Raw genomic sequence first — 115,343 nt, 5'->3', positions numbered from 1 at the left:
ATGGTGGTCGACTTGCCGGAGCCGTTGGGCCCCAGGAACCCCGTCACTGTCCCGGGCCGCACCTGGAAGGAAAGGTTGTACACGGCCGTCTTGGCGCCGTAGCGCTTCGTCAGGCCGACTGCCTCGATCATTCTCCAGCCCCATCGACAGGTCAGGTCGTCGTCGGGGCCGTGGCCGTCGGCCCGAGCCCCCCGTATGAGCTAGGAGCTTATCGAGCCATTGACGGTTCCGGCGAAGCATGAGACATCAGCTACGCGTCCCGCCGCTTCAGGACCAGATAGCCGCCGATCAGCGAGGCCGCCACCCACAGCAGCATGATGCCGAGCCCGCCCCAGGGGCCGTACGGGGCCTTCTCCGTGTTCATCGCGTCCGGCAGGACCTGCATGATCTTGGAACCGGCCTGGTCGGGGAAGTACAGGGCGACCTCCTTCGCCTTGGGGACCGCCGACAGGATCTGCGAGATCAGGAAGAAGAACGGCACCAGGATGCCGAGCGAGAGCATCGACGAACGCAGCATCGTCGCCACCCCCATCGAGAAGATCGCGATCAGGCCCATGTAGAGCCCGCCGCCGATCACCGCCCGCAGGACGTTGTCCGCGCCCAGCGAGGTGCGGTGCTCGCCGAGGAGCGCCTGTCCCAGGAAGAACGACAGGAAGCTGGTCGCCAGCCCGACGACCAGGGCGAGCGCCCCGGCCACCGCGATCTTGGAGAAGAGGAACGAGGCACGCTGCGGGACGGCGGCCAGCGAGGTGCGGATCATCCCGGAGCTGTACTCGGTGCCCACCACCAGGACGCCGAAGACCACCATCGCCAGCTGGCCGAGCACCATCCCCGAGAAGCTGATGAACGTCGGGTCGAAGGTCGCCTGCTCGGCGGCGGACAGGTCGTCGAACGTCGACTTGAGCAGCGCGCACAGCGCCGCGCCCATCGCCACCGTCACCAGGAGCGCGCTCGCCAGCGTCCAGACGGTCGAGGAGACCGTCCGGATCTTCGTCCACTCGGACTGCAGGACCGCGGATACGGCTGCCATCGTTCAGGCTCCCTTGGTGGTGTCGCCCCAGCGGGGGCCGGTGGTCGTCTCGCCCCAGCGGGGACCGTCCGCGCCGGGCGCGTCCACGCCCCGCACGTCCGTGCCGTGCGCGTGGTACTCCACCGCACCGGCCGTCATCTGCATGAACGCCTCCTCCAGGGAAGCCCGCTGCGCGCTCAGTTCGTGCAGCACCAGCCCGCTCGCGGCGGCCAGTTCACCCAGCTTCTCGGTCGTGGCGCCGTCCACCTCCAGCGCGCCGTCATCCGCTTCGACGGCGGTGAAGCCGTTGGCGTGCAGGACGTCCCGCAGCCCCTCGCGCTGCGGCGAGCGGAGTCGTACGTAACTCCGCGAATTCTGCTGGATGAAATCCGCCATCGACGTGTCCGCCAGCAACTTCCCCTGACCGATCACGATCAGGTGATCGGCCGTCAGGGCCATTTCACTCATCAGATGGCTGGAAACGAAGATCGTCCGGCCTTCGGCGGCGAGCGCCTTCATGAGATTGCGGATCCAGTGAATTCCCTCGGGGTCCAGACCATTGACGGGTTCGTCGAACATCAGGATCTCGGGGTTGCCGAGAAGGGCCGAGGCGATTCCCAGCCGCTGCCCCATGCCGAGGGAGAAGCCCTTCGACTTCTTCTTCGCGACCTGCGTCAGGCCGACCAGGTCGAGGACCTCGCCCACCCGGTTCTCCGGAATGCGGTTCGCCTGCGCGAGGCAGAGGAGGTTGTTGTACGCGGACCGGCCGCCGTGCATCGCCTTGGCGTCGAGGAGCGCCCCGATGTACTTGAGCGGCTCCTGGAGTTCGCGGTAGTGCCTGCCGTCGATCCGGACCGTCCCGCTGGTCGGGTTGTCCAGGTCGAGCATCATGCGCATCGTCGTCGACTTGCCGGCGCCGTTGGGTCCGAGGAAGCCGGTCACCATGCCCGGCCGGACCTGGAAGGAGAGGTGGTCGACCGCCGTCTTCGCGCCGTATCGCTTCGTGAGGCCCTCGAGCTCGATCATGCGTACCAACCTAAGGGCGCGAAAAACCCTCCGCCACTGGAATGGCGGAGGGTTTTCCCCTCTGTTCACGGGCTCGGCTCGCCTCCGGGGCGCGTGGGGCGGCCATCGGCGGTCGACGTGCTCGGCCCCTCGTTCCTCGGGACCTGTGCGCGTTCTCCCTCTCGACGGCCGCGCGCCCCTTCGGCTCGCTCGCCGCAGGCCCAGGGGCCCAGGGCCCTGGGGCTCAGCGCGACTGCTGGGCCGGGACGCCGCGGGGGGCCGGCTCGTCGTCGATCGGGGAGCCGGCCGCCGCCACGGCGGCACCGGTCAGCGTGGCCAGCATCTCGCGGACGTTGGTCAGCTGGGCGTTGATGGAGTCGCGGCGGTTCGTCAGAGCGGCGAGCTCGCGCTCCGATTCCGAGCGGATCCGGTCGGCCTTGGCGTTCGCGTCGGCCACGATGTCCTCGGCCTGGCGCTGCGCGGTCTCCACCGTCTGGCGGGCACGGCGCTCCGCGTCCGTCCGCAGCTTCTCCGCCTCCAGGCGCAGCTGCTCGGCGCGGTGCTCGATCTCGGCGAGGCGCTTCTCGGCCTTGGCCTGGCGCGAGGCCAGGTCGCGCTCCGACTGCTCCCGGCGCTTGGCCAGGTTCGTCTCGAAGTCCGCGGCGGCCTGGGCGGCCTTGGCACGGGTCTCCTCGAAGAGGGCGTCCGCCTCCTCGCGCTTGGACTGCGCGTCCTTCTGCGCCTCGCCACGCAGCGAGTTGGCCTCGCCCTGCGCCTTCTCGACGATCCGGACGCCCTCGTCCTCGGCCTTCGCCTTGCGCTCCGCCGCGAACGACTCGGCGTCGTTGCGCACCTGCTGGGCGGCCGACTCGGCCAGCTCGCGGTGCTGCTCGGCGGCGCGACGGGCCTCCTCGCGCAGGTCCTTGGCCTCCTCCTCGGCGAGGCGGAGGATCTTCTCGACGCGGGCGCCCAGACCGGCGTACGACGGCTCGGCGTCGGTGACCTGGGCCTGGGCGTTCTGCGTCTCGAGGTGGAGTTCCTCGATGCGCTTTTCCAGAGAGGTGATTCGGGCCAGAGCACTGTCACGGTCGGCGACGAGCTTGGTAATGCGGTCGTCCACCTGACCGCGGTCGTAACCACGCCGCACGAGCTCGAAGCCGAAGGGGGAGGAAGTGTCGCTCATGGGGTTCCTGTCGAATGAGACCGGTGAGGTGTTAGGGGGAATCCTAGGGGCCGAAGCGGCGTGTCATCGAGCGGATGCCCGTTTGATCTGGAGAATGTCCAGCCTTTTGAGTGGCTACCCCTCGGAAGGCTTGCCACTCGAACGTGTAACCCCCGCCGACGCACCCGCCTTGGCGGCCATCCCCCCGGCGGATTTGGCCCCGGCGGTCGGTGTCTCGAAAGACTCCAACGCTTCGAGGACGTCCTGGACACGGGAGATCTCGGCATTGATGTCCTCGCGACGGCGCACCAGCACGTCCAGCTCGCGCTGACCCTCGGAGATCATCTTCTCGGCCTCGCTCTCGGCCTCCGCCTTGATCCTCTCGGCCTCGCCGACGAGCGACGACTTCTTCTGCTCCGCTTCCTTCAGGAGCGCCTCGGCCTTCTTCACGGCGGCGATCCGGACCTTGCTCGCCTCGGAACTCGCCTCCGCGATCAGCTCCTTCGCCTTCGCCTCGGCCTCGGCCTGCTGCTCGGTCGCCGCCTTCACCAGCTTGTCCACACGCTCGCCGGCCGTCTTCATCTGCTCGGCCGTCTCGCGCCGCGCCCGCTCGTGGAGCTCCTCGATCTCGCCCTCGATCCGGGCCCGCAGCTCCTCGGCCCGCTCCCTTATGGCCGTCGCGTCGCCGCGCGCGCCCACCAGGAGCTCGTCCGCGTCGGTGCGCGCCTTCTCCACCAGCGAGTTGCCCTCGACGGTCGCCTCGGCGACGATCCGCTCGGCCTCCTTGCGGGCCGCGCCGACCATCGTGTCCGCCTGCGACTCCGCCTCGGTGGTGGCGCGCAGCGCCTCCTCCTGCGCCTTCGCCATGAGCTGGTCCGCCTGCTCGGCGGCGTCCGAACGCCGCTTGGCACCGGCCTCGCGCGCCTCGTCGAGCGTACGGTCCGCCTCCGAACGCGCCTCCGAGCGCATCTGCTCCGCCGCCGACTCGGCGTCCTCGCGGACCCTTTCGGCCTCCGCCCGGATCCGCTCGGCTGCCTGCTGGGCCGCCCCCACCGTCTCGGCGGCCTCGGCCCGCAGCCGCTCCGCCTCGTCGGACGCCCGGGCCACCGTCACCTCGGCCTGCTGTGACGCGTCGGCCGCCAGAGACTCCGCGAGCTCCATGGCCTCGGCCGTGATCCGCTCGGCCTCCCGGGTCGCCTCGCCGATGAGCTGGTCGGCCTGCTCGGCGGCGTCCGAACGCCGCTTGTCGGCGGCCTTGCGGGCCTCGTCCAGCACCTGGTCGCTGTCGGCCAGCGCGGCAGCCCGCAGCGCCTCCGCGTGCGCCTCGCCGTCCTTCTTGACCTGCTCCGCCTCGCTCCGCAGCCGCAGCGCGTCCCGCTCGGTGGTGTCCCACAGCTCCGCCGCCTCGGCGGTGATCCGCTCGGCCTCCGCCGTGGCCTCGCCCACGAGCTGGTCGGCCTGCTCGGCGGCGTCGGCGCGGCGCTTGTCGGCCGCCTCGCGGGCTTCGTCCAGCACCCGCTCGCCGTCGGCGCGGGCCGCCGCCCGCAGCGCCTCGGCCTCCGTCTCACCGTCCGCCCTGACCTGCTCGGCCTGGTTGCGCAGCCGCTCCGCCTCGGCGGTGAGCCGCTCGGCCTCGGCCGACGCCTCGCCGACCAGCGTGTCCGCCTGGGCCGCGGCCTCGGAGCGGATGCGGTTGGCGTCCTCGCGGGCGTCCGCACGGGTGCGGGCCGCGTCCTGCTCGGCCGAGGCCAGCGAGTCCGTCGCCTCGGTGCGGACCCGCTGGGCGTACTCCGCGGTGTCCGTGCGGAGCTTGTCCGCCTCGGCGATCGCGTCCGTGACCGTCCGCTCGGCCAGCGCCTTGGCGGCCTCGGAATCCTCCTGGGCGCGCGTCCGGATGCGGTTCGCGTCCTCGGTGGCCCGCTCCCGCTCCTCGTACGCGTCGGCGCGGACCCGGTCCGCCTCCTCCTGCGCCTCGGACCTGGTGCGCTCCGCCGCGTGCTCGGCGGCGCTGCGCAGACCGGCGATCTCCTCCTCGGCCTGCTCCTGCAGACCGGCGACGGAGTCCCGGACCTCCTTGGCCGTCTGCTCGGCGGCGGACACCATCTCGGTGGCCCGGCGGTCCGCCTCCTCGACCAGACGCTGGGCCTCGGCCTGCGCCTCCTCCACCCGCTTGCGGGCGGAGGCGAGCAGCTCCTCGGACTGCTCGCGGGCGTGCTCGCGCTCCCGGCCGGCCTCGGAACGGGCCGACTCCAGCGTCTCCTCGGCCTCCCGGCGGCGCCGGTTGGCCTCCTCCTGCGCGGCGGCCAGTGCCTCCGCCGCCTCGGCGGCGACCCGCTCGGCCGCGGCGGCGGCCTCGGCCCGGACACGGTCGGCGGTCTCCTGCGCCTCGGACTTCAGCCGTTCGGCCTCCGCCGACGCCTCCGTCCGCAGCCGGACGGCGACGCTCTCGCCCTCGGCGCGCGCGGTGGACGCGTCCGCCGCGGCCTCCGTGCGCAGCCGCTCCGCCTCCTGCTCGGCCTGAGCCTGGAGCGTACGGATCCGCTCGGCGGCCTCGGTGCGCAGCCGCTCGGTCTCCTCGGCGGCCTCGCGGCGGATCCGCTCGCTCTCGGCGCGGGCGTCGGACAGCTCGCGGCCGGCGTTCTCGACCCGCGACTCCGCCTCGGTGTGCAGCCGGGTCAGCTCCTCGGCCGCCTCGGCGTGCCGGGCCGCGGCGGCCCGTTCGGCCTCCTCGCGCAGCTCGGTCGCGGTCCTCTCGGCCGCCTCCTTGACGGACTCCGCCTGCTCCTCGGCCTCGGAGCGCATCCGCTCGGCCTCGGCGCGGGTGCGCTCCAGCGTCTCCTCGGCCTGGGTCCGCAGCGTCTGCGCGCGCTCCATCGCCTCGGAGCGGACCCGCTCGCTCTCGGCGCCCGCGCTCGCCCGCAGCTCGTCGGCGTCGGTACGCGCCTTGGTCAGCAGCTCCTCGGCGGTCCTGGCCGCCTCCTCGATCTGCTGGACGGCCTCGCGCCGCGCCTCGCCGCGGATCCTCTCGCCCTCGGCGATCGCCTCGGCGCGCAGCTGCTCGGCCTCGCCGCGCAGCCGGCGCGCCTCCTCCTGCAGCTCGACCGTCTTGGCGCGGTACTCCTTGGTGTCGTCCTTCGCCGAACCGAGCAGCTCCCCGGCCTGCTCCTCGGCCTGGTTGCGCAGCCGGTCGGCCTCGGCCTCGGCCTCGCGCCGGATCCGCTCGGCCTCCTCCGATGCCTTGCGGGTGGTCGCCTGGGCGTCCTCGGACGCTTTGGTGAGGACCTCTTCCGCGGTCCTCGCGGCCTTGGCGAGGGCGGCCGCGGAGTCCTCGGCGGCGACCGTACGCGCCTTCTCGGACGCCTCCGAGACCAGCTTCTCGGCCTCCGCGCTCGCCTCGCGGAGCTTCTCCTCGGCCTCCGCCTTGAGGGACTCGGCCTCCTTGGTGGCCTCGCCGACGAGCCGGGCGATCTCCGCCTTGGCCGTACGCGTGCGCTGTTCGTTGACCGACTCGGCGGACGACAGCTGCTTGGCGGCCGCCTCCTTGGCCTCGGTGAGCGCCTTCTCGGCCTCCGCGCGGGCCTCGCGGAGGCGGTCCTCGGCCTCCTGGAGGCGCTGCTCGGCGGCGCGGGACAGCTCGGTGGCCTGCCGGCGGGCCTGGTCGGTCTCGGTGCTGGCGCTCGAGCGGAGCCGCTCGGCGTGGCTGGTGGCCTCCTGGGCCTGGGTGGACGCGGCGTTGAGGAGCCGCTCGGCGTCCTTGCGGGCGCGCAGCAGAATCGCTTCGGCCTCGGCACGGGCGGCCTCGGCCTCCGCACCGACGCGCTGGCGGGTGTCCTCGGCGAGCCGGGTGGCCTCGGCGCGCGCGGCGGCGAGCGCCTGCTCGGCCTCGGCGCGGGACTCCTCCATCAGGCGCCGTGCCTGGGACTCCGTACGGGCGCGCAGCTGCTCGGCCCAGGCGACGTTCTCGTTGACGTGCGCCTCGACGGTCTGACGGCGCTCGGCCAGCTCCTGGTCCAGGCGCTGACGGCGCTGGACGGCCTCCGTGTGCAGCTCGGCCTGGAGCCGTGCCTGGTGCTCGGCGTGCTCCTGGAGGATGCGCTGGGTCTGGGCACGGGCCTCTCGCAGCTCGCGCTCGGCGTCCTGGCGCAGCTGGTCGGCCTGGATCTGCGCGTTGCGCAGCAGCTGCTCGGCCTGGTAGCCGATGTCCGCGCTGTCGTAGGCCGGGCGGGATGCGATGGTGCGGCGCGCCTCGTGGAGCTTGGCGCGCAAGACCTCGACCTGGTAACCGAGGTCCTCGGCGTGCTGGACGGCCTTCTCCCGCTCGGTCTTCAGCCGGTCCATCTCGGCTTCGAACCGCGAAAGATGGTCGTCTTCAGCTCGGTGGCTCTCCTGGCGTTCGTAGCCCCGCACTGCGCGGTCCCATCCGTCCCCTGGTCGCAAACACTCCAATGAGATCCGTTCCCCGGCGAACGGGCCCCCCGGGGAATGGTGACAGATCGGATACCCCGACTACGACGCCGCATGGCGTGCGGCACCGACCGGCCCCGGCCCGGAGCCGCCCACTCTACCGGGCCAGGAATCCGGAGGTCAGTGCTCCGCCGAGGAGTGGTCACCCGACGGCTCGGCGGACGTGACCAGTTCGGTCAGTACGCCGTGACAGTCCTTGGGGTGCAGGAAGGTGATCCGGGAGCCCATGGAGCCGATCCGCGGCTCGTCGTAGAGGACCCGCACACCCTTGCCGCGGATGTCGGCGGCGTCGCCGTCGACGTCCGCGGTGCCGAAGGCGATGTGGTGGACACCCTCGCCGTTCTTCGCCAGCCACTTGCCCACCGCGGAGTCCTCGCGGGTGGGCTCCAGGAGCTGGAGGTAGGAGGCTCCGCCGTCGGAGGTGTCGTTGATCTTGAGCATGGCCTCGCGGACGCCCTGCTCCTCGTTCACCTCGGAGTGGAACACCTCGAAACCGTAGGTCGCACGGTAGAACTCGACGGTCTTGTCGAGGTCGAAACAGGCGATCCCGATGTGGTCGATTCGCGTCAGCATGGTCCCAGTGCATCCCCCGCGCAGTGGTTACGCAACGTGCGCGCCGTCACACCGGCCGGCCGGTGACCCCACGTGGCACCGCTCAGTACATTGGCGGTAAACCCTCGTTCACTCCTCATCTCAAGGGGCTGTGCCTCATGTCTGGAACGACCGGTACCACCTCAGTGATCGTCGCGGGCGCCCGCACGCCCATGGGACGGCTGCTCGGCTCCCTCAAGTCCTTCTCGGGCGCGGACCTCGGCGGCTTCGCCATCAAGGCCGCGCTCGACCGCGCCGGCATCGGCGGCGACCAGGTGCAGTACGTGATCATGGGGCAGGTGCTCCAGGCGGGTGCCGGCCAGATCCCCGCGCGCCAGGCCGCCGTCAAGGCCGGCATCCCGATGAACGTCCCGGCCCTCACCATCAACAAGGTGTGTCTCTCCGGGCTCGACGCCATCGCGCTCGCCGACCAGCTGATCCGCGCGGGCGAGTTCGACATCGTCGTCGCCGGCGGCCAGGAGTCGATGACCAACGCCCCGCACCTGCTGCCGAAGTCCCGTGAGGGCTACAAGTACGGCGCGATCGAGATGCTCGACGCGATGGCGTACGACGGCCTCACCGACGCCTTCGAGAACATCGCGATGGGCGAGTCCACCGAGAAGCACAACACGCGTCTCGGCATCGCCCGCCCCGAGCAGGACGAGATCGCCGCGCTCTCGCACCAGCGGGCCGCCGCCGCGCAGAAGAACGGCATCTTCGAGGCCGAGATCACCCCGGTCGAGATCCCGCAGCGCAAGGGCGAGCCGGTCGTCTTCTCCCAGGACGAGGGCATCCGCGGCGAGACGACCGCCGAGTCCCTCGGCAAGCTCCGTCCGGCCTTCGCCAAGGACGGCACCATCACCGCCGGCACCTCCTCGCAGATCTCGGACGGCGCCGCCGCCGTGGTCGTGATGAGCAAGGCCAAGGCGGAGGAGCTCGGCCTGGAGTGGATCGCCGAGATCGGCGCCCACGGCAACGTCGCCGGCCCGGACAACTCGCTCCAGTCGCAGCCGTCCAACGCCATCGCCCACGCCCTGAAGAAGGAGGGCCTGGGCGTCGAGGACCTCGACCTCATCGAGATCAACGAGGCCTTCGCGGCGGTCGCCGTCCAGTCAATGAAGGACCTGGGCGTTACCCCGGAAAAGGTGAACGTCAACGGCGGCGCGATCGCGCTCGGCCACCCCATCGGCATGTCCGGCGCCCGCGTGGTGCTGCACCTGGCGCTGGAACTCAAGCGGCGCGGCGGCGGCGTCGGCGCGGCGGCGCTGTGCGGCGGCGGCGGTCAGGGTGACGCTCTGATCGTTCGCGTACCCGGCAAGTAGCACCGGAAGCAAGGAGCGGTTGAACATGGTGGACGTCCCCGAACTGGTGGCCCAGGCACGGGAGGGCCGGCCGCGCGCCGTGGCCCGGCTGATCTCGCTGGTGGAGGGGGCGTCCCCGCAGCTGCGCGAGGTGATGGCGGCGCTCGCGCCGCTGACCGGCGGCGCCTACGTCGTGGGCCTGACCGGCTCGCCCGGCGTGGGCAAGTCGACGTCGACGTCCGCCCTGGTCGCCGCCTACCGGCGGGCCGGGAAGCGGGTCGGCGTCCTGGCGGTCGACCCGTCCTCCCCGTTCAGCGGGGGAGCGCTGCTCGGCGACCGGGTCCGGATGTCCGAGCACGCCTCCGACCCGGGCGTGTACATCCGCTCGATGGCGACGCGGGGACACCTGGGCGGTCTCGCGTGGGCGGCCCCGCAGGCCATCCGCGTCCTGGACGCGGCGGGCTGCGACGTCGTCCTCGTCGAGACGGTCGGGGTCGGTCAGTCGGAGGTGGAGATCGCCTCCCAGGCCGACACCTCGGTCGTGCTGCTCGCGCCCGGCATGGGCGACGGGATCCAGGCCGCGAAGGCGGGCATCCTGGAGATCGGCGACGTGTACGTGGTCAACAAGGCGGACCGGGACGGCGCCGACGCCACGGCGCGCGAGCTGAACCACATGCTCGGCCTCGGCGAGGCGCGGGGGCCGGGTGACTGGCGGCCGCCGATCGTCAAGACGGTCGCGGCGCGGGGCGAGGGCATCGACGAGGTCGTGGAGGCCCTGGAGAAGCACCGCGCCTGGATGGAGGAGCACGGGGTCCTGGCGGAACGGCGCCGCTCGCGCTCGGCGCGCGAGGTCGAGACGATCGCGGTCACGGCCCTGCGCGAGCGCATCGGCGACCTGCACGGCGACCGCCGCCTGGACGCGCTGGCGGACCGCATCGTCGCCGGGGAGCTGGACCCGTACGCCGCGTCGGACGAACTGATCGCGAGCCTGACGGGCAACTGACGGGCGGGCGGCCGACGAGTCCGCCGGTCGGTCTCGAAGTCGGCAAGGGCCCGGTACGCGCACGCGTACCGGGCCCTTGCCATGCCGGTGATCAGGCGTCGTCCCGGGTGACGTGGGAGTCGTCCGGGGTGTCCCGGCCGTCGTCCTGGGCGCCCTGCCGGGTCCCGGCGCCGTCGTCCCGCGCGTCGTCCTGCCCGTCGTCCTGCCCGTCGTCCCGCGCGTCGGCGGCGTCCTCCTTCGTGTCCGCCCCCTCGCCGCGGTCCGCCGTGAGCTTCCCCGTCGTGGGATCGACCCGCCAGGCGCCGGAAGCCGTCTCCACGTCCCAGCCCGGCGAGCGGCCGTCGTCGCCCAGGTCGACCGAGGTGACGAAGCCCTTCGCGGTGGCGGCCTCGGCGGCCTGCCGCGCGTCGACGGAGGCGCCCCGCAGCGCCCGCCGGGCGTCCTCGTCGTCGTCCTTCTCCGTCTCCTTGCCGAGGACCTTGCCCGTCGTGGCGTCCACCTGAACCGTGTACGAGGTCGTGCCCTTGCCGAGGATGCCGACCTCCCAGCCCCGGTCCTCCGATCCCTCACCCTCGCCCTCGTCGTCCAGGTCGAGGTCGGCGGAGACGGTCGTGCCGGGCTGCGCCGAGAGGGCCGCGTCGATCGCCTCGACGGCGGTCACCTTCGCGTCCGACGCCTCCGCCGTGCCGCACCGGCCACCCGCACTGCCGCCGGTGCCCGCGCCGTCCGCGAACGCGACCGCGGTCCCGCCGCAGACGACCGCGGCCGCCGCGACGGTGGCGATGACGATGTTGCGCTTCATGAGGTCCTCCGACCGGTTCGCTCGTTCGTTCCGACACGGACCACTCTGCGGAACCCGACCTGAAGCCACGCTGAAGACCTGAAGGCGTCTTCAGGTGCGGTGCGGGAACCTGGTCCCCATGCTCCCTCCCGTCGCCCACCACCACCCTGACCGGGACGCTCCGCGTCACCCCTCCCGTCGTCCCGTCGCCCACCACCACCCTGACCGGGACGCTCCGCGTCACCCCTCCCGGCTGCTGATCGTGGAGGACGAGCAGCGCCTCGCCCTGTCCCTGGCCAAGGGCCTGACGGCGGAGGGCTACGCCGTCGACGTCGTCCACGACGGCCTGGAGGGACTGCACCGGGCGAGCGGCACGGCGTACGACCTGATCGTGCTCGACATCATGCTGCCCGGCATGAACGGCTACCGGGTCTGCGCCGCCCTGCGCGCCGCGGGCGACGACGTGCCGATCCTGATGCTGACCGCCAAGGACGGCGAGTACGACGAGGCGGAGGGCCTGGACACGGGGGCGGACGACTACCTCACCAAGCCGTTCTCGTACGTCGTCCTGGTGGCCCGGGTCAAGGCGCTGCTGCGGCGCCGGCACTCCGGCGGCGGCACGCCGCCCGTGCTGGAGATCGGTGCGCTGCGGGTCGACACCGCGGCCCGCCGCGTACACCGCGGCCAGGAGGAGGTCCCGCTCACCGCCAAGGAGTTCGCCGTCCTCGAACAGCTCGCCGTGCGCCCCGGCGCGGTCGTCTCCAAGGCGGAGATCCTGGAGCACGTCTGGGACTTCGCCTACGACGGCGACCCGAACATCGTGGAGGTGTACATCAGCACGCTGCGCCGCAAGCTGGGCGCCGCGCTGATCGGGACGGTGCGCGGCGCCGGATACCGGCTGGAGACCCCGTGAGCCGCAGGCCCTTCGCCTCCGTGCGGGCGAGGACCACGCTCGGCGCGACGCTGGTGGTGGCACTGGCCCTGATCGCCGCGGGCATCGCCGTGCTGCTGTCGCTGCGCGGCAACCTCACCGGCCGGGCGGACGCGGAGGCCGACGCCGCCGGCCGGGAGATCGCCGCCCGGATCGCCGCGGGCACGCCCTACCCCGCCCTCGACCTCCCGGACGGGGACGACCACCCGGTCCAGGTCGTCGACGCGCGGGGCCGGGCGCTCGCGGTGAGCGAGGGACTGACGGCCATCAGCGGTACCGGCACCTCCGACGTCCGGCCGGAGACCGGCGCCGAAGCCGCGCGGGACGACGAGGAGGACGACGATCCCGACGCCGGGGGTGCGGGCGTCGTCACCGGGCACGGCCAGGGGCGGGCCACGGTGGACGGCGAGAGCGCGGAATACCGGTTCGCCGAGGTGGAGGTGACGGACCCCCGGGGCGGAACGGTCCTCGTGCACGCCGGCGCGCCGCTGGCGGCGCAGCGGGACGCGGTGCGCACCGCGTCCGTCGTCATGCTGGCCGGCCTGCCCGTACTGCTCGCCGTGGTCGGCGCCGTGACCTGGCTCGTGACGCGGCGGGCGCTGCGGCCGGTGGAGTCCATCCGTCGCGAGATGGCCGAGATCACCGCGTCGCAGGACCTCTCCCGGCGGGTGCCGGAGCCGGGCACGCACGACGAGGTCGCCCGGCTCGCCCGGACCACGAACGAGACGCTGGCCGCGCTGGAGACCTCGGTGGAGCGGCAGCGGCGCTTCGTCGCGGACGCCTCGCACGAACTGCGCAGCCCCCTCGCCAGCCTGCGGACGCAGCTGGAGGTGGGCGTCGCGCATCCGGCGCTCCTCGACGTCCCGGGCGCCGTCGAGGACACCGTACGGCTCCAGCGGCTCGCCGCCGACCTGCTGCTGCTCGCACGGCTGGACGCGGGGGAGCGGCCGGCCCACACGCGGGTGGACCTGGCGGAGTTGGTGCGCGTGGAGGTCGCGGACCGTGCCGGAGACGGGACCGACGTCCGCGTGGAAGCCGAGGAGGGCGACGCGGCGGAGGGCTCCCGGGCCCAGCTGTCCCGGGTCGTGGCCAACCTCCTGGACAACGCCCGGCGTCACGCGCGGGAGCGGGTCACGGCCACCGTCCGGGCGCACGGCCCGTGGATCTACCTGGAGGTCGCGGACGACGGCACGGGCGTCCCCGAGGCCGAGCGCGAGCGGGTCTTCGAGCGGTTCGTCCGGCTGGACGACGCCCGCGCCCGCGACGAGGGCGGTGCGGGGCTGGGTCTCGCCATCGCCCGTGACGTCGCCCGCCGCCACGGCGGCGACCTCACCGTGACGGCCGCCGCGTCCGGGGGCGCGTGCTTCGTCCTCCGGCTGCCCCGGGCCGGAAGCCCGGAGCAGCCGGAGGCCTAGCGTCGTGTCCGGCGGGTCCCGCCTGGGCCGCGACGCCCCGCACGCGCGATCCGGACGCCGCGGCCCCCGCCCGTCGGGCGGGGGCCGGTACTCTCCGGACGCTCCTCAGGGCTTGCCCCGGCGGCCCCTGAGCTGGTCGGCGACCGGCTTGAGGGACTCGTGCAGATCGGCGAGGGCCTCGGGGCTCAGCTGGTCGATGAAGTGCCGGCGCACCGAATCGACGTGGTGCGGGGCCACCTTGCCCATGGTGTCCATGCCGTGGTCCGTCAGGACCGCGAACAGACCGCGCCGGTCCGACTCGCAGTTCTCGCGTCGCACGAGTCCGGCGGTCTCCATCCGGGTGATCTGGTGGGAGAGCCGGCTCTTCGACTGCAGGGTCGCCGCCGCGAGGTCGCTCATCCGCAGGCGCCGGTCGGCCGACTCCGACAGGTTCACCAGGATCTCGTAGTCGTTCATGGTCAGGCCGAAGGGCTGGAGGTCCTTCTCCAGCTGGTACGTCAGCATTCTGTTGACGTCCAGGTAGGTGCGCCAGGCGCACTGCTCGGCGTCGGTGAGCCAATGGGTGGCCGTCTCGGTCTCCATATAAGGATTCTACCTAAGAAGTTGAATACTGGACGAAGTTGCGGAACGTGACGCCGGGCACCCGGGCCTCGGCATACGGGCGCAGACGTTCGAGGGCGTCACACTCCGCAGACTACCGCTCACAGCCCGAAGCGACGCTGGAGGTCCCCCAGCTGTCCGGGAAGGCGCGGTGCCGACCCCGCCGAACCATGGCCGGAACCATGCGCCCCGGGGACGCCCGGCTGGTGGGGCGTCTCGCCCGCCGCGCGCTCGGGCATGAGCAGCTCCGTCGACTGGAGCAGGACCGTGCCCGCCCCCACGAACTCGAACTGGTGCTCCTCGCCCGAGGTGCCGCCGAGCCCCGTCAGCGCCCGCACCCCGCCCATGACGCCCGTCATGTACCCGTGATCGTAGTGGTGGCACGGCGACGGGCAGTCCGCCCAGCCGACCAGGGCCTGCGGGTCCACCCGCAGCGGGGGCTCCATGAAGACCACCGGGCCGTTCGAGGCGGCCACGAACTTGCCCGTGCCGATCAGCGTCACGAAGCCCGGCACGATCGACTGCTTCAGGGCCAGCGTCGGCTGGTAGGCGAGCAAATTGCCCGAACGGATCGTCAGGTTGCCCTCGTCCAGGTCGTACGAGTTGACGTCGAAGGCGCGGTCGGCGAGCAGCATCTTGCCGCTGCCCTCCGCCACCACCCAGTCGCTCGCGTGCAGCGGCGAGTGGAAGGACGACCGCACCAGGCGGTCGAGCCGGCCGTGGCCGATGCCGTTGAAGTCGATCCGCCCGTAGTAGGCGATCATCTTGCCCTTCTGCAGGAACCACTGGGAGCCCTTGAGCTCCACGCAGAAGGTGTAGGCGTTGACGTTGTCATCCGACGGCAGCGTCATCGGGTCATGGATCACGGGGGCGCTCACAGCTTCTCCTCCGACGCCTGGACGTACACCGCACCACTGCCGCTCAGCTCCAGCTGGAACGCCTCGCCCGAGCCGCGCCCCACCATGTCGCGCCAGCCCAGCGCCGTGGACAGCTTGTTCCGTACGTCGCCGTGATGGGCGACGTACGCCTGCGGGTCCACGTGGACCGCGCGCCCGGGGCTGATCGGCAGCTGGATCACGCCGCCGTGCGCCATGACGGCGACGGCGCCGTGGCCCTTCAGGGTCGTGGTGAAGAGCCCCTGGCCGGTGACCTGGCCGCGGACCATGCCCATGACGCCGCCCTGGGAGCCCATGAACATCGTGCCCTGCTCCAGCGTGCCGTCGAAGGCGAGCAGCCGGTCGGCCTCGACGAACAGCGTGTCGCCGGTCAGCTGGATCACCTGGATGTGGTGACCGCCGTGCCCGAACATCACCGTGCCGCTGCCCTCGACCGTCATCAGGGGCGTCGCCTCGCCGGCCACCCGGCGGCCGATCATCGACATCACGCCGCCCTGGCCCCCGACCGTGTTCGGCGTGAAAGTGACGTCGCCGCGGTAGGCGAGCATCGCGCCGCGCTGGCTGAACATGCGCTGCCCCGGCACGACCGTGGCCTCGACCATCTTCGAGTTGATCTCACGGAACGGCATCAGACGTCACCCCCGACGGTGTTCCGCTCGCTGGGCTGGACGTAGACGAGACCGTCGCCCTCGAAGCGGATCTGGAACGCCTCGCCGCCGCCTTCGCCGAGGAACGTGCGGAAGGTCACACCGGACTGGAAGCTCTGCTGGAGGTTCCCCTGGTGGGCGACGTACGCCCCGGGGTCGACGGAGAGCGGGTACTGGGGGGAGACCCGCAGCACCACGGCCGGGCCGTCGGACATGATGGCGGCCTGGCCGCTGCCCTCGACGGTCGTCGTGAAGAGCCCGTTGCCGGTCGCTCCGCCGCGCAGCCCGGTGAAGGTGGTGCCGGTGCGCAGGCCCGTGTCCGTGCACAGCAGATTGCTGGCCTCGACCCAGAGCTTGTCGCCGTGCAGGGAGACGAGGCTGATCTCGGAAGCGCGGTCCGCGAACCAGCAGGTCCCCTGGCCCTTCACCTCCATCATCTCCATCTGTTCGCCGGTGAGGCGGCGGGTGACCATGCCCCGCAGGCCCTCGCCGCCGCCGGACATCTTCTTGAACGCCATCTGGCCGTCGTAGGCGACCATCGAGCCGTTTCTGGCCTTGACGGAGTCGCCGGTCATGTCGACGGCGAGCACTTTGCTGCCTTGGAGTCGGAACGTTGCCACGCAGTGACGGTACTGGGCCCCCGGATAAAGAGACAGCAAAGTCGGCGTGCACAATGGACGGGCCCTTGTGCATCCGTTCACAAGATCGAACGAAGGTGACCCCACCCGTGGACATCAAGACCGCCTCCTCCCTCCACCGGCTCCGGCTCGTCTCCGCGCCGGAGGCCGTGTCCTTCCTCCTGCTGCTGGTCTGCTCGGTGCTGAAGCGCACCACGGACTTCAACGCGGTGCCGGTGATGGGCGCGATCCACGGCTTCCTCTTCGTCCTCTACGTGCTCTTCTGGCTGGACGCCTGGAACCGCACCCGGTGGAACATCAAGACGGCGGCGCTCTACTTCGTCCTCTCCGTGCTCCCCTTCGGCGGCTTCTTCGCCGAGCGCAGGCTCAAGCGCGAGGCCCAGGACGCGGTCATCGCCTCCCGCGCCCGCCGCGAGGGCACGGTGAACGCGTGATCGTCGCCTTCTCCGTCACCCCGCTGGGCGTCGGCGACGAGGTCGGCGCGTACGTCGCCGACGCCGTCCGGGTCGTCCGCGAGTCCGGCCTGCCGAACCGCACCGACGCCATGTTCACCTCCGTGGAGGGGGAGTGGGACGAGGTGATGGACGTCGTCAAGCGTGCCGTCGCCGCGGTGGAGGCGCGGGCTCCCCGGGTCTCCCTGGTCCTGAAGGCCGACATCCGCCCCGGGGTCACCGACGGCCTGACCTCCAAGATCGACACCGTGGAACGCCACCTGGCGGGCTGATCCGGCGTGCGCGAACGAGCCCCCGAACCCTTTCGGTCCGGGGGCTCACCCGTACGCCGCCGGGAACAACCCGCCCGGGCTACTCCGGTCGACATGCAGATGGTTGTCGCCTTTCGTGAGGGTATCGACTCGTTCGACGACAGCTGGAGGCACCGTGCGGCCGCAAGGCTACGACTACGACACCTACAGCCGACTCGCCGGTCCGCTCACGGAGCCGGATGCGCCCGCCTACGCGGTGCGGTACCGGAGCCTGCTCGCGAAGGAACCGCACCGAATACGCGCCGTCCTCATGATGGGCCTCGCGCCCCTGCTCTCCGCGCTGCTGCTCGTCTACCTCGTCTGGCCCAGCCACTGGACCGTCCGTGAGGGCGCCGCCCGATGGCTCGTCACCTTCGACACCGTCATGCTCGCGTCGATCGGGCTGATCTGCTTCTTCATGCTGGTGAACGTCGCCTCCATCGCCCACGCCACGATGGTCGCGCGCGACCCCGTCCCCGTGTACCCCGAGAAGGGCACCCGGGTCGCCTTCCTCACCACGTACGTCCCGGGCAAGGAGCCCCTCCCCATGGTCCGCGCCACCCTGGAGGGGGCGGTGCGGCTGCGTCACTGCGGCCCGCTGGACGTCTGGCTCCTCGACGAGGGCGACGACGAACAGGCGAAGGTCCTCTGCCGGGAGCTGGGCGTCCGGCACTTCACCCGGTCCGGCGTCCCCGAGTGGAACAGCGGCGCCGGCCCGCACAAGGCCCGCACCAAGCACGGCAACTACAACTCCTGGCTCGCGATGCACGGCGACGCCTACGACTTCTTCGCCTCCGTCGACACCGACCACGTCCCCCTGCCGAACTTCCTGGAGCGGATGCTCGGCTACTTCCGCGACCCCGACGTCGCCTTCGTCGTCGGCCCCCAGGTCTACGGCAACTACACCTCCGCCGTCACCAAGGCCGCCGAGTCCCAGCAGTTCCTCTTCCACGCCCTGATCCAGCGGGCCGGAAACCGCTACCGCGCGCCCATGTTCGTCGGCACCAACAACGTCGTCCGGATCTCCGCCGTCAAGCAGGTCGGCGGCCTCTACGACTCGATCACCGAGGACATGGCCACCGGCTTCGAGCTCCACCGCACCAGGAACCCGCGCACCGGCCGCTCCTGGTGCTCCGTCTACACCCCCGACGTCCTCGCCGTCGGCGAGGGGCCGGCCTCCTGGACCGACTTCTTCAGCCAGCAGCTGCGCTGGTCCCGGGGGACGTACGAGACGCTGATCAAGCAGTACTGGAGGGCGCCCCTCCGCATGCCGCCGGGCCGCTTCCTCAACTACACGCTGATGCTCTTCTACTACCCGATGACGGCCGTCAACTGGTTCCTCGGCATCCTCAGCTGCGTCCTGTTCCTCTGGCTCGGCGCGTCCGGCACCGAGGTCTCCTCCTCCGTCTGGCTGATGATCTACAGCGACGCCGTGGCCCTCCAGATCGGCCTCTACCTCTGGAACCGGCGGCACAACGTCTCGCCGCACGAGCCCGAGGGCTCCGGCGGCCTCGCCGGGATGGCGATGTCCGCGCTCTCCGCCCCGATCTACCTCATGTCGCTCTGCTCGGCGATCCTGCGCACCCAGGGCCGCTTCGTCGTCACCCCCAAGGGCGGCGAGGCCAGCCCCGACCGGGTCCTCACCTTCCGGATCCATCTCTACTGGGCGGCCGTCCTGGTCGCCTCGCTCGCGGCGTCGGTCCACTTGGGCCACACCCACGCGGCCATGCGCACCTGGGCCGTCCTCGCCCTCGCCGTCTCCCTCGCCCCCGTCGCCGTCTGGAGCTGGACGACCCTGCGGGACCGGCGCGCCCGCGCCGAGGCCAGGAGGACCGTGGCCGTTCACCCGGCCGCCGAACCCGAGCAGGTCGCCCTGGTCGCGAAGGTCGCCGCGCCGGCCGCCACCGCCGCCGGAACCGCCACGCCCGCCCCCGCTCCCACGAGCACAGGAGGGAGCTGAGTCATGGCCCACCGGCCGTCGAGGAACCTGAGGAAGACCCTTCTCGGCAGTGGCGCCGTCGTGGTCCTCGCGGCGCTCAACGCCCCGGCCGCCGTCTCCTTCGTCGAGGAGAAGTACCACGCCTACAAGATCGCCCAGCCCGAGTACCGGCGGAAGTACGGCTCCTGGGCGAGGGTCGACGTCCCCGACACGTACCGCATCAACGCCATCCACGCCGCACTGCTGCACACCGGCAAGGTGCTGCTCATCGCCGGCTCCGGCAACGACCAGGAGAAGTTCGACTCCGGCACCTTCGAGACCATCCTCTGGGACCCGGTGCGGAACACCTTCAAGAAGATCCCGACCCCGGAGGACTTCTTCTGCGCCGGCCACACCCAGCTCCCCGACGGCCGCCTCCTCGTCGCCGGGGGCACCGCCCGCTACGAGATCCTCGACGGCGAGGTCAAGAAGGCCGGCGGCGGGATGCGGGTCAAGAACGAGAGCCCCGACAAGGCGGTCACCCTCAAGAAGGGCACCGTCTTCCGCTCGCCCTCGGGCGTCGAGTACGTCTCCACGACCGACGTGACGATCCCCAAGGCCAAGCGCGAGCAGCAGATCTCGTACTTCGAGTCCGGCCAGATGAAGCCCTGGAAGACGAAGGTCACCGCCTCGGAGGTGCGGGTCTTCGTCGAGGCGAAGGAGGAGGGCGCGCAGGCGCTCACCACCGAGGCCGCGCAGTACGAGATCGTCGGTCTCAAGGGCGCCGACGCGGGGAACGTCTACGGCCTCGCCCAGCGGCTCACCACCGAGAAGCAGGACTTCCAGGGCATCAAGGCGGCGTACGAGTTCGACCCGAAGGCCGAGAGGTACATCCCGGTCGCCCCGATGAAGGACGCCCGCTGGTACCCGACGCTCGTCACCCTGGAGGACGGCAAGGTGCTCGCCGTCTCGGGCCTCAACGACGTGGGCGACGTCGTCCCCGGCGACAACGAGATCTACGACCCCGTGACGAAGAAGTGGTCCCAGGGGCCCTTCCGCTACTTCCCGACCTACCCCTCCCTCTTCCTCACCCAGGGCGGCAAGCTCCTCTACACCGGCTCCAACGCCGGCTACGGCCCCGCGGAGAAGGGCCGTGCTCCGGGGCTGTGGGACCTGGACAGCAACTCCTTCACCCCGATCGGCGGGCTGACCGACCCCGACCAGCTGGAGACCTCCGCCTCCCTGATCCTGCCGCCCGTCCAGGACCAGAAGATCATGGTCCTCGGCGGGGGCGGGGTCGGCGAGTCGCCGAAGTCCACCGCCCGCACCTCGATCATCGACCTCTCCCAGGAGAGCCCCGCCTTCCGGGACGGGCCCGCGCTGCCGCAGGGCACCCGCTACCTCAGCAGCGTGCTCCTGCCCGACGACACCGTCTTCACCACCGGCGGCTCGAAGGAGTACCGCGGCCGCAGCGGGAGCGACATCCTCCGGGCCCAGTTCTACGACCCGACGGCCAACGCCTTCAGCGCCGCCGCCGATCCCACGGTCGGACGCAACTACCACTCCGAGGCGCTGCTGCTGCCCGACGGACGGGTCGTCACCTTCGGCTCCGACCCCCTCTTCGACGACAAGGACAACACCAAGCTCGGCACCTTCGAGCAGGAGATCGAGGTCTTCACCCCGCCCTACCTGCACAAGGGGGGCGCCGACCGCCCCGTCCTGGGCGCCGGGCCCCGGGAGATCGACCGCGGCGGGCGAGCCACCTTCCGCACCGAGGACGCGGCCCGGATCACCCGGGCCCGGCTGATGCGGCCCAGCGCCGTCACCCACACCACCGACGTCGAACAGCGCTCGGTGGCGCTCGGCCTGACGAAGACGAAGGACGCGGTGACGGTGGAGGTGCCGCGGGACGGCACCCTGGTGCCGCCCGGCTGGTACATGCTCTTCGTGACGGACGGGGACGGGACGCCGTCCGAGGCGACGTGGGTCCTGATCGGCGGCGAGGACGCGCCCGCCGGGGGACGCGGGGGCGGCGCCGACGAGGCGGCGGGCGCGGGGGAGTGAGCGCGGGGGGCGTGTCCGCGGACGTGAGGCGGGGGGCGCGCCGGGGAAGACGCCCGCCCGCGCCCGCGGGCCGACGACCGCCCTGCGCCTCGGCCCCGCGCCGAGGCCCCGGGCCCCGGCCCCGCGCCCCGGCCCTGCGCCCCCGCCCTACGCCTTGGCCCGGCGTGCCAGGCCGAGGGCGTAGTCGGGCCACCAGACCCCGGCGGCCGGGCCGCCCCGGCAGGTGCCGTCCGACTCGCCGGGGCGCTTGATCCACAGATAGGCGTCGACCAGGTCGTCCCCCGTCCTGTCGGTCGGCGGCAGCCCGAGCGCCCTGCCCGGCGGGTTGCACCAGGCATCCTCCCCCTCGCCGGGGAAGGGCCCGTCGCCGTTGCGGCTGGTGTCCACGGTGAAGTGGGCGCCGCCCAGCATCCCGGACAGCCGGGCGCCGAAGCCCTTCACGGTCTCGGTGGTCTGGAAGTTGGCGACGTTGAGCGAGAAGCCGTCGGCCTTGGCGAGGCCGGCCCGGCGCAGGGGCTCGACCAGCTTGCCCGGGTCGTGGATCCATGCCGGGTTGCCCGCGTCCAGGTACACCCGGGTGTTCGGCTGCCGCTTCAGCCGGTCGACCGCCTCCGACAGCAGCCGGTAGCGCTCGCCGTGGTACTGCGCGGGTGTGCACCCGTCCACGATGTGCGGCACCGCGTCCGGCTCCAGGACGACGACGGCGGACGCGTCACCGAGGGCTGAGGCGAAGGAGTCGACCCAGGCGCGGTAGGCGTTCCCGTCGTGCGCCCCGCCCGCGGAGTACATCCCGCAGTCGCGGTGCGGGATGTTGTAGGCCACGAAGACCGCCGTCCGCCGGTCGGCGACGGCGCCCCGCACCGCCTTGGTGACGTCCGGCACCGGATCGTCGCCGGCCGGCCACTCCGCGACCGGGCGCTCGGCGATCCGCTTGAGCAGCGCGGCGTCCTCGGCCCGCCCCTGCGCCTCGTACTGCCGGACCTGACGGGCCGCGTCGCTGTCGGGGTCGACCCAGAACGGCGAGCCGGCCGTCGGGGCGGCGGACTCGCCGCGAGCCGAGGGCGGACCGGTCGGCGTCCCGGCCTGGTTGCCGGGCGGCTCCTGGCCGGCGCATCCGGCGAGGAGCGCGCCGCAGGCGAGGGTGAGCACGGCGGAGAGGGTGCGGCGGGACATCCAGCCCCCAGGGTCGGGTCGGGACAGACCGGGTCATCCTGACATACCGGTCAGTCCGGCCCGGGCCGCGACACCGTACCGGCATCCGAAGCGCGCGGACCGAAGTGCGAGACGGGGCTGACCAGCATGTGACCAGTGGGTAAGGTCGACGCGTGCCGAAGCCGCTCAGTCTCCCGTTCGACCCCATCGCCCGCGCCGACGAACTCTGGCAGCACCGCTGGGGACCGGTCCCCTCGATGGCCGCGATCACCTCGATCATGCGGGCCCACCAGATCCTCCTCGCCGAGGTCGACGCCGTGGTCAAGCCGTACGGACTGACCTTCGCGCGGTACGAGGCCCTGGTGCTGCTCACCTTCTCCAAGGCCGGCGAGCTGCCGATGTCCAAGATCGGCGAGCGGCTGATGGTGCACCCCACCTCCGTGACGAACACGGTCGACCGGCTGGTGCTGTCCGGCCTCGTCGCGAAGCGGCCCAACCCCAACGACGGCCGCGGCACCCTCGCCTCGATCACCGAGAAGGGGCGCGAGGTGGTGGAGTCGGCCACCAAGGACCTGATGGAGATGGACTTCGGGCTCGGGGTGTACGACGCCGAGGAGTGCGGCGAGATCTTCGCGATGCTGCGGCCCCTGCGGGTCGCGGCGCACGACTTCGACGAGGCGTAGCGGGGGAGGCGCCGGGACGGGGGCCCGGGCGAAGATCGCCCGGAACGTGCCGTTACGCTCGACGCCATGAAATCCAGCGTGCTGACCCGTTACCGCGTGATGGCGTACATCACCGCCGTCATGCTGCTCGTGCTGTGCACCTGCATGGTCTTCAAGTACGGGTTCGACATGGGCGAGGACGTGACCTTCGCGGTCTCCCAGACCCACGGTGTCCTCTACATCATCTATCTGATCTTCGCCTTCGACCTGGGCTCCAAGGCGAAGTGGCCGTTCGGCAAGCTCCTGTGGGTGCTGCTGTCCGGGACGATCCCCTTCGCCGCGTTCTTCGTCGAGCGCAAGGTCGTCCGCGAGACGCTTCCGCTGGTCAGCGGCGCGCAGCCGGCCCCGGCCAAGGTCTGACGCGAACCCCCGCACGGATGTGCGGGGGTTTCCCATCGACATTTACTAGGACGTCCTAGTAAATTCGAAGCATGGACGCTGACGCGATCGAGGAAGGCCGCCGACGCTGGCAGGCCCGCTACGACAAGGCCCGCAAGCGCGACGCCGACTTCACCACGCTCTCCGGGGACCCGGTCGAGCCCGTCTACGGGCCCCGGCCCGGCGACGCCTACGAGGGGTTCGAGCGGATCGGCTGGCCCGGTGAGTACCCCTTCACCCGCGGCCTGCACCCCACCGGGTACCGCGGCCGCACCTGGACCATCCGCCAGTTCGCCGGCTTCGGCAACGCCGAGCAGACCAACGAGCGCTACAAGATGATCCTGGCCGCCGGCGGCGGCGGGCTCTCGGTCGCCTTCGACATGCCGACGCTCATGGGCCGCGACTCCGACGACCCGCGCTCGCTCGGCGAGGTCGGCCACTGCGGCGTCGCCATCGACTCCGCCGCCGACATGGAGGTCCTCTTCAAGGACATCCCGCTCGGCGACGTCACCACCTCCATGACCATCTCCGGGCCGGCCGTGCCCGTCTTCTGCATGTACCTGGTCGCCGCCGAGCGCCAGGGCGTCGACCCGGGCGTGCTCAACGGCACGCTCCAGACCGACATCTTCAAGGAGTACATCGCCCAGAAGGAGTGGCTCTTCCAGCCCGAGCCGCACCTGCGCCTGATCGGCGACCTGATGGAGCACTGCGCGCAGGGCATCCCCGCCTACAAGCCGCTCTCCGTCTCCGGCTACCACATCCGCGAGGCCGGGGCGACGGCCGCGCAGGAGCTCGCGTACACCCTCGCCGACGGCTTCGGCTACGTCGAGCTGGGGCTGAGCCGCGGCCTCGACGTCGACGTCTTCGCCCCCGGTCTCTCCTTCTTCTTCGACGCGCACCTCGACTTCTTCGAGGAGATCGCCAAGTTCCGCGCCGCCCGCCGGATCTGGGCGCGCTGGATGAAGGAGGTCTACGGCGCCAAGACCGACAAGGCCCAGTGGCTCCGCTTCCACACCCAGACCGCCGGTGTCTCCCTCACCGCCCAGCAGCCGTACAACAACGTCGTACGGACCGCGGTGGAGGCCCTGTCCGCGGTCCTCGGCGGCACCAACTCGCTGCACACCAACGCCCTCGACGAGACCCTGGCGCTCCCCAGCGAGCAGGCGGCCGAGATCGCGCTGCGCACCCAGCAGGTCCTCATGGAGGAGACCGGCGTCGCCAACGTCGCCGACCCGCTGGGCGGTTCCTGGTACGTCGAGCAGCTCACCGACCGGATCGAGGCCGACGCCGAGAAGATCTTCGACCAGATCAGGGAGCGCGGCCGGCGCGCCCACCCGGACGGGCAGCACCCGATCGGGCCGATGACCTCCGGCATCCTGCGCGGGATCGAGGACGGCTGGTTCACCGGCGAGATCGCCGAGTCCGCCTTCCAGTACCAGCAGTCCCTGGAGAAGGGCGACAAGCGGGTCGTCGGCGTCAACGTCCACCACGGCTCGGTCACCGGCGACCTGGAGATCCTGCGGGTCAGCCACGAGGTCGAGTGGGAGCAGGTCCGGGTCCTCGGCGAGCGCAAGGGCCGCCGTGACGACGCCCGCGTCCGCGCCTCGCTGGACGCGATGCTGGCGGCGGCCCGGGACGGCTCGAACATGATCGGTCCGATGCTCGACGCGGTACGGGCCGAGGCCACGCTCGGCGAGATCTGCGACGTGCTCCGCGAGGAGTGGGGCGTCTACACCGAGCCGCCCGGCTTCTAGGGCGTGCAGAACGAAGGGGGGCACCGGCCGGCCGGTGCCCCCCTTCGCCGTCGCCGGGGCCTCGGGCCCGGGCCGCCGGTCAGCCCGCGGTCGCCGCCGCGCCGAGGCCGCCGATCAGGAGGGCGGACAGGCGCCGCACCCACTCCGCGTCGACCGGCTCCGCGCTCACCAGGGACCGGTGCACCACCGCCCCGGCGATCACGTCGAAGATCAGGTCGTCGGTGGCGTCCATCGCCTCGGGGTCCCGGTCGGCGGGGAGCTCGCCCCGGTCCTGGGCGCGCTGGCGGCCCTCCAGGACCAGACGCTTCTGCCGGTCCACGATCGAGGCGCGGATGCGCGCGCGCAGCGGCTCGTCGCGGGTGGACTCGGCGACCACCGCCATCAGGGCCGTCTTCGTCTCCGGCCGCTCCAGCAGCGCCGCGAACTGGAGCACCACGTTCTCGATGTCGGCCCGCAGGCTGCCGAGGTCGGGGAGTTCGAGTTCGTCGAAGAGGACGGCGACGGCGTCGACGACGAGTTCGTTCTTGTTGGCCCACCGGCGGTAGAGCGTGGTCTTGGCGACCCCCGCCCGTGTCGCGACGTCCCCCATCGTGAGCTTGGACCAGCCCAGCTCCACCAGGGCGGCGCGCGTCGCCTCGAGGATCGCCGTGTCGGCCTCGGGGGAGCGGGGGCGACCGGGACGTCCCGCGGCGCGGGGTCGGGAGCTGGTGCGGCTACACATGGGGACCGACCATACCCGCCGGTAGGTCTTGCGCCAGAGGGTGGCGATGTGAGCCAGTTCACCGAGGCCGTCTTCCCTCGGCCGCCGTCGGGCAGTTACGCTACGACCTGTAGCGAAAGGCTCTGAGCGGCCCCAGCGACAACCACTGCACCGGGTGGGGACCCGGTGCGATCCACACGAGGAACCGTGTCGTCCCCACGTCTCGCACACCGGCGGGAGGCCTGCGGACGGCACGGTTCAGCCATGGCTTACCGGTTACGCGCGCGGAAGGGGGAGGATGTACCCATGCAGCCCCGAAACATGTCCATGAGCGGCGTCGTCGACCTCGCCGCGGTGAAGGCGGCCGGAGAGGCCAAGGCCAAGGCGGAGCAGGCGCGCGCCGAGGCCGCCCGGCAGGGTGGCCCGTCGGCCGTCGCCCCCTCCGCCCTGGTGATCGATGTCGACGAGGCAGGCTTCGAACGCGATGTCCTGCAACGCTCCGCCGAGGTTCCGGTCGTCATCGACTTCTGGGCCGAGTGGTGCGAGCCGTGCAAGCAGCTCGGCCCCCTGCTGGAGCGGCTGGCCGTCGAGTACAACGGCCGTTTCCTCCTCGCGAAGGTGGACGTCGACGCCAACCAGATGCTGATGCAGCAGTTCGGCATCCAGGGAATTCCGGCCGTTTTCGCGGTGGTCGCCGGGCAGGCGCTGCCGCTCTTCCAGGGTGCGGCCCCCGAGGCCCAGATCCGTCAGACCCTCGACCAGCTGATCCAGGTCGGCGAGGAGCGCTTCGGTCTCACCGGCATCGCCGTGGACCCGGAGGCCGGCGAGGCCCCGGCGGCCCCGGTCCCGGCCGGTCCGTACGACGCCCTCCTCGAAGCGGCGATGTCCGCGCTGGACGCGGGCGATCTGGGCGGCGCGGTCCAGGCGTACAAGAACGTGCTGAGTGACGATCCGGCCAACCCCGAGGCCAAGCTGGGTCTCGCCCAGGCGGAGCTGCTGGCGCGGGTGCAGGACATGGATCCGCAGCAGGTGCGGAAGGACGCGGCCGACAACCCGGCCGACGTGCACGCGCAGATCGCCGCCGCCGACCTGGATCTGGTGGGCGGTCACGTCGAGGACGCCTTCAGCCGGCTGGTGGACGCCGTGCGGCGTACGGCCGGCGAGGAGCGGGACGCGGCGCGGCTGCGGCTGCTGGAGCTGTTCGAGGTGATCGGCCCGGACGACCCGCGGGTGACCGCCGGCCGGCAGTCCCTCGCACGCGTGCTGTTCTGACCGTTTTCGCCCTCCAGGACCCCGCCGATTTGGCGACACAGTGACATAACGCGGCCGCGCTTTACCAAAACTTGGTAAACGCGGCCGCTGTTACTTGCAGTAAATCGAACCCGAGGATCTGTCCGGGTTTCAACCTCATCCTCCTGATGTACGGAGCACGTCAACCGCACCCAGCGTGCCCGGTCGACATCGCCCTGTCGTGGCCCGGTTATCAGGCCGTTACTAGTGAGTAACGAGCCCCCTTGTGCCCCGGCCCGTAATGGACCACGATCGGCGACGCTCGGTCCGATACCGCACCAGCCCGGCAACCACCCGGGTCCGCGGCGAGGGTCCCCACCGAGCGGGCCGGCGGCAGTGGCGCCGGTCCTGGACAGGGGGGTTCCTGCCCTCACCGGCAGGGCCTGTCCAGTGCGGTTGCGCGCAAGGCGTGGCCAGTGGTTGTCGCTCGGGGGTGATCGCCGGTGATTCGGACGCGCATCGTGCCCGACGCCCGGCGCCTGCCTTCCCGAGGACGTAGCACTTCTCCCATCCCAGGACGGGCCCCGGCCCATCCGGAGATGTACGTCCGAGAAGGAGGAATTCTCATGAAGTCCCAGGTTCGTGGCGGGACCAGATGGAAGCGGTTCGCCGTCGTCATGGTGCCGAGTGTGGCCGCGACGGCCGCCATCGGTGTCGGCCTGGCCCAGGGCGCGCTGGCCGCGTCCTTCAGCATCTCCGGCCAGGAGTTCAAGGTTAAGGCCGACAGTCTTGTCGGTAAGGACTTCGTCCAGTACGGCAGCGTGGCGTCCGGCAAGGACCTGCACGGCAAGCCGTTCGCGGCCCCGGTCGCCGTCTCGGGCTTCTCCGAGGCCTGGATCACCAACATGTGCCAGTCCGTCGTGACTCCGGACGTGCCGTTCATCGGCAACGTCTCCCTGGAGCTGCGCGCCGGCACGGAGGCTCAGAAGCCGGTCTACGCGAAGGGCATCTACCTCGATGTCTCCTCGCTGAAGGCCGACGCCGAGTTCGGCAACATCGACATCGGCGTCGCGGCGGGCCAGCTCCCGAAGCAGAAGGGCAAGCCGGGTATCCAGCCTGACACCCAGGCGAACCCGTACGGCTTCTCGCAGCGCGCCGAGGACGCGACGCTGACGGGCGTGGAGCAGACGGCGTGGGCCACCACCGCCGCCACCTTCAAGCTTCCCGACCTGAAGCTGAAGCTGCACAAGGGCACCAAGGAGTGCTTCTAGGAGTAGCCCTCCTCGACGGACGGGGCCGTTCCGTGCGGCCCCGTCCGTTCCGGGGGACTCGCTCTCCCTTTCACCACTCTTCTCAGCAACACCGCTTCCAGGGAGCTGTTTTCCATGAGCGCCGAGTCCACTGGTTCCCGCGGATTCCACTACTGGCGGCTGCGTTTCCGCGCCTGGCGGGGCAACCGCCCGTTCTGGGGCGGCCTGTTCACCATGATCGGCGGTGTTCCGATCGCGTATCTGCCCTACGGCGACATGCGGCTCGGCAACATGACGCTGGCCATGGCGACCACGGCCGGCGCCGGAGCACTGATCATCGGCGTTCTGCTCATCACGCTCGGCCTGACGATGTGGTTCCAGCCCGTCGTGCGGGTGTTCGCGGGCGTCGCGGCGATCGTCCTGGGGCTCGTCTCCATCCCGGTCTCGAACTTCGGCGGCCTCGTCGTCGGGTTCATGTGCTCGCTCATCGGCGGCGGACTCTCCGTCTCCTGGGCGCCGGGCGTACCGGTGGAGCAGTCCACCGGGCAGACCGACGGCGTAGCCGTCCCGCACGAGCACGAGTACGACGGTCCGCCGCTGGGCCCCGAGGGGCACGAGGGACACCACGCCCTCGGAGCCGTCACGGTCCCGGAGCAGCGCGCCGGTCAGGAGCCGGACCCGCTGCCGGGCCCCGGTGCGCAGGCGACCGAATCGACGATCGACGTCAACGGCGGGAGGAACAGTGCGGGGTGACGAAACACAGTCGGCGCAGTCGGCGACGGCTGCGGGCGACGCCACTCTGGCAAGGAGGGGTCCGCGGCACGCGGCCCCGCGCAAGTCGCTGCTGAACAAGATCCAGGGGCCCGCGGGCAAGGCGATGGCCCTGGCGGCCATGCCGACGGCGGTCCTCATGGGCATGGGCATGGCTCCCAAGCTGGCTCTCGCCGACGAGAAGGACATCCCCTTCGCTCCCGGTCCGTGCGTGACCCGCTCGGACGAGCCGGTGGACGAGGAGTCGACGAAGCCGACCGAGAAGCCCACGCCCAGCGCGAGCGCCGACCGGACGCCGGAGCCCGACCCGGAGCCCACCGAGGAGCAGGAGACGCCCGCACCGGACGTCACGCCCTCGGCGGACGAGACGGCGAAGGCCGGAGCCGCGCAGAACACCGCCCCCCAGCAGTCGGCGACTCCGGCGCCCACGCCCACCCCGACGCAGAGCGTCAACCCGCTCGACCCGCTGGGCGTCGGCGAAAAGATCAAGGACTTCTTCGACGGGCCCGACGCCACGCCGTCGGTCACTCCGTCGCCGACGGCCACCACCCCGGCCGAGAAGCCGACGACCGCTCCGACCACGGCTCCCACGACCGCTCCGACGCAGGGCACGTCCTCCGGGGCCGAGGCCCCGGCCGACAGGACCAAGGACGCGATCAAGGAGGCCGCCGACAAGGCGGGCGCCGAGGTCAAGGAGCTGCCGGAGGACGCCAAGGGCCTCGACGCCAAGAAGGACGAGGACATACCCGACGGCGCCAAGCCGCGCTTCCCGTGCCCGGAGCCCGACCCCGAGGCGCTGGCGGCGGCGGAGCTGGAGCCCGGCATCCCGCTCCTGCCGGACGAGCCCTGGAAGCTGAACAGCACCCTGCTGACGCTCAAGGGCCTCAAGTACCACGGCATCGTCGAGGTGAAGACCGGCAGCGGCAAGATCAAGAAGGTGCTGAAGTTCACCGCGAGCGACGGTGTCGACATCAAGGACCTGCACCAGCGCACGGTGCACTCCGAGGGTCACACCGGCCACGTCCGCTCGGACGCGGGCTCGACGTCGACCATCCGCAACGGCACGGTGACCATGTACACGGAGCAGCTGAAGGGCAACCTCTTCGGACTGATCCCGATCACCTTCAACCCGCAGAGCCCGCCGCCCCTCGACGTGCCCTTCGCGTTCTTCACCGGCGTGGAGGTCATCCAGGCCGGCCAGTTCGGCGGCACCCTCAAGGTGCCCGGCCTGCGCAACACGATCGAGCCGAGCTGACCGCACGGGAGACCCCTGCGGGATTCCGCGCACATGACGAGGGCCCCCGTCCGAACCGGACGGGGGCCCTCGTCATGTGCGCGGGGCGGGGCGCCGCGCGTCAGTCGCGCTGCTGGCCGCCCAGGTGGTGCACCCGGACCATGTTCGTGGTGCCGGGGACACCGGGGGGCGAGCCGGCGGTGATGACCATGGTGTCGCCGTCGTTGTAGCGCTGGAGCTTCAGCAGCTCCGCGTCGACGAGGTCGACCATCGCGTCCGTGTTGTCCACGTGCGGGACGACGAAGGACTCGACGCCCCAGCTCAGGGTGAGCTGGTTGCGGGTGCTCTCGTCCGTCGTGAAGGCCAGGATCGGCTGGGCCACGCGGTAGCGGCACAGCCGGCGGGCGGTGTCGCCGGACTGGGTGAAGGCGATGAGCGCCTTGCCGCCCAGGAAGTCCGCGATCTCGCAGGCCGCGCGGGCCACCGAGCCGCCCTGGGTGCGCGGCTTCTTGCCGGGCACGAGGGGCTGGAGGCCCTTGGAGAGCAGCTCCTCCTCGGCCGCGACGACGATCTTCGACATCGTCTTCACGGTCTCGATCGGGTAGGCGCCCACGGAGGACTCCGCCGACAGCATGACCGCGTCCGCGCCGTCCAGGATCGCGTTGGCCACGTCGGAGGCCTCGGCGCGGGTGGGACGCGAGTTGGTGATCATCGACTCCATCATCTGGGTGGCGACGATGACCGGCTTGGCGTTGCGGCGGCACAGCTCCACGAGGCGCTTCTGCACCATCGGGACCTTCTCCAGCGGGTACTCCACGGCGAGGTCGCCACGGGCCACCATGACCGCGTCGAAGGCGGCGACGACGCCCTCCATGTTGTCGACGGCCTGCGGCTTCTCGACCTTGGCGATGACGGGGACCCGGCGGCCCTCCTCGTCCATCACCTTGTGGACGTCCTTGACGTCGTCGGCGTTGCGGACGAAGGAGAGGGCGACCATGTCGCAGCCCATGCGGAGCGCGAAGCGGAGGTCCTCGACGTCCTTCTCGGACAGGGCCGGGACGTTGACCGCCGCACCGGGCAGGTTGATGCCCTTGTGGTCGGAGATGACACCGCCCTCGACGACGATCGTCTTGACCCGCGGGCCCTCGACCTCGACGACCCGCAGTTCGACGTTGCCGTCGTTGATCAGGACCTGGTCGCCCTTGGACACGTCGCCCGGAAGACCCTTGTACGTGGTGCCGCAGACGGACTTGTCGCCCGGGACGTCCTCGGTGGTGATGGTGAACTCGTCACCGCGCACCAGCTCGACGGGACCCTCCGCGAAGGTCTCCAACCGGATCTTGGGGCCCTGGAGGTCGGCGAGCACACCCACGGCGCGGCCGGTGTCCGCCACCGCCCTGCGGAGACGGTCGTACCGCTCCTGGTGCTCGGCCTGGGTTCCGTGGCTCATGTTGAATCGGGCCACGTTCATGCCGGCCTCGATGAGAGCCTTCAGCTGCTCATACGAGTCGACGGCGGGGCCCAGCGTGCAGACGATTTTGGAACGGCGCATGAGGCGGATCCTATCGGTTTGTTTCACTGCGGAATATTCCGGCTGGCGGAAAGTACAAATGGGCGGGGTCCCGCTCAGGCGTTCACTTCCCCGTGCACCAGTGCGTAGCTCTGCCGGGCGATCTCCAGCTCCTCGTCGGTCGGCACCACGGCGACTGCGACCCGTGCGTACTCCGGCGAGATCAGCCGCGCCTCGTCGGAGCGGACGGCGTTCAGGCCGGCGTCCACCGCCAGGCCCAACTCCTCCAGGCCGGCGATGGCAGCCTCCCGTACGGGAGCCGCGTTCTCGCCGACACCCGCCGTGAACGCCACCGCGTCCACCCGCCCGAGTACCGCGTAATACGCCCCGATGTACTTCTTCAGCCGGTGGATGTAGATGTCGAAGGCCAGTCGCGCCCGCGCGTCGCCCTCGTCCACCCGGCGGCGGATCTCCCGCATGTCGTTGTCGCCGCACAGGCCGACGAGGCCGCTCCGCTTGTTGAGCAGCGTGTCCACGTCGTCGTCGGACATGCCCGCCACCCGCTTGAGGTGGAAGGTGACCGCCGGGTCGACGTCGCCCGAGCGGGTGCCCATGACCAGGCCCTCCAGCGGGGTGAGGCCCATCGAGGTGTCCACGCACCGGCCGCCCCGGACGGCGGACGCCGAGGCTCCGTTGCCCAGGTGGAGCACGATCACGTTCACCTCCTCCGGCGCTCTGCCGAGCAGCCGGGCCGTCTCGCGGGACACGTAGGCGTGCGAGGTGCCGTGGAAGCCGTAGCGGCGGATGCGGTGCGCGTCGGCGGTCTCCACGTCGATCGCGTACCGGGCCGCGTACTCCGGCATCGTCGTGTGGAAGGCGGTGTCGAAGACGGCCACCTGCGGCAGGTCGGGGCGCAGCTCCATGGCCGTCCGGATGCCCGTGAGGTTGGCGGGATTGTGCAGCGGCGCCACGGGGACCAGACGCTCGATCTCCGCGAGCACCTCGTCGGTGATCACGGTCGGCGCGCTGAACCGCAGCCCGCCGTGCACCACGCGGTGCCCGATCGCGGCGAGCTCCGGGGATTCCAGGCCCAGCCCGTCCGCCGTCAGCTCCTCGGCCACCGCCTTCAGCGCGGCCGCGTGGTCGGCGATCGGGCCGCTCCTCTCGCGCCGCACGCCCCCACCGCCCTGGAGCGGGGTGTGGACCAGCCGCGAGGTCTCCTCCCCGATCCGCTCCACCAGGCCGACCGCGAGCCTGCTGCCGTCCCGCATCTCGAGGAGCTGGTACTTCACCGACGAGGAGCCGGAGTTGAGGACGAGGACGCGCGTGGCGTGAGGGGCCGAGCCGGGCTCGTCGGGCCGGGCGGAGACGGGGGCCGGGCGGGCGGTCATGCGGGGAGCTCCTGAACCTGGGACTGGATCGCCGTGATGGCGACCGTGTTGACGATGTCGCTGACGAGCGCGCCGCGCGAGAGGTCGTTGACGGGCTTGCGCAGACCCTGGAGGACCGGTCCGACGGCCACCGCGCCGGCCGAGCGCTGCACGGCCTTGTAGGTGTTGTTGCCGGTGTTGAGGTCGGGGAAGATCAGCACGGTCGCCTGCCCCGCCACCTCCGACTCCGGCAGCTTGGTCGCCGCGACCGACGGCTCGACCGCGGCGTCGTACTGGATCGGGCCCTCGATGCGCAGCCCCGGGTGGCTCTGGCGCACCAGCTTCGTCGCCTCGCGGACCTTGTCCACGTCGGCGCCGGAGCCCGAGGTGCCGGTGGAGTACGAGAGCATCGCGATCCGCGGTTCGACGCCGAAGCGGGCCGCGGTCGCCGCCGACTGCACGGCGATGTCGGCGAGCTGCTCGGCGTCGGGGTCCGGGTTGACCGCGCAGTCGCCGTACACCAGCACCTTGTCGGCCAGGCACATGAAGAAGACGGAGGAGACGATCGAGGCGTCCGGCTTGGTCTTGATGATCTCGAAGGCCGGGCGGATGGTCGCCGCCGTGGAGTGCACCGAGCCGGAGACCATGCCGTCGGCCAGGCCCTCCTCGACCATCAGCGTGCCGAAGTAGTTCACGTCCGCCACCACGTCGTACGCGAGTTCCACCGTCACGCCCTTGTGGGCGCGCAGCCCGGCGTACTTCGCGGCGAAGGAGTCGCGCAGCTCGGAGGTGTGCGGGTCGATCAGCTGCGTGGACGGCGAGGAGAGGTCGATGCCGAGGTCGGCGGCCTTCTTGCGGATCACCTCGACGTCGCCGAGCAGCGTCAGGTCGCAGACGTCCCGGCGCAGCAGTACGTCGGCGGCGCGCAGCACCCGCTCCTCGGTTCCCTCGGGCAGCACCACCCGGCGGCGGTCGGCACGGGCCTGTTCGAGCAGGTCGTGCTCGAACATCATCGGGGTCACCCGGCCGCTGCGGGCCACCGAGATCCGCTTCAGCAGATCGGCCGTGTCCACGTGCCGCTCGAAGAGCCCGAGCGCGGTCTCCGCCTTGCGTGGGGTCGCCGCGTTCAACTTCCCTTCCAGGCCGAAGAGTTCGGCTGCGGTGGGGAAGCTGGTGCCGGGCACCGAGATGACCGGGGTGCCGGGCGCGAGCCGGGCGGCCAGGGTCAGGATCGCCTCGCTCGGCCGCTCGTCGAGGGTGAGCAGCACCCCGGCGATGGGCGGCGTGCCCGCCGAGTGGGCGGCGAGCGCGCCCACCACGAGGTCGGCGCGGTCCCCGGGCGTCACCACCAGGCACCCCGGCGTCAGCGCGTCGAGGAAGTTCGGCAGCATCGCGCCGCCGAAGACGAAGTCGAGGGCGTCCCGGGCCAGGCCCGCGTCGTCGCCGAGCACGATCGAGGCACCGAGCGCGTGGGTGATCTGGGAGACGGTCGGCGCGGCGAGGGCCGGCTCGTCGGGCAGGACGTAGCACGGCACGGGCAGCCGGGCCGAGAGCCGCTCGGCGATGGCCGCCCGGTCGTCCGCGGTCACCCGGTTGACGATCATGGCGAGGACGTCGCAGCCCAGCACGTCGTAGGCCCGGAAGGCGTTGCGCGCCTCGGCCCGCACGGACTCGGAGGTCTGCCCCTTGCCGCCCACCACCGGTATCACCGAGGCGCCGAACTCGTTGGCCAGGCGCGCGTTGAGCGCCAGCTCGTCGGGGAGCTGCGTGCCGGCGTAGTCGGTACCGAGGACGAGCACGACCTCGTACTCCCGCGCGACCCGGTGGAAGCGTTCGACGAGGAGGGAGACCAGCTCGTCCGTGCCCCGCTCCGCCTGGAGCGCGGCCGCCTCGTGGTAGTCCATGCCGTAGACCGTCGCCGCGTCCTGGGAGAGCCGGTAGCGCGCCCGCAACAGGTCGAACAGGCGGTCGGGCCCGTCGTGCACCAGGGGCCGGAACACCCCCACCCGGTCCACCTGGCGGGTCAGGAGCTCCATGACTCCCAGCTCGACGACCTGCCGGCCGTCTCCGCGGTCGATCCCGGTCACGTACACGCTCCGCGTCACGCCGTGGTCTCCTGTCCGATCCGTCAACCGAGTGCGTTGCGCAAGCCCGATAGGGCGGCAATGCCCTCTTGACAATACCTCCGCGGGTGGGTAGGACGCCCGCCGGGCGAAAGGCCCGAAAGAAGGGGACGAAGGGCCCCCGGACCGTCTGCCCCAAGGACGCGCGGAGCAGTCGCGAACGTCGCCGCCGGGCCCGGCGTGGGAGAATCGAGAGGGCTCACACGTACCGCTACCCGAGCAGGAGACACAGCACGATGCGCATCGGAGTTCTCACCGCAGGCGGCGACTGCCCTGGCCTGAACGCAGTGATCCGGTCGGTCGTGCACCGCGCGCTCACCGGTCACCACGACGAAGTGATCGGCTTCGAGGACGGGTTCAAGGGGCTCCTGGACGGGCACTACCGCCCCCTCGACCTCAACGCCGTCAGCGGCATCCTGGCCCGGGGCGGCACGATCCTCGGCTCCGCCCGCCTCGAGCGCGCCCGGCTGGCGGAAGCCGCCGCGTCCGCCCCCGAGTTGGCACGGAAGTACGGCATCGACGTCCTCATCCCGATCGGCGGCGAGGGCACCCTGACCGCCGCCCGGCTGCTCTCCGAGGCAGGCATGCCCGTCGTCGGCGTCCCCAAGACGATCGACAACGACATCTCCTCCACCGACCGCACCTTCGGCTTCGACACCGCCGTGGGCGTCGCGACGGAGGCCATAGACCGTCTGAAGACCACCGCCGAGTCGCACCAGCGGGTGATGGTGGTGGAGGTGATGGGCCGTCACGCGGGGTGGATCGCGCTGGAGTCCGGCATGGCCGGCGGCGCCCACGGCATCTGCCTGCCCGAGCGGCCCTTCCAGGTCGACGACCTGGTCAAGATGGTGGAGGAGCGCTTCGCACGCGGCAAGAAGTTCGCCGTCGTCTGCGTCGCCGAGGGCGCCCACCCCGCCGAGGGCTCCATGGAGTACCAGAAGGGCGAGATCGACCAGTACGGCCACGAGCGCTTCCAGGGCATCGGCAACCGCCTCGCCGTCGAGCTGGAGCGGCGCCTCGGCAAGGAGGCGCGGCCCGTCATTCTCGGACACGTCCAGCGCGGCGGCACGCCGACGGCCTACGACCGGGTGCTCGCCACCCGCTTCGGCTGGCACGCGGTGGAGGCCGCGCACCGCGGCGAGTTCGGGCGGATGACGGCGCTGCGGGGCACGGACGTCCACATGGTGCCGCTGGCCGAGGCCGTGACGCGGCTGAAGACGGTGCCGGAGAGCCGGATGTCGGAGGCGGAGTCGGTCTTCTGACCGTCGGCCCGCGCCGGGCGCCGGCCCCCGTCGGACGCCGGTCCGCGTGGGGCGGTGTGCGGCCAGGAAGCGCCCGTCGAAGGAACGGCCCCGATCGCCTCCCCCGTGGGCGATCGGGGCCGTTCGGCCTTGATCGGGACGTTTCGTCCGCGACGGGAATTGCTGGATTCCACTCTTGAGTCGAACACCATCATCAACAAGGCTTACGCCTGTCCCGGACATGTCCCCACTCCGTGCGGGACATGTCCGATGGCCGGTTCCTGGGGAGGGCGGGGTACGTCGCATGACCGAGGGCGACACCGGCGGGCGCGCAGCGCCCGACCCGAGCCAGGCAGGCGACCCCGCCGCCTTCATCGCCGCGCTCCACGCCCTCAAGGAGTGGTCCGGACTCACCTACCGCGAGCTCTCGGCCCGGGCGGAGGCACACGGCGACGTCCTGCCCCGCTCGACGGTGGCGAACATGCTGGCCCGCGCGACGGTCCCCCGTGAGGAACTGCTCGCCTCCTTCGTCCGCGCCTGCGGGGTCGGTCCCGGGGAGCTGGAGAGCTGGCAGGCGGTCCGCAAGGAACTCGCCGTCCGGGGACGCCACGCCCCGGGGCCGGAGGCCCGGCCGGCCCGGCACACGGCCGGCACGGCCGGCGAGGCGCCCGCCGCGACCGTCGGCCTCGAAGCCGGTCCGGATTCCGGGACGCAGGCCGCTCCGGACACGAGGACGGACGTCGTGACCGGCGCGGAGGCGGACGGCCCCGAGGGCGAGGCGGAGAGCCCCGGCGCGGAGGCGGACGGCCCCGACGGTGAGGCGGAGACCCCCGGCGCGGAGGCGGACGGCCCCGACGGCGAGGCGGAGACCCCCGGCGCGGAGGGGAGCGCCGTATGGCCCGCGGCTCCCGAGCCCGGCCCCGTGCCCGAGCCGCCCGACCCCGCGCCCCGGTGGCGGATAGGGCGGGCGCTCGTCACCGTCGTGGCCGTCGCCGGCCTGGTTCTCGCCGCCCTCAGCCTGGTCCACGCCGTCGTCCGCGACGACGACGGGAGGGACCCTCCGCGGCTGACGGCACCGGCGGCCGGGGAGGTGCGGATACGGGTGATCGGCTCGGACCTCTGCCTGAACGAGCGCCGGGGCAGCCGCAACGGCCGGGTCCACCAGGTGGCGTGCGAGGGGGCGGTCGTCCCCCTCTACTCCCTCGAGAAGCGGGCCGGCTCCTGGCGCATCCTGTCGGACCACCCCGACTACGGCCCCGGCTGCGCGGGCGTCCCCTCCGGCGGCCGCATCCCGGCCGCCCCGCTGGAGGACTCGGAGTGCGGGGACCCGACCCGCGTGGAGTCCTTCGCCCTGGAGCCCTTCGGCGCCCCCGTCAGGGGCTACCGCATCCGGCCCGAGGGCTCGCAGACCCCGGGTGTCTGCGTCACCGTCGTCGGTGACCGCACCGCCGAGTGGGCCCGGCTGGGCCAGGCGCCCTGCCGCGCGGACGCCGCCGGCCAGCTCTTCAGCTTCGACCGCCGGGAGCCGCGGGACTAGGGCGTGTGTCGAAAGGAGCGCCGTCCGCCCGGAGGGCGGGCCCCGCGGCGTCCGGTGCGTGCGATCGCACCGCGGCGGGTCGCCCTCGTGCCGGACGTACTCGGACGATCACGACAACGCGGCGAGCGTGCGTGCCAGGCGTCGCGGGGCAGGCGGGACTTTCGCAACACGCCCTAGTGCGGCGCGTCTCCCACCGGGCGGGGCGCCGGCCCAGGACGGGGCCAGGCCGACGTGGCCCGCGGCGCCGACCACGGACGGTCCGGGGCGACGTGGCCGGTGGCGTTCCCGTACACCGAGCCGTACCGCTCCCGCAGGTCGGAACAGGCGCGTGATCTCCGCCGGGACCCGTCCGTACCCTGGCCGGCGCAGGGTGCGGCCGGGGCGGGCGGCCGAGGAGTCGGGGCGATGGGCGATGGAGGACGTGCCACCGCAGGTACGCCCCGTCGGCGGCCCGGCAGCCGCCCAGGCCGCGGACGTGGTGCGCGCGGTCCAGGGGGATGTGCCGTCGCACGGCGGCACGCTTGCGTGAGCGTCACCCGGCCGGGACGGGGTTTCGGGGCGGTTCCCGAGCACACCTCCGGGTGCGGTCTACGCGCCGGTCGCCGCCCAGAAGTGCTCCACGATCCCGTCCAGGAACTCCCGGCCGGAGTCGCCGCTGTCGCCCGAGGCGCCCCAGCTGCTCGTCGCCGCCATCCTGGCGTGGTAGTCGGTGTGCAGCCGCTGGAGGGCGGACTCCAGCACCCGCTTCGGCAGTGGGAGCATCTTCACCGCCGGCCGGACATACGCCTGCCAGCGGGTCGTCGCCGCGTCCCGCAGCAGCGCCGCGAGGTCGTCGTCCCGGCCGGTGGCGGTCAGCAGGGCGCGCGGCCCCAGGCCGAGGGCCTCGGCGAGGGTCGCGGTCTGCCGTTCGTTGCCGCGCCAGCGGCCGGACTCCTCCATGCGGAGATACGCCTGGGCGTCGAGCCCGATCCGCCGGGCCAGCTCGTCGGCCGCGAGGCCGCGGGCCATGCGGTGCTCGCGGAGGGTGGTGGCGGCGGCCAGGAGTTCGGCGGGCGCGCACCACAGGACCCCGGCGAGCGCGGACAGTTCGTGCGAGGTCGGAGCGAGGCGGCCGCGTTCCCACGCGACGACGGTGTCGGGCGAGACGGCCAGGCCGTACTGGGCGCGCAGGCCGTAGGCGACGTGGCCGGGAGCCATGCCGAGGCCTTCGCGGAGCCGGCGGGCCGCGGGAGCGTTGAAGGGAGGGGGAGGGGAGGGCTGCACGCCGTCACGCTAGGTGCGGAACGTGACCATTGGCTACGGTGCGTTCACCCAAGGCCAGAAGTCGTAGAAACGTGGGAACCGGTGGGTAACCGCCCGGACCGGTCGGAAGGGCCATGCCTCGGATGCCGGAGGGGCCCGCTCACCGCGCGTAGAGAGGCGCGCTCCAGGACCGTAGATCACCCCGCCCCCGCCCCGCAAGCGCGCCGGGTCCGCCCCGGCCCCGTCAGGGCCCCGGCCGGGTCGTCGTGATCCACCGGTACTGCAGCTCCGGCCTGCCGACCTGCCCGTACTGCGGGGCCCGCGCGGCCCGTCCCTCGGTGACCAGGTGCTCCAGATAGCGGCGCGCGGTGATCCGGGAGATCCCCACCGCCGCCCCGGCCTCCGCCGCGGTCAGCCCGCTGGGGGCGTCGCGCAGCGTGCGGGTGACCGCCTCCAGGGTGGGAGCGCTCAGCCCCTTGGGGAGCGCGGCCGGCCGCGGGGTGCGGAGGGTGGCGAGGGCGCGGTCCACCTCGTCCTGCCCGGCGGCCTCCCCGGCCGCGGCGCGGAACTCGGCGTACCGGGTCAGCCGGTCGCGGAGGGTCGCGAAGGTGAACGGTTTCAGCACGTACTGGACGACGCCGAGCGACACCCCTTCGCGGACGATCGCGAGATCGCGGGCCGAGGTGACGGCGATGACGTCGGCGGAGTGCCCCGCCGCGCGCAGCGCGCGCAGGAGCTGGAGACCGTGGCCGTCCGGGAGGTAGAGGTCGAGCAGGAGCAGATCGACGGGCGTCCGGTCCAGGACCCGCACGGCGGCGGCCCGGGAGTGCGCGACCCCGGTGACGACGAAGCCCGGGACCCGCCCGGCGTAGAGGGCGTGCGCGTCCGCCGCGACCGGGTCGTCCTCCACCACCAGCACCCGGATCGGAGGGTCCGGCCGGTTCACGCCGTCACCTCCACGGCGGCACGCACCGCACCCCGGTCCAGCGGCAGCCGTACGGAGAACTCCGCACCGCCCTCGGGCGAGCGGTCGAGGGCCACCGTCCCGGACGCCCGGGCCGCGGCCTGGCGGACCAGGGCGAGGCCGAGGCCACGTCCCGCACCCTGGGTGGACCAACCGCGCTCGAAGACCGCGTCCCGGTCCTCGTCGGCGATCCCCGCCCCGCTGTCACCGACCCGGATCAGCAGCTCCCCGCCGCGCACCAGCGCGGTGACCGTGACGCGCGGGCGCGCCCTGCCGGAGCCGCCCGGTACCGCGCCCGCCGCCTCGACCGCGTTGTCGATCAGGTTGCCCAGGATCGTCACCAGGTCCCGGGACGGTATCTCCGGGGGCAGCAGACCGTCGTCGATGCGGCTGTCCTCGGTCAGCACCAGCTCCACGCCCCGCTCGTTGGCCTGCGCCGCCTTGCCCAGGAGCAGGGCCGCCAGCACCGGTTCGCCGACCGCGTCGACCACCCGGTCGGTGAGCGCCTGCGCCAGCTCCAGCTCGGCCGTCGCGAAACGGACCGCCTCGTCGACCCGGCCGAGTTCGATCAGCGAGACGACCGTGTGCAGCCGGTTCGCCGCCTCGTGGGCCTGTGCCCGCAGCGCTTGCGTGAACCCCCGCTCCGAGGACAACTCGCCGGACAGGGCCTGTAGTTCGGTGCGGTCCCGCAGGGTGACGACCGTGCCGCGCCGCTGCCCGCCCACCACCGGCCGGGTGTTCACCACGAGGACCCGCTCCGCCGTGAGGTGCAGCTCGTCTACCCGGGGCTCCGAGGCGAGCAACGCACTCGTCAGCGGGAGCGGCAGTCCCAGTTCCGTCGCCGGGGTGCCCACCACGTCCGCGCCGAGGCCGAGGAGCTCCCGTGCGCCGTCGTTGATCAGCGCGATCCTGCGCCGGCCGTCCAGCATCACCAGGCCCTCGCTCACCGCGTGCAGCGCCGCCTCGTGGTAGTCGTGCATCCGGCTCAGCTCGGTCGCGTTCATTCCGTGCGTGTGCCGCCGCAGCCGGGCGTTGATCACGTACGTGCCGACGCCGCCCAGGACCAGCGCCGCGCCGGCCATGCCCAGCAGGGCCGTGACCTGCTCCCGTACCTGCTCGCTGATCTTCTCGATCGTGATGCCCGCGCTGACCAGCGCCACGACCCGGCCGTGGTCGCGCACCGGCGTGATCGTACGGACGGAGGGGCCGAGCACCCCCTGATGCGTCTCGGAGAGGGTCCCGCCCCGGGCGGCCTCCTCGATGTGGCCGAGGTAGGGGTGTCCGATCTGCCCCGGCTCCGGGTGGGTCCAGCGCGTCCCGTCCGGGGCCATGATCACCACGAAGGCGACCCCGGTGCGGTGCCGTACCGACTCCGCGTACGGCTGGAGCAGCGCTGTCGGGTCCGCCGACCCGGCCGCCGCGACGACCGTGGGGGACTCGGCGACGGTGGTCGCGGTCGCCGCGGACTGCCGGCGCGCGGTCTCCTCGGCCTGCGCGCGGTCGGTGACGTACGCGAAGACGGCGCACCCGGCCACGATCGCCGCCACCAGCACGACCTGCATCGCGAAGAGCTGGCCGGCGAGGCTGCGGGGTCGGGGGAGGGAGAGGCGCATGCGGGTAAGTGTGCCTGGCTCGATTTGCGAGGCGGAATCCCGTTCCCGAATCGTTCTGTGACGCACGCGCGCGTGAACGAAAGGAACGCAAGGGTGACCCCGGTCACAGGCTGATGGATAGTCGCGGGGATCCACCGGGACGTGGACACCCCATCAGCACGAGGAGGACCCCGTGGCCGCACGACGGGACCGTACCCATTACCTGTATCTCGCAGTCATCGCCGCCGTGGTGCTCGGCATCGCGGTCGGCTTCCTGGCCCCGGGCGTCGCCGTCGAGCTGAAGCCGCTGGGCACCGGCTTCGTGAACCTGATCAAGATGATGATCTCGCCGATCATCTTCTGCACGATCGTCCTCGGCGTCGGCTCGGTCAGGAAGGCGGCGAAGGTCGGTGCCGTCGGCGGCCTCGCGCTCGGGTACTTCGTCGTGATGTCGACCGTCGCCCTCGCCATCGGCCTGGTCGTCGGCAACCTCCTGGAGCCCGGCTCCGGCCTGCACCTCACCAAGGAGGTCGCCGAGGCCGGTGCCAAGCAGGCGGACGGGGCGCACGAGTCCACGGTGGACTTCGTGCTCGGCATCATCCCCACGACGCTGGTCTCCGCCTTCACCCAGGGCGAGGTCCTCCAGACCCTGCTCGTCGCCCTCCTCGCCGGCTTCGCGCTGCAGGCGATGGGCAAGGCCGGCGAGCCGGTCCTGCGCGGGATCGGCCACATCCAGCGGCTGGTCTTCCGCATCCTCGCCATGATCATGTGGGCGGCGCCGATCGGCGCGTTCGGCGCCATCGCGGCCGTCGTCGGCGCGACCGGCGCCGACGCCCTGAAGTCGCTCGCCGTCATCATGATCGGCTTCTACGTGACCTGCGCCCTCTTCGTCTTCGTGGTGCTCGGCGCGATCCTGCGGCTGGTCGCCGGGGTCAGCATCCTGGCGCTCCTGAAGTACCTGGGCCGCGAGTTCCTGCTCATCCTCTCCACCTCGTCGTCCGAGTCGGCGCTGCCGCGCCTGATCGCGAAGATGGAGCACCTCGGCGTGAGCAAGCCGGTGGTCGGCATCACCGTCCCCACCGGTTACTCCTTCAACCTGGACGGCACCGCGATCTATCTGACGATGGCCTCGCTCTTCGTCGCCGAGGCGATGGGCAACCCGCTCTCGGTCGCCGAACAGATCTCCCTCCTGGTCTTCATGGTCATCGCCTCGAAGGGCGCCGCGGGCGTGACCGGCGCCGGCCTGGCGACCCTCGCGGGCGGCCTGCAGTCGCACCGCCCCGACCTGGTCGACGGCGTCGGCCTGATCGTCGGCATCGACCGCTTCATGAGCGAGGCCCGTGCGCTGACGAACTTCGCGGGCAACGCGGTCGCGACCGTCCTGGTCGGCACCTGGACCAAGGAGATCGACAGGACGCGGGTCGCCGAGGTACTGGCCGGCCGGGTCCCCTTCGACGAGGAGACCCTGGTCGACGACCACGCCCCGGCCCCCTCGGAGGTCCCGGACCAGCGCGCCGAGGAGGGTGAGGAGAAGGCCCGCGCGGGCGTCTGACCCGGGCGGACGGCGAAGGAACGACCCCGGCCACCTCCCCGGCCGGGGTCGTCCTCGTCGTGCGTCCGGCCCGCACCGCCGTTCCGGTCGGGGCCGTCTCCTTCGCGGCCCGCCTCCGCCGGTCCCGGCGCCGGCGGGGGACCGACAAAGGCCGGGTCGTGCCCGGCCGGATGTCAGCCGAACGGGATGCGGACCACCGACCGGTCGCCGATGCCCAGGGTGCTCGGCCCGTTCCCGATCGCGTTCCAGACCTCGATCCGGACCCGGCCGTTCACCAGGTCCCCATGGGATCCGGTGGCCGACTTCAGGCCCCTCGCCTGGGTGTAGTGCTCGAAGCCCGGCACGGGATCGGTGGCGAAGTACTGGTACGTCTCGCTCCGCTCCCAGGTGCCGTCCCCGGTACGGTCGTAACTCACCCGCACCTGCTGTCCGTTGGCGATCACCGAGCCGGCGTCCACGAACAGGTCGAACTGCGTGGAGCCGCCGTTGTACGCCCGGGTGATCGGCCCCGAGGTGAAGACCTGCGGGTTGCTGGGGACCCCGTCGTGGTTGCCGCCGCCCGCCGAGGCCAGGGAGACCGTCGACGCGGCGGCCGCGTCCCCGGCGCCCCCGCCCGTCCGCAGGTAGAGCTGCGAGGAGCCGGTCGGCGGAGGTGTGGTCGGCGGAGGTGTGGTCGGCGGAGGCGTGGTCGAGCCGCCCCGCGTCCACACGGCGACGTAGTCGACCAGCATGGGCCTCCCCGGCACCGTCGCGGCCGTCGGCGTCTTCCCGGCCAGCGCGTCCGGGAAGGCCCCGCCCATGGCCACGTTCAGCAGGATGAAGTACCCCGCGTGGCTGGTCATGTCGGCCCACGCCTGGGCGCCGACCCGGGTCTCGTTCACACTGTGGAAGAGCTGGTCGTCCACGTACCAGCGCAGCTCGTTGGGGGAGACCGAGCGGTCCCACTCGAAGCGGTACGTGTGGAACGCCGACTGGCAGCTCGCCCCGGGGCAGACCCGGCTGGCCCCGATGCCGGTGGTCTCACCGCACGGGCCGCCCGGGTTCACCCCGCAGTGCAGGACGCCCCAGACGGAGTTGACGCCGTTGACGTTCTCCATGATGTCGAACTCGCCGATGGCCGGCCAGTTCCAGTAGTTGCCCCGGTAGGGCGCGCCGAGCGCCCAGAACGCCGGCCAGTAGCCGAGCGCCGCGTCCCCGGTCACGTTCGGCATCTGGACCCGGCCCTCGATGCGCAGGGTGCCGCCGGCGGGGGCCTTGAAATCGGCCCGCTTGGTCTCGATACGGGCGGAGGTCCAGTTCCCGGCCCCGTCCCGGAGCGGGGTGATCCGGAGGTTGCCGGTGCCGTCGAGCCGCAGGTTGTCGGGGCTCGCGGTGTAGTTCTGGATCTCCCCGGTGCCCCAGTTGCCGGGGCCGCCGGGATAGCCGTGACCGGTGTCGATCTGCCAGTCGGCACTGTCGGGCAGCGAGCGGTCGGGGCCGTCGAAGTCGTCGCTCCACTGGAGCGACCAGCCCGGCGCCGGGGGGACGGCGCCACTGGCGGAGCCGGCTCCGCCGAGGCCGAGCAGGGCGCCGCCCGCGAGGGCGGCGGCGAGGAGTGAGGCGAGCAGGGGGGTGCGTCTGACGCGGCTCAAGGGAACACCTCCGGGGCGATGGTGCGCGGGGTGTGCGGGGGGCTGAGAGCGCTCTCAGACAGCTTTTGTAGTTGGAGACAACGGCCCCGTCAATGGGTCGGGTGTGTTCGGTCCCTGAACGCCCAGCTCGGCCAACTCATCCGCCCGCAGGATCAGTTCGGCGGCGGACACCGAATCGCGCACCGTCTCCGGCCGGCTCGCCCCCGGGATGGGGATCACCGTCGGCGACAGGGCGAGCAGCCAGGCGAGCGCCACTCGTTGCGGGCTCACCCCGCGTGCCCGCGCCACCCGGTGGAAACCCGCGTACTCCGGATCGTCCCCGCCCGGCCGCCCGTCCCCTCCCCGGGCCGACGGCCCGTCGAGCGAGCTGCGCGAGATGCCGCCCAGCGGGCTCCACGGCAGGAACGCCAGGCCCAGCTCCGCGCAGAGCCGCAGCTCCGCCTCGCCGGAACGGTCGGCGGGGGAGTACCGGTTCTGCACGGAGACGAGCCGCTCGCCCAGGATCTCCCGGGCCAGCCGGATCCCCGTCGTGTCCACGTTGGAGACCCCGGCCCGCCGGACCGTGCCGGCGTCCAGCAACTCCCTCACCGCGCCCAGCGATTCGGCGTACGGCACGGCCGGGTCCGGCTTGTGCAGCTGGTAGAGCCCGATCGCCTCGACGCCGAGCCGGCGGCGGGACGCCTCGGCCGCCCGCCGCAGATGCTCCGGGCGTCCGTCCACCGTCCAGCCGCCGTCTGCCGTCCGGCCCCGCCCGCCCTTGGTGGCCACCAGCACGTCGTCCGTCCGCCCGCCGTACGAGGCCAGCGCCCGCGCCACGAGCAGTTCGCCCTCGCCCGGCGCACCGCCCGGCGGGTGGTAGGAGTCGGCCGTGTCCAGGAGCGTCACGCCCGCGTCGAGCGCCGCGTGGACGGTCGCCCGGGCCCGCGCCTCGTCGGGACGGCCCTCGATGGCGAGCGGCATGGCCCCGAGCCCGATCGCGCCGACGCGTACGTCGCCCAGCATCCGGTACCGCATCAGCGCGCCCCCGCCGTCTCGGCCACGGCCCGCGCCAGCCATCGGGAGACGTGCCCGAAGGGGAATCCCAGGGCGCGGGCGCGGGAGTTGTCCATCGCGTAGGAGCGGGCGAAGGAGAGCGGCGACGCCGGGCCGTCGGTCACCTCCCGGAAAACGGTCCGCCCGCCCACCTGCCGCTCTATCTCCGCGCAGAGGTCGGCGGTGGTGAGCGTTCCGTCGGAATGCGCGTTGACGGGGCCGGTGAACTCCGCCTCGGCCGCCCACGCGAGGAACGCGGCGATCTCCTCCACGTACACGTAGGTGGCCGGGTGGTTCACCGCCGGCACGGCGATCGGTTCGCCCGCCCGGACGCGCCGGACGTAGTGGTCGAGGCGCCCCGTGAAGTCGTCGTCCCCGCCCAGGACGTGGGCCACCCGCACGGAGGCGTACGGGAACGGCGGATCGGCCGCGAAGACCGCCTCGGCCTGCCGCTTTCCCTCGCCGTAGTGCTCGTCGAGGAAGTCCGGGTCCTCCCAGGGGAGCTCCAGGTCGACCGCGACCGTCCGGGGGTCCACCGCCTCCTCCCGTACGGGGGCGCGGAAGTCCCCGTCCCCGTATACCTCGACCGTCGAGGTCATCACGTACCGCCCGGCGCGCGCTCCGAACACCCGGCGGGCCACCGCCGCCTGGCGCGGGGTGTAGCAGAACTGGTCGACGACGACGTCGAACGTACGGTCGCCCAGCGCCTTTTCCAGAGCCGCCTCGTCATTCCGGTCGGCGACGAGATGGGTCGTGCCCTCCGGGGGCGTGGCGGAACCCCGGTTGAGAACCGTCACCGCGTGCCCGGAATCCAGCAGCCGACGGACGAGCCGCTTTCCGAAATAGCGGCTTCCTCCGATGATCAGAATGTCCATGCCCTCCAGTGTTACGTTACGAAGACGCCGTCTGAAGGGGGAGACATGGCAGTTCAAACCGTCGTACCGAAAGAACCACGGCATCCGCGAGCGGCGGCCGACGAAACGTCGGCGACCGCCTTCGACACCGTCGACCGGTGGATCCTCGAGCTCGTCCAGGAGGACGGCCGCATCAAGCTCAGCGAACTCGGCCGCCGCGTCCGGCTCAGCCCGGCGGCCGTCACCGAGCGGGTCCGGCGCCTGGAGGCCCGCGGGGCGATCACCGGATACGGCGCGCACGTCTCCCCGGCCCGACTCGGCTACGGCATCCAGGCGTTCATCCGGGTCGACCCGCACGGCGGATACACCCTGAAGCACCCCCGGACCCTGGAACTCCTCGCCCGGCCGGAGGTCCTGGAGGCCCACCACGTCGTCGGCGAGGACTGCTGGATCCTCAAGGTCGCCGTCACCGACACCGTCCACCTGGAGGACGTCCTGGAGCAGACCTCCGCCCTCGGCCGGACCACCACCTCGATCGTGCTGTCGTCGCCCGTGGAGCGCAAGCCGCTGCTGCCGCCCTCCGGAAACCGCCCTTGACAACCTCTCGGCCGAGCCGTTCAGATGAGGGGACTCGCGTCGCGTGCCGGTCCGCGCCTGAAAGCGGAGGCATGGAGGCAAGAGGACCGTAGGGACGGCTTTGCCCCTTCACTTCAACACCCGTGTCATCGACGAATTCCGCACCAACGCCGGACGCCTCGGCGGCCCCTTCGAGGGATGGGTGCTTCTCCTTCTCACCACCACCGGCGCCCGGTCCGGAAAAGAACACACGACCCCGCTCGGCTTCGTCGAGGACGGCGACCGCCTCCTGGTCACCGGCTCGGCCGGCGGCTCCGACCGGCACCCCGACTGGTACCGCAACCTCCTCGTCAACCCCACCGTCACGGTGGAGCTGGGCACCGAGACATGGCAGGCCACTGCCGTCGCCGCCACCGGAACCGAGCGCGACGAACTCTTCGCCCGCGTGGTCGCCGCGGCCCCCGGCTACGCCGACTACCAGAAGGCGACCGACCGGATCATCCCCGTCGTCGCCCTCTACCGCGTCCCCGAGGACACCTACACCCCGCCGGACCGGCTCGACGCCCTCGCCGACGAGCTGGTCGCGATCCACGACTGGCTGCGCCGCGAACTGGCGGCCCTGAGCGACGGACTCGGCGACCCCACCGCCCCGGGACTCACCGTCGAGCTGCGCCGCCACTGCCTGACCTTCTGCTCCGCGATGGCCGTCCACCACGGCGGGGAGGACGCGGGGCTCTTCCCGTACCTGGCCCGCACCCACCCCGAGAAGGCCGACGCCTTCGAGCGGCTGCGGGCCGAGCACACGACGGTGGCGCGCGTCCTCGACGAGCTGGGGACGGCGCTCGCCCGGCTCGACGAGGTGCCGCCCGCGGTGCTGCGCGCGGAGTTCGACCGGCTCCGCGCGGAACTGGAGACCCACTTCGCCTACGAGGAGGAGCAGGTGATCCCGCTGCTCCGGGGCAGCGCCTGACCGCACCCGCGCCCCGCTTGCCCCTGACGTCGGTGTCGAGGCCTACGTCAGGGGACGCGCGCATCGGGGAGCCGGCCGGGGACGCCGTCCCGCCTCCGTCGACGGGGACCGGAGGCGTGACCCGGCGTGATACGCCACGATCTTCCGCAACACGGCCTCGCCGGCCGCGTGTATCGCGGGCGTATGGGAAACCGGATACGCCATCGCAACGGCGCTCCGGGTCTCCTGGTCCCATGACCCACCACGCACCCACGCCGGTACGACCCCGCCGCACGCGCGCGATCCCGCTCCTCGGCCTGGCGGTCCTCGCCCTGGCCGGCGCCGTGTTCGTCGTGCGGCGGCCGCTCATGATGTCCGCTCCGACGTGCCTGGCCGGGCGGTGGCACGGCTGCTTCGACACGTTCAACGGCGTGGTGTTCATGACGTTGGTCTCGCTGCCCGCGGCCGCGCTGGTGGTGTGGCTGTCCGCCCGCCGCCGGCGGCGGGCCGGCGTCCCCTCGCCGTGGCGGCGGTCGCTGGCCGAGGTGGGCATGGTCCACGGGACGCTGCCGTTCGTGTGGATGACCATGATGCCGGGCGGCGGGGGCGACACCGTGCCCGCCCGGGTGAGCCTGGTCCCGCTGCGGGACCTGGTGACCATGGGGCCGCTCGGGATCACCGGCAATCTGCTGGTCTTCGCGGCGCTGGGGTTCTTCGCCCCGATGCGGTTCGCGGCGACGGCGTCCGTGCCGCGGGTCCTGGCGCTCGGGGCGGGCTGCTCGGTCCTGGTCGAGACGGCCCAGTACGTCCTGCGCCTGGACCGGGTGTCCTCCGTGGACGACGTCCTGGTGAACGCCGCCGGAGCCGTCCTGGCCGGGCTGGCGTCGCGCCGCTGGTGGCGCACGAGGACGCAGGCGCCGCCACGGGAGCCTCGCCCCGCGCCGGCAGCGGCGGGCTGACCCGCGTGTCCGGTGGACTCGGCTCGTCGCATACGCCGGCGATACCGGGCGCTGCCTAGGCTTCCGGCATGCGCGTACTGATCGTGGAGGACGAGCCCTACCTGGCCGAGGCCGTGCGTGACGGCCTGCGGCTCGAGGCGATCGCCGCCGACATCGCGGGCGACGGCGACTCGGCCCTGGAACTGCTCAGCGTCCACTCCTACGACCTCGCGGTCCTCGACCGTGACATCCCCGGCCGCTCCGGCGACGAGGTCGCCCGGCACATCGTCGCCTCCGGCAGCGGCATCCCGATCCTCATGCTCACCGCCGCCGACCGGATCGACGACAAGGCGTCCGGGTTCGAACTCGGCGCCGACGACTACCTCACCAAGCCGTTCGACCTGCGGGAGCTCGTCCTGCGGCTGAGGGCGCTCGACCGCCGGCGCGCGTACGCCCGGCCCCCGGTCCGCGAGATCGCGGGCCTGCGGCTCGACCCCTTCCGCCGGGAGGTCTTCCGCGACGGACGCTATGTCGCGCTCACCCGCAAGCAGTTCGCCGTGCTGGAGGTCCTGATCGCCGCCGAGGGCGGCGTCGTCAGCGCCGAGGACCTCCTCGAACGGGCCTGGGACGAGAACGCCGACCCCCTCACCAACGCCGTCCGGATCACCGTCTCCGCGCTGCGCAAACGCCTCGGCGAACCGGGGATCATCGCCACGGTGCCGGGGGTCGGCTACCGCATCGACACCGGCGCCGGGACCACCGGCCCGGGCCGTACGGGTGCGTAGGCGCCCGGGCCTCAGCGTCCGGCTGAGACTCACCCTCAGCTACGCCGGTTTCCTCGCCGTCGCAGGAGCTCTCCTGCTGGCCGTGGTGTGGGTCTTCCTGCTGCGCTACGTACCCGACAACTCCCGAGGACTCCTCGGGATCGCTCCCAACCGCTACCTCCTGGTGCGCACCTTCGCCCCCGCCGCGGCCGCGGCCATGGTCTTCCTGCTCGCCTTCGGTCTCCTCGGCGGATGGATCCTCGCCGGCCGGATGCTCGCACCGCTCACCCGGATCACGGCCGCGGCGCGGAAGGCCGGTGACGGATCGCTGTCCCACCGGATCCGGATGGAAGGCCGCCGGGACGAATTCCGTGAATGCGCCGACGCCTTCGACGCCATGCTCGGACAACTCGACGCGCACGTCGCCGAGCAGCGCAGATTCGCCGCGAACGCCTCCCACGAGCTGCGCACCCCGCTCGCCATCTCGCGGACGCTGCTCGACGTCGCCCGCGAGGACCCCACGCGGGACCCGGGCGAACTCGTCGAACGCCTGCGTGCCGTCAACACCCGGGCGATCGACCTCACCGAGGCCCTTCTGCTGCTCAGCCGCAGCGACCGCGGGAACGTCGGCGAGGAGAGCGTCGACCTCTCCCTCGTCGCCGAGGAGGCCGCCGAGACCCTGCTCGGCCTCGCCGAGCGGCGTGGGGTCACGCTCGACGTCACCGGCGGAGCGACACGGACCAGCGGCTCCGCTGAGCTCCTGCTGCGGATGGTGACGAACCTCGTCCAGAACGGCATCGTCCACAACCTCCCGGGCGGCGGCACCGTGACCGTGCACACCGAGGCACGGCACGGCGCGAGCGTGCTGCGGATCGAGAACACGGGCCGCCCGGTGCCGCCGGAGCTGGTACCGACCCTCACCGAGCCCTTCCAGCGCGGGACGCGGCGGGTGCGCACCGACGAACACGCCGGGGTCGGCCTCGGCCTGGCCATCGTGCAGAGCATCGTCCGCGCCCACGACGGGACCCTCGACCTCGCCCCCCGCCCGGCCGGCGGTCTCCTCGTCACGGTCCGGCTGCCCGCCCCGCCGTAGACCTCGCAGCCCTGCGGATGTGCCGCTCATGGCGCATACGGAAATACCCCGACTAGAATTGACAGTCGGGGTATTGCGTCGCGTATATTCGTGGATTCCGTGTCTGCGTTTCATTCGTAGATGAAGAGGACACGGAGAAGTTCAATAAACGCACTGTATCGCGCCAGGAGTCGAATTGTCAACCGAGCAAATGCGTAATGAGCAGCAATTCATCACGGAGCTCTACGCGCGACTCGACGACCTGAGGGACCAGGCCGAAGCCGCCGTCGGCCAGGCCCTGCGCACCCCGGGGGTCGGCAGCAGCCAGGGACGGCTCGAGCGGGACGTGAGGGTGGCCGAGCAGTCGGGGCTGCTCGCCGCCTTCGACGCGGGGGAGACCGGACTCTGCTTCGGACGGCTCGTCTTCCAGGACGGACGCGACCACCACATCGGACGGATCGGCATCCGCCGGGACGACCCGAACCGCACCCCGCTCGTCGTGGACTGGCGCGCCGACGCCGCACGCCCCTTCTACCTCGCGACCGGATACCAGCCCATGGGGCTCAGCCGGCGCCGGCACATCACCACCCACGGCCGCCGGGTGACCGCCCTGCACGACGAGGTTCTCGACCTCGCCGACGCCACCCGCACCGGGCACGAGAACCGCGACGCCGACGAGGTGCTGCTCGCCGCGCTCGACGCCGCGCGCACCGGGCGCATGCACGACATCGTGCAGACCATCCAGGCCGAGCAGGACCGCATCATCCGCTCCCCGCACCGCGGCGTCCTCGTCGTCGAGGGCGGCCCCGGCACCGGCAAGACCGCCGTGGCCCTGCACCGCGCCGCGTACCTCCTCTACGCCCACCGCGAGCAGCTCGCCAAGCGGGCCGTCCTGATCGTCGGCCCCAACCCCGCCTTCCTGGGCTACATCGCCAACGTCCTGCCCTCCCTCGGCGAGACCGGCGTCCTCCTCGCCACCCCCGGCGAGCTGTACCCGGGCGTCCGCGCCACCGGCACCGACACCCCGCGCGCCGCCGCGGTCAAGGGCGACCGGGCCATGGCCGACGCCCTCGCCCGGGCCGTACGGGACCGGCAGCAGGTGCCCGACCGCGGAACGCCCCTCGTCGTGCCGCACGACGACGGCGACCTGGTCATCGACTGGGACATGGCCCTCGAAGCCCGCCACAAGGCGCGCGAGACCCACCTGCCGCACAACCTCGCCCGGCCCTACTTCGTCTTCCACCTCCTCGACGCGCTCGCCGAGCAGCTCGCCGACCGCATCGGCGCCGACCCGTACGGCGGCCCCAACTTCCTCGGCGCCGACGACCTGGCCCTGCTCGCCAAGGGCGTCGCCGCGAACCCGGACGTCCACGCCGCCATCGACACCCTCTGGCCGCCGCTCACCCCCGAGGAGTTCCTCGCCGACTACCTCGCCGAGCCGACGCACCTGTCCGACGCGGACGCCGATGCCGTCCGGCGCGACGGCGGGCCGTGGACCCCGGGAGACGTCCCGCTGCTCGACGAGGCCGCCGAACTCCTCGGTCACGACGACGCGGCCGCCCGCGCCGCCGAGGAGGCCGAACGGCAGAAGCAGATCCAGTACGCCCAGGGCGTCCTCGACGTCTCCTTCGCCTCGCGCACGTACGAGTTCGAGGACAAGGAGGAGCAGGACAAGGACGCCTCCGAGGTCCTCTCCGCGCACGACATCATCGACGCCGAGCGGTTCGCCGAGCGCCACGAGGAGGCCGACCACCGCAGCGCCGCCGAGCGCGCCGCCGCAGACCGCACCTGGGCCTTCGGCCACATCATCGTCGACGAGGCGCAGGAGCTGTCGGCGATGGCCTGGCGGCTGCTGATGCGCCGCACCCCCACCCGCTCCATGACCCTGGTCGGCGACCCGGCCCAGACCGGCGACGCGGCCGGTGTCGGCTCGTGGGAGCGGATCCTCGCCCCGTACGTGGAGGACCGCTGGGAACTCGTCCGCCTCGGGGTCAACTACCGCACTCCCGCCGAGATCATGGAGGCCGCCGCCGAGGTGCGGCGGGAGGCCGACCCGGGCTTCGAGCCGCCGCGCTCGGTCCGCTCCACCGGCGTCGACCCGTGGGAGCGGACCGCTCAGGACCCGGTGAAGGAGACCGCCGACGCGGTCGCCGTGGAGCTGCGTGAGGAGGGGCGCCTCGCGGTGATCGCCCCGCCGGAGCTGCACGCGGGGCTCGCCGCCGCGCTCCCCGGCGCCTCCCACGGCCCGACCCCCGACCTGACCCGCCCGGTGGTCCTGCTGGACCCCCGGCAGGCCAAGGGCCTGGAGTTCGACACGGTCCTCGTCGTCGACCCGGACGCCATCCGGGCCGGCGCCACGCACGGCACCAACGACCTGTACGTGGCGCTGACCCGGGCCACTCAGCGGCTGGGCGTGATCCGCAGGGCCTGACCGCTCACGCCGGACGCAGCCACACCGTCGCCAGCGGCGGCAGGGTCATCCGTACGCTCGCCGGACGGCCGTGGGACGGCACCGACTCGGTCTTCACCGGGTCGGCGCCCCCCACGCCGCTGCCTCCGTACCGCGTCGCGTCCGTGTTGAGGACCTCCGACCAGGCCGCCACCGACTCCGGGACGCCGAGCCGGTAGTCGTGCCGCACCACCGGCGAGAAGTTGCAGACCGCGAGCAGCGGGGAGCCGTCGCCGTCGTAGCGGAGGAACGCGAAGACGTTGTCCTCGGCGGCGTCCCCCACCACCCACTGGAAGCCCTCCGGGGCGGTGTCCCGCTCCCACAGCGCCGGCGTCTGGCCGTACACCGTGTTCAGGTCGCGCACCAGGTCCCGCACACCCCGGTGGTCCGCCTCCGCCCCGTAGGACGGGTCGAGCAGCCACCAGTCCGGGCCGTGCTCCGCCGACCACTCCGCCCCCTGGGCGAACTCCTGACCCATGAAGAGGAGTTGCTTGCCGGGGTGGGCCCACATGAAGCCCAGGTAGGCGCGGTGGTTGGCGCGCTGCTGCCACCAGTCGCCGGGCATCTTCGAGACCAGCGCCTGCTTGCCGTGCACGACCTCGTCGTGGGAGATCGGCAGGATGTAGTTCTCGCTGTACGCGTACACCATCGAGAAGGTCATCTCGTTGTGGTGGTACTTGCGGTGCACCGGCTCCTTGGAGACGTAGCCGAGCGAGTCGTGCATCCAGCCCATGTTCCACTTCATGCCGAAGCCCAGCCCGCCGAAGCCGCCCGGACCGTCCTGGTCCGTCGCCCGGGTCACGCCGTCCCAGGCGGTGGACTCCTCGGCGAAGGTGATGATCCCCGGGCAGCGCCGGTATACCGTCGCGTTCATCTCCTGGAGGAAGGCGACGGCGTCGAGGTTCTCCCGGCCGCCGAACTCGTTCGGCAGCCACTCGCCGTTCTCACGGGAGTAGTCGAGGTAGAGCATCGAGGCGACCGCGTCCACCCGCAGGCCGTCGATGTGGTACTCCTCGCACCAGTACACCGCGTTGGCCACCAGGAAGTTCCGCACCTCCTTGCGGCCGTAGTCGAACTCCAGCGTCCCCCAGTCCGGGTGCGCCGAGCGCCGCGGGTCCTCGTGCTCGTACAGCGGGCGGCCGTCGAACTCCGCGAGCGCCCAGTCGTCGCGCGGGAAGTGCGCGGGAACCCAGTCCATCAGGACGCCGATCCCGGCCCGGTGCAGGGACTCGACGAGGTACTTGAAGTCGTCGGGCGTGCCCATCCGGGCGGTCGGGGCGTAGAAGCCGGTCACCTGGTAGCCCCAGGATCCGCTGAAGGGGTGCTCGGCGACGGCCATGAACTCGACGTGCGTGAAGCCGAGGTCGCGGACGTACGCCGGCAGCTGCTCGGCGAGCTGCCGGTAGGTGAGGCCGGGGCGCCACGACGGCAGATGCAGCTCGTAGACGGAGAAGGGCGCCTCGTGGTGCGGCCGGGCGCCCCGGCCCGCCATCCACTCCGCGTCGTCCCAGGTGTGGTGCGACTCGGTGACGATCGAGGCGGTGTTCGGCGGGCACTCGGTACGGCGGGCCATCGGGTCCGCCCGCAGGGTGTGGGAGCCGTCGGGACGGGCGATGTCGAACTTGTACACCGCCCCCTCGCCGACGCCGGGCACGAAGAGCTCCCAGACACCGGTCGCGCCGAGCGACCGCATCGGCAGCGCGGTCCCGTCCCAGTGGGTGAAGTCGCCGGTGACCCGCACCCCGCGCGCGTTGGGCGCCCAGACGGTGAACCGGGTGCCGGTCACGCCCTGGTGCGTCATCGGGCGGGCGCCGAGCGCCTTCCACAGCTCCTCGTGCCGGCCCTCGCCGATCAGGTGGAGGTCCAGTTCCCCGAGGGAGGGCAGGAAGCGGTAAGGATCCTGCACGGCCAGCTCGTCGCCGTCGTAGCGCACCCGCAGCTCGTATTCGGGGATCTTGCGCAGCAGCGGCAGCAGCCCCGAGAAGAAGCCGTCGCCGTCGTCGTGCAGCGCGACCCGTTTCCCCTTGGCGATGACCGCGACCTCGCGGGCGTACGGCCGCAGCACGCGGACCGCGACGCCGCCGCGCACGGGGTGGGCGCCGAGCAGCGCGTGCGGGTCGTGGTGCTCCCCCGCGAGCAGCCGTGCCCGGTCTCCCGCGCCGAGGGGCGGCGCCTTGCGCACGCCGCGCTCTCCTCCCGCCTCCGCGCGGGGCGCCGGCGTCTTGGCCGCGGCCGCCGGCGTGACCTTCGGCGCCACCTTCGTCGTGGTCTTCGCCGAGGGCACTTCGTCGGTCGTGGTGCGGGCCGTCTTGCGTGCGGATCGGGCGGTCACGGGGTTGCCTCCTGGGGAGAATCGGAAGGGGAGGGGTGCGGGGACGTGCGGGGGCTGCGCGGGGACGGCGACTCCCACGCAACCGCAACGCGGCCCGTCCCGCGCAGGACACTCGGCCGAACGGGTCGCGGGCGCGCGGACACGGGCGCCGGTGCGCCGGATCGGGTCGGATGCCCGTCTTCATGGTGCGGCGTACCGAGGAGCGCCCGCGCCCGGAAGGCCGCCGTCCGTGTGCCCGTGTCACCGGGGGCCGGGCGGCCCCCGGTGACCGGGGCGTCGGGCCCGGCCGTCACTCCGCGCCCGCGAGGCGGTGGATCGCCGCCATCGGGACCGGGAGCCAGTCCGGGCGGTGGCGGGCCTCGTAGACGACTTCGTAGACCGCCTTGTCGGTCTCGTAGGCGCGCAGCAGCGCCGGGTCGGAACGGGGGTCCGTGCCGGAGGCCTCGGCGTAGCCCGCGCAGTAGGACGCGCGGCACCGGGCCGCCCACTCGGCGTTCCAGGGGCGGTGGGTGCGGGCCGCGTAGTCGAACGAACGGAGCATGCCCGCGACGTCCCGGAGGGCGGGCTGCGGCCGGCACCGTTCGGCGAGCGGCTTCGCGGGCTCCCCCTCGAAGTCGATCACCGCCCAGCCGCCGTCCGCCGCCCGAAGGGTCTGCCCCAGGTGCAGGTCGCCGTGGATCCGCTGAAGCCGGCCCTCCCCGGCCGTGTCGCCGGCGGCCGCGAAGACGGCGCGCAGCCCGGGGACGTACGGCAGCAGGGCCGGGACCGCCTTCGCCGCCGCGTGCAGACGCTGGTCCATCGCCGCGGTCAGGTGCTCCGTCTCGGTCCGCCGCAGCCGCTCGGTGGGCAGTGCCGTCGCCAGCGCCAGGTGCACCTCGGCCGTGGCGCGGCCGAGGGCGTGCGCCTCGGTGGTGAACTCCCGTCCCTGGGCCAGCGCGTCGAGCGCGAGGCGCCAGCCGTCCCGCGACTCCCGCAGGAACGGCTGGAGCACGCCGAGGGTGCTGGGCCCCGACTCGAACCAGGCGACCGGCGCGGGCACCCGCGCGCACCCCGCCCTGGCCAGGGCCAGGGGCAGTTCCAGATCGGGGTTGGCGCCGGGACTGACCCGGCGGAAGATCTTCAGGATGTACGCATCGCCGTACACGAGCGAGGAGTTGGACTGTTCCGCGTCCAGCACGCGTGGGGCGAGCGAGGCGGGCAGCTCGGTGGTCCGGTGGAACAGGAGCGGCCCGATCCGGCCCGGTGTACGCAGACGTTCGTAGAGCAGTCCGGCGAGCCGCGGGTCGCGCAGCCCTTCGTAGACCGCCCGTCCGGCCAGCGGTCCCTGGCGGATCCGCCCGATCAGGGCGGGGGCGAGGCGCGGCGGCAGTTGTGATCTGACGCCGAGCAGCAGTTGGTAGCAGTCGGCGGGTGTACCGGCCGGGCGGGCCGGCTGTTCGACCCGTACCAGCAGATGCAGCAGCCCGGGTCCCGTGCCGTCCAGCGGCAGCAGCTCGGTGGCCGCTTCCAGCGTGAATCCGGTGACCCGCCTTCCCTTGCCCGCGAACCAGCGCTGCCGGGGCAGCCAGTCATGGAGCAGGGGAGCGAGTGACGGGAGGAGGGCGGCCGGGGCCCGGGTGGTGGATGCGGTCTCCGGCATGGCATCGCGTCCTTTCCCCGGGGGGCGCAGAATCGAGTTCAAATGCGCAGAGTGTCCCGGATGGCGGCTTCGGCTGTCCGGATGTGCGGGACGTGTCGGGAGGGAAGATCCGTATGGGCCCGACAAGAAGGCCCGTATGGACCTGGATCCCCCCGTGGGGCTGAGGGGTGTGTGGGTCACAGTGCCCCGGGTGGCGCGGTGGAAACCCGCTCCACCCGGGGCACTTGACCGATTTCCCGTCAATCGCGCGTAGAACGCGCCTTCTTCAGTCGGAACCAGTAGAAACCGTGCCCCGCGAGGGTCAGCAGGTACGGCCACTGACCGATCGCAGGGAACCGCACCTGGCCGATCAGCTCCACCGGGCTCATTCCGGCGAACCGCCGCAGATCCAGCTCGGTCGGTTGCGCGAAACGCGAGAAGTTGTTCACGCAGAGCACGAGGTCGGCGTCCATGCCCTCCTCGGGCGCGGACTCCCGGAGGAAGGCCAGGACGGCCGGATTGGACGAGGGCAGTTCGGTGTACGAGCCGAGTCCGAAGGCGCGGTTCTGCTTGCGGATCTCGATCATCCGCTTCGTCCAGTGGAGCAGCGAGGACGGCGAGGCCATGCCCGCCTCGACGTTGGTGACCTGGTAGCCGTAGACCGGGTCCATGATGGCCGGGAGCGAGAGCCGGCCCGGGTCGCAGGAGGAGAACCCCGCGTTCCGGTCGGGCGTCCACTGCATCGGGGTGCGGACCCCGTCCCGGTCGCCCAGCCAGATGTTGTCGCCCATGCCGATCTCGTCGCCGTAGTACAGCACCGGGGAGCCCGGCAGCGAGAAGAGCAGCGCCGTGAACAGCTCCATCTGGTTGCGGTCGTTGTCGAGGAGCGGGGCGAGCCGCCGGCGGATGCCGATGTTGGCCCGCATCCGCGGGTCCTTGGCGTACTCCGCGTACATGTAGTCGCGTTCCTCGTCGGTCACCATCTCGAGCGTCAGCTCGTCGTGGTTGCGCAGGAAGATGCCCCACTGGCAGCCGTCCGGGATCGCCGGGGTCTTGGCCAGGATCTCGGAGACCGGGGTGCGCGACTCGCGCCGTACCGCCATGAAGATCCGCGGCATCACCGGGAAGTGGAACGCCATGTGGCACTCGTCGCCGCCCGAGGGGAAGTCGCCGAAGTAGTCCACGACGTCCTCGGGCCACTGGTTCGCCTCGGCGAGCAGCACCGTGTCGGGGTAGTGGTCGTCGATCTCCTTGCGGACCCGCTTGAGGAAGGCGTGGGTCGCCGGGAGGTTCTCGCAGTTGGTGCCCTCCTGCTGGTACAGGTACGGCACCGCGTCCAGGCGGAAGCCGTCGATGCCCAGGTCGAGCCAGAACTTGAGCGCGGAGAGGATCTCCTCCTGTACCGCCGGGTTCTCGTAGTTGAGGTCCGGCTGGTGCGAGAAGAACCGGTGCCAGTAGTACTGCTTGCGCACCGGGTCGAAGGTCCAGTTGGACGTCTCGGTGTCGACGAAGATGATCCGGGCGTCCGGGAACTGCTTGTCGTCGTTGGCCCAGACGTAGTAGTCGCCGTACGGCCCGTCGGGATCGGAGCGCGACTCCTGGAACCACGGGTGCTGGTCGCTCGTGTGGTTCATGACGAAGTCGATGATCACGCGCATGCCGCGCTGGTGCGCCGCGTCCACGAACTCCACGAAGTCCGCGAGGTCGCCGAACTCCGGCAGTACGGAGGTGTAGTCGGCGACGTCGTAGCCTCCGTCCCGCAGCGGCGACTTGAAGAACGGCGGCAGCCAGAGGCAGTCGACGCCCAGCCACTGCAGATAGTCCAGCCTGCTGGTGATGCCCTTGAGGTCGCCTACGCCGTCGCCGTTGCTGTCCTGGAAGGACCTGACGAGCACTTCGTAGAAGACGGCCCTTTTGAACCAGTCCGGGTCACGGTCCTTTGCGGGCGTGTCCTCGAAGGTGTCGGGGACGGGTTCGTTGACAGTCATGAGGTGGGTGACCCTCCGATCGACGGGGACGGTCGCAGAGCGAGGACGTGCGCGGGCCTGACGCCCGGCTCGAGGCGCACATAGTTGGCTCTGCCCCAGTGATAGGTCTCGCCGGTGAGCTCGTCGCGCACCGGTACGGTCTCGTGCCAGTCGAGGCCGAGTTCCGGCATGTTCAACGAGACCGTGGCCTCCTGGGTGTGGTGCGGGTCGAGGTTGGCGACCACCAGAACAGTGTTCGAACCCGACCGCTTGCTGTAGGCGATCACCCGGTCGTTGTCCGTCGAGTGGAAGGTCAGGTTCCGCAGGCGGCGCAGAGCCGGGTGGCGGCGCCTGATCCGGTTGAGCGTGGTGATCAGCGGGGAGATCGTCGTCCCCGCGCGCTCGGCCGACTCCCAGTCACGGGGCTTGAGTTGGTACTTCTCCGAGTCGAGGTACTCCTCGCTCCCGTCGCGCAGGGCGGTGGCCTCGCACAGTTCGTAACCCGCGTACACGCCCCACGAGGGCGAGAGGGTCGCGGCGAGCACCGCGCGCACCTCGAAGGCCGGCCGGCCGCCGGTCTGGAGGTACGCGTGCAGGATGTCGGGGGTGTTGACGAAGAAGTTCGGCCGCATGGACGCGGCCACGTCGCCGGACAGCTCGGTGAGGTACTCCGTCAGCTCCTCCTTGGTGTTGCGCCAGGTGAAGTACGTGTACGACTGCTGGAAGCCGACCGCCCCGAGCGTGCGCATCATCGCGGGCCGGGTGAACGCCTCCGCCAGGAAGATCACGTCCGGGTCGGCGCGGTTGATCTCGCCGATCACCCGCTCCCAGAACACGACGGGCTTGGTGTGCGGGTTGTCGACCCGGAAGATGCGGACCCCGTGGTCCATCCAGTGTCGCAGCACCCGCACCGTCTCGGCGACGATGCCGTCCATGTCCTTGTCGAACGCGATCGGGTAGATGTCCTGGTACTTCTTCGGCGGGTTCTCGGCGTAGGCGATCGAACCGTCCGGCCGGTGGTGGAACCACTCCGGGTGCTTCTCCACCCACGGGTGGTCCGGGGAGCACTGCAGCGCGAAGTCCAGCGCGATCTCGAGGCGCAGCTCGCGGGCGCGGCTCACGAAGGCGTCGAAGTCCTCGATCGTCCCCAGGTCCGGGTGGACGGCGTCGTGCCCGCCCTCGGGGGAGCCGATCGCCCACGGCACCCCCACGTCGCTCGGGCTCGCCGAGAGCGAGTTGTTGGGACCCTTGCGGTGGGTGGTGCCGATGGGGTGGATGGGCGGGAGATAGACCACGTCGAAGCCCATCGCCGCGATCGCCGGCAGCCGCTCGGCGGCGGTGCGGAACGTCCCGGGAACGGTCCGGCCGCGGACCTTCCGCACGCCCTCGGAGCGCGGGAAGAACTCGTACCAGGAGCCGTACAACGCCCGCTCCCGCTCCACCTGGAGCGGCAACGCGGGCGACGAGCTGACCAGTTCGCGCAGCGGGTGGCGGTCCAGCGCCTCGGTCACCTGGGGGGCGAGGGCCGCCGCCAGCCGGGCCGCGGGCGAACGGGACCCGTCGCGCAGCGCGTCCACGGCCGCGAGGACGGCCTCCCGCCCTCCGCCCTTCTTGGGGACGCCCTTCGCGGCGCGTTCGTGCAGCTCGGCGCCCTCCGCGAGCACGAGCTCGGAGTCGATCCCGGCCGGGATCTTGATTCTGGCGTGGTGGCGCCAGGTGGCCACCGGGTCGCTCCAGGCCTCGACCGTGTAGGTCCACAGGCCCTCGGCGTCCGGGGTGACCTCGGCGCCCCAGCGGTCCGTGCCGGGTGCCAGTTCGCGCATCGGGGTCCAGGGCCCGGGGCGGCCGGAGGGGCCGCGCAGCACGACATTGGCGGCGACCGCGTCGTGGCCTTCGCGGAAAACGGTGGCCGTGACCTCGAAGGTCTCACCGGCCACCGCCTTCGCGGGCCTGCGTCCACAGTCGACCAGCGGGCGGACGTCCAGTACGGGAATACGTCCCATGAGCGGGTTCACAGCATCACCTGAGGGTTTGCGGGGGTGCGGGTGGTGGTGCGCTCTTTGTAGCTCCGTCGACGGCTGGCGGGTTGCGGGCATGGCCGCTCCTGTCCGCGTTCACTCGGATGGCGGGTCTACGGGGTGTACCGGAGGAGCCTTCCTCGGTTTTCGGGTGGGCAATCCGGCGCTTTGTTAACTACTCGGACGTAGCCACGGGGACAAGCACACGGCAGCCACAAGAAACCGGCCCCGTCCTTGTGGGACGGGGCCGGTGATCCACGGATCCGGACCGTGGCCCCGCTGCCGCGGGACGCCCGGACGGCCGCACCGCGCGACCCCGGTGAAGACCGGTCAGCCCTGCGGTGACGCCGAGGGCTCCTCCGCGTCCGTGGCCCACACCTGCCACGGCTGACGCGTCACCCACTCCTCCACCGGGGCCGGTGACACCGCCAGCACCTCCGCCGAGACACCGTCGTCGGCCGCCATCAGCAGCGGGTCGGCGCCGGTCGCCATGTGGTGGTAGATCCCCGCGACGCCGGCCGCCGCCACCGGGCCGAGCAGCTGCGCGAGGCCGCGCTCGAACACCTCGGGCGGCAGCGGCAGGTAGTGCACCGCCCGGCCCAGGCCCCGGCCGAACGCCGCCGCCAGCTCGGCCCCGGTCATCGACCGGGCCCCGCCGATGTCGAACGTACGCCCCTCCAGGCCTTCCCCCGTCAGCGCCGCGAGCACCGCCTCGGCGAGGTCCCGGTGCGAGATCCAGGCCGTCGGCGTCTCGGGCGGCAGCGGATAGGCCAGGACCCCGTCGTTGACCAGCGCGGGGCCGTTCCAGGGCGAGAAGAGGTTGTCGAGGTAGACCGGGGGCCGCAGGACGACCAGCGGCACGCCGCAGTCCCGGAAGACCTCCTCGGCGATCCTGCGGGTCTCGAAGGCGGCGACCGAGGTCGCACCCGGCGGGATGCGGGTGTTGGCGTTGTAGACCAGACGGACGATCCCGGCCTCCACCGCCGCCAGCGCGATGTTCCGCGCGTACAGCCGTACCCGCTCGGGCTCGTACACCAGCGGCATCACCACCGAGGCGTGCGTCATGCCCTCGAAGAGCCGCCGCACGTCCGCGGCGCTTCCCAGGTCCCCCGCGACGAAGGAGGCACCCGGCAGGGGCGGGCGGTCGCCCTCGGGGCGGCGCGAGAGCGTACGGACCCGGTGGTGCCGCTCGGCCAGCAGGCGCGCCACCGCACCCCCCTGGAAGCCGGTCGCTCCCACGACGGCCACCCGCATCGGAATCTGACTGGACATGTGTCGTTGAGGCCCTTCGATAGGCTGTGACTGCTGCCGTGACGGCTCTCTCAGGCTGGCGGCGGCGGCTTCGGCCGTTCAATTAACAAACCGGGGCGGAAGTTGAAGGATCGTCCATGGACACCGTGGGAACCGACTGTCACGACCGGCACGGGGAGGAGCGCGACGACCAGCGCGACGACCTCCTGAGCGAACTGCTGAAACCGCTCCGGCTCACCGGCGTCTTCGACAGCCGGTGGCACGTCCGCGCGCCCTGGGCCATCGAGGGCGACGCGGAGCAGAGCTGCGCCGTCCTGCACTACCTCGTGGAAGGGGGCTGCTGGATCACCGGCGAGGGCCAGGCGCCGCTGGAGCTGCGCGCCGGCGACCTCATCGTCTTCCCCACCGGCACCGCCCACCGGCTCTCCGACCGGCCCGACCGCCAGGGCGTGCCGCTCAAGGCCGTCCTGCCCGAGCGGCAGCCGGGCACCTCCGGCGAGATCGTCATCGAGGGCACCGGCACCGAGAGCCGGCTGCTGTGCGCCGGACTCCACTACGACGCCAGCGCCGCCACGGGCCTCTACACCTCACTGCCCTGGGCACTGGTCCTCGACGGCCCGCAGGTCGAACGCGAACCCCTCCTCCGCGACACCCTGCGGCTGCTCGCCGACCCCGCGCGGCCCCTCGGCCCGGGGGACCGGCTGATCACCCTGCGCGCCTTCGAGATGGCGCTCGTCCTCGCCCTGCGCCCGCTGCTGCGCGAGCTCACCGACAAACCGGACGCGCTGCCCGTGCTGCGCCACCCGGGCATCAGCAGGGCCCTGGTCATGATCGCCACCCGGTTCGCCGAGCCCTGGACCATCGAGTCCCTCGCCCGGGAGGTCGGCATGTCCCGCTCCGCGTTCACCGCCGCCTTCCGCGAGCTGGTCGGCGAGGCGCCCGCGCGCCACCTCACGGGCCGGCGCATGCAGGAGGCGGCCCGGCTGCTCACGGAGACCTCGATCCCGCAGTCCGCCGTCCCGGCCAGGGTCGGCTACCAGAGCGCCGTCGGCTTCCACCTGGCCTTCCGCAAGTGGTTCGGGACGACACCGGGGGAGTACCGCTCCGGCTTCGACAACGCCGCGTGACCTCGTGTGATCAGGACAAAAGCCGCATGACCGGAACATCCCTGGCCGGTTCTTAAGGACCGCTGGACGGACGTTCATTGCCCCGGTGCCCCGAGCCGTGGAGGCTCAAGGCGGCGGAGCCATGACGTACGAGGAGAGGCGATAAGCGGTGACGAGGTCCGGGCAGGAGTATCTGGAGGCGCTGCGCGACGGGCGCGAGATCTGGCTCGACGGTGAGCGGATCAAGGACGTCACCACGCATCCCGCCTTCCGGGCCACCGCGGCCTCCTTCGCCGGCCTCTTCGACCTCGCCCACGACTCGCCGCTCACCCCCGTCCTCGTGCAGGGCGGGGTGCACCGCGCCTACGCCGTCCCCCGGTCGTACGAGGACCTGGTCGCCCGGCGCCGGGCCTACAAGGCGTGGGCGGAGGCGAGCTACGGCTTCCTCGGCCGGACCCCCGACTACATGGCCTCCGGCGCGGCCGGTTTCGCCGCCGCCCCCCAGGTCTTCGACACCGAGTGCTTCGACGGCGCCGGCCACGCGCTGGCCTACCACCGCAGGCTCGCCGAGGGCGGGCTGTACTGCGCCTTCACCATCACCAACCCGGCCTGCGGGGGCGGCGCGGACGACGACCTGACGGTCCGGGTCGTCCAGGACCGCGCGGACGGGATCGTCGTGCGCGGCGCCAAGACCATAGGCACCGGCGCGGTGTTCGCCGACGAGATCCTGGTCGGGACGATCGAGCCGCTCGCCCGGGAGGACGTCGAGCGGGCGCTGACCTTCTCCGTCCCCGTGGACACCCCCGGCCTGAAACTGGTCTCCCGGACCTCCTACGAGGGGCGCGCGCGGTCCGTCTTCGACCATCCGCTCTCCTCCCGGTACGACGAGAACGACGCGCTGCTCGTCTGCGACGACGTGTTCGTCCCGTGGGAACGGGTGCTGACCTACCGGGACGTCGACACGACCGCCGCGATGTGGTGGCAGACCCCGGCCTATCTGAACTTCACCCACCAGTCGGCGACGCGGTTCTGGACCAAGCTGGAGTTCCTCACCGGCCTCGCGATCCTCATCGCCCGGTCCAACGGCACGGACGGGCTGCCGCCGGTGGCCCAGGCGATCGGGCGGCTGCTCGGCATGGTCGCGCAGGCCAAGGCGTTCGTACTGGCGGCGGAGGCGTCGTGGGAGCCGGTCGACGGGGGCCGGGGCGGGGTGCGGCCGGGGCAGGAGATCTCCTTCGCCCAGCGGATCATGGCCGGTGAGCTGTACCCGCGGGCCCTGCAGGACATCAAGCTCCTCGCGGGCGGGTCGGTCATCCAGACCCCGGCGAGCGGCAGGGACCTGCTCCACCCGGAGCTGGGGCCGCTGGTCCGCCGGTACTTCCGCACGCCGGGCCATCCGGCCGAGGACCGGATCAAACTCCTGAAACTCGCCTGGGACGCCCTCGGCTCGGAGTTCGCCGGCCGGCACGAGCAGTACGAGCGCTTCTACCAGGGCGCCCCGCACGTCTATCTGACGATGCAGAACGGGGCGGGAGGCGCCGACGACTGCGTGAGCCTGGCCCAGGCGTGCCTGGACGGCTACGACCTGGGGACGACGGGCACCACGCCGAGGGCGACCCGGGGGGCGGCTTCCGGATCGGCCCCGGCGCCCGCCGGGGCGGCGGCCTCCGGGTCCGCTACGGAGGCGGCGTCCGGGTCCGGTACGGGCTCGGTTTCCGGATCCGCCGGGCGGGCGGCATCCGGGGCTCCTTCCGGCCCGGCCCCGGAGGCGGTCTCCGGGCCGGCCCCGGGGACGACGACCGGGACCGGCCGGTGACCGGCTCCCGGGAGTCACCGGTGGCCGGCTCCGCCTCGCCGCGTGGGGCCCTCGCCCTGCTCGCGTCCACGCAGCTGCTGCTCATCCTGGACACCGCGGTCGTCAACGTCGCCCTCCCCTCGATCGGCGAGGACCTCGGACCGGGGTCCGCCGGTCTGTCCTGGGTGGCCAACGCCTACCTGATCACCTTCGGGGGCCTGCTGCTGCTCGGCGGCCGCGCCGCCGACCTCCTCGGCCACCGCCGACTCTTCCTCGCCGGCCTCGGAGTGCTCGCCGCCGCCTCGGCCGCCGGAGCCCTCGCCCCGCACGCGAACGCCCTCGTCGCCGCCCGCGCCGCACAGGGCGTCGGGGCCGCCCTCGCCGCGGCCGCCGCGTTCGCGCTGCTCCTCGGCCTCTTCCCGGACGGCCCCGCCCGCCACCAGGCGCTCGGCGCCTTCGCCGCCATGGGCGGACTCGGCGGCGTCCTCGGCACCGTCGCCGGCGGCGTCCTCACCGACCTCGGCGGCTGGCGCTCCACGTTCTGGCTCAACGTCCTGGCCGCCGCGGTCCTGGCCGCGCTCGCCCCCCGCGTCCTCGCGCCGGGCGAGCGCCGCGCCGACCGGGGCTTCGACCTCGCCGGAGCGCTCACCGCCACCGGAGGGCTGGGCCTCGTCGCCTACGCGCTCGTCGGCGCCGGCGAGTCCGGCCCGCTCTCCCTCCGTACCCTCGGCGCCGGAGGTGCCGGACTGGCCCTCCTCGCCGCCTTCGCGGTGATCGAGACCCGGGCCGCCGCCCCCCTCGTACCGCCCGCCGTGCTCCGCCGCCCGGCCCTCCGGCTCGCCAACACCCTCAGCGCTCTCGCCCAGATGACGCTGTTCCCCCTGTTCTTCCTGGTCAGCCTCTATCTCCAGAGCGTCCTCGGCCACTCCCCGCTGGACGGCGGCCTGGGACTGCTCCCGCTCTCCCTGGTCGTCGTCGCGGTCGCCCCGCAGACCGGCCGGCTCATCCTCCGGTACGGGCTGACCCGGACCATGACCCTCGGCTTCGCGCTGCTGTGCGCCGGCACCCTGTGGCTGGCGCTCGCGCTCACCGCCGACGGCACCTTCCTCACCACCGTCCTCGCGCCCAGCCTGCTGCTGGGCGTCGCCCTGCCGCTGGCGATGGTCACCACCAACGTGGCCGCCACGGCTCAGGCATCACCCGAGGAGACCGGGCTGGCATCCGGACTCGTCAACACCAGCCAGCAGTTCGGCTCGGTGCTCGGCCTCGCCGTTCTGGTGGCCATCGCCACCACCCGTACCGACGCTGCCACCGCAGCGGCCCGGACCGACGGCTTCAGAGCCGCGCTCCTCGTCGGCGCGGCCTTCGCCGCCGTCGCCGCGACGCTCTCGGTACGCCTGCGCCTGCCCGCCCCCGCCACGGCGCCACCGCGCCGGGTCCGGGCGGCCGAGCCGACCCACGGTGACCACGTGGGCGACCACATCTGATCTCGGCGACCGAGCCGAAGGGGCGCGGCTGCCGACAGGGAGGGACGTGCTGGCTCCCAGGACCATGGGGGAACCTCGGGCGATGTCCGAGGGGGAGCCGAGCGCCCTCGACCGTCGGCGGACGCATCGCATGCCCCGGAGGTAATCCGAAACCACGAAGAGGGGCATTCCGTTGACCCTGTACGACCTTGTCGCGCCCGGTCTCGACGAACGCGGCGATCCGCGCTACCGCATCTGCGACATCCGCGCGGCCGATCCGCTCGGCGCCGACGCGTTGCTCGCCGCGCTCCCCGCGATGAACGCCGACGCCGACGTCGCCGCGCTCGTCGTGTCCCTGCGCACGCTCGTCCCCGACCCGGACCGGGCCTCGGAATGGAACGTGGAGGCCGCCCTCGCGGCCATGCGTGACCTCGGCATCCTGCTCGGCTCCCTGAAACGCCACGGCGTCCAGCCGGTCGCCGCCGTGCCCGAGGTCCTGCCGATCCTCGAACTCCTGGGCCGGCGGACCGACATGGTGCCCCGGGACACCGTGCACCACTACACCACCTGGAACCCGCTCGGCCCGCGCCAGCGGATGTACACCGGCCATCCCATGGAGGGCCACCTCCAGGAAGCCGTCCGGATGACCTTCCCCGGACTGGTCGCGGCGCTGGACACCTGCGCGAGGATCGCCCGGCTCGAACCGTACGACCCCGGCTTCGCGGTCGCCCTCGACCGCACCGCGCACCACGTCCAGTCGATGGTGGACTCGATCGACTTCACCATCGCCCACGTCACCCCGGAGTACTTCGCGCTCACCCTGCGCCCCTACTTCGAGGAGATCGACGTCGCGGGGCGCGACTACCTCGGGCCCGCCGCCGCCCAGGTCCCCCTCTGGCTCGTCGACCTGACGCTCTGGCAGTGCGACCGCTCCCACCCCGACTACGACGCCTTCCTCGCCGATTCGGTGCAGTACAGCCTGCCGTCCTGGCGGGAGTTCCACGCGCGGCACAGCGGCGGCGTCTCCGCCGTCAGCAAGCTGTCGGCCGCCATCAGCTGGGAGAGCGTCGAGCGGCTGCCCCCGCAGCTGGAGGCGTCCGCCCGGGCGCTCGCCCGCGTCCTGAGGATCCTCAAGACCTTCCGCGCCCGCCACATCGGGATCGCCCGCAAGGCATACAGCGACGACCTGCGGCTGTACGACGAAGGCAGCGGCGGCGCCCCGATCCCCCTGCTGCGCTCGATACTCGACCTGACCCGGGACAACGAGACCATGGTGCGCCACGCGACGGGCAGCCCCCGCCCGGTGGCCGGCCCCCGCCCGGTGGCCGGCGCGCGGACGTCGGCGGCGTGAGGGAGAGACGATGAACGCGCTCACGCCCCCGGCGGGCCCTCAGCCCGACGCCCTCCCCGATGTCCTGCCCGACGAGTGCGACCTGCCGGGCTGCGGACTGCTGCACGTGGTCGTCGCCGGCGGCGGCATCGCCGGCCTCACCACCGCCCTCGCCCTGCACGCCGCCGGATTCCGGCGGGTCACCGTCGTCGAGGCGGCCAGGACCGGCCGTCCGGTCGGCGCCGGGCTCAATCTGATGCCCAACGCCGTCCGCGAACTCGACGCCCTCGGGCTGCTCGACCGGCTCGAAGCCGGCGCCCTGCGCACCCGCGAACTGCGCTACTACCACCGCTCCGGCGGCCTGATCTCCCGCGAACCGCGCGGGACCGGTGCCGGCTACCGCTGGCCCCAGCTCTCGGTCCACCGCGCCCACCTGCACCGGGTCCTCGCCGACGCGGTGCGGGAACGGCTCGGCCCGGCCGCCGTCGTCGGCGGTGTCCGCGTCACCCACGCGGAGACCCTGCCCGACGGCCGCCCCCGGATCCGTCTCGAACACCGCGACGGCACCACCCGGGGCCACGCCTCCCTCGAACCGGACGTCCTGATCGGCGCCGACGGCATCCGCTCGGCCGTCCGGGCGGCGCTCAACCCCGGCGAGGGCGGTCCGCCCTGGAACGGCATGCTCGTGTGGCGGGGCGTCTCCCGGATGCCCGCGCGCTCCGTCGGCACCTTCATGTTCATCGCCGGCGACGACCGCCAGAAGGCCGTCGTCTACCCCATGACCCGGCCCACGGGCCCGGACGGCACCGTGCTGGTCAACTGGGCCCTCGCCCGCCCCGCGGAGGACCCGGAGGCGGAGGAGCGGCGCGAGGAGTACCGCGGCGACTGGAACCGCGCCGTCCCTGTCGAAACGTTTCTGCACCACTTCGAGGGGTGGGAGTTCGACGGGGTCAGCGTGCCCGGCGTCCTGCGGGCCGCCGACGCGGCCCACGAGTACCCCATGGTCGACCGCGAGCCCCTGGACCGCTGGACCCACGGCCGCACCACCCTCGTCGGCGACGCCGCCCACGCCATGTACCCGATCGGCTCCAACGGAGCCACCCAGTCCATCGTCGACGCCCGCGCCCTCGCCCACGCCCTGGCCGTCCACCGCGACCCGGCGGACGCCCTCGCCGCGTACGAGGAGGAGCGCAGGCCCGCCATGACGGCCCTGCAGCACGCCAACCGCCGGCTCGGCCCCGAGGTCGTCATCAACCTGGCGCACCAGCGCGCCCCGCACGGGTTCACCGACATCGACGAGGTGATCCCCGCCCCGGAGCTGGCCGCCATCGCCGCCCGCTACGCCGCCACCGGAGCCTTCGACCCGACGGCCGTCAACCAGGGATCCCCCTACGGGACACGCCGTCCGGATATCCCCGCCACCTCCGTCGTCCGGGTGGGCGCGCCCTTCTGACGCCCCGTCCGGGCTCCGGCGCACCCCCGCGCGCCGTGGCCCGGACGGGGGGAGTGGCCTACCTTCGGGGGGACGCACAGTGGACGCACAGCGTGGTGCGCCCACTCCGCTCCGCTCTCCCCTGCGAAGGTGGAACACGTGAAGGCAATCCGTCGATTCACCGTGCGCCCCGTCCTCCCCGACACCCTTCGACCGCTCACCGACCTGGCGCGGAACCTGCGCTGGTCCTGGCACGAGCCGACCCGTGAACTCTTCGACTCCGTCGCTTCCGCCCCACCGGGAGACCGCCGCACCGACGACGGCGACCCCGTCCGGCTGCTCGGCTCCGTCTCCGCCGCCCGCCTCGCCGCCCTCGCCGCCGACCAGGAGTTCCTGGGCCGGCTCAACGCCGCGGCCGAGGACCTCGAGCACTATCTGCACGCCCCCCGCTGGTACCAGGAACACCAGGAACAGCACGGCGGGCTGCCCGCCGCGATCGCCTACTTCTCACCCGAGTTCGGCGTCACCGCCGCCCTGCCCCAGTACTCCGGCGGCCTCGGCATCCTCGCCGGCGACCACCTCAAGGCCGCCAGCGACCTGGGCGTCCCGCTCATCGGCGTCGGACTCCTCTACCGCCACGGCTACTTCCGCCAGTCCCTCTCCCGCGAGGGGTGGCAGCTGGAGCACTACCCCGTCCTCGACCCCGGCGAGCTGCCGCTCTGCCTGCTCCGCGACACCGACGGCACCCCCGCCAAGGTCACCCTCGCCCTCCCCGGCGGCCGCAGCCTGCACGCGCACATCTGGACCGCGCAGGTCGGCCGCGTCCCCCTGCTGATGCTCGACTCCGACGTCGAGGAGAACGCGCCCGGCGAACGCAACGTCACCGACCGCCTCTACGGCGGCGGCAGCGAACACCGGCTCCTCCAGGAGATGCTCCTCGGCATCGGCGGTGTCCGCGCCGTCCGCACGTACTGCCGGCTCACCGGCACCCCGGCACCCGAGGTCTTCCACACCAACGAAGGCCACGCCGGCTTCCTCGGCCTCGAACGCATCCGCGAACTGGCGGGTGAGGGCATCGGCTTCGACGCGGCCCTGGAGACCGTCCGCGCCGGGACCGTCTTCACCACCCACACGCCCGTCCCCGCCGGCATCGACCGCTTCGAGCGCGGCCTGGTCGCCCGCCACCTCGGCGACGACGCCGAGCTTCCCGGCGTCGACGTCAGCCGGATCCTCGCCCTCGGCGACGAGACCCCGCTCGGGGGCGAACCCGGGCTCTTCAACATGGCCGCCATGGGACTGCGCCTGGCGCAGCGCGCCAACGGCGTCTCCACGCTCCACGGCGGGGTCAGCCGCCAGATGTTCGCCGGGCTGTGGCCCGGCTTCGACTCCGTCGAAGTGCCCATCGGCTCCATCACCAACGGCGTCCACGCGCCGACCTGGACCGCGCCCGAGGTGGGCCGGCTCGGCCCGGACGCCGACGACCGCGAGCTCTGGGAGCTGCGCCGCACCCTGCGCGAACAGCTCGTCACGGAGGTAAGGGAACGGCTGCGGGCCTCCTGGCGGCAGCGGGGCGCGGGAGCCGCCGAACTCGGCTGGACCGACTCCGTCCTCGACCCCGACGTGCTCACCATCGGGTTCGCCCGCCGGGTCCCCTCGTACAAGCGCCTCACGCTGATGCTCCGCGACCCGGACCGGCTGCGGGCGCTGCTGCTCCACCCCGAGCGGCCGGTCCAGCTCGTCGTGGCCGGCAAGGCGCACCCCGCCGACGACGGCGGGAAGCGGCTGGTGCAGGAGCTGGTCCGCTTCGCCGACGACCCGCGGGTGCGGCACCGGATCGTCTTCCTGCCCGACTACGGCATGGCCATGGCGCGCAAGCTGTACCCCGGCTGCGACGTCTGGCTCAACAACCCGCTGCGGCCGCTGGAGGCGTGCGGCACCAGCGGGATGAAGGCCGCCCTCAACGGCTGCCTCAACCTCTCGGTCCTCGACGGCTGGTGGGACGAGTGGTTCGAGCCCGACTTCGGCTGGGCGATCCCCACCGCGGACGGGGCGGCCGCCACCGACCAGGAGCGCCGTGACGACCTGGAGGCGGCCGCGCTGTACGAACTCGTCGAACGCCGGGTCGCCCCCCGCTTCTACGACCGGGGTCCGGACGGAGTCCCGGCCCGCTGGACCGCCATGGTCCGCAGGACCCTCGGCGACCTCGGGCCGAAGGTGCTCGCCGACCGGATGGTCCGCGAGTACGTGGAGCGGCTGTACGCCCCCGCCGCGGCGGCGCACCGCGCGCTCGACGCGGACGCGGCCCGGGAACTGGCCGACTGGAAGTCCCGCGTGCGGACCGCCTGGCCGAAGGTCGCGGTCCACCACGTGGAGGTCGGCGAACTGGGCGAGGACCTCGGCGACGCCGAGCTGGGCGCGACGCTCTCGGTACGGGTGGGGGTCTCCCTCGGCGAACTGCGGCCGGAGGACGTGGAGGTCCAGGCCGTCACCGGCCGCGTCACCCCCGACGACACCCTCGCCGACCCCCGCGTCTGCGCCCTGAAGCCGGCCGGCGGCCTCTCCGACCTGGACGGCCGGCGGATCTACGAGGGGTCCCTGGTCCTCGACCGCACCGGCCCCTTCGGCTGCACGGTCCGGGTCCTGCCGGCCCACACACGGCTCGCCTCCCCGGCCGAGCCGGGGCTGGTGACCTGGCCGACCGACGCCGTCGCGGAGGAGGCGGGGGTGCTGTTGCGCTGACCCGGGTCCGGGTCAGGGGAGCCTCGCCCGGTCGGTGAGGCGGCCGTCGCTGAAGCAGGGCCGGCAGACCGGGATCGTCGCGAGGAGCGCCGTCGGGTAGTGGAGGCACTCGTCCGTCCCGGCCGGCTCGGCGGGGGCCCGCCAGGGCGGGCCGTGCCGGTCACCCTGCGCAGACGCACGGACGCCCGGAGGGGGAGAACCCCTCCGGGCGTCCGTCACGGTGTGGCCACCGCGGGGGCGGGCTACGGGAACGTCAGCTTGAAGCTGTTGATGTAGCCCGTGTCGACCGAGGCCTTGTCCTGGACGCGCAGCTTCCAGGCACCGTTGGCGACCTCGCTGGAGGCGTTCACGGTGTAGGTCGCGACGAGGTTGTCGGCGCTGCCTCCGGAGCGGTTGTGCACGTTGTAGACCGAGCCGTCGGGGGCGACGAGGTCCACGACGAGGTCACCGCGGTAGGTGTGGACGATGTCCACGTCCACCTTGAGGGTGGCCGGGGCGTTGCCGGTGATGCCGGTGACGTTGACGGTGGAGGTCACCGCGGCGCCGTTGTCCGGGATCGCGACGTCGGCGGTGTTCTCGAAGACCTTGCCGGTGCCGGGGTCGCCGCCGCCGGGGCGCGCGCCCACGTTGATGCCGGCCCAGGCGTGCTCGACGGCCTTCACCTCGGCGCTTCCGGCGCCGTACAGCTCGGTGGCCACCGCGACCGTACCGGTGCGGGCACCGGCGTAGTTGGTGTTGGAGCCGAACTTCGTGGTGAGCGCCTTGAACCAGATCAGCGCCGCCTTGTCACGGCCGATGCCCGTGACCGGCAGGCCGTCGGAGGTCGGCGAGTCGTAGTTCACGCCGTTGATCGTCTTGGCGCCGCTGCCCTCGGAGAGGAGGTAGAACCAGTGGTTCGCCGGGCCCGAGGAGTAGTGGACGTCGATGCCGCCGATGCCCGAGTACCACGCGTCCTTGGACGAACCGTCCTTGCTCGGCTTGTCCATGTAGCGCAGCGGGGTGCCGTTGCCGCGGATGTCGATCTTCTCGCCGACGAGGTAGTCGCCCTTGTCGCTCGCGTTGTTGGCGTAGAACTCGACGGCCGCCGCGAAGATGTCGGAGGTGGCCTCGTTCAGACCGCCGGACTCACCGCTGTAGACGAGGCCGGCGGTGTTCGAGGTGACGCCGTGCGTCATCTCGTGCGCGGCCACGTCGATGGAGGTGAGCGGCTTGGTGTTGTTCGAGCCGTCGCCGTACGTCATGCAGAAGCAGGAGTCCTGCCAGAAGGCGTTGACGTACGCGTTGCCGTAGTGGACCCGGGAGTACGCGCCGACGCCGTCGCCGCGGATGCCGGAGCGGCCGTGCACGTTCTTGTAGTAGTCCCAGGTGACCCCGGCGCCGAAGTGCGCGTCCGCGCCCGCGGTCTCGAGGTTCTGCGGGGTGCCGTCTCCCCAGACGTCGTCGGAGCCGGAGAACAGGGTTCCGGTGCCGGACGTGCCGCGGTTGAGGTTGTACGTCTTGTGGTTGCCGCGGCCGGTGTCGGTCAGCGTGTACGACGGGGCGGTGCCGAGGGTCACCTGGCCGCTGTACTGGGTGTTGCCGGTACCGGTGTGGACGGCCTGCCACTCGTACAGCTTCTTGCCGGTGGTGGCGTCCGTGACGACGTGCAGTTCGTTCGGGGTGCCGTCGTGCTGGAGGCCGCCGACGACGGTCTCGTACGCGAGGACGGGCGAACCCTGGGCCATCCAGACCACCTTGCGCGGGGCGCGCTCGGCGGCGGTCTTCTGCGAGCCCTCCGCCTTGGCCTCGGCCAGCGCCTGCTTCTCGGCGGCGGCCGGGGCGATGTCGGCGCTGAGGTCGACGTTCTTCAGCTCCGCGCGGGAGGCCTTCGTGACGCCCTGCGTCTGTCCGGCCTTGGACTCGGCGACGACCAGGTCGCCGCCGAGGACGGGGAGTCCGCCGTAGGTGCGCTCGTAGCGCGTGTGCGTGGTGCCGTCGCGGTCCTGGACCACGTCACGGACGACCAGCTTCTCCTGGGCGCCGAGGCCGAGGGCCTTGGCGGTCGCGGCCTTGTCGGCGTCGGCCGCCCGTATCAGCGCGGTGCGCTGCGCGGGCGAGAGGTCGGCCGGGAGCTTGCCGGGGTTGGCCGCGGTGCCGGCCTGGGCCTTCGGCGCGGCCTGGGTGTCCGCCGCGGTGGCGGCACCCGTCTGGACCGAGACGGCGAGCATGGCGGCGGCAGCGATCAGGGCGCCGGTCGCGGTGGCGCGACGGCTGGGCGTGGATCTCACGCAGACTCCTTTTGCGAGGGGGGTTCCGGACGGCTGGGTGGGTCGTCCGGGCAGAGCAAACAGAGCTGTGGAGCACGTACTCGTGAGGCGCGGACTCCGGTGCGGGGAGTCGGGAAGGAGAGTGGCAGTCATGACCGGTCCGTGTCAGGAGCGCGTCAAGAAGTTGGCCGGAAATCGTCCGGTGCCCGAAGGGCCGTGTTCGTTAAGCGGACGTTTCGTCGATCATGGCCGCGATGCCGCCCGGTGTTCGCCCGCCCGTGATGTGCGGAGGATCTCCGGCCCGGCCGCACTCCGCCCGCCCCCGCCCGGACCGTTGAGCAGCGGGTACGCGCCCGCCTCGGGCCCGCGTAGCGGTGTGGCTCGTTCCGCCCCCTCCCCGGGCTCTCCCGAACGGCGGGCCCCGCCGCGCCCGTTCCGCCCGCCCGGCGACGCGACCACTCCGTGGACACCGCACCGGGGCACGGCGGGGCGCGCGGAGGCGTGGCCGCCGCCGCGCGGGGTGCCGGGCCGGCTCAGCCCACCACGCCGTCCCGCCAGGCGCGGTGGAGACCGGCGTAGTGCCCGTCCCCGCCGACCAGCTCGGCCGGCGTCCCGTCCTCGACCACGCGGCCCGCCTCCATCACCAGGACCCGGTCCGCGATCTCCACCGTGGAGAGCCGGTGCGCGATCACCACCGCCGTGCGGCCGGCGAGGACCGTGTCCATCGCCCGCTGCACCGCCCGTTCGCCCGGCACGTCCAGCGAGCTGGTCGCCTCGTCCAGGATCAGGACCGCCGGGTCTGCCAGCAACGCGCGGGCGAAGGCCACCAGCTGCCGCTGTCCCGCCGAGATGCGGCCGCCCCGCTTGCGTACGTCGGTGTCGTACCCGTCCGGCAGCCCGGCGATGAAGTCGTGCGCGCCGATGGCCTTGGCCGCGTGCTCGATCTCCTCCCTCGTCGCCTCCGGGCGCCCGATCGCGATGTTCTCCGCGACCGTCCCGGAGAAGAGGAACGCCTCCTGCGTCACCATCACCACGCCCCGCCGCAGCTCGGCCGTCGCCAGTTCCCGCACGTCGACCCCGTCGAGCAGGACGCGGCCCTCGGTCGGGTCGTAGAAGCGGGCCAGCAGCTTGGCGAGGGTCGACTTGCCCGCGCCGGTCGAGCCGACGACCGCGACCGTCTGGCCCGCCGGGATCCGCAGGTCGAAGCGGGGCAGCACCTCGCCACCGGTGCGGTAGGCGAACCGCACCTCCTCGAAGACGACCTCGCGGCCCGGGAATCCGGCACGGGCCGGCGGGAGGGGGCGCGGAACGGCGGCCTCCGGCACGCCCGGCGCCTGGGCCAGCAGACCGGCGATCTTGGCGAGCGAGGCGGCCGCCGAATGGTAGGAGTTGAGGAACATGCCGAGCCGGTCGATCGGGTCGTACAGCCGCCGCATGTACAGCACCGCCGCCGCGAGCACCCCGAGCGCCAGCGTCCCGTCGGCCACACGGGAGGCGCCCCACAGGCACATGCCCGCGACCGCCGTGTTCGCCACGAGCCGGGAGCCCACGACATAGCGGGCCATCTCCAGGAGCGCGTCGCCGTTGCTCCGCTCGTGCCGGTGGTTGAGCGCCGCGAACTCGGTGTCGTTGGCCCGCTCCCGCCGGAAGGCCCGGACCGGCCGGATGCCGTTCATCGTCTCCGCGAACTTCACGATCACGCCCGCGACGGCCGTGGACCGCTCGGCGAAGACCACGGCCGCGCGCCGCTGGTAGATCCGTACGAGCAGGTACAGGGGGGCGAAGGAGGCGACGGCCACCGCCCCGATGCCCAGATCCAGCCAGAGCAGCATCGCCGAGATGGACACGAACGCGAGGACGACGCCGATCAGCTCCTGGAGCCCCTCCGCGAGCAGTTCGCGCAGCGACTCCACGTCCGTGGTGGAGCGGGAGATGAGCCGGCCCGAGGTGTACCGCTCGTGGAAGTCCAGGCTGAGCGCCTGGGCGTGGCGGAAGATCCGGCCGCGCAGGTCGAGCAGGACGTCCTGGTTGACGCGGGCCGCGCCGCGGACGAAGGCGTACTGCAGGAGCCCCGCCGCCGCCGCGCAGAGGAGGTAGCCGGCGGCGACGGCGACCAGCGGGCCGTGGTCCCCGCCCCGGACCGCGGGAACGCCCCGGTCGATGGCGTACGCGACCAGCAGCGGACCGGCCTGGACGGCGGCCTGCTGGAGGAGCAGGACGAGCGCGGCGACGGCGACCCGGGCGCGGTGGGCGGAGAGCAGCGACCGCAGCAGGGCCCCGGTCGCCCCCGCCGGCGCGGGAAGGTCGTCCTGGTCGAACGGGTCGCCGGGGGCGCCCGCCGCGTCGGCCACCCCGTCCGTCGTCGCCTCGCCGGGCGCCCCCGGCGCGTCGGCCGGCCTGTCGGGTGGGGCCCCGTCCGCCGTCTCCCGTGCCGCGGAGGGCGTCGGCTCCGTCGGCTTCGCCGGGTCCTTCGACTCCGTCGTCTCCGTCATCGGGGGGTCTCTCCTTCGCCCTCACCGGACATCAGCCAGGCGTACTCGGCGCTGTCGCGCAGCAGTTCGTGGTGGGTGCCCACCGCCGCGATGCGGCCCCCGGACAGCAGCGCGACCCGGTCGGCGAGCAGGACGGTCGACGGCCGGTGCGCCACGACCAGCGCGGTCGTGTCCCGCAGCACCTCGCGCAGCGCCGCCTCCACCAGGGCCTCGGTGTGCACGTCGAGCGCCGAGAGCGGATCGTCGAGGACCAGGAAGCGGGGCCGCCCCACCACCGCTCGTGCCAGGGCCAGGCGCTGGCGCTGACCACCGGACAGGCTCAGGCCCTGCTCGCCGACCCGGGTGGCCGCGCCCTCGGGCAGCGCCGCCACGAAGCCCTCGGCCTGGGCGACACCGAGCGCGCGCCGCAGTTCCGGCTCCCCGGCGGCCTCCCCGGCGCCCATCAGGACGTTCTCCCCGACGCTCGCCGAGAAGAGCGTCGGCTCCTCGAACGCCACCGACACCAATGTGCGCAGCCGTTCGCGCTCCATCCGCGTGATGTCCTCGCCGTCGAGCAGGATCCGTCCCGCCGTCGCCTCGTGCAGCCGGGGCACGAGCGCCGTGAGCGTCGTCTTGCCGGACCCGGTGGCGCCGACCAGGGCCAGGGTCTCCCCGGGGCGGATGTGCAGATCGATCCGGTCGAGCACCGCCGGCGCGTCGGCGGGCGCGTCCGGGTAGCGGAACGAGACACCCTCGAACCGCACCCCGTCCCGCGTGACGGCCGAGGCCCCGACGGGCTCGTCTCCCGCTGCCCGCGGTGGCCCTGGTGTCTCCCGGGGCTCGTCTCCCGCTTCAGCGCGCGGCCCCGGTGTCTCCTCCGGCTCGTCCATCACCTCGAAGTACCGCTCGGTCGCCGTGGCCGCCTCCTGGCTCATCGCGAGCAGGAAGCCGATCGACTCCACCGGCCACCGCAGCGCGAGGGCCGTCGAGAGGAAGGCCACGAGCGTGCCGGCCGACAGGCCGCCGTCGGCGACCCGGACCGTGCCGAGGACCAGCGCGGCGCCGATGGCCAGCTCCGGCAGGATGGTGATGAGCGCCCAGATGCCGGCCAGGAGCCGCGCCTTGACCAGCTCGGTGGAGCGCAGCCCGCCGGCCAGGGACCGGAACGCCCGGGCCTGACTGCGGTGGCGGCCGAACCCCTTGACGATGCGGATGCCGAGGACGCTCTCCTCCACCACGGTGGTCAGGTCGCCCACCTGATCCTGCGCCCGCCGGGCGACCACCGCGTACCGGCCCTCGAAGAAGGAACACAGGATCACCAGCGGCACCACGGGTGTCAGCAGTACCAGCCCGAGCGTCCAGTCCTGGCCCAGCAGGAGGACGTAACCGGCCAGGATCGTCACTCCGTTGACCAGGAGGAACGTCAGGGGGAAGGCCAGGAACATCCGTACCAGCATCAGGTCCGTCGTGCCGCGGGACAGCAGCTGGCCCGACGCCCACCGGTCGTGGAAGGCGATCGGGAGGCGTTGCAGATGCCGGAACAGGTCGGCCCGCATCCGGGCCTCGACGCTCGCCAGCGGCCGGGCCACCAGCCAGCGCCGGAAACCGAAGAGCAACGCCTCCGCGATGCCGAGCAGCAGCAGGTACAGCCCCCCGAGCCACACCCCGCCCGGGTCCCCGGCGGCAACGGGTCCGTCCACCATCCACTTCAGGACCAGCGGGATGACGAGGGACAGGCAGGAGGCGACCACGGCGACCGATGCGGCGGCGGCCCAGCGCCCGCGCACCGGTCGCACGTAGGGCCACAGGCGCAGCAGCGCGCGCACCGCCGAGCGGCCGGCGTCGGCCGACGGGAGGGCGTGGTCCGGGGCCCGGGCCGGGTCCCCGGCCGCGGTCTCGGCGGAATCCTTGGTGAGGGCATCGTTTTCGGGCATCAGGGGTGAGCCTACGGTTCGCCCCTGACATCCCTCACGTGGTTTTCGGCCTTCGCGGCCCCGGGTCGTACCACCGGTCAACCGATCGGCTGACCGCGTTTCGAGCGGGACGGCCGATGCGGCCGGGCAGCCCCGGGAGCCAGTCTGGGGGCATGCCGATGAAGGCCTACGGCGACCGGAAGGTCGTCGACGACGTGTCGTTCGAGGTCGCCGAGGGAGAGGTCTTCGGGATCCTCGGCCCCAACGGAGCGGGCAAGACCACCACGGTGGAGTGCGTGCAGGGGATCAGGACCCCCGACGCCGGCACGGTACGGGTCGCGGGCCTCGACCCGGTCGCCCGGCACGCGGACGTCACCCGCCTCCTCGGAGCGCAGCTCCAGGAGAGCGAACTCCAGCCCAAGCTGACCGTCCGGGAGGCGCTGGAGCTGTACGCCTCCTTCTACGACCGGCCCGCCGACTGGCGCGGGCTCGTCGAACGCCTCGGCCTCGGGGCGCACCTGAAAGCACGGTTCTCCACCCTCTCCGGCGGCCAGAAGCAGCGGCTCTTCATCGCCCTCGCGCTCGTCGGCAACCCCCGTGCCGTCGTCCTCGACGAGCTGACCACCGGGCTCGACCCGCGGGCGCGGCGCGACACCTGGTCCCTGATCGAGGACATCCGGGCGGACGGGGTGACGGTCCTGCTCGTCACCCACTTCATGGAGGAGGCCCAGCGCCTCTGCGACCGGATCGCCGTCCTCGACCACGGCCGGGTCGCCGCCCTCGACACCCCCCAGGGCCTGATCGCCCGGTCCACCGCCTCCAAGGTGATCTCGTTCGCCGCCACGACGCCGCTGGACCCGGCGGAACTCCGCGCCCTGCCGCGTGCCACGCGCGTCGCGACACGGGACGGCCGCACCGAGGTCGACGGCACCGACGAGACCGTGAACGCCTTCGTCGGGCTGCTCGCCGGCCGGGGGATCACCGTCCAGCAGTTGCGCGTCACCGACGCCACCCTCGACGACGCCTTCCTCGACCTGACAGGAGCCGACCAGCCATGACCGCAGGCCCCACCACCATGGTCCTGAGGACCGAGGTCCGCCTCTTCACCCGTGAGCCCGGATCGCTGTTCTGGGTGATGGCCTCGCCCACGGTGCTCCTGGTGATCCTCGGTCTGATCCCCTCCTTCCGTGAGGTCTCCGACGACCTCGGAGGCCGCCGGGTCATCGACCTCTACGTCCCCGTCGCCGTCCTCTTCGCGCTGATCATGTCCGGGCTGCAGGCCATGCCGCCCGTCCTCGCCGGCTACCGCGAACGCGGCATCCTGCGCCGGATGTCGACCACCCCGGTCCGCCCGGCCTCCCTGCTCGCCGCCCAGATCACCCTGCACGGCGCCGCGGCGCTCGTCTCCTCCCTCCTGGTCGTCACCACCGGCCGGCTCGCCTTCGGGGTCCGGCTGCCGGAGAACCCCGTCGGGTACGTCCTCGCGCTCCTCCTCGCCGTCGCCTGCGGCCTCGCCCTCGGCGCCGCCGTCTGCGCGGTCTCCCGGACCCAGAAGATCGCCACCGCGGTCGGCTCGGCGGTGTTCTTCCCGACGATGTTCACGGCCGGCGTCTGGGTTCCGGTCCAGGCCATGCCCGATACCCTGCGGGACATCGTCCGGTTCACTCCGTACGGCGCCTCCTCGCAGGCGCTGGACGCCGCGACGGGCGGGGGATGGCCCGGCGGGGCGGCGCTCGGCGTGATGGCGCTGTGGACGGTCCTGCTCACCGCCACGGCGGTGCGCCGGTTCCGCTGGGAGTGACCGGACGGGGGAGGACACGGGGATGGCGACGACCGTCGAGGAACGCTGGCGGCAGTTCCTCCGCTGGGGCCCGTACGGCCTGCTGGGCATCGCCACGGTGCTCTCGGCCGGGGCGGCCGACCAGCTCATGGCCGCCGCTGAGAAGAGGACGGGCGCCGGCCTCGTGGCGGCGGCCCTCGCCCTCCAGCTCTGGTGGGGCGCCCACCAGCGCCGCGCGCAGCCGCGCACGGCGCGCCGCCCCTCGGCGGCCGAGGACGGTCCCCCCGCCGGCGAGGCGGGGGCGGACGGGATCGTGCTCGTCCCCTGCGCCCCGGGCGTCGCCTCCGTCGTCTACTTCACCTCGCGCACCCTTCTCGCCTTCGTCCTGACCTGGCTCAACCCCTTCTTCGCCGTCTACGCCTGCGCCGGCTACTTCGACGCCGTGCACCTCCTGCCGCGCCGCGCCGCGCACGCCGGACTCCTCCTCACCGCCGTGATCATGGCCGGCTCCCAGTCGGGCGGACTGCCCCCCGCATCCCTCCTCCACTGGGCGGCGTTCGGCGGTCTGTTCGCGCTCAACGCCTGCCTGGCCCTCGGCTTCGCCCACATCGGCACGAAGGAGGCGGAGAAGGCGGCCGAACGCGCCGCGACCATCACCGCACTCGCGCGGACCAACGCCCGCCTGGAGCAGGCCCTCGCCGAGAACGCCGCCCTCCAGGCGCAGCTCCTGCTCCAGGCCCGTGAGGCGGGGGTGGCCGACGAGCGGCGGCGCCTCGCCGCCGAGATCCACGACACCATCGCCCAGGGCCTGACCGGGATCATCACCCAGCTCCACGTCGTCACCGCCACCCCGGACCCCTCCCTCGCCCGTGTCCACCTCCAGCGCGCCTCCGACCTCGCCCGGCACAGTCTCGGCGAGGCCCGGCGCTCCGTGCAGAACCTCGGTCCGGTCGCCCTGGAGCACGACACCCTTCCCGAAGCCCTGAAGACGACCGTCGCCGGATGGTCCGAACGCACCGGCGTCACCACCCGGTTCACCGTCACCGGTACCGAGGAGCCCCTCCACGACGAGGTCGCCGCCACCCTGCTGCGCATCGCCCAGGAGGCCCTGGCCAACGCCGAGCGCCACTCCGGCGCCTCCCGGGCCGGTGTCACCCTCTCGTACATGGGCGACGAGATCACCCTCGACGTCCGCGACGACGGACGGGGCTTCGACCCCTCGGCCGTTCCGGTCCGTCCGGGCGGCGGCGGCTTCGGCCTCCACGGCATGCGCGCCCGGGCGGAACGCCTCGCCGGCTCCGTCGCCGTGGAGACCGGGCCCGGTGAGGGCACGGCGGTCTGTGCCCGCGTACCGTTGGTCCACCATGACTGAGATCACCCTGCTGATCGTCGACGACCACCCCGTCGTACGGGACGGGCTGCGCGGGATGTTCACCGCGGGGTCCCCGGACGGCACCGGCCCCGGCTTCGCCGTCCTCGGCGAGGCGTCGGACGGTGTCGAGGCCGTCCGGCTCGCCCTGCTGCTCGATCCGGACGTCGTCCTCATGGACCTGCGCATGCCCGGCGGCAACGGCGTGGAGGCCATCGCCGAACTGACCCGGCGCGGCGCCCGCGCGCGGGTCCTCGTCCTCACCACGTACGACACCGACACGGAAACGCTCCCCGCGATCGAGGCGGGGGCCACCGGTTACCTCCTGAAGGACGCGCCCCGGGAGGAGCTGTTCGCCGCCGTCCGGGCCGCCGCCGAGGGGCGCACGGTCCTCTCGCCGGCGGTCGCGACCCGGCTGGTCTCCCGGGTCCGCACGCCCGCCGCCCCCGCCGACGAGTCGCTCTCCGCCCGCGAACGCGAAGTCCTCGAACTCGTCGCCAAGGGCACCTCCAACCGCGCCATAGCCGCCGAGCTGTTCATCAGCGAGGCGACCGTGAAGACCCATCTGACGCACATCTACGCCAAGCTCGGCTCCAAGGACCGGGCGGCCGCGGTGGCGACGGCCTACGACCGGGGCATCCTGGGCCGCGGCGGCTGACCGCCCCCTGGGGGTGTCCGGCGATTCCCGGGGGCGCTGCGCCCGTCACCCCCCGACCCGCAGCAGCACCACCGACCGCGCCCCGACCGTCACCCGCTCACCGCCCCGGTGGACCGTCCCCGGCGCCCGGGTCTGGTCCTCCTCGGCGGTGTCCAGGACCCGTTCGTACGACTCCGCCCACGGCGGCCCCGGCAGCAGGTACTCCACCGGCCGGGAGCCCGCGTGCAGCACCGCCAGGAAGCTGTCGTCGGTGATCTGCTCGCCCCGGGCGTCCCGGCCCGGGATGTCACGGCCCGAGAGGTACAGGCCCAGCGTGGACGTGGGGGAGTACCAGTCCCCCTCGGTCATCTCCGTGCCCTCCGCCGTGAACCACGCCAGGTCCCGCAGCCCGTCCGCGCCCTGGGGCCGGCCGGAGAAGAACGCCCGGCGGCGCAGCACGGGATGCGTGTGGCGCAGGGCGAGGAGCCGGCGGGTCAGGTCCAGCAGGCCCCGCCGGCCGGGGTCCTCGGGCAGGGACCAGTCGAGCCAGCTCGTCTCGTCGTCCTGGCAGTAGGCGTTGTTGTTGCCCCCCTGGGTCCGCCCCATCTCGTCGCCCGCGACCAGCATCGGCACCCCGGTCGACAGCAGCAGCGTCGTGAGCAGGTTGCGCAGCTGCCGCAGCCGCAGGGCGTTCACCTCCGGGTCGTCGGTCTCGCCCTCCGTCCCGCAGTTCCAGGACCGGTTGTCGTTCGTGCCGTCGCGGTTGCCCTCGCCGTTCGGCTCGTTGTGCTTGCGCTCGTAGGTCACCAGGTCGCGCAGCGTGAAGCCGTCGTGCGCGGTGATGAAGTTGACCGAGGCGTAGGGGCGACGGCCGCCCCAGGCGTACAGGTCGCTGGAGCCCGACAGGCGGTACCCGAGGTCCCGGACGTCCGGCAGCGCGCCGCGCCAGAAATCGCGGACGGCGTCGCGATAGCGGTCGTTCCACTCGGTCCACAGCGGCGGGAACGCCCCCACCTGGTAGCCGCCGTTGCCCACGTCCCACGGCTCGGCGATCAGCTTCACCCGCCGCAGCACCGGGTCCTGGGCGATGACCGCGAGGAAGGGGGAGAGCATGTCGACGTCGTGCATCGAGCGGGCGAGCGCCGCCGCCAGGTCGAAGCGGAAGCCGTCGACGCCCATCTCCGTCACCCAGTAGCGCAGGCTGTCGGTGATCAGCCGCAGCACCTGCGGCTGCACCACGTGCAGGGTGTTGCCGCAGCCGGTGTAGTCGGCGTACCGGCGGGCATCGGCCTGGAGCCGGTAGTAGCCGCGGTTGTCGATGCCCTTGAGCGACAGCGTCGGACCCAGCTCGCCCGCCTCGGCGGTGTGGTTGTAGACCACGTCGAGGATGACCTCGATGCCGGCCTCGTGCAGCGCCCGCACCATCCGCTTGAACTCGCCCACCTGCTGCCCGGTCGTCCCGGACGAGGAGTAGCCCGCGTGCGGCGCGAAGTAGCCGATGGAGTTGTAGCCCCAGTAGTTGCGCAGACCGCGCCGGAGCAGATGGTCCTCGTGCGCGAACTGATGGACCGGCAGGAGTTCGACCGCCGTCACGCCGAGCCCTACGAGATGCTCGACGGCCGCCGGGTGCGCGAGCCCGGCGTAGGTGCCCCGCAGCCTCTCCGGGATGCCCGGGTGCAGCCGGGTGAAGCCCTTCACGTGCAGCTCGTAGATGACCGAGTCCGGCCACGGCGTCTTCGGCCTGCGGTCGTCGGCCCAGTCGTCGTCGTCCTGGACCACCACGCCCTTGGGGACGAACGGAGCGGAGTCCCGGTCGTCGCGCACGGTGTCGGCCACGTGCTGCTGCGGCCAGTCCCGCACGTGTCCGTACACCTCCGCGGGCAGCGAGAAGTCTCCGTCCACCGCCCGCGCGTAGGGATCGAGGAGCAGCTTGGCCGGATTCCAGCGGGCCCCCGTCCACGGGTCCCAGCGCCCGTGCACCCGGAATCCGTACCGCTGCCCCGCGCCCACGCCCGGCACGAAGCCGTGCCAGATCTCGTGGGTCAGCTCGGTCAGCGGCAGCCGTCTCTCGGCGCCGTCGGCGCCGAAGAGGCACAGCTCGACGGCCTCCGCCCCGCCGGCCCACAGCGCGAAGTTCGTGCCCGCCACGCCGTCCGGGCCGACCCGGCAGCGTGCCCCCAACGGTGTCGGCGCGCCCGGCCACACGGCCGGTCCGCGCCGTTCCACGGCAAGGGAGGGCCGCACGCTCCGCGTCGACCCGTCCGTTACCGCCTCCTGCTCGGCTGCGCTCGACACCTGTCCGGCCTCCCGCGGCTCGTCGGGGCCCCGTGCCGCCAAGGCCCCGCGGCGTCCCGGCCGCGGCTCCCCGCACGTGGTCCTCCCCCCTGTTCTTCCCGGAGTGCCGCACTCCCAACATGACCCGCACGCACGTTTCCCCTGGAGGGTGGCCGTCGTTGGGCCGGTCGTGAATCACGTACTGAAGCGGGTGCGGGCCCGCCTGGCGGGCCGGGAGCCCGGCAGGACCCGGAAGACAGGCCGCAGGACCGGTGCGGTGCTCGCCCTGGTGGCGGCGGGAATGGTGGCCGGACTCGCGGGCTGCACCGAGGGCGGTGGCGGTGGTCTCGGCGTGTCGCTGCCCGGCAAGGCCCGGGCTCCGGGCGACGTCATCCGGATCAGCCCGGAGGACGGCAGCCGGGCCGTCCCGGCCGAGGGGCCGATCGAGGTGAGGGTGGACAGCGGCCGGCTCGAACGGGTGACGGTCGTGCGCGTCGAGGACGCGCAGCGGGCCGAGGTGCCCGGCGAGATCAGCGCGGACGGACTGCGCTGGCGGCCCCGGGCGGCCACCCGCCTGGCGCTGGCGGCGAAGTACAGCGTGGACGCGGTGGCGCTCGACGCGCACGGCCGGCGCTCCGCCCGCCACACCACCTTCACCACGGTCGTCCCGGAGCGGCGCTTCATCGGCTACTTCAAGCCGGAGAACCGTTCCACGGTCGGCACCGGCATGATCGTCTCCTTCGGCTTCAACCGGCCGATCGAGAACCGGGCGGCCGTCGAACGGGCCATCAGGATCACCTCCGACCCGCCGGTGGAGGTGGCGGGCCACTGGTTCGGCAAGGAGCGGCTCGACTTCCGGCCCGCGGAGTACTGGAAGCCGGGCACACGGGTCACCGTCGACCTCGCGCTGCGCGACGTCGAGGGCGCCCCGGGGGTGTACGGCATCCAGAGCAAGAAGGTCGGCTTCACCGTCGGGCGCTCGCAGGTCTCCGTGGTCGACGCGGCCGCGCACACCATGGAGGTGCGCCGCGACGGCGAGCTCCTCGCGACGCTGCCGATCACGGCGGGGGCGCCCAAGACGACGACGTACAACGGCAGGATGGTGGTCACGGAGCTGTTCGACGTGACGCGGATGGACGGCCGGACGGTCGGCTTCGGCGGCGAGTACGACATCAAGGACGTACCGCACGCGATGCGGCTGACCGACTCCGGCACCTTCCTCCACGGCAACTACTGGGCGGACTCCGGCACGTTCGGCACCGCCAACGTCAGCCACGGCTGCGTGGGGCTGCGGGACGTGAAGGGCGGCAGTCCGGACTCCCCGGCGGGCTGGTTCTTCGACCGGACGCTCATCGGCGACGTGGTGGAAGTGGTCAACTCCCGTGACCGAAAGGTCGCTCCCGACAACGGCCTCGGTGGATGGAACATGGAGTGGAACCGGTGGAAGGCCGGCTCCGCCCTGCGGTGAGACCCCGATCCCCTCGCTGACCTGCGTCACCCGCGCGCAACTGGGACTGAACGGTGACATTCGCGTGGAGCTTTCGTGTCCCGCGGTGTGATTATCTAACGCCGTGCGCGCGGAGGATGCGCGCCGGGGGTGCGGGCCGTGGCGGGGCCAGGCCGTGCGAGGGGAGACGAACCATTGTGAACGGGCAGCCGATATCGGGGGCATCGGTCGGGGCTACGCGGCGGGGGCGGCGCACCGGAGGCACACGGCTGCAGGCGCTGGCCGTGGGGGCACTGCTCCTCGTCCTCACCGCCTGCGGGGGAGGGGACCCGGCCGGAGGCAAGGGCGGGGACCCGGCGCAGAACGGCGGCGGGAAGCAGGAGAACGCCGCGTCGGCGGCGGTCGTGACGATCGCCCCGAAGGACGGCGCCGAGGCGGTGGCGACCTCCGGCGCGCTGAAGGTGACGGCGCAGCAGGGCAAGCTCACCACGGTCACGGTCGCCGACTCCAAGGGCACCGAGGTCGAGGGCAAGATCGCCGCGGACGGGGCGAGCTGGCAGCCCGTCGGCCACCTCGCCGCCGGCACGCAGTACAAGGTCCACGCGATCGCCAAGGACGCCGAGGGCCGCGAGTCGGCGAAGGACACCACCTTCACCACCCTCGTCCCGAAGAACACCTTCATCGGCCACTACACGCCCGAGGACGGTTCGACCGTCGGCGTCGGCATGCCGGTCTCCATCAACTTCACCCGCGGCATCACCGACCCCGAGGCCGTGGAGCGCGCCATCAAGGTGACGGCGGAGCCGTCGGTTCCGGTCGAGGGCCACTGGTTCGGCAACGACCGGCTCGACTTCCGCCCGCAGGAGTACTGGGCCGCGGGCACCAAGGTGACCGTCGAGCTCAACCTCGACGGCGTCGAGGGCCGTCCGGGGGTCTACGGCAAGCAGAAGAAGAAGATCTCCTTCACCATCGGCCGCCGCCAGGTGTCGACGGTGGACGCCGGCGCCAAGACGATGAAGGTCGAGCGCGACGGCAAGATCATCCGGACCATCCCGATCACCGCCGGCGCGCCGTCGACCACGACGTACAACGGCCAGATGGTCATCAGCGAGAAGTACAAGGTGACCCGCATGAACGGAGCCACGGTGGGCTTCGGCGGGGAGTACGACATCAAGGACGTGCCGCACGCCATGCGCCTGTCCACCTCGGGCACCTTCGTGCACGGCAACTACTGGGCCTCGGCCGGGACGTTCGGCTCGTCCAACGTCAGCCACGGCTGTGTCGGGCTGCGGGACGCGCGCGGCGCCGGTGACGGCTCCACCCCGGCGGCCTGGTTCTACGACCGCTCGCTCATCGGCGACGTCGTGATCGTGAAGAACTCCAAGGACAAGCAGATCCAGCCGGACAACGGCCTCAACGGCTGGAACATGGACTGGTCGGAGTGGATCAAGTAGGACGCCTGAGACGGCGGGGCGGCCCTCCGTAGGCCGTCCCGGAGAAGGCCCGGTGCTGTGACCAACGGCACCGGGCCTCTTGTCGTTAACGGCCACTAACCTGCGGGGTATGACTGTGAACCTCGAAGTCGCCGAAGGCGTCGGCACGATCCGCCTCGACCGTCCTCCGATGAACGCCCTCGACATCGCCACCCAGGACCGGCTCCGGGAGCTCGCCGCCGAGGCGACCGACCGCGACGACGTGCGCGCCGTGATCCTCTACGGCGGCGAGAAGGTGTTCGCGGCCGGCGCGGACATCAAGGAGATGCAGGTCATGGACCACGCGGCCATGGTGAAGCGGTCGCGCGCGCTCCAGGACTCCTTCACGGCGATCGCCCGGATCCCCAAGCCGGTCGTGGCCGCGGTCACCGGGTACGCCCTCGGTGGCGGCTGCGAGCTGGCCCTGTGCGCCGACTACCGGATCGCCGCCGACAACGCCAAGCTCGGCCAGCCCGAGATCCTGCTCGGGCTCATCCCGGGCGCGGGCGGCACCCAGCGCCTGTCGCGCCTCATCGGTCCCTCGCGGGCCAAGGACCTCATCTTCACCGGCCGGATGGTCAAGGCCGACGAGGCCCTCCGGCTCGGTCTGGTGGACCGGGTCGTCCCGGCCGCCGAGGTGTACGAGCAGGCGCACGCCTGGGCCGCCAAGCTCGCCCAGGGCCCGGCCCTGGCGCTGCGGGCCGCGAAGGAGGCGGTCGACCAGGGCCTGGAGGCCGACATCGACACCGGTCTGGCGATCGAGCGCACCTGGTTCGCGGGCCTGTTCGCGACCGAGGACCGGGAGCGCGGCATGCGCAGCTTCGTCGAAGAGGGTCCGGGCAAGGCGAAGTTCCTCTGACCGGGCGGCGGGCGCGACCCCGGGGGGAGCGCCCGCCCTCGGCACATGACGGAAGCTCCCCCGGAGGTGACGTTTCCGGGGGGCCGATTCCGCCGGAACGCCCACGCGGCCCCTCCGGGGCGGCCATGATGGGGGCATGGCGGGCCTGGAAGGTACGGAACAGCCGCGGCAGCACGGTGGGGCGACCGCCGCACGGTGGGTACCCGCCGTCGAGGACGAAGAGGCCCTCAGGGCACTGGACTTGTACGGCAACCCCGCCGACGGTGACGTCCGCCTCCCGTCCCGCCCCGAGTCCGCCGCCGTCGCCCGCCGGCTCACCCAGTACGTCGTCCTGTCCCAGTGGGCGCTCGCCCCGCAGATCGCCGAGCACGCCGTGCTCCTCGTCTCCGAACTCGTCGGCAACGCCGTCCGTCACACCGGGGCGCGCGTCTTCGCGCTGCGCATGGTGCGCCGCCGCGGCTGGATCCGCGTCGAGGTGCGTGATCCCTCGCGCGGACTGCCCTGCCTGATGCCGGTCCACGAGATGGATGTCAGCGGCCGGGGGCTCTTCCTCGTGGACAAGCTCTCCGACCGCTGGGGCGTCGACCTCCAGCCGCGCGGCAAGACCACCTGGTTCGAGATGCGGGTGTCCGACCGCTGAGGGCGCCGGCTCCGGACGCACAGAAGCCCCCGTACGCCGTGGTGGGGCGCCGAGGGACTTCTGTGGAGAGCGCCGTGGATCGGGGGGGTGTATCCACGGCGGCCGGCGACGACCGGGCCCGGGTCAATGGGGGTCGTTCCGTCGACTATGGCAGACGGATCCCGCCCCCACCAAACACCTCTACCGGCCTAGAGTGCCTCATATACGGACATACCGTAGATGAATCTATGGTGATGTATGGCACCCGCCTTCTAAACAATGAATAAATATCGGCATCAGCGCTTGATTCATCGACCGTGTCCGCATGCTGGACTCTCTCGGTCGACCTGCAAACGTCCTGAATTGGCTTAATCGTTACCTTTCGGGCATCCCGGCTCTTCAATGGGCGGGTGACCCTGACCGACCGCCGCACCGCACTGCGGGCGGGCGCGGCCGCCGCCGTCGCCGGAACCCTCGCGGCCGCCTGCGGCACGGAGCCGCCCGCCCGGCCCGCGAGGCCCGCCCACCCCACCGGGCCCGCCGCGGCGCCCGCCGCCGCCCCCGCGCCCCGCCGCTTCCCCGGCCTGCCCGACGAGATCGCCAACGGCCCCCGCGACCGGCCCCGCGTCGCGCTCACCTTCCACGGCCAGGGCGACCCGGGCATCGCCCGCGCGCTGCTCACCGAGGCCGAGAAGGCCGGGGCCCGCGTCACCGTGCTCGCCGTCGGCAGCTGGCTCGACCAGCACCCCGGCCTCGCCCGGCGCGTCCTCGACGGCGGCCACGACCTCGGCAACCACACCCAGCGCCACCTCGACATCAACGCGATGACCGAGCAGGAGGCCTACGGAGAGATCAGCGCCTGCGCCACCCGGCTGCGCCGGCTCACCGGCTCCGTCGGCACCTGGTTCCGGCCCTCCCGCACCCGAAGCGCCACCCCCGCCGTCCGGCGGGCGGCACGTCGGGCCGGATACCCGCACGTCCTGTCGTACGACGTCGACTCCCTCGACTTCACCTCGCCCGGCGCCGCCGCCGTCGTCGCCCACGTCACCGGGCCGGTCCGCAACGGATCGGTGGTGAGCCTGCACTTCGGCTACGCGGACACGGTCGCCGCCCTGCCCCTCCTCCTCGCCGACCTCGACCGCCGCGGCCTGCGCGCGGTGACCACCACGGAGCTGCTGACCTGATGCTGCCTCTCACCAAGCGTTCGAAGAGTCTCCTCGCGGCCGCGCTGCTCACCGCGCTCGCCGGCTGCGGGATCGCCGACGACGGGGCCGAACCCCGCGGCGGCGCCACCAAGGAGGCCGCCGCGCACCCCGCCGTGACGAAGCGGGCCGCCCCGGCCGGACTTCCCGGCATGCCGCCGGTCCTCGACCCCCAGGACGTCTACGCGGCGGACCGGCCGAACAGGCTCTCCCCGGTGGTCAAGGACTTCCCGTCCAGGATCTACGTCCCCAACACCAACTCCAACACCGTCTCGGTCATCGATCCCGCGACGTACCGGGTCGTCGAGACCATCCCGGTCGGCATCCAGCCGCAGCACGTCGTCCCGTCCTGGGACATGAAGACGCTCTGGGTCAACAACAACCGCGGCCACACCCTCACCCCCATCGACCCCGCCACCGGGGTCGCCGGCAAGCCGGTCGAGGTCCACGACCCGTACAACCTCTACTTCACGCCCAACGGCAGATACGCCATCGTCATGGCCTCCCTCGACCGCGAGCTGGTCTTCCGGGACCCCCACACGATGGAGCGGAAGAAGACCGTCCCCGTCTCCTGCTACGGCGTCAACCACGCCGACTTCTCCGCGGACGGCCGGTACTTCGTCGTCTCCTGCGAGTTCTCCGGCGAGCTGCTGAAGGTCGACACGGAGAAGATGGAGGTCATCGGCCAGCAGCGACTGCCCTTCGAGGGCGCCATGCCGCAGGACGTGAAGATCTCCCCGGACGGCAAGACCTTCTACATCGCCGACATGATGGCCCACGGCATGTGGGTCCTGGACGGCGAGAAGTTCACCACCCCCACGCTCCTGCCGACCGGCAAGGGCTGCCACGGGCTCTACATCTCCCGCGACTCCCAGGAGATGTACGTACCCAACCGCGGCGAGGGGTCGATCTCCGTCTTCGACTTCAAGCAGAACAAGCTCACGAAGAAGTGGTGGCTGCCGGACGGCGGATCCCCGGACATGGGCGGCGTCTCCGCCGACGGCAAGGTGCTGTGGCTCTCGGGCCGCTACGACTCCGAGGTCTACGCGATCGACACCACGACCGGGCGACAGCTCGCCCGCATCCCGGTCGGCGGCGGCCCCCACGGGCTCGCGGTCTACCCCCAGCCGGGGCGCTACTCGCTCGGTCACACCGGCATCTTCCGCTGACGGCCGGGGGAGCCGAGGGCGCCGCGGGCGGGCCATGGCACAGGGTGGTCCGCCCTTCCACGGCAGCACGCGCGGACCTCCACGGCAACCGGCCGGCGCCGTCCCCCCATCGGCCGCCCCACGGGGGCCCGCTAATCTGACTGCCGTCATCGAAGCACCAAGAAGGGGCGGAAAGCAGTGGCGGACATCGAGTCGGCACGCAAGGCATTCGAGCGGTTCGACGTGGACGGGGACGGCCTCATCACCGCCGCGGAGTACAAGAGCGTCATGGCCCAGCTGGGTGACTTCCACGTCACCGAGACGGTCGCGGAGGCGCTGATCAACCAGCGCGACGGCAACGGCGACGGCAAGCTCTCCTGGGACGAGTTCTGGGCGCACCTGGACAAGGGCGCCACGCAGGCATAGGGAGTATCCGGGGCGGGCGGCCGCGCACGCCGAGCGCGTGGACGCGAGTTGCCGCCCGTCCGGTCCCCGGTGACGATCGACCGGTGACGCCTCCCGGACCCGTAGGTACCCCGATACGTCTGACGGCGGCGGTCCTGGCCGCCATAGCCGTCCTCACCGTCGCCCTGCTCGGCGCCGGTATAGCCCAGGCGGGTACCGGAGAACTCCGGATCCCCGCCGCCGGCACCACCACCCTGCTGAGGATGTTCGTCCTGGTCGGCCTCGCCGTCCATCTGGGTGAACTCGCCGGCGTCCGGCTGGCCCGCCAGGGCCCGCAGCCGCGCCGCTGGTCCGCCTCCGCCGCACTGCTCGGCGCGGCCGCGTCCGCCGCGCTGCTCCTGCTCTTCGCCGCCGTCAGCGGCCTCGGCCTCACCACCGTGTACGGCATGCGCGAAGGCCGGCTGCTCCTCGTCACGGCCAACGCCTTCGCCCTCGCGGCCCTCTGCGCCGCGAGCCGCCGTCCCGCGCTCGCCCTCCTCCCGCTCGCCGTCGTGATCGGCGCCGAAGCCCTGCGCGCCCACCCCGAGGCGTACAGCCCGGCGGTCGGCGTCACGCTCACCGTCGTCCACCTGACGGCCGGCTCGCTCTGGTTCGGATCGCTGCTCTACGTGCTGCGGACCATGCGGCTGCGACGGGGCGGGCGGGAGGTCCTGGTCCGGTACGCCCGTCTGGCGGCCTGCCTCTTCGCCGCCCTCGTGGTCACCGGGACGTTCTCGACCCTGCGACGGCTGCCCCTGGACGTCGTCCTGGCCACGGCGTACGGCAGGGTCATGCTGGCCAAACTCGCGCTGATCGGCCTCGCGAGCATGCTCGCCCTCACCGCACGACGGCGGATGCTGCGCGGCGGGAACGCCGAGACGCCCGCCCGGATCGAGCTGGGGGTCCTGGTGGCGGTCGTCCTGGTCTCGGCGGTCCTTACGGTGGTGCCGGACCCGCACTGGCTCAGCCCGGCGTAGCGCGCGCGCACGGCAGGGGAGTGGCGAGCGCGTCCACGGCACGGAAGGGCGGGCGTCCCCACGGCGTCGGAGTGACCGGGGCGACGGGTCCGGCCGGGCGGGTGGGGGACGTCACCGCCATGGCCGCCGCGAAGCCCTCCGGCACCGTGAGGTCGGTCATCGACCAGCCGGGAAGCCGCTGCGGCGCGGTCGGCACGGTGCCCACGTAGTCGAGCGCCACGCCGCGGGCCAGTCCGACGCCGAGGCCCTTGAGATAGGCCTCCTTGCGCACCCAGGCCCGGGCGAAGGCCGCCGGGCGCGCGCTCCGCGGCAGAGCGGCCAGCTCGGCGACCTCGTCCGGGTGCAGCTGACCGGTGATGGCCCGCACGGTCCGCGGTGACGGCAGGGGTTCCAGATCCACCCCGAGCGGCACCGGGCCGAGCGCCACCAGCGCGAGATCGCCACCGTGCGACAGGGAGAAGTGGACCGGACCGTCCTCGGTCACCGGCCGCCCGTGGGAGCCGTCGCAGGACGCGCACGCGCGGCACGGCTCGCGGGTGAGGCGCACCCGGCCCGGGGCGATGCCGAGCCGGGCGCCGAGCAGGAAGCGCAGCGCCACATGGGCCGTCACGTAGCAGCGCCGGTCCGCGTCCCGGACGAAGGAGGCCGCCCGGCGGGTCTCCGCCGGATCCAGCACCCCGGGCGCCATCCGGGCCGCCGCGTCACCCTGCTCCCGGGCGTCCACCAGCCACACGGCCACCGTCGGGCCCTCGGATCCGGACGGCACCGGAGCAGGGCCGGGCGCCGCCGTCGCCGGACCGAGCGGGCGCGGGTCACGCATGACCGGCCTCTCCCGCCGCCCCGCCCGTTACGCGCTCTCGTCGGCGAGCAGGGCCCAGATCTCCAGGTCCTGGCGTACGCCGTTGAATGCGAAGACCTGCCGGAGCGTACCTTCGTAGCGCATTCCAAGGCGCTTGGCCACAGCGATGCTGCGGGTATTCGCAGGCGTCACACGCCATTCGATCCGGTGCATTCCGCGTACCCGGAAAGCCCAGTCCGCGAGATGCCGGGCCGTCTGTGTGACAAGTCCCTTTCCCTGCGCGTCGGGCGACAGCCAGACACCCATTTCGCATACCCCGGAGGGCACGTCGAAGATACGGAAAAGCGCCCCGCCCTCCAGTTTCCCGTCGACCCAGAGGCCGAACATCCGGCCGCCGTCCTGACTCTGCGTGTCCGCGTACCTCTGGAGGAATTGGCGTGCGGAGTCGGGGTCCTTGATGAAGTGGGCCCACGGGAGCCACGGAGCGAGATGAGGCCGTACCCGGTCGACGTACTGGGCGAATTCTTCCGCCTGCCAGGGTTCCAGGGGGCGCAGCTGGGCGGAATCTGTCAGGTCGTGGCTGAAAAGCGTCACTGCAAACCTCCGTTGGGGCCGGATCCAGGTTCCACGGCCGGTCGTCGAGCGGTTCCCGCGCCCCTGATGGACACGCATCAACGATAGGCGACGCCCTGATGCCGGGTCACTGCCCCGGTCCAGGATGTCCGATTCACCGGTCCGCATGAACATGCGTCGCACAGGCATGCGTCGGCCGATTCTTGCTTCCGACTCCTCGGCCGCCACACGATGAGGACGTCGGAATGCGAACTCGGCCGGGTAATCCCCACCGGCTGGTGACCGAAAGCGAGAGCCATGCGTACGAACAGGTTCGTCACGTCCACCGGAATGGCTATGTCGGCCCTTTTCCTCCTGGCCGCCCCGGCTGTCTCGGCCGAACTCCGGTCGGGTGCGGAAACCGCGTCCTTCTCGTCCGTACGTATCGCCGCCGATCACGGCTGGGGAAGAGGGTTCGTCGCGGAACCGGGCGCCTCGGAAGACGCCGGCTCGGTGACCGCCACCCCGCTCGACGACCACGGCTGGGGATGAACCGGCACCGCTGACGTCCAGTTCGATTCGGATTCACTGAAGGGGTAGGAAATGGCGGCAGCCAACGTGCACGAGGTCGTGTCACATTGGGTCGGGAAACAGCCGGACGCCTGTGCCGTGCGCGACCCTGCGAAGGGTCTCGCGCTCTCGTACCGGGAGCTGTGGCAGCGCGCCGGCTGGCTGGCCGCGGAGCTCGCGGGCCGGGGAGTCGGCCGGGGAGACCTCGTACCGGTCGCCCAGGACCGGTCGGCCGACCTGATCGTGACCTTCCTCGGCATCCTGCGCTGCGGAGCCGCGTACCTCCCCCTGGACGGCCTGGCCCCCACCAGCCGACTCGCCGACATCGTCGCCGAGTCCGGCTCCCGGGTGATCGTCCGTTCGTCGCGGGCGGAGGACGCCGCCCGCGGGCGATGGGCGGATCTGCCGGCCTGGCTGCCCGAGGGCGTCGAGCCGCTCGCCCTCCCCGACACCGACCCCGGCCTGCCGCCGCCCGCGGTGGACAGCGAGCGCGACGACCCGGCGTACGTCAACTTCACCTCCGGCTCCACCGGACGCCCCAAGGGTGTCGTCGTCCCCCACCGGGCGGTACTCCGACTCGCCCTGAACGCGCGCTTCTGTACGGTCGACACGGGCGACCAGGTGGCCAGCTCCGCCAACCCGGCCTTCGACGCCACCACGTTCGAGGTCTGGAACGCCCTCTGCGCCGGCGCGACCGTCGTGGTCTTCCCGTCCGTCACCGAACTGGCCATGGACGACTGGACCGCGCTGATCCGCTCCGAGCGCATCGACGCGATGTTCCTCACGACCTCCCTCTTCCACACGGTGGCGCGCGAGTGCCCCGACGCCTTCGGCACGGTCGGCACCGTCGTGGTCGGCGGCGAGCAGCTGGAACTGGGCGCCGTACGCCGTGTCCTGGCGGCCGGGCCGCCAGGCCGGCTGGTCAACGGCTACGGGCCGACCGAGACGACGACCTTCGCCGCCTACTTCGACTGCACGGACGAGAGCCTCGAAGGGCTGGACCGCGTCCCGGTCGGCTACGCCCTCCAGGAGACCACCCTGCTGCTCCTCGACGCGGACCTGAACGAGGTTCCCGCGGGCGAGACCGGTGAGCTGTGCGTGGGCGGCCCGGGCGTCGCCCTCGGCTACCTCGCCCGCCCCGAACTCACCGCCGAGCGGTTCGTGACGCACCCCGCGACCGGCGGGCGGATCTACCGCACCGGCGACACCGGCCGGCTCCTGGCCAGCGGCGCCGTCGAGCTCTTCGGGCGCACCGACCGGCAGGTCAAGCTGCGCGGCTTCCGCATCGAGCTGGAGGAGATCGAGCGGACCGCGCTGAACTGCGGGCTCGCCGACTCGGCCTTCGTCGAGAAGATCGGCGAGGGCCCCGCCGCCTGGCTGGTCGGCTTCGTCCTCCCCGCACGGGAAGCCGCCGCGGAGGTGAGCCGGGAGCAGCTGCCCGCCGCCCTGAACGAGCGTCTCGGGCGCACCCTGCCCAGCTACATGCTGCCCGCGCGCTGGCTGGTGCTCGACCGCGTCCCCTTCGGCTCGACCGGCAAGGCCGACCGGACACAGCTGTTGCGCCTCCTCGAAGCACCCGTCGGCCCGGCACCGCACGAGCCCGCCGGCCGGCCGCACGAGCCCGCCGGCCGGCCGCTCGATCCGCCGGCCGGCCCGGCGGACGCCGCCGTTACCGCCGCCGACGAGGCCGTGACCGGCGCGCTCCTCGCCATCTGGCGGGACGTGCTCGCCCACGAGGCGGTCGGCCCCGCCGACAACTTCATCGACCTCGGGGGCAACTCGATCCTCGCGATGCAGGTCGCCGCCCGGGTGCACCAGCGGCTCGGCGTCCGGGTCGAGGCCGGCGCGGTGCTGCTGACCGACAGCCTGGACGAACTGGCCGCCCACGTGGCCTCGATGCCCGTGGTGGCCGCCTCGTGACCGCTTCCCTCCCGGCGCCGCTCTCCTTCGCGCAGGAGCGGCTGTGGTTCGTCGACGCCGCCGCGCCCGGCAACGCCACGTACAACGTCCCGCTGTTCTTCCGGGCCGGCGGCCGGCTGGACCCCGACGCCCTCAGCGCCGCACTGGAGGCGGTCACGGCCCGGCACGAACCGCTGCGCACGGTCTTCCGGCTGGAGGACGGCCGGCCCGCGCAGATCGTGCTCGACCCCGCGCCCGTCCCCGTCGACGTCGTCGACCTCGGCGGCGAGCCCGACGCACTCGCCCGCGTGGAGCGCGAGGCGCAGGAGCGGGGCCGCGCGCCCTTCGACCTCGACCGGGGCCCCCTCCTGCGCTGCACCCTGTGGCGCGGACTGCCCGACGGCGACGCCGTCCTGCTCACCATCCACCACATCGCCGTGGACGGCTGGTCGCTCGCCCCCCTCTTCCACGACCTGTCCCGGGCCTACGAGGCCGCGGCCGACGGAGGCGCGGCGGACCTGCCCGCCCTCTCCACCCGCTACGCCGACTTCGCCGCGCTCGAACGCCGCGCGGAGCACGACCCGGAAGCGGTCCGGCGCCTGGACGAGCGTGTCGCCGAACTGCTGCGGGTGGCCCCCGGTCTGTCCCTCGCCGGACGCGCCCCGGGGGACCCCGCACCCGACGGGACCCGGCCCGGCGCGCGGTACACCCTCACCATCCCGCCGCCGGTCCGCACCGCGGTCGCGGAGTTCGCCCGTGCCCGCCGCGCCACCCCGTACGTCGTCCTCATGGCGGCGGTCCAGGCCGTGCTCCAGCGCTGGTCGGGACGGACCGACTTCCTGCTCGGCACGATGACCGCCAACCGGGTCCACGCCGACCTGGAGGAGTCGGTGGGCTTCTTCGTCAACACCGTTCCGCTGCGCTGCCGGGTCGACCCGGCGGGTTCCTTCGCGGACCTGTGCGCGGCGGCCCGCACGGAGACCTTCCGCTCGCTGTCGTACCAGAGCCTGCCCTTCGACCGGCTGACCGCCGCCGCCACCGCCGCGCGCGGCGCGGGACGCCGGCCGCTCGTCGACGTCGGCTTCGTCTACCAGAACACGCCCGCTCCCCGCGCGGGACGGACCGGCTGGACGGCCCCCGTGGTGCTGGGGACCGGCACGGCCAAGTTCGACCTGCTGCTGATGATCGAGGACGGCCCCGAAGGGCTCGACGTCACCGTCGAGCACGACACCCTCCTCTACGCGCCCGCCACGGCCCAGGCCCTGGCGGAGGGCGTGGCCTGCCTGCTCGCGGAGGCGGTGGGCGACCCGGCCCGGCAGCTGGACGCCCTGCCGGCCCTCCCGGGCCAGCCGTCCGCCGACGCGCTGCCGCCCGTGCCCGCCGTGTCACCCCGCCCGGACGCACCGGCCGGGCCGTCCGGGACGACCGGCACCGCCGCCGCGCGGCTCACCGGCGCCGAGGCGGACGCGGCCGAACTGTTCGTCTCCGCCCTCGCCGGACGGGCCGGGGCGGGCCCCGCCCCGGACACCGGCACCCTGACGCCGGGCTCCAACTTCTTCGCGCTCGGCGGCCATTCGCTGCTGGCCGTCACGATGCTGGCCGAGGTCAAGAGGCGGCACGGCCTGACCGTCTCCCCGCGCGCGTTCCTGCCGGACCCCACCGTCGCCGGGCTCGCCCGACTCCTCACCGAGGCGACGACGGCCGCCCAGGCCACACCGCCCGCGTCCGAACAGGCCCCCGCGGGGTCCCCGCCCACGGACGACGACGCCCATCCGGCATCCCCCGTCCAGCAGCGGTTCTGGTTCCTCGACCGGCTCCCGTCGCTGCGCGCCGCCTATCTGATCCCCACGCTCGTCGAGTACGAGGGACCGGTGGACCGGGACGTCCTGCGCCGGTCCGTGGACCTGGTCCTCACCCGGCACCCGGCCCTGTCCTCACTCTTCTTCCTCGACCGGCGCAAGCGCCACGTCTGCTACCGCACGTCGGGCGCCCCGTCCCCCACCACGGTCACCGACGCCGCCGCATGGGACGCGGACACCCTGCGCGGCCGGCTGTCCCGGCTGTGCTGGGCGCCCGTGGACCTGGCCCGGGAGGCGCCCGCGCGGGCGGAGATCCTCGCCCTCGGGCCCGGCCGGACCGTCCTCGCCCTGGTCGTGCACCACATCGTCGCCGACGGATGGTCCCGCGATCTCCTCCTGGAGGAGATCGGCACCGCCTACCGCGCCCTGTCCGGCGGCTGCGCCCCGGAACTCGGGGAGCCCGTCCACCCGGCGTGCCTGACCCCCGCCCCGCCCGCCTCGGCGGCCGCGGAGGCGGAGCGGGCCGCCGCCCTCCTGGAGCACCTGCGCGGCGCGCCGAACGACATCGTGCTGCCGCACGACCGGCCGCGTACCGAACTCCAGTCCACCGAGGCGGCCCTCCTGACCGAGCGGCTTCCCGCCGCCACGGCCGCCCGCCTGCGGGCCCTCGGCGACACCCTCGGCTGCACCCTGTTCATGACCACCGCGGCGCTGCTCGCCGCGGCCCTGGCCCGGCGGGGCGCCCAGCGGGACTTCCTGTTCGCCTTCCCCTGGGCCGGGCGCGACGACCCGTCTGCCGCCGAGGCGATCGGGATGTTCGTGAACACCCTGATCCTCCGTCTCGACCTGCGGAAGGAGCCCACCTGGCGCGAGCTGCTCGACCAGGCCCGGGAGAGCTGCGCCGTCTCCTACCGGCACGCCGACGTGGCACTGGACGTCCTGGCCAACGAGCTGCACAGCGACCGGGACCTGAGCCGCCCGGCCCTCACGCCCGTCTTCCTCAGCGCCCAGAGCGGTGCCGTGGGCCCGCCGGCCCTCACCACCGGCACCACCGCCCGGCTGCTCCCGCTGGATCCCCTGCACATCAAGTACGAGCTCGAACTCGTCGCCACCGAGGCCGCCGACCGACGGCTGGACCTCGCCCTGTCGTACGCCGTCGGCCTGTTCGAGCAGGACACGGCGCGCACCCTGCTGGCCGACGTGGTCGCAGCCGCCGAGGACCTCGCGGCCGATCCCGATTCCCACCCCCTCACCAGGAGCACTTCGTGAACAACACCGTGGCCACGACCCCGCTCTCCGAGACCGAGCTCCTCGCCCGGGTCCGGCAGGCATGGGCCGACGTACTCGACCTGGACAGTGCCGACCAGGTGCCGGAGGACGTCAACTTCCTCGAAGCGGGAGGCAGTTCCCTGCTCCTCATCATGCTCTGGGAGGAGCTCGAGCCGCTGACGACACGGACCCTGAAGGTCTCCGACCTCTTCCAGCACAGCACCGTCAAGGCCCAGGTCGCGCTGCTGGCCGACCCGGCCGGCGCCGAGACCGGGCTGACCGAACTGGGTGCCCGAAACCGCGGCGGCCTGATCGGCCGCGCGCGCCGCGACCAGCTCGTCTCCGAGTGAGCCAGGGGAACGCAACCATGACGAACAGCACGGACATAGCGGTCATCGGCATCGGGCTGCGCTACCCCGACGCCACCACCCCCCAGGAGTTCTGGCGCAACATCGACCGTGGCGTCATCTCCATGCGCGAGATGTCCCCCGAGCAGCTCAAGGCCGCCGGCGTCACGCCGGAGATGCTCGACGACCCGGCCTTCGTCCGCGTGGCCACCACGCTCCCGGGTGTCGAGGACTTCGCCTCCGAGTTCTTCGCCTACCCGCCGCGCGAGGCCGAGACCATCGACCCCCAGCAGCGGATCTTCCTCGAAGCCGCCTGGGAGGCGCTGGAGTCCGCCGGACACCCCGTCCGCAAGGACGGCCCCGTGGTCGGTGTCTTCGCCGGCAGCGCCGCCGGGAACTACTCCGCCGCCCTGCTCGCCGCCAAGGCCCGCGAGTCGGGGCTGCGCGCGGCCGTCGACGACCTCGAACTCACCGTGGGCGGCCAGGCCGACTTCATGACCTCCCGCGCGGCCTACAAGCTGGGCCTGCGCGGTCCCGCCGTCAGCCTGCAGACCGGGTGCTCCTCCTCGCTCTACGGCGTGCACTACGCCACCCTCAGCCTCCTCTCGGGCGAGTGCGACATCGCCCTGGCCGGCGGTGCCACCGTCCTGGAGCCCTTCCGCGGCTACCGCCACCAGCCCGGCGGCGTGCTCTCCGAGGACGGCTACTGCCGCTCCTTCGACGCGAGTTCGACCGGCACCACCTACAGCTCCGGCGTCGGCGTCGTCGCCCTGCGCCGCCTCGACGACGCCCTCGCGGACGGCGACAACGTCCTCGCCGTGATCCGCGGCAGCGCCGTCGGCAACGACGGCGGCGACCGGCTCGGCTTCGTCGCCCCCAGCCCCCGCGGCGTCGCCGACGTCGTCGCGGCCGCCCTCGGCACCGCCGGCGTCGCCGCCGACAAGCTGCGCTACGTCGAGGCGCACGGCACCGCCACCCCGGTCGGCGACAACATCGAGCTGATCGCCCTCACCCGGGCGTTCCGCGCCACCACCGACAAGAGCGGCTACTGCGCCCTCGGCTCGGTCATGTCGAACATCGGCCACACCGGCCCCGCCGCCGGCATCGCGGGCTTCATCAAGGCCGTCCACGTCGCCCGTACGGGCAAGATCCCGCCGCACCCGACCTTCGAGCGGCCGCGCGACCCCGGCATCCTCGAGGAGAGCCCCTTCTTCGTGACGACCTCCGGCGAGGAGTGCGCCGACGCCGACCGCCACGTCCTGGTCAACTCCATGGGCGTCGGCGGGACCAACGCCGCCATCGTGCTCGCCGCCCCGCCGGAGCCGGTACGCGCCGCGGCCCCGTCGCGCGCCACCGTACGGCTGGTGCTCTCGGCCCGTACCCGGGCCGAACTCGACCAGCAGTCCCGTCGCCTCGCCGACGCCCTCGACGAGGGCGGCCTGAACGCCGACGACGTCGCCCACACCCTGCGGGTGGGCCGCGCGGCCTTCGCCGAACGCCGCGTGGTCACTGCGCCCCGCGAGCGCCTGACCGCCGCCCTGCGACTGCCCCGGCCGCCGGCGGTGCGCACCGAGCGGGCCGCGGGCCGCCGTCCCGTGCTCGTCCTGCCCGCCGCGGACGCACCGCAGCCGCCCGCCGAGCTGATCGCCGGGCTGCGCGCCGCGCTGCCCGAGCTGACAGACGCCCTGACCGCACCGCTGGACGCCCTCCCCGAGGGGCGCTTCCCGGTCCTCGTCGGCCACGGCGAGCCCGGCAGGGACCGGCACGTCGTCACCCTCCCGGACACCGCCCCGCTCGACGCCGACACCCTGGCCGACCTTCTCGACGACGCCGTCACCACCGCGTGGCTGCACGGCGCCGAGGCGGACTGGACCGCGCTGGCCGGGCACCGCGGCCGCCGCGTCGCGCTGCCCACCTACCCCTTCACCCGCAAGCGCCACTGGGCGCTCGACCGGCTCCCGGCGTTCGACGGGCCCCTCGAGCCCGCCGCCCCCGCCGGCGGCACGAGCGCCGTGTCCACCGCGGCCGAGGGCACGGTCGAGGCCGGCCTCACGAAGCTCTGGCAGGACCTGTTCGGCCTCGACACCATCGGCCTCGACGACGAGTTCGCCTCCCTCGGCGGCACCTCGCTGCTCTCCGTCCAGATGGTCCTGGAGATCCAGCAGCGGTTCGGCGTCCTGATCAACATCCACCGGGCCGGCGGCAGCCAGGCCACGATCCGGCGCCTCACCACCATCGTCGAGGGCCTCAAGAACGGCGCTCAGCTCGGCGACGCGGAGGTCGACCCGGCGGCGGACGGCGACGGCGCCCTCGTCGACGCCGACCTCCAGATCCCGCTGGAGCCGCTCGCCAAGCAGTCCGCGCCCGGCAAGGACGTCCTGCTCACCGGGGCCACCGGCTACCTCGGCGCGTTCCTCCTCGACGAGCTGCTCCGCGCCTCCAAGGGCCGGGTCTACTGCGTCGTCCGCGCCGCCGACGAGGCCGAGGGCATGGCGCGGCTCACGGCCACCGCCGCCAAGTTCGGGCTGCCCGCGCCCGACCCCGAGCGGGTCCATGCCGTTCCCGGCGACCTGCGTGACATCGGGACGCTCTGCCGTACGTACCGGGGCGGCGAACTCGCCACCCGTATCGGGCACGTGCTGCACTGCGCGGCCAAGGTGGTCTTCACCGAGCCGTACCGGATGCTGCGCGACGACAACATCCTGCCGCTGGTCGGCCTGCTGAACTGGATGCGCCCCCTGGGCATCCGCGACATCAGCTTCATCTCCACCGTCGCGGCCACCGCGCCCGCCGGCGCGGACGGGCGGCTGATGGAGACCCGGGAACAGCCCCTCGACCCCCAGCTCGGCGGATACGGCGTCAGCAAGTGGGTCGGCGAGCGGATCCTGGAGCGCGCCGACCAGGACGGGATGCGTGTCCGGGTCTTCCGTCCGGGGCTGATCATGGCCTCCAGCCAGACGGGCGCCTGCAACGACAAGGACCTCATCTGGTTCCTCCTCGCCAGCGGCCTGGTCGTGGGCGCCCGGCCGGTCGACGACCGGGGGATGCCGGTCTCGCCGGTCGACGTGCTGGCCCGTGCCGTCGCGGAGCTCGCGATGTCGTCCAAGTCGGTCGGCCGCGCCTACCACCTGGTGGACGAGATCTCCCCGAGCCTCGAGGACCTCTTCGCGGCCCTCGAGGAGGCGGGCCTGCCGACCCGCACCGTGCCCCTGACCGAGTGGCAGCGGCTCGTCGCCGTCCAGGCCCAGGCCACCGGCAGCAAGGTGCTGTCCGCCACGGCCCTGTACGAGATGGAGGGCCACGAGCTGGAGGAGGCGGGCGTCCAGGCGCGCGGCTGGCAGCCCTGGCTGCGCAAGAACGGCCTGTCCCCGCTCGTCACCGGCGAGCAGCTGCGCAACGGCCTGGCCTTCCTGGCCCACCGCACCGACGACATCGGCTCGCTCCTGCCGGCCCTGGCGGCCGAGGGCGCGGGCGCCGACACCCAGGGGGAGAAGTGAGCGACAGCGCGACGCACGACGTGACGGCCGACGGCGGCGCCGGGGCGGCCCGCGGCCCGCTCGCGGTCATCGGAGCCGGCGTGATGGGTACGGGCATCACCACCCTGGCCCTCGGCCGCGGTGTCGACGTGATCCTCGTCGACGTCTCCGAGGACATCCTCGCCAAGGCCCGCACGACCGCCACCGGCCAGCTGCGGCTGGCCCGCATGATGGGCAAGCTGCCCCGCGAGGGCGCCACCGGCGAACTGGTCACCACCACCCGGGTTGAGGACGTCGCCCCAGCGGCCTGGGTCGTCGAGGCCGTCACCGAGCTGGCCCCGCTCAAGGCGAAGGTGCTCGCCGAGGTCTCCGCCGTGGTGGCGCCCGGAACGCTGCTGATCTCCAACACCTCGGCCGTGCCGATCGACGAGCAGGCCGACGCGGTGGCCCGGCCGGAGGACCTGGCCGGCATCCACTTCATGAACCCGCCCTACCTGATCCACACCGCCGAGCTGATCCGCGGACCGCGCACCGGCGCCGCGGCCCTGGAGTCGGCCCGCGCCCTCCTGGAGACGCTCGGCCAGACCGGGGTGGTCGTCGGAGACGGACCGGGGTTCGTGATCAACCGGATCCTCCAGCGGATGATCAACGAGGCGGCCCGGATCGTGGCGGAGGGCGTCGCCGACCCGGCGTCCGTCGACGCCGCCTTCGAAGGCTGCCTGGGCCACACCACCGGGCCCCTCGCCACCGCCGACCTGATCGGCCTCGACAACGTCGTCGACTCCCTGCGCGTGCTGCACGAGCGCACCGGCGACGCGGGCTACGAGCCCTGCGCACTGCTTCTGGAGAAGGTCACCGCCGGCGATTTCGGCCGCAAGACCGGACGTGGATTTTTCGAATACGGAGGAAGCACCTCATGAGCACCCCCACCCAGCAGGACACCCGGACGATCCGCGAGACGCTGACCGCCTTCCTGGAGCAGCGCACCAAGACGGCCGTCGCCCCGGACGTGGACCTCTTCTCCACCGGCCTGGTCACCTCCCTGTTCGCCATGGAGCTGCTGGTGCACGTCGAGCAGTCCTTCGGCGTCCAGGTCGGCGGCTCCGACCTCACCCTCGACAACTTCCGCAGCGTGGACGCGATGACCGCCCTCGTGCTGCGCCTGCGGGGCGCGGGCGATGAGTGAGCCGACCGGCCGGCCCTCCGCACGCGCCGAGGCGGAGCAGCTGGCCACGGAGCTGATCGGCGACCGGGCCGACGTCTGGGACAGGACCGGTGAGCTGCCCCTCGCGCTGCTGCGCGAACTCGGCGGCAAGGGCGCGCTGTGCGCCCAGGTGCCCGTCGCCTACGGCGGCCTCGGCCTGAGCAGCGCGGACAACGGCGAGCTGACGGCCCACGTCGGCTCCCTGTGCTCGTCCGTGCGCAGCGTCATGACCTCCCAGGGCATGGCCGCCTGGACCGTCGAACGCCTCGGCGGCGACGAGCAGAAGGCCGTCTACCTCCACGAGCTCACCGGCGGCCGGCTCGCCGGGGTCGCCTTCAGCGAGCCCGGAGCCGGCAGCGACCTGGGCGCCATGACCACCACCGTCCGCCCCGACGGCGACTCGGTCGTCCTCGACGGCCGCAAGACGTGGATCACCGTCGGCGCCTACGCCGACTACCTCGTCGTCTTCGGCCGGTACGGCGACGGGGCCGCCGCCGTCGTCGTCCCCACGGACGCCCCCGGCGTGACCGTGGAGCGGGTGGCCGACCCCATGGGCTGCCGGGCCGCCGGCCACGCCGACGTCACCTTCGACGGCGTACGGCTGCCCGCCGACAGCCTGCTGGGCGGCGCCGGACTCCCCGTCGACTGGCTCGTGACCTCCGCGCTGACCTTCGGCCGGGTGTCCGTGGCCTGGGGCTGTGTCGGCATCCTGCGATCCTGCCTGCGGGCCGCCGCCGCCCACGCCGCCACCCGGCAGCAGTTCGGCTCGCCCCTCGCCGACCACCAGCTCGTCGCCCGGCACCTCGCCGAGCTGCACGTCGGCCAGGAGGCCTCGGTCCGCTGCTGCGAGCGGGCCAGCCTCTGCTGGGACGAGAACAGCCCCGAGCTGGTGACCTCCGCCGTGACCGCCAAGCACCTGGCGGCCGGTCACGCGGCGCGCGGAGCCGCGTCCGCCGTCCAGGTGCTGGCCTCGGCCGGCGCCCGGGACGGCGGCCCGGTGGCCCGCGCGTACCGCGACGCCAAGCTGATGGAGATCATCGAGGGCAGCAACGAGATCAGCCAGCTCCTGCTCGGCAGGCACGCCCTGGCGGTGTGGTCATGAGCATCGGCATCGGAGCCATCCACACCGTCCTGCCCACCCTGCGCACCCCGGTCACCGACCTCCCCGAGTTCCCCGGGCTCTCCCCCGAGGAGGCGGAGTTCGCCCGGGGCAGCGGGATCGCGACGGTCGGCGTCCTGGAGGACCACACCGCGGGCGACCTCGCCGTCCAGGCCGTGCGCGGTCTGCTCGACTCGCTCGACGACAACACCCCCGGCGCGCCGGGCGTGCCGGACACCCTCATGCTCGTCAGCCCCCGGGCCCCCGACGTGCTGCTCGGCTCGGACGCCTGCCGCGTCCAGGCGGAGGCGAAGCTCGACGGCGCGTTCGCCTTCACCGTCGACGGCCTCGGCTGCACCGGCTCCAGCGCCGCCTGGGCCCTCGGCCGGGACCTGATGCTCGCCGACCCGTCCCGGCAGGGCGTGCTGATCGCCCACGGCAGCCGGCCCACCGGCTTCGACCGGGTGCGCCACCCCGTCACCGTCATCGGCGACGGCGCGTACGCCATGACGCTCGTCCGGGGCGGCCGGCCGGTCCTGCGGGCCCACCGCATGGAGACGGACGGCAGCTTCCACGACCTCTTCCAGGTCGACTACAAGCAGGTCCCGCACTACGAGTGGCGCGAGGAGTGCCGGTCGCCCGACCGGTACCGCTTCGAACTCGCCATGAACAGCCGGATGCGGCTCGGCCGGATGGTCGAGGAGGTGCTGGCGGACGCGGGCGTCGACAAGGGCGCCGTCGCCACGACGCTCATGCAGAACGTCACGGCGAGCGCCTACCGCTTCTACGAGACCCTCCTCGGCCTGCCGATCCATCCCGTGTGCAACGAGCACCTCGCCGCGTACGGCCACCTCGGCGCCATGGACGTCGTACTCAACCTCGACCGGCTCCTCGCGGCCGGCGAACTCGCCCCGGGCGACCTCGTGCTCGTCCTCAACAACAGCCCGGTCGCCGCCTGGGCCGTGACCCTGTGGGAGGTGTGACCGTGGCCGAGACCGTGAAGGACACCACGACCGCCGTCAAGTGCCTGGTGTGGGACCTCGACAACACGCTGTGGAGCGGAACGCTCCTGGAGGACGGGGAGGTCACGCTCTCGGACGAGGTCCGCGAGGTGATCGCCACCCTCGACCGGCGAGGCATCCTCCAGGCCGTGGCCAGCAAGAACGACCACGACCACGCCTGGGAACGCCTGGAGCTGCTCGGCGTCGCCGAGTACTTCGTCCTCCCGCACATCGGCTGGGGTCCCAAGTCCGAGTCGGTCCGCAGGATCGCCGACCAGCTCGGCTTCGCCCACACCACGATCGCGTTCGTCGACGACCAGCCGGCCGAGCGCGCGGAGGTCGCCCACCACCTCCCCGACGTGCGCTGCTACCCGGCCGAGGAGGTCCTGGAGCTCACCGGCCGGCCCGAGTTCGATCCCGTGACCACCGAGGACTCGCGCCGGCGCCGGGAGATGTACCAGGCCGGGTTCCGCCGCGAGGCGGCCCGCGAGGAGTTCGCCGGCGCCGACGAGGAGTTCCTGCGCACCCTCGGCCTCGTCATGACCATCGGACGGGCCGCCGAGGCGGACCTCGCCCGGGTCGAGGAACTGACCCTGCGCACCAGCCAGATGAACGCCACCGGCGTCCACTACGGCGACGCCGAGCTGCGGGGCCTGCTGGCGGACCCCGGCCACGATGTCCTCGTGATCTCGCTGCGCGACCGCTTCGGCGACCACGGCGCCGTCGGCATCGTGCTGCTGGAACGGCTGCCCGGAGTCTGGCACCTCAAGCTGCTCGCCACCTCCTGCCGGGTCGTCTCCTTCGGCGCGGGCGCAGTCATCCTGCGCTGGCTGACCGACCAGGCGGCCGCCGCCGGCGTGCACCTGGCGGCCGACTTCCGGCGCACCGCGCGCAACCGGATGATGGAGGTCGCCTACCGCTTCGCCGGATTCACCGGCGACGCCTGCCCCTGCGCCGCCGCCGTCACCGGCCCGGACCGCGAGGACATCGAGCTGCTGCACATCGAGCCCGCACGGCAGGAACCGCCGACCACCATGCGGCTCGACGCCCCCGACCTCGCCGCTCCCGTGACCGCCGCGGAGGCCACCCGTGGCTGAGACGCTGTACGAGTGGTTCGACCGGTCCGTCGAGCGCCACCCCGGCGAGCCGGCCGTGGAGGCCGGCGGCGCCCGGCTCGACTACCGCGAGCTGCGCCGCGCCGCCGAGCACGTCGCCGCCCGGATCCTGGAGGCGCACGGTTCCGTCCCCCGGCGGATCTCCGTGATGGCGACCCGTACCGTGGCCGTCCTCGCCGCCTACCTGGCGGGTCAGCGGCTCGGCGCGACCGTCACCCCCGTCAACCCGGCCTTCCCGGCCGCGCGCAACCGGATGATCTGCGAACTGGCGGGCACCGAGGTGCTCGTGGTGGACGCCGGGGACGCGGGCCAGCTCGACGGGGAGCTGGGCGGACTGGTCCCGACCGAACTCCGCCTCGACGCCGGGGAGGTGGCCGCCGCCGGCCGGGCGGACACCGCCCCGGCGCCCGAGCTGCCCCCGTACACCACCGGCCCCGACGACGTGGCGTACGTCCTGTTCACCTCCGGCTCGACGGGCCGGCCCAAGGGCGTGCCGATCCGGCACCGCAACCTCTCGCCGTACCTCGCGCACAACATCGAGCGGTACGGCATCGGTCCCGGCTGCCGGACCTCGCACACCTTCGACCTGACCTTCGACCCCTCCGTCTTCGACCTCTTCGTGACCTGGGGCGGCGGCGCCACGCTCGTGGTCCCCGGCCGGGCGGAACTCCTCTCGCCGGTCGACTACATCGTCGACAACCGGATCACCCACTGGTTCTCGGTGCCGTCCGTGGTCTCCGTCAGCGCCCAGCTGGGCAACCTGCCCACCGGGGTCGCCTCCGACCTGCGGATGAGCGTCTTCATCGGCGAGCAGCTCTCCTACGACCAGGCCGAGGCCTGGCGCGCGACGGCACCCCAGGCGGCGATCGAGAACGTCTACGGTCCCACCGAACTCACGGTCGCCTGCACGGAGTTCGCTCTCCCCGCCGATCCCGCGCGGTGGCCGGCCACCTCCAACGACACCGTCCCCATCGGGCCCGTCTACGACTTCCTCGACCACCTCGTGCTCGACGAGCAGGGCCGGCCCGCCGAGGAGGGGGAGCTGTGCGTACGCGGCTCCCAGCGCTTCGACGGCTATCTGGACCCGGCCGACGACCACGGCCGCTTCCTCCGGTACGACGAGAACGGCGTCACGCCCTACCGGGGGGAGGGACCGCTCACCCCGGAGCACTACTACCGGACCGGCGACCGCGTGCGCTGGGAGTCCGGGAACCTGGTGCACCTCGGCCGCCTCGACAACCAGGTGAAGGTGCGCGGATACCGCATCGAGCTCGGCGAGATCGAGGCCGCGCTGCGCCGCCACCCGGACATCGCGCAGGCCGTCGTCATCGCGCTCCGGCGAGGCGACGACGTCGAACTCGTCGGCTGCCACACCGGAGCCCCCCTCGAACCGCAGCCGCTCACCCGCTGGCTGCGCAAGCGCGTCCCGGTCCACATGGTGCCCCGCCGATTCCGGTACCTGGACAGCCTGCCGCTCAACCCCAACGGCAAGGTCGACCGGCCGCGCCTCACCCGCGAGCTCTCGTCCCCCGACCTCGCCGCGGCCGGACCGGCCGCCGGCAACGGAGGCCACCATGGCATTTCTCGATGACATCGTCCCGCCGCCCGGCATCGTCCGCACCCTCTGTCTGAGCAACTTCGCCAAGACCGCGGGCCACGGCGTCCTGATGGCCGTCAGCGTGCTGTTCTTCACCCGCACCGTCGGCATCCCGGCCGAACAGGTCGGCCTCGCCCTCAGCATCGGCGCCGCCCTCGCCATGGCCGCGAGCATCCCGGCCGGCCGGCTGGCCGACCTCGTCGGCCCGCGCAACACCACCGTCGGGTTCCTGCTGCTGCTCGGCGTGTTCGTGGGCGCCTACGCCTTCGTCGAGAGCTTCGCCGGCCTCGTCGTGGTCACCAGTCTCGCGCTGATGGCCGAGTCCTCCACGGACGCCGCCCGCGGCGCGCTCATCGCCGGGCTGATCCCCCAGGAGGACCGCGTCCGCGCCTGGTCGTACATGCGGGCGGTCAGCAACCTCGGCGTGACCCTCGGCGCCGCGGCCGGCGCGGTCGCCCTCTGGTTCGACAACCGGCCGGCGTACGTCGGTCTGCTGATCGCCGGCGGCGTCATGTTCCTCGTCGCGGGCGCCGCCTACCTCACCGTCCCGTCCGTCGCCCCCGCCCCCAAGGAGAGCGCCGGACCCCGGTGGGTCGTCCTGCGCGACCTCCCGTACGCCGCCGTCGCGCTGCTCAACTCGGTCCTGGTGATGAACGTCGCGATCCTCACCGTCGCGCTGCCGATCTGGATCACCAGCCAGACCTCCGCGCCCAAGTGGCTGTACTCCGTCATCCTCATCCTGAACACGATCATGGTCGTGCTCTTCCAGGTCCGTGCCGGAAAGGGCAGCGAGAACGTCCGTGGCGGCGCCCGGACGCTGCGCAGGTGCGGTGTCTTCCTCGCCGCGTGCTGCGCCCTCTTCGCCCTGGCCGCCGACCGGCCGGTGTGGGTGGCCGTCGCCGCCCTGCTCGCCGGCGCCGTCGTGCACGTGATCGGCGAGATGCTCTACAGCGCCGGATCCTGGTCCCTGGCCTTCGGCCTGGCCCCGGACCACGCCCAGGGGCAGTACCAGGGCATGTTCGGGATGTCGACACAGCTCGGCTCGATGGTCACCCCGGCCCTCGCCACCGTGCTCATCGTCCGGCTGGGCTGGCCCGCCTGGATCGTCTTCGCCGTCCTGCTCCTCGGCGCTGGCCTCGCCGCACCCGCGGTCGCCTCCTGGGCCGAGCGCACCCGCCGCCCGGTCCCCGACACCGGCGCCGAGCCGGCCGTCGCCTGAGCCGCGCCCGCGGACAGGCCAGGGGCTCCCGTCGCCGACCAGCAACAACCGGAGAACGCCATGGACTTCAGTCTCTTCTACTTCGCCAACGACAGTACCGAGGGCTCGGGCGACCGCTACGAACTCCTCATGGAGGGAGCCCGGTTCGCCGACCGCAACGGCTTCAGCGCCGTGTGGACCCCCGAGCGGCACTTCCACCCCTTCGGCGGCCTGTACCCCAACCCGTCCGTGACGGGCGCGGCGATCGCCGCCGTGACCGAGCGCGTCGGCATCCGCGCGGGCAGCGTCGTCGCCCCCCTGCACCATCCGCTGCGGATCGCGGAGGAGTGGTCGGTCGTGGACAACCTGTCCCACGGCAGGGTGGGCCTGTCCTTCGCCTCCGGATGGCACGCGACGGACTTCGCGCTGCGCCCCGAGAACTACGAGAACCGGCGGGAGATCCTGCTGGAGCAGGTGGAGCAGGTCCGCGCGCTGTGGCGCGGCGAGAAGATCGCGGTCACCGACGGCGTCGGCGCCGCACAGGAACTCGGCATCTTCCCGCCGCCGGTCCAGAGCGAGCTTCCGGTGTGGGTGACCAGCGCCGGGGGCGTGGAGACCTTCCGCAACGCCGGCCGCTCCGGCGCCGGGCTCCTGACCCACCTGCTGGGCCAGGACCTCGACGACCTCGCCGGCAAGATCGCCGAATACCGCGAGGCGGCCGCCGGGCTCGGCCGGCCCGGATGGAACGGTCATGTCGCGCTCATGGTGCACGCCTTCCTCGGTGAGGACGAGGACGCGGTCCGCGAGACCGTACGGGCGCCTCTCGGCGACTACCTGCGCAGCTCCCTCGGACTGCTGCTGGGCTCACGGCTGGACGGGCGCCGTGTCGACGCCTCGAAGCTGTCGCCCGAGGACATCGACTTCATCGTGGCCCGCTCCTTCGACCGCTACTTCGACGACGGCGGACTGCTGGGCACCGTGGAGAAGGCCGAGCCGATGGTGGAGAGGTTCCGCGCCATCGGCGTGGACGAGGTGGCCTGCCTGATCGACTTCGGGCTGCCGACGCCGGCCGTCCTGGCGAGCCTGGAGCACCTGAACCGGCTGCGCGAGCGGTCGGCCGCGGGGGCCGCCCGGGTCGCCGCGCCGGCCGCCTGAGGGCCGCGACCGTCATGACCGTACAGCGAAGGAGAGCAGGGACCGTGGGCGGAATCGTCGACTTCGAGGTGGCCTTTCCCTCGTCGCGGGTGACCGTGCGGGAGTTGCACGAGACGTCCGGCGTACCGGTGGCCGACATCCTGGCCATCACGCACACCGAGGAGTTCCCCGTCCTCGGCGAGGACGAGACGGCCTGGGAGCTGGCCGCGGAGGCGGCCAGGGCCGTCCTGGAGCGCAACGGCGTCTCCCCGGACGCGATCGGCCAGGTGATCTACGCCGGTTCCGGCGAGTGGGACCAGCCGTTCTGGTCCCCGGCGGCCAAGGTCGCCGACGAGCTGGGCATCCTCGGCGCCCACTGCTTCGAGGTCACCAACTTCTGCAACGGCGCCATGACGGCCGTACGCACCGGACTGGCGGAACTCGCGCTGGGCGGCGTCGCCCCCTACGCCCTGGTCCTCGTCGGGGACCGCCTCAGCCGGCTCGTCGACCGGGACGACCCCGACTCCAAGGCCCTGTTCAACTTCGGCGACGCCCCGGCCGCCGTCCTCCTCGGCCGCGAGGACTGCCTCTTCGAGGTCCTCGCGTCGTCCATGCGCACGGACCCCTCCTGGGCCGACTACTACTCCGGAGACCTGGAGGACGACCGGATCCTGATGCGCCGGCGCGGCCGCCGGCAGGGCCTGGGCGACGCCTACCTGGAGAACTTCCCCGCCCGTGTCGGCGACGTGCTGTCCACCCTCGGCAAGGAGGTCACGGACGTCGCCCACTTCCTGATCAACCAGGGCGACAAGGGCATGCACGAGAAGCTGCTGGCCGGACTCGGCATCCCCCCGGAGAAGAGCGTCTTCAACTACCACCGGTACGGGCACATGGGCGGCTCCGACCCGCTGATCGCCCTCGCCGGCCTCCTGGACGACGAGCGGCTGGAACCAGGCGACCTGGTCCTGGTCGCCACCAGCGGGATGGGCTTCACCTGGGGCGTGACCGCACTGGAGTTCCGAGGCCGATGAGCGCTCCCGCACAGCCCTGGGCGGGCTGGAAGGACCTGCGGCGCTTCCTCGCCCCGGTCTTCGGACCTCCGGCTTCACGACCCGCCGCTGCGGAGTGCCCGGCGGCCCGGCCGGCCGCCGACGCCCCCTTCACCCTGCTGCTCGTGCACCACGCCGGGGGTTCGGCGGCCGCCTTCGCCCCGCTGGTACGCCATCTCCCCGCCGACTGGCGGCTCCTGGCCGTGGATCTTCCCGGCCGCCTGATGTCGGCGGGGGAGGGACGCTGCCGCACCACCACCGAGGCGGTCGAGTGGCTCGCCCCGCTCACCCGGCGGGTACTGGCCGGCCCCTACGGCGTCTTCGGGCACAGCATGGGCGCGCTGATCACCTACGAACTGGCGCGCCGGCTCTCCCGGCAGGGCCTGCCGCCCGTCTGGGTGGGGCTCTCCGGAGCCCCCGCCCCCGGGCACCGGCCCGACCGCGCCCGACGCCACCTCTGGTCGACGGAGCGGCTGACCGGCTTCATGCGCGACCTCGGCGGCACCCCCGAGGAGGTGCTGGCCATCCCCGACCTCGTCGAACCGATGGTGGAGACGCTCCGCGGCGACCTCGCGATCGTGGACACGTACGAGGAACACCCCGGCCCGCCGCTGAAGGCGCCGCTGTCGCTGTTCAGCGGCGCGGACGACCCGGTCGCGGGCCCCGCACTGGCCGCCCCCTGGGCCGGCCACACCCGCGCCCGCACCAGCCGGCACGCCTGGCCGGGAGGTCACTTCTACCTGTTCGAGCACGCCGCGGCGGTCTGCGACCGGATCACCCGCGACGTCACCGCCGCCCGTCTCCCCACTTCCCCGGAGGGAAGCACCATGTCCCGTCGTCTGTTCACCTCGGAGTCCGTGACCGAGGGGCATCCCGACAAGATCGCCGACCAGATCAGCGACGCGATCCTCGACGCGCTGCTCGCCGAGGACCCGTCCTCGCGGGTCGCCGTGGAGACCCTGATCACGACCGGGCAGGTCCATGTCGCGGGCGAGGTGTCGACGACCGCGTACGCCTCGATCGCCCGGCTCGTCCGGGAGAAGATCCTGGAGATCGGCTACGACTCCTCCGCCAAGGGCTTCGACGGCGCGTCCTGCGGGGTGTCGGTCTCCATCGGCGCGCAGTCCCCGGACATCGCGCAGGGCGTCGACACGGCCTACGAGTCCCGGGTCGAGGGGGGTTCGGACGAGCTGGACGCCCAGGGCGCCGGCGACCAGGGCCTGATGTTCGGCTACGCCTGCGACGAGACCGCCGAGCTGATGCCGCTGCCGATCCACCTCGCCCACCGGCTCTCCCGGAGGCTGACCGAGGTCCGAAGGAACGGGACCGTCCCGTATCTGCGCCCCGACGGCAAGACCCAGGTCACCATCGAGTACGACGGCGACCGTCCGGTCCGGCTGGACACGGTCGTGGTGTCCTCGCAGCACGCCTCCGACATCGACCTCGAGTCGCTGCTCGCGCCCGACATCCGCACGCACGTGGTGGAGCACGTCCTGGGCTCGCTCGCCGACGAGGGCATCAAGCTGGACACCGAGGGCTACCGCCTCCTGGTGAACCCGACCGGCCGTT

Annotated in this window: 89 protein-coding genes and 1 pseudogene (1 of these 90 running past the window's edge); 57 read left to right on the top strand and 33 right to left on the bottom strand. The window is 72.7% G+C overall.

The features are described from left to right. The 6 genes from AB0K65_RS16230 to mce all read right to left on the bottom strand — a co-directional run. Positions 1-131 carry the start of an ATP-binding cassette domain-containing protein gene (locus AB0K65_RS16230; protein WP_365716853.1) on the bottom strand. It extends 958 nt beyond the left edge of the window, so the window shows 131 of its 1,089 coding nt (coding positions 1-131); it begins with the start codon at positions 129-131; its stop codon lies off the left edge, out of view. A 119-nt stretch (positions 132-250) separates the two neighbouring features. Then, positions 251-1,030, bottom strand: a complete 780-nt coding sequence (locus tag AB0K65_RS16225; protein WP_365716851.1) for an ABC transporter permease — start codon at positions 1,028-1,030, stop codon at positions 251-253. A 3-nt stretch (positions 1,031-1,033) separates the two neighbouring features. Continuing rightward, positions 1,034-2,035: an ABC transporter ATP-binding protein gene (locus AB0K65_RS16220; RefSeq protein WP_365716849.1), complete on the bottom strand. Its 1,002-nt coding sequence runs from the start codon at positions 2,033-2,035 to the stop codon at positions 1,034-1,036. 223 nt (positions 2,036-2,258) lie between these two features. After that, positions 2,259-3,197 carry a cellulose-binding protein gene (locus AB0K65_RS16215; RefSeq protein WP_365716847.1) on the bottom strand — a complete coding sequence of 313 codons (939 nt, stop codon included), beginning with the start codon at positions 3,195-3,197 and terminating at the stop codon, positions 2,259-2,261. Positions 3,198-3,311: 114 nt separating this feature from the next. Further along, positions 3,312-7,583, bottom strand: coding sequence for a polarized growth protein Scy (gene scy / locus AB0K65_RS16210; protein ID WP_365716845.1), 4,272 nt, complete (start codon positions 7,581-7,583; stop codon positions 3,312-3,314). 177 nt (positions 7,584-7,760) lie between these two features. Then, positions 7,761-8,213: a methylmalonyl-CoA epimerase gene (mce, locus tag AB0K65_RS16205; RefSeq protein WP_365716843.1), complete on the bottom strand. Its 453-nt coding sequence runs from the start codon at positions 8,211-8,213 to the stop codon at positions 7,761-7,763. Positions 8,214-8,350: 137 nt separating this feature from the next. On the opposite strand from mce, the gene AB0K65_RS16200 reads away from it, so the two are divergent. Together AB0K65_RS16200 and meaB are read left to right on the top strand one after the other, a co-directional pair. Next, on the top strand, positions 8,351-9,553 hold the full coding sequence (locus tag AB0K65_RS16200) for an acetyl-CoA C-acetyltransferase (RefSeq protein ID WP_365716841.1): 1,203 nt from the start codon (positions 8,351-8,353) through the stop codon (positions 9,551-9,553). A 25-nt stretch (positions 9,554-9,578) separates the two neighbouring features. Then, entirely contained in the window at positions 9,579-10,535 is a 957-nt protein-coding gene (gene meaB, locus AB0K65_RS16195) for a methylmalonyl Co-A mutase-associated GTPase MeaB (protein ID WP_365716839.1), read from the top strand. A gap of 91 nt (positions 10,536-10,626) precedes the next feature. Here the strand turns inward: meaB and AB0K65_RS16190 are convergent, their stop codons facing one another. Beyond that, the gene (locus tag AB0K65_RS16190; RefSeq protein ID WP_365716837.1) at positions 10,627-11,337 is read right to left on the bottom strand and encodes a PepSY domain-containing protein; all 711 of its coding nucleotides are present in this window, start codon (positions 11,335-11,337) and stop codon (positions 10,627-10,629) included. Positions 11,338-11,455: 118 nt separating this feature from the next. Between AB0K65_RS16190 and AB0K65_RS16185 the strand changes: the two genes are divergently transcribed. Together AB0K65_RS16185 and AB0K65_RS16180 are read left to right on the top strand one after the other, a co-directional pair. Next, complete coding sequence (locus AB0K65_RS16185) at positions 11,456-12,229, top strand: response regulator transcription factor (RefSeq protein WP_365716835.1); 774 nt, start codon at positions 11,456-11,458, stop codon at positions 12,227-12,229. Further along, positions 12,226-13,662 (top strand): HAMP domain-containing sensor histidine kinase, encoded by a 1,437-nt coding sequence (locus tag AB0K65_RS16180; protein ID WP_365716833.1) that lies wholly within the window; start codon positions 12,226-12,228, stop codon positions 13,660-13,662. The genes AB0K65_RS16185 and AB0K65_RS16180 overlap by 4 nt, the downstream gene beginning before the upstream one ends. Positions 13,663-13,767: 105 nt before the next feature. Here the strand turns inward: AB0K65_RS16180 and AB0K65_RS16175 are convergent, their stop codons facing one another. The 4 genes from AB0K65_RS16175 to AB0K65_RS16160 all read right to left on the bottom strand — a co-directional run bounded on the left by AB0K65_RS16175 (position 13,768) and on the right by AB0K65_RS16160 (position 16,425). Next, positions 13,768-14,244, bottom strand: coding sequence for a MarR family transcriptional regulator (locus tag AB0K65_RS16175; RefSeq protein WP_365716831.1), 477 nt, complete (start codon positions 14,242-14,244; stop codon positions 13,768-13,770). Positions 14,245-14,363: 119 nt separating this feature from the next. After that, positions 14,364-15,140 (bottom strand): AIM24 family protein, encoded by a 777-nt coding sequence (locus tag AB0K65_RS16170; protein ID WP_365716829.1) that lies wholly within the window; start codon positions 15,138-15,140, stop codon positions 14,364-14,366. After that, on the bottom strand, positions 15,137-15,787 hold the full coding sequence (locus tag AB0K65_RS16165) for an AIM24 family protein (protein WP_365716827.1): 651 nt from the start codon (positions 15,785-15,787) through the stop codon (positions 15,137-15,139). Before AB0K65_RS16165 ends, AB0K65_RS16170 begins: the two co-directional genes overlap by 4 nt. Then, positions 15,787-16,425, bottom strand: a complete 639-nt coding sequence (locus tag AB0K65_RS16160) for an AIM24 family protein (protein WP_365716825.1) — start codon at positions 16,423-16,425, stop codon at positions 15,787-15,789. The genes AB0K65_RS16165 and AB0K65_RS16160 overlap by 1 nt, the downstream gene beginning before the upstream one ends. 107 nt (positions 16,426-16,532) lie before the next feature. Between AB0K65_RS16160 and AB0K65_RS16155 the strand changes: the two genes are divergently transcribed. The 4 genes from AB0K65_RS16155 (at position 16,533) to AB0K65_RS16140 (ending at position 21,167) form a co-directional block, all read left to right on the top strand. Then, complete coding sequence (locus AB0K65_RS16155; RefSeq protein WP_365716823.1) at positions 16,533-16,877, top strand: DUF3817 domain-containing protein; 345 nt, start codon at positions 16,533-16,535, stop codon at positions 16,875-16,877. Further along, complete coding sequence (locus tag AB0K65_RS16150; RefSeq protein ID WP_365716821.1) at positions 16,874-17,167, top strand: MTH1187 family thiamine-binding protein; 294 nt, start codon at positions 16,874-16,876, stop codon at positions 17,165-17,167. Before AB0K65_RS16155 ends, AB0K65_RS16150 begins: the two co-directional genes overlap by 4 nt. A 154-nt stretch (positions 17,168-17,321) precedes the next feature. Continuing rightward, a complete protein-coding gene (locus AB0K65_RS16145) occupies positions 17,322-19,145 on the top strand; it encodes a cellulose synthase catalytic subunit (RefSeq protein ID WP_365716819.1) in 1,824 nt (607 codons plus the stop codon). Positions 19,146-19,148: 3 nt separating this feature from the next. Further along, on the top strand, positions 19,149-21,167 hold the full coding sequence (locus AB0K65_RS16140) for a kelch motif-containing protein (protein WP_365716817.1): 2,019 nt from the start codon (positions 19,149-19,151) through the stop codon (positions 21,165-21,167). Positions 21,168-21,314: 147 nt separating this feature from the next. Here AB0K65_RS16140 and AB0K65_RS16135 read toward each other — a convergent pair whose 3' ends face one another. Further along, positions 21,315-22,340 carry a glycoside hydrolase family 6 protein gene (locus AB0K65_RS16135; protein WP_365716815.1) on the bottom strand — a complete coding sequence of 342 codons (1,026 nt, stop codon included), beginning with the start codon at positions 22,338-22,340 and terminating at the stop codon, positions 21,315-21,317. Between the two features lie 152 nt (positions 22,341-22,492). Between AB0K65_RS16135 and AB0K65_RS16130 the strand changes: the two genes are divergently transcribed. The 3 genes from AB0K65_RS16130 (at position 22,493) to AB0K65_RS16120 (ending at position 25,173) form a co-directional block, all read left to right on the top strand. Then, positions 22,493-23,002, top strand: coding sequence for a MarR family transcriptional regulator (locus tag AB0K65_RS16130; protein WP_365716813.1), 510 nt, complete (start codon positions 22,493-22,495; stop codon positions 23,000-23,002). A 66-nt stretch (positions 23,003-23,068) separates the two neighbouring features. Continuing rightward, positions 23,069-23,401 (top strand): DUF3817 domain-containing protein, encoded by a 333-nt coding sequence (locus AB0K65_RS16125; protein WP_365716811.1) that lies wholly within the window; start codon positions 23,069-23,071, stop codon positions 23,399-23,401. A gap of 71 nt (positions 23,402-23,472) precedes the next feature. Beyond that, positions 23,473-25,173 carry a methylmalonyl-CoA mutase family protein gene (locus AB0K65_RS16120; protein ID WP_365716809.1) on the top strand — a complete coding sequence of 567 codons (1,701 nt, stop codon included), beginning with the start codon at positions 23,473-23,475 and terminating at the stop codon, positions 25,171-25,173. A gap of 79 nt (positions 25,174-25,252) precedes the next feature. Here AB0K65_RS16120 and AB0K65_RS16115 read toward each other — a convergent pair whose 3' ends face one another. After that, positions 25,253-25,894 (bottom strand): TetR/AcrR family transcriptional regulator, encoded by a 642-nt coding sequence (locus AB0K65_RS16115; RefSeq protein ID WP_365716807.1) that lies wholly within the window; start codon positions 25,892-25,894, stop codon positions 25,253-25,255. Between the two features lie 285 nt (positions 25,895-26,179). Between AB0K65_RS16115 and AB0K65_RS16110 the strand changes: the two genes are divergently transcribed. From AB0K65_RS16110 to AB0K65_RS16095, 4 genes are all read left to right on the top strand, one after another. Next, positions 26,180-27,145: a tetratricopeptide repeat protein gene (locus AB0K65_RS16110; RefSeq protein ID WP_365716805.1), complete on the top strand. Its 966-nt coding sequence runs from the start codon at positions 26,180-26,182 to the stop codon at positions 27,143-27,145. A gap of 584 nt (positions 27,146-27,729) precedes the next feature. Then, positions 27,730-28,374, top strand: a complete 645-nt coding sequence (locus AB0K65_RS16105; protein ID WP_365716803.1) for a DUF6230 family protein — start codon at positions 27,730-27,732, stop codon at positions 28,372-28,374. Between the two features lie 114 nt (positions 28,375-28,488). Next, on the top strand, positions 28,489-29,106 hold the full coding sequence (locus tag AB0K65_RS16100; RefSeq protein ID WP_365716801.1) for a DUF6114 domain-containing protein: 618 nt from the start codon (positions 28,489-28,491) through the stop codon (positions 29,104-29,106). Continuing rightward, positions 29,096-30,379 (top strand): hypothetical protein, encoded by a 1,284-nt coding sequence (locus tag AB0K65_RS16095; protein WP_365716799.1) that lies wholly within the window; start codon positions 29,096-29,098, stop codon positions 30,377-30,379. The genes AB0K65_RS16100 and AB0K65_RS16095 overlap by 11 nt, the downstream gene beginning before the upstream one ends. A 100-nt stretch (positions 30,380-30,479) precedes the next feature. On the opposite strand, the gene pyk is transcribed toward AB0K65_RS16095, so the two are convergent. From pyk to pta, 3 genes are all read right to left on the bottom strand, one after another. Further along, complete coding sequence (pyk, locus tag AB0K65_RS16090) at positions 30,480-31,910, bottom strand: pyruvate kinase (RefSeq protein WP_365716797.1); 1,431 nt, start codon at positions 31,908-31,910, stop codon at positions 30,480-30,482. A gap of 74 nt (positions 31,911-31,984) precedes the next feature. Beyond that, on the bottom strand, positions 31,985-33,259 hold the full coding sequence (locus AB0K65_RS16085) for an acetate kinase (RefSeq protein WP_365716795.1): 1,275 nt from the start codon (positions 33,257-33,259) through the stop codon (positions 31,985-31,987). After that, positions 33,256-35,343: a phosphate acetyltransferase gene (gene pta, locus AB0K65_RS16080; RefSeq protein WP_365716793.1), complete on the bottom strand. Its 2,088-nt coding sequence runs from the start codon at positions 35,341-35,343 to the stop codon at positions 33,256-33,258. Before pta ends, AB0K65_RS16085 begins: the two co-directional genes overlap by 4 nt. 254 nt (positions 35,344-35,597) lie before the next feature. Here pta and AB0K65_RS16075 point away from each other — a divergent pair, with 254 nt between their 5' ends. Both AB0K65_RS16075 and AB0K65_RS16070 read left to right on the top strand, forming a co-directional pair. Next, positions 35,598-36,623, top strand: a complete 1,026-nt coding sequence (locus AB0K65_RS16075) for an ATP-dependent 6-phosphofructokinase (protein ID WP_365716791.1) — start codon at positions 35,598-35,600, stop codon at positions 36,621-36,623. Positions 36,624-36,906: 283 nt separating this feature from the next. After that, positions 36,907-38,139, top strand: coding sequence for a helix-turn-helix domain-containing protein (locus AB0K65_RS16070; protein WP_365716789.1), 1,233 nt, complete (start codon positions 36,907-36,909; stop codon positions 38,137-38,139). Positions 38,140-38,727: 588 nt separating this feature from the next. Here AB0K65_RS16070 and AB0K65_RS16065 read toward each other — a convergent pair. The 3 genes from AB0K65_RS16065 to AB0K65_RS16055 all read right to left on the bottom strand — a co-directional run bounded on the left by AB0K65_RS16065 (position 38,728) and on the right by AB0K65_RS16055 (position 41,958). Then, positions 38,728-39,336, bottom strand: coding sequence for an XRE family transcriptional regulator (locus AB0K65_RS16065; RefSeq protein WP_365716921.1), 609 nt, complete (start codon positions 39,334-39,336; stop codon positions 38,728-38,730). Between the two features lie 289 nt (positions 39,337-39,625). Next, entirely contained in the window at positions 39,626-40,327 is a 702-nt protein-coding gene (locus AB0K65_RS16060) for a response regulator (protein ID WP_365716787.1), read from the bottom strand. Next, entirely contained in the window at positions 40,324-41,958 is a 1,635-nt protein-coding gene (locus tag AB0K65_RS16055; protein WP_365716785.1) for a sensor histidine kinase, read from the bottom strand. Before AB0K65_RS16055 ends, AB0K65_RS16060 begins: the two co-directional genes overlap by 4 nt. 172 nt (positions 41,959-42,130) lie before the next feature. On the opposite strand from AB0K65_RS16055, the gene AB0K65_RS16050 reads away from it, so the two are divergent. Continuing rightward, a complete protein-coding gene (locus AB0K65_RS16050) occupies positions 42,131-43,489 on the top strand; it encodes a cation:dicarboxylase symporter family transporter (protein ID WP_365716783.1) in 1,359 nt (452 codons plus the stop codon). Between the two features lie 173 nt (positions 43,490-43,662). Here AB0K65_RS16050 and AB0K65_RS16045 read toward each other — a convergent pair whose 3' ends face one another. Genes AB0K65_RS16045 through AB0K65_RS16035 form a run of 3 tightly spaced genes read right to left on the bottom strand, consistent with a single transcriptional unit; the run spans position 43,663 to position 47,027 of the window. After that, positions 43,663-45,120 carry a glycoside hydrolase family 16 protein gene (locus AB0K65_RS16045; RefSeq protein ID WP_365716781.1) on the bottom strand — a complete coding sequence of 486 codons (1,458 nt, stop codon included), beginning with the start codon at positions 45,118-45,120 and terminating at the stop codon, positions 43,663-43,665. Positions 45,121-45,174: 54 nt separating this feature from the next. Next, the gene (locus AB0K65_RS16040; protein ID WP_365716779.1) at positions 45,175-46,134 is read right to left on the bottom strand and encodes an aldo/keto reductase; all 960 of its coding nucleotides are present in this window, start codon (positions 46,132-46,134) and stop codon (positions 45,175-45,177) included. Next, positions 46,134-47,027 (bottom strand): NAD-dependent epimerase/dehydratase family protein, encoded by an 894-nt coding sequence (locus tag AB0K65_RS16035; RefSeq protein ID WP_365716777.1) that lies wholly within the window; start codon positions 47,025-47,027, stop codon positions 46,134-46,136. Before AB0K65_RS16035 ends, AB0K65_RS16040 begins: the two co-directional genes overlap by 1 nt. A 45-nt stretch (positions 47,028-47,072) precedes the next feature. Here AB0K65_RS16035 and AB0K65_RS16030 point away from each other — a divergent pair, with 45 nt between their 5' ends. The 6 genes from AB0K65_RS16030 to AB0K65_RS16005 all read left to right on the top strand — a co-directional run bounded on the left by AB0K65_RS16030 (position 47,073) and on the right by AB0K65_RS16005 (position 53,736). Further along, positions 47,073-47,603 (top strand): Lrp/AsnC family transcriptional regulator, encoded by a 531-nt coding sequence (locus AB0K65_RS16030; RefSeq protein WP_365716776.1) that lies wholly within the window; start codon positions 47,073-47,075, stop codon positions 47,601-47,603. A 100-nt stretch (positions 47,604-47,703) separates the two neighbouring features. Then, on the top strand, positions 47,704-48,552 hold the full coding sequence (locus AB0K65_RS16025) for a nitroreductase/quinone reductase family protein (RefSeq protein WP_365716774.1): 849 nt from the start codon (positions 47,704-47,706) through the stop codon (positions 48,550-48,552). Between the two features lie 233 nt (positions 48,553-48,785). After that, a complete protein-coding gene (locus AB0K65_RS16020; RefSeq protein ID WP_365716772.1) occupies positions 48,786-49,490 on the top strand; it encodes a VanZ family protein in 705 nt (234 codons plus the stop codon). A gap of 68 nt (positions 49,491-49,558) precedes the next feature. Beyond that, a complete protein-coding gene (locus AB0K65_RS16015; RefSeq protein WP_365716770.1) occupies positions 49,559-50,254 on the top strand; it encodes a response regulator transcription factor in 696 nt (231 codons plus the stop codon). Continuing rightward, positions 50,247-51,326, top strand: coding sequence for a HAMP domain-containing sensor histidine kinase (locus AB0K65_RS16010; RefSeq protein ID WP_365716768.1), 1,080 nt, complete (start codon positions 50,247-50,249; stop codon positions 51,324-51,326). Before AB0K65_RS16015 ends, AB0K65_RS16010 begins: the two co-directional genes overlap by 8 nt. Positions 51,327-51,516: 190 nt before the next feature. Further along, positions 51,517-53,736, top strand: a complete 2,220-nt coding sequence (locus AB0K65_RS16005; protein ID WP_365716766.1) for a UvrD-helicase domain-containing protein — start codon at positions 51,517-51,519, stop codon at positions 53,734-53,736. A gap of 4 nt (positions 53,737-53,740) precedes the next feature. Here the strand turns inward: AB0K65_RS16005 and glgB are convergent, their stop codons facing one another. The 5 genes from glgB to AB0K65_RS15980 all read right to left on the bottom strand — a co-directional run bounded on the left by glgB (position 53,741) and on the right by AB0K65_RS15980 (position 62,961). Continuing rightward, complete coding sequence (gene glgB, locus AB0K65_RS16000) at positions 53,741-55,936, bottom strand: 1,4-alpha-glucan branching enzyme (RefSeq protein WP_365716919.1); 2,196 nt, start codon at positions 55,934-55,936, stop codon at positions 53,741-53,743. A 439-nt stretch (positions 55,937-56,375) separates the two neighbouring features. Beyond that, positions 56,376-57,725, bottom strand: coding sequence for a maltokinase (locus tag AB0K65_RS15995; protein ID WP_365716764.1), 1,350 nt, complete (start codon positions 57,723-57,725; stop codon positions 56,376-56,378). 239 nt (positions 57,726-57,964) lie between these two features. Beyond that, positions 57,965-59,692: a maltose alpha-D-glucosyltransferase gene (treS, locus tag AB0K65_RS15990; protein ID WP_365716762.1), complete on the bottom strand. Its 1,728-nt coding sequence runs from the start codon at positions 59,690-59,692 to the stop codon at positions 57,965-57,967. Further along, on the bottom strand, positions 59,689-61,674 hold the full coding sequence (locus AB0K65_RS15985; protein WP_365716760.1) for an alpha-1,4-glucan--maltose-1-phosphate maltosyltransferase: 1,986 nt from the start codon (positions 61,672-61,674) through the stop codon (positions 59,689-59,691). Before AB0K65_RS15985 ends, treS begins: the two co-directional genes overlap by 4 nt. 345 nt (positions 61,675-62,019) lie before the next feature. Further along, a complete protein-coding gene (locus AB0K65_RS15980; protein WP_365716758.1) occupies positions 62,020-62,961 on the bottom strand; it encodes an NmrA family NAD(P)-binding protein in 942 nt (313 codons plus the stop codon). A 116-nt stretch (positions 62,962-63,077) separates the two neighbouring features. Here AB0K65_RS15980 and AB0K65_RS15975 point away from each other — a divergent pair, with 116 nt between their 5' ends. From AB0K65_RS15975 to glgP, 6 genes are all read left to right on the top strand, one after another. After that, a complete protein-coding gene (locus AB0K65_RS15975; RefSeq protein WP_365716756.1) occupies positions 63,078-64,067 on the top strand; it encodes an AraC family transcriptional regulator in 990 nt (329 codons plus the stop codon). A 148-nt stretch (positions 64,068-64,215) separates the two neighbouring features. Next, complete coding sequence (locus AB0K65_RS15970; RefSeq protein ID WP_365716754.1) at positions 64,216-65,862, top strand: 4-hydroxyphenylacetate 3-hydroxylase N-terminal domain-containing protein; 1,647 nt, start codon at positions 64,216-64,218, stop codon at positions 65,860-65,862. Positions 65,863-65,882: 20 nt separating this feature from the next. Further along, positions 65,883-67,328, top strand: coding sequence for an MFS transporter (locus AB0K65_RS15965; RefSeq protein WP_365716752.1), 1,446 nt, complete (start codon positions 65,883-65,885; stop codon positions 67,326-67,328). Positions 67,329-67,500: 172 nt separating this feature from the next. Then, positions 67,501-68,658 (top strand): monodechloroaminopyrrolnitrin synthase PrnB family protein, encoded by a 1,158-nt coding sequence (locus AB0K65_RS15960; RefSeq protein ID WP_365716750.1) that lies wholly within the window; start codon positions 67,501-67,503, stop codon positions 68,656-68,658. A 97-nt stretch (positions 68,659-68,755) separates the two neighbouring features. Continuing rightward, positions 68,756-70,090 carry an FAD-dependent monooxygenase gene (locus AB0K65_RS15955; protein WP_365716917.1) on the top strand — a complete coding sequence of 445 codons (1,335 nt, stop codon included), beginning with the start codon at positions 68,756-68,758 and terminating at the stop codon, positions 70,088-70,090. A gap of 138 nt (positions 70,091-70,228) precedes the next feature. Next, positions 70,229-72,808 (top strand): alpha-glucan family phosphorylase, encoded by a 2,580-nt coding sequence (gene glgP, locus AB0K65_RS15950; protein WP_365716748.1) that lies wholly within the window; start codon positions 70,229-70,231, stop codon positions 72,806-72,808. Positions 72,809-73,050: 242 nt separating this feature from the next. Here glgP and AB0K65_RS15945 read toward each other — a convergent pair whose 3' ends face one another. The 3 genes from AB0K65_RS15945 to AB0K65_RS15935 all read right to left on the bottom strand — a co-directional run bounded on the left by AB0K65_RS15945 (position 73,051) and on the right by AB0K65_RS15935 (position 79,459). Beyond that, positions 73,051-75,075: a M4 family metallopeptidase gene (locus tag AB0K65_RS15945; protein ID WP_365716746.1), complete on the bottom strand. Its 2,025-nt coding sequence runs from the start codon at positions 75,073-75,075 to the stop codon at positions 73,051-73,053. Positions 75,076-75,587: 512 nt separating this feature from the next. Then, positions 75,588-77,546 (bottom strand): ABC transporter ATP-binding protein, encoded by a 1,959-nt coding sequence (locus AB0K65_RS15940; RefSeq protein WP_365716744.1) that lies wholly within the window; start codon positions 77,544-77,546, stop codon positions 75,588-75,590. Continuing rightward, complete coding sequence (locus tag AB0K65_RS15935; protein WP_365716742.1) at positions 77,543-79,459, bottom strand: ABC transporter ATP-binding protein; 1,917 nt, start codon at positions 79,457-79,459, stop codon at positions 77,543-77,545. Before AB0K65_RS15935 ends, AB0K65_RS15940 begins: the two co-directional genes overlap by 4 nt. A gap of 152 nt (positions 79,460-79,611) precedes the next feature. On the opposite strand from AB0K65_RS15935, the gene AB0K65_RS15930 reads away from it, so the two are divergent. The 4 genes from AB0K65_RS15930 to AB0K65_RS15915 are packed head-to-tail and all read left to right on the top strand — an operon-like array spanning position 79,612 to position 83,245. Then, complete coding sequence (locus AB0K65_RS15930; RefSeq protein WP_365716740.1) at positions 79,612-80,496, top strand: ABC transporter ATP-binding protein; 885 nt, start codon at positions 79,612-79,614, stop codon at positions 80,494-80,496. After that, positions 80,493-81,239: an ABC transporter permease gene (locus tag AB0K65_RS15925; protein WP_365716738.1), complete on the top strand. Its 747-nt coding sequence runs from the start codon at positions 80,493-80,495 to the stop codon at positions 81,237-81,239. Before AB0K65_RS15930 ends, AB0K65_RS15925 begins: the two co-directional genes overlap by 4 nt. Before the next feature lie 22 nt (positions 81,240-81,261). After that, the gene (locus AB0K65_RS15920; protein ID WP_365716736.1) at positions 81,262-82,590 is read left to right on the top strand and encodes an ATP-binding protein; all 1,329 of its coding nucleotides are present in this window, start codon (positions 81,262-81,264) and stop codon (positions 82,588-82,590) included. Continuing rightward, positions 82,583-83,245: a response regulator transcription factor gene (locus AB0K65_RS15915; RefSeq protein WP_365716734.1), complete on the top strand. Its 663-nt coding sequence runs from the start codon at positions 82,583-82,585 to the stop codon at positions 83,243-83,245. Before AB0K65_RS15920 ends, AB0K65_RS15915 begins: the two co-directional genes overlap by 8 nt. A gap of 45 nt (positions 83,246-83,290) precedes the next feature. Here AB0K65_RS15915 and glgX read toward each other — a convergent pair whose 3' ends face one another. Then, the gene (glgX, locus tag AB0K65_RS15910; RefSeq protein ID WP_365716915.1) at positions 83,291-85,468 is read right to left on the bottom strand and encodes a glycogen debranching protein GlgX; all 2,178 of its coding nucleotides are present in this window, start codon (positions 85,466-85,468) and stop codon (positions 83,291-83,293) included. Between the two features lie 331 nt (positions 85,469-85,799). On the opposite strand from glgX, the gene AB0K65_RS15905 reads away from it, so the two are divergent. The 8 genes from AB0K65_RS15905 (at position 85,800) to AB0K65_RS15870 (ending at position 93,666) form a co-directional block, all read left to right on the top strand. Beyond that, positions 85,800-86,966: an Ig-like domain-containing protein gene (locus AB0K65_RS15905; RefSeq protein WP_365716913.1), complete on the top strand. Its 1,167-nt coding sequence runs from the start codon at positions 85,800-85,802 to the stop codon at positions 86,964-86,966. 176 nt (positions 86,967-87,142) lie between these two features. Then, positions 87,143-88,399, top strand: a complete 1,257-nt coding sequence (locus AB0K65_RS15900; RefSeq protein ID WP_365716732.1) for an Ig-like domain-containing protein — start codon at positions 87,143-87,145, stop codon at positions 88,397-88,399. A 109-nt stretch (positions 88,400-88,508) separates the two neighbouring features. Further along, entirely contained in the window at positions 88,509-89,276 is a 768-nt protein-coding gene (locus AB0K65_RS15895) for an enoyl-CoA hydratase-related protein (RefSeq protein WP_365716730.1), read from the top strand. Positions 89,277-89,412: 136 nt separating this feature from the next. Continuing rightward, a complete protein-coding gene (locus AB0K65_RS15890) occupies positions 89,413-89,916 on the top strand; it encodes an ATP-binding protein (protein WP_365716728.1) in 504 nt (167 codons plus the stop codon). A 389-nt stretch (positions 89,917-90,305) separates the two neighbouring features. Beyond that, positions 90,306-91,079: a polysaccharide deacetylase family protein gene (locus AB0K65_RS15885; RefSeq protein ID WP_365716726.1), complete on the top strand. Its 774-nt coding sequence runs from the start codon at positions 90,306-90,308 to the stop codon at positions 91,077-91,079. Beyond that, a complete protein-coding gene (locus tag AB0K65_RS15880; protein WP_365716724.1) occupies positions 91,079-92,266 on the top strand; it encodes a hypothetical protein in 1,188 nt (395 codons plus the stop codon). The genes AB0K65_RS15885 and AB0K65_RS15880 overlap by 1 nt, the downstream gene beginning before the upstream one ends. Before the next feature lie 177 nt (positions 92,267-92,443). Then, positions 92,444-92,671: an EF-hand domain-containing protein gene (locus tag AB0K65_RS15875; protein WP_365716722.1), complete on the top strand. Its 228-nt coding sequence runs from the start codon at positions 92,444-92,446 to the stop codon at positions 92,669-92,671. 83 nt (positions 92,672-92,754) lie between these two features. Further along, on the top strand, positions 92,755-93,666 hold the full coding sequence (locus AB0K65_RS15870; protein ID WP_365716720.1) for a CopD family protein: 912 nt from the start codon (positions 92,755-92,757) through the stop codon (positions 93,664-93,666). Here the strand turns inward: AB0K65_RS15870 and AB0K65_RS15865 are convergent. Further along, positions 93,653-94,486 carry a 4'-phosphopantetheinyl transferase superfamily protein gene (locus tag AB0K65_RS15865; protein ID WP_365716718.1) on the bottom strand — a complete coding sequence of 278 codons (834 nt, stop codon included), beginning with the start codon at positions 94,484-94,486 and terminating at the stop codon, positions 93,653-93,655. The two genes, AB0K65_RS15870 and AB0K65_RS15865, sit on opposite strands and share 14 nt — an antisense overlap. A gap of 27 nt (positions 94,487-94,513) precedes the next feature. Continuing rightward, positions 94,514-95,059, bottom strand: a complete 546-nt coding sequence (locus AB0K65_RS15860) for a GNAT family protein (RefSeq protein WP_365716716.1) — start codon at positions 95,057-95,059, stop codon at positions 94,514-94,516. Positions 95,060-95,620: 561 nt separating this feature from the next. Between AB0K65_RS15860 and AB0K65_RS15855 the strand changes: the two genes are divergently transcribed. The 15 genes and pseudogenes from AB0K65_RS15855 to AB0K65_RS15785 all read left to right on the top strand — a co-directional run. Beyond that, entirely contained in the window at positions 95,621-97,507 is a 1,887-nt protein-coding gene (locus tag AB0K65_RS15855; RefSeq protein ID WP_365716714.1) for a non-ribosomal peptide synthetase, read from the top strand. Beyond that, on the top strand, positions 97,504-100,554 hold the full coding sequence (locus AB0K65_RS15850) for a condensation domain-containing protein (RefSeq protein WP_365716712.1): 3,051 nt from the start codon (positions 97,504-97,506) through the stop codon (positions 100,552-100,554). The genes AB0K65_RS15855 and AB0K65_RS15850 overlap by 4 nt, the downstream gene beginning before the upstream one ends. Then, positions 100,551-100,904: an acyl carrier protein gene (locus AB0K65_RS15845; RefSeq protein WP_365716710.1), complete on the top strand. Its 354-nt coding sequence runs from the start codon at positions 100,551-100,553 to the stop codon at positions 100,902-100,904. Before AB0K65_RS15850 ends, AB0K65_RS15845 begins: the two co-directional genes overlap by 4 nt. Before the next feature lie 17 nt (positions 100,905-100,921). Further along, positions 100,922-104,398 carry a beta-ketoacyl synthase N-terminal-like domain-containing protein gene (locus AB0K65_RS15840; protein ID WP_365716708.1) on the top strand — a complete coding sequence of 1,159 codons (3,477 nt, stop codon included), beginning with the start codon at positions 100,922-100,924 and terminating at the stop codon, positions 104,396-104,398. Further along, positions 104,395-105,297, top strand: coding sequence for a 3-hydroxyacyl-CoA dehydrogenase family protein (locus tag AB0K65_RS15835; protein WP_365716706.1), 903 nt, complete (start codon positions 104,395-104,397; stop codon positions 105,295-105,297). The genes AB0K65_RS15840 and AB0K65_RS15835 overlap by 4 nt, the downstream gene beginning before the upstream one ends. Then, entirely contained in the window at positions 105,294-105,563 is a 270-nt protein-coding gene (locus AB0K65_RS15830) for a phosphopantetheine-binding protein (RefSeq protein WP_365716704.1), read from the top strand. Before AB0K65_RS15835 ends, AB0K65_RS15830 begins: the two co-directional genes overlap by 4 nt. Then, positions 105,556-106,683 (top strand): acyl-CoA dehydrogenase family protein, encoded by a 1,128-nt coding sequence (locus tag AB0K65_RS15825; protein ID WP_365716702.1) that lies wholly within the window; start codon positions 105,556-105,558, stop codon positions 106,681-106,683. The genes AB0K65_RS15830 and AB0K65_RS15825 overlap by 8 nt, the downstream gene beginning before the upstream one ends. Beyond that, positions 106,680-107,663, top strand: a complete 984-nt coding sequence (locus AB0K65_RS15820) for a 3-oxoacyl-[acyl-carrier-protein] synthase III C-terminal domain-containing protein (RefSeq protein WP_365716700.1) — start codon at positions 106,680-106,682, stop codon at positions 107,661-107,663. Before AB0K65_RS15825 ends, AB0K65_RS15820 begins: the two co-directional genes overlap by 4 nt. A gap of 2 nt (positions 107,664-107,665) precedes the next feature. Then, entirely contained in the window at positions 107,666-108,778 is a 1,113-nt protein-coding gene (locus tag AB0K65_RS15815; RefSeq protein ID WP_365716698.1) for an HAD-IIIC family phosphatase, read from the top strand. After that, on the top strand, positions 108,771-110,387 hold the full coding sequence (locus tag AB0K65_RS15810; RefSeq protein ID WP_365716696.1) for an amino acid adenylation domain-containing protein: 1,617 nt from the start codon (positions 108,771-108,773) through the stop codon (positions 110,385-110,387). The genes AB0K65_RS15815 and AB0K65_RS15810 overlap by 8 nt, the downstream gene beginning before the upstream one ends. Then, positions 110,371-111,612, top strand: a complete 1,242-nt coding sequence (locus AB0K65_RS15805; RefSeq protein WP_365716694.1) for an MFS transporter — start codon at positions 110,371-110,373, stop codon at positions 111,610-111,612. The genes AB0K65_RS15810 and AB0K65_RS15805 overlap by 17 nt, the downstream gene beginning before the upstream one ends. A gap of 60 nt (positions 111,613-111,672) precedes the next feature. Continuing rightward, positions 111,673-112,746, top strand: coding sequence for an LLM class flavin-dependent oxidoreductase (locus AB0K65_RS15800; protein WP_365716692.1), 1,074 nt, complete (start codon positions 111,673-111,675; stop codon positions 112,744-112,746). Positions 112,747-112,790: 44 nt separating this feature from the next. After that, entirely contained in the window at positions 112,791-113,756 is a 966-nt protein-coding gene (locus tag AB0K65_RS15795) for a 3-oxoacyl-[acyl-carrier-protein] synthase III C-terminal domain-containing protein (RefSeq protein WP_365716690.1), read from the top strand. Then, positions 113,753-114,496, top strand: a pseudogene (locus AB0K65_RS15790) (thioesterase domain-containing protein); the annotation flags it as partial. The gene AB0K65_RS15795 and the pseudogene AB0K65_RS15790, both read left to right, overlap by 4 nt. A gap of 105 nt (positions 114,497-114,601) precedes the next feature. Beyond that, the coding region (locus AB0K65_RS15785; protein ID WP_365716911.1) for an S-adenosylmethionine synthetase N-terminal domain-containing protein at positions 114,602-115,343 on the top strand (742 nt) is incomplete at its 3' end.

The sequence above is a fragment of the Streptomyces sp. NPDC053755 genome, from assembly GCF_040677675.1.
Classification (GTDB): Bacteria; Actinomycetota; Actinomycetes; order Streptomycetales; family Streptomycetaceae; genus Streptomyces.
The sequence above is the reverse complement of the archived record's forward strand: the minus strand, read 5'-3'. Positions and strand labels throughout refer to the sequence as shown.

Bases quoted from the DNA above. Each gene is read 5' to 3' on its own strand.
- AB0K65_RS15880 (WP_365716724.1), top strand. From the start codon at position 91,079: ATGCTGCCTCTCACCAAGCGTTCGAAGAGTCTCCTCGCGGCCGCGCTG.
- AB0K65_RS15920 (WP_365716736.1), top strand. From the start codon at position 81,262: ATGGCGACGACCGTCGAGGAACGCTGGCGGCAGTTCCTCCGCTGGGGC.
- AB0K65_RS15830 (WP_365716704.1), top strand. From the start codon at position 105,294: ATGAGCACCCCCACCCAGCAGGACACCCGGACGATCCGCGAGACGCTG.
- AB0K65_RS16190 (WP_365716837.1), bottom strand. From the start codon at position 11,337: ATGAAGCGCAACATCGTCATCGCCACCGTCGCGGCGGCCGCGGTCGTC.
- AB0K65_RS15840 (WP_365716708.1), top strand. From the start codon at position 100,922: ATGACGAACAGCACGGACATAGCGGTCATCGGCATCGGGCTGCGCTAC.
- AB0K65_RS16125 (WP_365716811.1), top strand. From the start codon at position 23,069: ATGAAATCCAGCGTGCTGACCCGTTACCGCGTGATGGCGTACATCACC.
- mce (WP_365716843.1), bottom strand. From the start codon at position 8,213: ATGCTGACGCGAATCGACCACATCGGGATCGCCTGTTTCGACCTCGAC.
- AB0K65_RS16165 (WP_365716827.1), bottom strand. From the start codon at position 15,787: ATGCCGTTCCGTGAGATCAACTCGAAGATGGTCGAGGCCACGGTCGTG.
- AB0K65_RS16200 (WP_365716841.1), top strand. From the start codon at position 8,351: ATGTCTGGAACGACCGGTACCACCTCAGTGATCGTCGCGGGCGCCCGC.
- meaB (WP_365716839.1), top strand. From the start codon at position 9,579: ATGGTGGACGTCCCCGAACTGGTGGCCCAGGCACGGGAGGGCCGGCCG.
- AB0K65_RS16120 (WP_365716809.1), top strand. From the start codon at position 23,473: ATGGACGCTGACGCGATCGAGGAAGGCCGCCGACGCTGGCAGGCCCGC.
- AB0K65_RS16005 (WP_365716766.1), top strand. From the start codon at position 51,517: ATGCGTAATGAGCAGCAATTCATCACGGAGCTCTACGCGCGACTCGAC.
- AB0K65_RS16115 (WP_365716807.1), bottom strand. From the start codon at position 25,894: ATGTGTAGCCGCACCAGCTCCCGACCCCGCGCCGCGGGACGTCCCGGT.
- AB0K65_RS16105 (WP_365716803.1), top strand. From the start codon at position 27,730: ATGAAGTCCCAGGTTCGTGGCGGGACCAGATGGAAGCGGTTCGCCGTC.
- AB0K65_RS15985 (WP_365716760.1), bottom strand. From the start codon at position 61,674: ATGGGACGTATTCCCGTACTGGACGTCCGCCCGCTGGTCGACTGTGGA.
- AB0K65_RS15935 (WP_365716742.1), bottom strand. From the start codon at position 79,459: ATGCCCGAAAACGATGCCCTCACCAAGGATTCCGCCGAGACCGCGGCC.
- AB0K65_RS15995 (WP_365716764.1), bottom strand. From the start codon at position 57,725: ATGCCGGAGACCGCATCCACCACCCGGGCCCCGGCCGCCCTCCTCCCG.
- AB0K65_RS16215 (WP_365716847.1), bottom strand. From the start codon at position 3,197: ATGAGCGACACTTCCTCCCCCTTCGGCTTCGAGCTCGTGCGGCGTGGT.
- AB0K65_RS15930 (WP_365716740.1), top strand. From the start codon at position 79,612: ATGCCGATGAAGGCCTACGGCGACCGGAAGGTCGTCGACGACGTGTCG.
- AB0K65_RS15825 (WP_365716702.1), top strand. From the start codon at position 105,556: ATGAGTGAGCCGACCGGCCGGCCCTCCGCACGCGCCGAGGCGGAGCAG.
- AB0K65_RS16085 (WP_365716795.1), bottom strand. From the start codon at position 33,259: ATGACCGCCCGCCCGGCCCCCGTCTCCGCCCGGCCCGACGAGCCCGGC.
- AB0K65_RS16135 (WP_365716815.1), bottom strand. From the start codon at position 22,340: ATGTCCCGCCGCACCCTCTCCGCCGTGCTCACCCTCGCCTGCGGCGCG.
- AB0K65_RS16070 (WP_365716789.1), top strand. From the start codon at position 36,907: ATGACCGAGGGCGACACCGGCGGGCGCGCAGCGCCCGACCCGAGCCAG.
- AB0K65_RS15865 (WP_365716718.1), bottom strand. From the start codon at position 94,486: ATGCGTGACCCGCGCCCGCTCGGTCCGGCGACGGCGGCGCCCGGCCCT.
- AB0K65_RS16185 (WP_365716835.1), top strand. From the start codon at position 11,456: ATGCTCCCTCCCGTCGCCCACCACCACCCTGACCGGGACGCTCCGCGT.
- AB0K65_RS16035 (WP_365716777.1), bottom strand. From the start codon at position 47,027: ATGGACATTCTGATCATCGGAGGAAGCCGCTATTTCGGAAAGCGGCTC.
- AB0K65_RS15925 (WP_365716738.1), top strand. From the start codon at position 80,493: ATGACCGCAGGCCCCACCACCATGGTCCTGAGGACCGAGGTCCGCCTC.
- AB0K65_RS16140 (WP_365716817.1), top strand. From the start codon at position 19,149: ATGGCCCACCGGCCGTCGAGGAACCTGAGGAAGACCCTTCTCGGCAGT.
- AB0K65_RS16065 (WP_365716921.1), bottom strand. From the start codon at position 39,336: ATGGCTCCCGGCCACGTCGCCTACGGCCTGCGCGCCCAGTACGGCCTG.
- AB0K65_RS15800 (WP_365716692.1), top strand. From the start codon at position 111,673: ATGGACTTCAGTCTCTTCTACTTCGCCAACGACAGTACCGAGGGCTCG.
- treS (WP_365716762.1), bottom strand. From the start codon at position 59,692: ATGACTGTCAACGAACCCGTCCCCGACACCTTCGAGGACACGCCCGCA.
- AB0K65_RS16075 (WP_365716791.1), top strand. From the start codon at position 35,598: ATGCGCATCGGAGTTCTCACCGCAGGCGGCGACTGCCCTGGCCTGAAC.
- AB0K65_RS16020 (WP_365716772.1), top strand. From the start codon at position 48,786: ATGACCCACCACGCACCCACGCCGGTACGACCCCGCCGCACGCGCGCG.
- AB0K65_RS16030 (WP_365716776.1), top strand. From the start codon at position 47,073: ATGGCAGTTCAAACCGTCGTACCGAAAGAACCACGGCATCCGCGAGCG.
- AB0K65_RS15895 (WP_365716730.1), top strand. From the start codon at position 88,509: ATGACTGTGAACCTCGAAGTCGCCGAAGGCGTCGGCACGATCCGCCTC.
- AB0K65_RS16055 (WP_365716785.1), bottom strand. From the start codon at position 41,958: ATGCGCCTCTCCCTCCCCCGACCCCGCAGCCTCGCCGGCCAGCTCTTC.
- AB0K65_RS15940 (WP_365716744.1), bottom strand. From the start codon at position 77,546: ATGACGGAGACGACGGAGTCGAAGGACCCGGCGAAGCCGACGGAGCCG.
- AB0K65_RS15975 (WP_365716756.1), top strand. From the start codon at position 63,078: ATGGACACCGTGGGAACCGACTGTCACGACCGGCACGGGGAGGAGCGC.
- AB0K65_RS16015 (WP_365716770.1), top strand. From the start codon at position 49,559: ATGCGCGTACTGATCGTGGAGGACGAGCCCTACCTGGCCGAGGCCGTG.
- AB0K65_RS16220 (WP_365716849.1), bottom strand. From the start codon at position 2,035: ATGATCGAGCTCGAGGGCCTCACGAAGCGATACGGCGCGAAGACGGCG.
- AB0K65_RS16225 (WP_365716851.1), bottom strand. From the start codon at position 1,030: ATGGCAGCCGTATCCGCGGTCCTGCAGTCCGAGTGGACGAAGATCCGG.
- AB0K65_RS16100 (WP_365716801.1), top strand. From the start codon at position 28,489: ATGAGCGCCGAGTCCACTGGTTCCCGCGGATTCCACTACTGGCGGCTG.
- AB0K65_RS16110 (WP_365716805.1), top strand. From the start codon at position 26,180: ATGCAGCCCCGAAACATGTCCATGAGCGGCGTCGTCGACCTCGCCGCG.
- AB0K65_RS16040 (WP_365716779.1), bottom strand. From the start codon at position 46,134: ATGCGGTACCGGATGCTGGGCGACGTACGCGTCGGCGCGATCGGGCTC.
- pyk (WP_365716797.1), bottom strand. From the start codon at position 31,910: ATGCGCCGTTCCAAAATCGTCTGCACGCTGGGCCCCGCCGTCGACTCG.
- AB0K65_RS15980 (WP_365716758.1), bottom strand. From the start codon at position 62,961: ATGTCCAGTCAGATTCCGATGCGGGTGGCCGTCGTGGGAGCGACCGGC.
- AB0K65_RS15805 (WP_365716694.1), top strand. From the start codon at position 110,371: ATGGCATTTCTCGATGACATCGTCCCGCCGCCCGGCATCGTCCGCACC.
- AB0K65_RS15915 (WP_365716734.1), top strand. From the start codon at position 82,583: ATGACTGAGATCACCCTGCTGATCGTCGACGACCACCCCGTCGTACGG.
- AB0K65_RS15905 (WP_365716913.1), top strand. From the start codon at position 85,800: ATGGTGGCCGGACTCGCGGGCTGCACCGAGGGCGGTGGCGGTGGTCTC.
- AB0K65_RS15820 (WP_365716700.1), top strand. From the start codon at position 106,680: ATGAGCATCGGCATCGGAGCCATCCACACCGTCCTGCCCACCCTGCGC.
- AB0K65_RS16175 (WP_365716831.1), bottom strand. From the start codon at position 14,244: ATGGAGACCGAGACGGCCACCCATTGGCTCACCGACGCCGAGCAGTGC.
- AB0K65_RS15890 (WP_365716728.1), top strand. From the start codon at position 89,413: ATGGCGGGCCTGGAAGGTACGGAACAGCCGCGGCAGCACGGTGGGGCG.
- AB0K65_RS15855 (WP_365716714.1), top strand. From the start codon at position 95,621: ATGGCGGCAGCCAACGTGCACGAGGTCGTGTCACATTGGGTCGGGAAA.